At 72.7% G+C, this 115,343-nt stretch carries 88 protein-coding genes, 1 tRNA gene and 1 pseudogene (2 of these 90 only partly in view); 36 read left to right on the top strand and 54 right to left on the bottom strand.

Features of this window, described 5'->3' with window-relative positions; translation table 11 throughout:
• Positions 1-1,568: the 5' portion of an AbgT family transporter gene (locus A4A78_RS04715; protein ID WP_062947217.1), read on the bottom strand. It extends 19 nt beyond the left edge of the window; only the first 1,568 of its 1,587 coding nucleotides appear in the window; it begins with the start codon at positions 1,566-1,568; the stop codon falls past the left edge of the window.
• A gap of 140 nt (positions 1,569-1,708) precedes the next feature.
• Entirely contained in the window at positions 1,709-3,082 is a 1,374-nt protein-coding gene (locus A4A78_RS04710) for a M20 family metallopeptidase (RefSeq protein WP_062947216.1), read from the bottom strand.
• A 183-nt stretch (positions 3,083-3,265) separates the two neighbouring features.
• Here A4A78_RS04710 and A4A78_RS04705 point away from each other — a divergent pair, with 183 nt between their 5' ends.
• From A4A78_RS04705 to A4A78_RS17435, 4 genes are all read left to right on the top strand, one after another.
• Complete coding sequence (locus tag A4A78_RS04705; protein ID WP_062947215.1) at positions 3,266-4,108, top strand: PTS sugar transporter subunit IIA; 843 nt, start codon at positions 3,266-3,268, stop codon at positions 4,106-4,108.
• A gap of 63 nt (positions 4,109-4,171) precedes the next feature.
• Positions 4,172-5,764 carry a PTS ascorbate transporter subunit IIC gene (locus A4A78_RS04700; RefSeq protein WP_062947214.1) on the top strand — a complete coding sequence of 531 codons (1,593 nt, stop codon included), beginning with the start codon at positions 4,172-4,174 and terminating at the stop codon, positions 5,762-5,764.
• A gap of 341 nt (positions 5,765-6,105) precedes the next feature.
• Positions 6,106-7,758 carry a sodium-dependent transporter gene (locus tag A4A78_RS04695; RefSeq protein WP_062947213.1) on the top strand — a complete coding sequence of 551 codons (1,653 nt, stop codon included), beginning with the start codon at positions 6,106-6,108 and terminating at the stop codon, positions 7,756-7,758.
• 159 nt (positions 7,759-7,917) lie between these two features.
• Positions 7,918-8,031: a methionine/alanine import family NSS transporter small subunit gene (locus A4A78_RS17435; protein ID WP_082835184.1), complete on the top strand. Its 114-nt coding sequence runs from the start codon at positions 7,918-7,920 to the stop codon at positions 8,029-8,031.
• A 179-nt stretch (positions 8,032-8,210) separates the two neighbouring features.
• Here the strand turns inward: A4A78_RS17435 and A4A78_RS04690 are convergent, their stop codons facing one another.
• From A4A78_RS04690 to A4A78_RS04675, 4 genes and pseudogenes are all read right to left on the bottom strand, one after another.
• The gene (locus A4A78_RS04690) at positions 8,211-9,035 is read right to left on the bottom strand and encodes an energy-coupling factor transporter transmembrane protein EcfT (RefSeq protein ID WP_062947212.1); all 825 of its coding nucleotides are present in this window, start codon (positions 9,033-9,035) and stop codon (positions 8,211-8,213) included.
• Positions 9,035-10,896, bottom strand: a pseudogene (locus A4A78_RS04685) (ABC transporter ATP-binding protein). Before A4A78_RS04685 ends, A4A78_RS04690 begins: the two are co-directional and overlap by 1 nt.
• Before the next feature lie 28 nt (positions 10,897-10,924).
• Positions 10,925-11,782, bottom strand: a complete 858-nt coding sequence (locus A4A78_RS04680) for a cell division protein FtsQ (protein ID WP_231880837.1) — start codon at positions 11,780-11,782, stop codon at positions 10,925-10,927.
• Between the two features lie 209 nt (positions 11,783-11,991).
• Positions 11,992-13,803, bottom strand: a complete 1,812-nt coding sequence (locus A4A78_RS04675) for an HAD-IA family hydrolase (RefSeq protein ID WP_062947210.1) — start codon at positions 13,801-13,803, stop codon at positions 11,992-11,994.
• 177 nt (positions 13,804-13,980) lie between these two features.
• Between A4A78_RS04675 and A4A78_RS04670 the strand changes: the two genes are divergently transcribed.
• The 4 genes from A4A78_RS04670 to A4A78_RS18075 all read left to right on the top strand — a co-directional run bounded on the left by A4A78_RS04670 (position 13,981) and on the right by A4A78_RS18075 (position 18,356).
• Positions 13,981-14,982, top strand: coding sequence for a LacI family DNA-binding transcriptional regulator (locus A4A78_RS04670; protein ID WP_082835183.1), 1,002 nt, complete (start codon positions 13,981-13,983; stop codon positions 14,980-14,982).
• A 239-nt stretch (positions 14,983-15,221) separates the two neighbouring features.
• Positions 15,222-15,306, top strand: a tRNA-Ser gene (locus A4A78_RS04665).
• Between the two features lie 203 nt (positions 15,307-15,509).
• On the top strand, positions 15,510-16,736 hold the full coding sequence (locus A4A78_RS04660; RefSeq protein ID WP_231880836.1) for a hypothetical protein: 1,227 nt from the start codon (positions 15,510-15,512) through the stop codon (positions 16,734-16,736).
• Between the two features lie 75 nt (positions 16,737-16,811).
• Complete coding sequence (locus tag A4A78_RS18075) at positions 16,812-18,356, top strand: hypothetical protein (protein WP_231880835.1); 1,545 nt, start codon at positions 16,812-16,814, stop codon at positions 18,354-18,356.
• A gap of 124 nt (positions 18,357-18,480) precedes the next feature.
• On the opposite strand, the gene A4A78_RS04650 is transcribed toward A4A78_RS18075, so the two are convergent.
• Complete coding sequence (locus tag A4A78_RS04650) at positions 18,481-19,545, bottom strand: Rv2578c family radical SAM protein (RefSeq protein ID WP_062947208.1); 1,065 nt, start codon at positions 19,543-19,545, stop codon at positions 18,481-18,483.
• A 54-nt stretch (positions 19,546-19,599) separates the two neighbouring features.
• Positions 19,600-21,639 (bottom strand): alpha/beta fold hydrolase, encoded by a 2,040-nt coding sequence (locus A4A78_RS04645; protein ID WP_062947207.1) that lies wholly within the window; start codon positions 21,637-21,639, stop codon positions 19,600-19,602.
• A gap of 391 nt (positions 21,640-22,030) precedes the next feature.
• Between A4A78_RS04645 and A4A78_RS04640 the strand changes: the two genes are divergently transcribed.
• From A4A78_RS04640 to A4A78_RS04615, 6 genes are all read left to right on the top strand, one after another.
• Positions 22,031-23,188: an LLM class flavin-dependent oxidoreductase gene (locus tag A4A78_RS04640; RefSeq protein WP_062947206.1), complete on the top strand. Its 1,158-nt coding sequence runs from the start codon at positions 22,031-22,033 to the stop codon at positions 23,186-23,188.
• Positions 23,189-23,239: 51 nt separating this feature from the next.
• Positions 23,240-23,974: a CE1759 family FMN reductase gene (locus A4A78_RS04635; protein WP_062947205.1), complete on the top strand. Its 735-nt coding sequence runs from the start codon at positions 23,240-23,242 to the stop codon at positions 23,972-23,974.
• A gap of 186 nt (positions 23,975-24,160) precedes the next feature.
• Positions 24,161-24,610, top strand: a complete 450-nt coding sequence (locus tag A4A78_RS04630) for a YciI family protein (RefSeq protein ID WP_062947204.1) — start codon at positions 24,161-24,163, stop codon at positions 24,608-24,610.
• A gap of 153 nt (positions 24,611-24,763) precedes the next feature.
• A complete protein-coding gene (locus tag A4A78_RS04625; RefSeq protein ID WP_062947203.1) occupies positions 24,764-25,546 on the top strand; it encodes a sugar phosphate isomerase/epimerase in 783 nt (260 codons plus the stop codon).
• Positions 25,543-26,535, top strand: coding sequence for a hydroxyacid dehydrogenase (locus A4A78_RS04620; protein ID WP_062947202.1), 993 nt, complete (start codon positions 25,543-25,545; stop codon positions 26,533-26,535). Before A4A78_RS04625 ends, A4A78_RS04620 begins: the two co-directional genes overlap by 4 nt.
• Positions 26,536-26,758: 223 nt before the next feature.
• On the top strand, positions 26,759-27,871 hold the full coding sequence (locus A4A78_RS04615; protein WP_062947201.1) for a LacI family DNA-binding transcriptional regulator: 1,113 nt from the start codon (positions 26,759-26,761) through the stop codon (positions 27,869-27,871).
• Between the two features lie 70 nt (positions 27,872-27,941).
• On the opposite strand, the gene A4A78_RS04610 is transcribed toward A4A78_RS04615, so the two are convergent.
• From A4A78_RS04610 to A4A78_RS04595, 4 genes are all read right to left on the bottom strand, one after another.
• Positions 27,942-29,177 carry a multidrug effflux MFS transporter gene (locus A4A78_RS04610; protein WP_062947200.1) on the bottom strand — a complete coding sequence of 412 codons (1,236 nt, stop codon included), beginning with the start codon at positions 29,175-29,177 and terminating at the stop codon, positions 27,942-27,944.
• 121 nt (positions 29,178-29,298) lie between these two features.
• On the bottom strand, positions 29,299-30,180 hold the full coding sequence (locus tag A4A78_RS04605; protein WP_062947199.1) for a sugar phosphate isomerase/epimerase: 882 nt from the start codon (positions 30,178-30,180) through the stop codon (positions 29,299-29,301).
• Positions 30,177-31,517 (bottom strand): DUF993 family protein, encoded by a 1,341-nt coding sequence (locus tag A4A78_RS04600; RefSeq protein WP_231880834.1) that lies wholly within the window; start codon positions 31,515-31,517, stop codon positions 30,177-30,179. Before A4A78_RS04600 ends, A4A78_RS04605 begins: the two co-directional genes overlap by 4 nt.
• Before the next feature lie 5 nt (positions 31,518-31,522).
• A complete protein-coding gene (locus A4A78_RS04595; protein WP_062947198.1) occupies positions 31,523-32,695 on the bottom strand; it encodes a Gfo/Idh/MocA family protein in 1,173 nt (390 codons plus the stop codon).
• 290 nt (positions 32,696-32,985) lie between these two features.
• Here A4A78_RS04595 and A4A78_RS04590 point away from each other — a divergent pair, with 290 nt between their 5' ends.
• A complete protein-coding gene (locus A4A78_RS04590) occupies positions 32,986-34,485 on the top strand; it encodes a hypothetical protein (RefSeq protein ID WP_062947197.1) in 1,500 nt (499 codons plus the stop codon).
• A 27-nt stretch (positions 34,486-34,512) separates the two neighbouring features.
• Here the strand turns inward: A4A78_RS04590 and A4A78_RS04585 are convergent, their stop codons facing one another.
• The 8 genes from A4A78_RS04585 to A4A78_RS04550 all read right to left on the bottom strand — a co-directional run bounded on the left by A4A78_RS04585 (position 34,513) and on the right by A4A78_RS04550 (position 43,811).
• Positions 34,513-35,370: a sugar phosphate isomerase/epimerase gene (locus A4A78_RS04585; protein ID WP_062947196.1), complete on the bottom strand. Its 858-nt coding sequence runs from the start codon at positions 35,368-35,370 to the stop codon at positions 34,513-34,515.
• 167 nt (positions 35,371-35,537) lie between these two features.
• On the bottom strand, positions 35,538-36,092 hold the full coding sequence (locus A4A78_RS04580) for a hypothetical protein (protein WP_062947195.1): 555 nt from the start codon (positions 36,090-36,092) through the stop codon (positions 35,538-35,540).
• 425 nt (positions 36,093-36,517) lie between these two features.
• Complete coding sequence (locus A4A78_RS04575) at positions 36,518-38,206, bottom strand: ribonuclease J (RefSeq protein WP_156488552.1); 1,689 nt, start codon at positions 38,204-38,206, stop codon at positions 36,518-36,520.
• Positions 38,207-38,424: 218 nt separating this feature from the next.
• Positions 38,425-38,955, bottom strand: a complete 531-nt coding sequence (locus A4A78_RS04570; protein WP_062947194.1) for an SRPBCC family protein — start codon at positions 38,953-38,955, stop codon at positions 38,425-38,427.
• The gene (locus A4A78_RS04565; RefSeq protein ID WP_062947193.1) at positions 38,952-39,326 is read right to left on the bottom strand and encodes a helix-turn-helix transcriptional regulator; all 375 of its coding nucleotides are present in this window, start codon (positions 39,324-39,326) and stop codon (positions 38,952-38,954) included. Before A4A78_RS04565 ends, A4A78_RS04570 begins: the two co-directional genes overlap by 4 nt.
• Positions 39,327-39,421: 95 nt before the next feature.
• Positions 39,422-40,441 carry a dienelactone hydrolase family protein gene (locus A4A78_RS04560; RefSeq protein WP_231880833.1) on the bottom strand — a complete coding sequence of 340 codons (1,020 nt, stop codon included), beginning with the start codon at positions 40,439-40,441 and terminating at the stop codon, positions 39,422-39,424.
• Complete coding sequence (locus A4A78_RS04555) at positions 40,428-42,050, bottom strand: alpha-N-arabinofuranosidase (RefSeq protein WP_082835182.1); 1,623 nt, start codon at positions 42,048-42,050, stop codon at positions 40,428-40,430. Before A4A78_RS04555 ends, A4A78_RS04560 begins: the two co-directional genes overlap by 14 nt.
• 243 nt (positions 42,051-42,293) lie before the next feature.
• Positions 42,294-43,811, bottom strand: a complete 1,518-nt coding sequence (locus A4A78_RS04550) for an alpha-N-arabinofuranosidase (RefSeq protein WP_062947191.1) — start codon at positions 43,809-43,811, stop codon at positions 42,294-42,296.
• Positions 43,812-44,234: 423 nt separating this feature from the next.
• Here A4A78_RS04550 and A4A78_RS04545 point away from each other — a divergent pair, with 423 nt between their 5' ends.
• The 3 genes from A4A78_RS04545 (at position 44,235) to A4A78_RS04535 (ending at position 46,743) form a co-directional block, all read left to right on the top strand.
• Complete coding sequence (locus tag A4A78_RS04545; protein WP_062947190.1) at positions 44,235-45,317, top strand: LacI family DNA-binding transcriptional regulator; 1,083 nt, start codon at positions 44,235-44,237, stop codon at positions 45,315-45,317.
• Positions 45,314-46,117, top strand: a complete 804-nt coding sequence (locus tag A4A78_RS04540) for a thymidylate synthase (RefSeq protein ID WP_062947189.1) — start codon at positions 45,314-45,316, stop codon at positions 46,115-46,117. The genes A4A78_RS04545 and A4A78_RS04540 overlap by 4 nt, the downstream gene beginning before the upstream one ends.
• 131 nt (positions 46,118-46,248) lie before the next feature.
• Positions 46,249-46,743 (top strand): dihydrofolate reductase, encoded by a 495-nt coding sequence (locus A4A78_RS04535; protein WP_062948046.1) that lies wholly within the window; start codon positions 46,249-46,251, stop codon positions 46,741-46,743.
• Between the two features lie 75 nt (positions 46,744-46,818).
• Here the strand turns inward: A4A78_RS04535 and A4A78_RS04530 are convergent, their stop codons facing one another.
• The 7 genes from A4A78_RS04530 to chvE form a co-directional block, all read right to left on the bottom strand.
• Positions 46,819-48,102, bottom strand: a complete 1,284-nt coding sequence (locus A4A78_RS04530) for a hypothetical protein (RefSeq protein WP_062947188.1) — start codon at positions 48,100-48,102, stop codon at positions 46,819-46,821.
• A gap of 121 nt (positions 48,103-48,223) precedes the next feature.
• Entirely contained in the window at positions 48,224-49,147 is a 924-nt protein-coding gene (locus A4A78_RS04525; RefSeq protein ID WP_082835180.1) for a carbohydrate ABC transporter permease, read from the bottom strand.
• Between the two features lie 82 nt (positions 49,148-49,229).
• Positions 49,230-50,195, bottom strand: a complete 966-nt coding sequence (locus A4A78_RS04520) for a carbohydrate ABC transporter permease (protein ID WP_062947187.1) — start codon at positions 50,193-50,195, stop codon at positions 49,230-49,232.
• A 118-nt stretch (positions 50,196-50,313) separates the two neighbouring features.
• Positions 50,314-51,660: an extracellular solute-binding protein gene (locus tag A4A78_RS04515; RefSeq protein WP_062947186.1), complete on the bottom strand. Its 1,347-nt coding sequence runs from the start codon at positions 51,658-51,660 to the stop codon at positions 50,314-50,316.
• A 345-nt stretch (positions 51,661-52,005) separates the two neighbouring features.
• Entirely contained in the window at positions 52,006-53,187 is a 1,182-nt protein-coding gene (gene mmsB, locus A4A78_RS04510) for a multiple monosaccharide ABC transporter permease (protein ID WP_062947185.1), read from the bottom strand.
• Positions 53,188-53,196: 9 nt separating this feature from the next.
• On the bottom strand, positions 53,197-54,741 hold the full coding sequence (mmsA, locus tag A4A78_RS04505) for a multiple monosaccharide ABC transporter ATP-binding protein (RefSeq protein ID WP_062947184.1): 1,545 nt from the start codon (positions 54,739-54,741) through the stop codon (positions 53,197-53,199).
• Positions 54,742-54,878: 137 nt separating this feature from the next.
• Entirely contained in the window at positions 54,879-56,030 is a 1,152-nt protein-coding gene (gene chvE / locus A4A78_RS04500) for a multiple monosaccharide ABC transporter substrate-binding protein (RefSeq protein ID WP_062947183.1), read from the bottom strand.
• A gap of 385 nt (positions 56,031-56,415) precedes the next feature.
• On the opposite strand from chvE, the gene A4A78_RS04495 reads away from it, so the two are divergent.
• The 6 genes from A4A78_RS04495 to A4A78_RS04470 all read left to right on the top strand — a co-directional run bounded on the left by A4A78_RS04495 (position 56,416) and on the right by A4A78_RS04470 (position 64,526).
• The gene (locus A4A78_RS04495; protein WP_062947182.1) at positions 56,416-57,438 is read left to right on the top strand and encodes a LacI family DNA-binding transcriptional regulator; all 1,023 of its coding nucleotides are present in this window, start codon (positions 56,416-56,418) and stop codon (positions 57,436-57,438) included.
• Between the two features lie 72 nt (positions 57,439-57,510).
• Complete coding sequence (locus A4A78_RS04490; RefSeq protein WP_062948042.1) at positions 57,511-59,163, top strand: xylulokinase; 1,653 nt, start codon at positions 57,511-57,513, stop codon at positions 59,161-59,163.
• An 88-nt stretch (positions 59,164-59,251) separates the two neighbouring features.
• Positions 59,252-59,971: an L-ribulose-5-phosphate 4-epimerase gene (locus A4A78_RS04485; protein WP_062947181.1), complete on the top strand. Its 720-nt coding sequence runs from the start codon at positions 59,252-59,254 to the stop codon at positions 59,969-59,971.
• A gap of 92 nt (positions 59,972-60,063) precedes the next feature.
• Positions 60,064-61,572, top strand: a complete 1,509-nt coding sequence (gene araA / locus A4A78_RS04480; protein WP_062947180.1) for an L-arabinose isomerase — start codon at positions 60,064-60,066, stop codon at positions 61,570-61,572.
• Between the two features lie 245 nt (positions 61,573-61,817).
• Positions 61,818-63,122: a D-arabinono-1,4-lactone oxidase gene (locus A4A78_RS04475; RefSeq protein ID WP_231880832.1), complete on the top strand. Its 1,305-nt coding sequence runs from the start codon at positions 61,818-61,820 to the stop codon at positions 63,120-63,122.
• 60 nt (positions 63,123-63,182) lie between these two features.
• A complete protein-coding gene (locus tag A4A78_RS04470) occupies positions 63,183-64,526 on the top strand; it encodes an alpha-galactosidase (RefSeq protein ID WP_062947178.1) in 1,344 nt (447 codons plus the stop codon).
• A 34-nt stretch (positions 64,527-64,560) separates the two neighbouring features.
• On the opposite strand, the gene A4A78_RS04465 is transcribed toward A4A78_RS04470, so the two are convergent.
• Positions 64,561-66,882, bottom strand: coding sequence for a glycoside hydrolase (locus tag A4A78_RS04465; RefSeq protein WP_062947177.1), 2,322 nt, complete (start codon positions 66,880-66,882; stop codon positions 64,561-64,563).
• Positions 66,883-67,124: 242 nt separating this feature from the next.
• Between A4A78_RS04465 and A4A78_RS04460 the strand changes: the two genes are divergently transcribed.
• The gene (locus tag A4A78_RS04460; protein ID WP_062947176.1) at positions 67,125-69,089 is read left to right on the top strand and encodes a glycoside hydrolase family 43 protein; all 1,965 of its coding nucleotides are present in this window, start codon (positions 67,125-67,127) and stop codon (positions 69,087-69,089) included.
• 133 nt (positions 69,090-69,222) lie between these two features.
• On the opposite strand, the gene A4A78_RS04455 is transcribed toward A4A78_RS04460, so the two are convergent.
• Genes A4A78_RS04455 through A4A78_RS04435 form a run of 5 tightly spaced genes read right to left on the bottom strand, consistent with a single transcriptional unit; the run spans position 69,223 to position 76,437 of the window.
• Entirely contained in the window at positions 69,223-70,506 is a 1,284-nt protein-coding gene (locus A4A78_RS04455; RefSeq protein ID WP_062947175.1) for an ROK family transcriptional regulator, read from the bottom strand.
• A gap of 60 nt (positions 70,507-70,566) precedes the next feature.
• Entirely contained in the window at positions 70,567-73,179 is a 2,613-nt protein-coding gene (locus A4A78_RS04450; RefSeq protein ID WP_062947174.1) for a beta-galactosidase, read from the bottom strand.
• Positions 73,179-74,090: a carbohydrate ABC transporter permease gene (locus tag A4A78_RS04445; protein ID WP_082835245.1), complete on the bottom strand. Its 912-nt coding sequence runs from the start codon at positions 74,088-74,090 to the stop codon at positions 73,179-73,181. Before A4A78_RS04445 ends, A4A78_RS04450 begins: the two co-directional genes overlap by 1 nt.
• A gap of 5 nt (positions 74,091-74,095) precedes the next feature.
• Complete coding sequence (locus tag A4A78_RS04440) at positions 74,096-75,064, bottom strand: carbohydrate ABC transporter permease (protein WP_082835178.1); 969 nt, start codon at positions 75,062-75,064, stop codon at positions 74,096-74,098.
• A 5-nt stretch (positions 75,065-75,069) separates the two neighbouring features.
• Positions 75,070-76,437, bottom strand: coding sequence for a sugar ABC transporter substrate-binding protein (locus tag A4A78_RS04435; protein WP_156488551.1), 1,368 nt, complete (start codon positions 76,435-76,437; stop codon positions 75,070-75,072).
• Between the two features lie 239 nt (positions 76,438-76,676).
• Here A4A78_RS04435 and A4A78_RS04430 point away from each other — a divergent pair, with 239 nt between their 5' ends.
• Positions 76,677-77,987, top strand: coding sequence for an ABC transporter substrate-binding protein (locus A4A78_RS04430; RefSeq protein WP_231880831.1), 1,311 nt, complete (start codon positions 76,677-76,679; stop codon positions 77,985-77,987).
• Between the two features lie 156 nt (positions 77,988-78,143).
• Here A4A78_RS04430 and A4A78_RS04425 read toward each other — a convergent pair whose 3' ends face one another.
• The 4 genes from A4A78_RS04425 to A4A78_RS04410 all read right to left on the bottom strand — a co-directional run bounded on the left by A4A78_RS04425 (position 78,144) and on the right by A4A78_RS04410 (position 81,875).
• A complete protein-coding gene (locus tag A4A78_RS04425) occupies positions 78,144-78,998 on the bottom strand; it encodes a DUF1206 domain-containing protein (protein WP_062947172.1) in 855 nt (284 codons plus the stop codon).
• A gap of 85 nt (positions 78,999-79,083) precedes the next feature.
• Positions 79,084-80,124: an alpha/beta hydrolase fold domain-containing protein gene (locus tag A4A78_RS04420; RefSeq protein ID WP_062947171.1), complete on the bottom strand. Its 1,041-nt coding sequence runs from the start codon at positions 80,122-80,124 to the stop codon at positions 79,084-79,086.
• Complete coding sequence (locus tag A4A78_RS04415; RefSeq protein ID WP_062947170.1) at positions 80,121-81,494, bottom strand: BNR-4 repeat-containing protein; 1,374 nt, start codon at positions 81,492-81,494, stop codon at positions 80,121-80,123. The genes A4A78_RS04420 and A4A78_RS04415 overlap by 4 nt, the downstream gene beginning before the upstream one ends.
• A gap of 21 nt (positions 81,495-81,515) precedes the next feature.
• On the bottom strand, positions 81,516-81,875 hold the full coding sequence (locus tag A4A78_RS04410; protein ID WP_062947169.1) for an L-rhamnose mutarotase: 360 nt from the start codon (positions 81,873-81,875) through the stop codon (positions 81,516-81,518).
• Positions 81,876-82,073: 198 nt separating this feature from the next.
• On the opposite strand from A4A78_RS04410, the gene rhaI reads away from it, so the two are divergent.
• The 3 genes from rhaI to A4A78_RS04395 are packed head-to-tail and all read left to right on the top strand — an operon-like array spanning position 82,074 to position 86,920.
• The gene (gene rhaI, locus A4A78_RS04405; RefSeq protein ID WP_062947168.1) at positions 82,074-83,252 is read left to right on the top strand and encodes an L-rhamnose isomerase; all 1,179 of its coding nucleotides are present in this window, start codon (positions 82,074-82,076) and stop codon (positions 83,250-83,252) included.
• Positions 83,253-85,295, top strand: coding sequence for a bifunctional rhamnulose-1-phosphate aldolase/short-chain dehydrogenase (locus tag A4A78_RS04400; RefSeq protein ID WP_062947167.1), 2,043 nt, complete (start codon positions 83,253-83,255; stop codon positions 85,293-85,295).
• Between the two features lie 29 nt (positions 85,296-85,324).
• The gene (locus A4A78_RS04395) at positions 85,325-86,920 is read left to right on the top strand and encodes a rhamnulokinase family protein (RefSeq protein WP_082835177.1); all 1,596 of its coding nucleotides are present in this window, start codon (positions 85,325-85,327) and stop codon (positions 86,918-86,920) included.
• 72 nt (positions 86,921-86,992) lie between these two features.
• Here the strand turns inward: A4A78_RS04395 and A4A78_RS04390 are convergent, their stop codons facing one another.
• The 8 genes from A4A78_RS04390 to A4A78_RS04355 all read right to left on the bottom strand — a co-directional run bounded on the left by A4A78_RS04390 (position 86,993) and on the right by A4A78_RS04355 (position 97,038).
• Positions 86,993-88,003, bottom strand: a complete 1,011-nt coding sequence (locus A4A78_RS04390; RefSeq protein WP_062947166.1) for a LacI family DNA-binding transcriptional regulator — start codon at positions 88,001-88,003, stop codon at positions 86,993-86,995.
• Positions 88,004-88,122: 119 nt separating this feature from the next.
• The gene (locus A4A78_RS04385) at positions 88,123-89,139 is read right to left on the bottom strand and encodes a LacI family DNA-binding transcriptional regulator (RefSeq protein ID WP_062947165.1); all 1,017 of its coding nucleotides are present in this window, start codon (positions 89,137-89,139) and stop codon (positions 88,123-88,125) included.
• 190 nt (positions 89,140-89,329) lie between these two features.
• A complete protein-coding gene (locus A4A78_RS04380; protein ID WP_062947164.1) occupies positions 89,330-90,817 on the bottom strand; it encodes a tagaturonate epimerase family protein in 1,488 nt (495 codons plus the stop codon).
• Positions 90,814-92,322 carry a Gfo/Idh/MocA family protein gene (locus A4A78_RS04375; protein ID WP_062947163.1) on the bottom strand — a complete coding sequence of 503 codons (1,509 nt, stop codon included), beginning with the start codon at positions 92,320-92,322 and terminating at the stop codon, positions 90,814-90,816. Before A4A78_RS04375 ends, A4A78_RS04380 begins: the two co-directional genes overlap by 4 nt.
• The gene (locus A4A78_RS04370) at positions 92,319-93,674 is read right to left on the bottom strand and encodes a Gfo/Idh/MocA family protein (protein ID WP_062947162.1); all 1,356 of its coding nucleotides are present in this window, start codon (positions 93,672-93,674) and stop codon (positions 92,319-92,321) included. The genes A4A78_RS04375 and A4A78_RS04370 overlap by 4 nt, the downstream gene beginning before the upstream one ends.
• Before the next feature lie 98 nt (positions 93,675-93,772).
• Complete coding sequence (locus A4A78_RS04365) at positions 93,773-94,705, bottom strand: carbohydrate ABC transporter permease (RefSeq protein ID WP_062947161.1); 933 nt, start codon at positions 94,703-94,705, stop codon at positions 93,773-93,775.
• Positions 94,698-95,636, bottom strand: coding sequence for a carbohydrate ABC transporter permease (locus A4A78_RS04360; RefSeq protein ID WP_062947160.1), 939 nt, complete (start codon positions 95,634-95,636; stop codon positions 94,698-94,700). Before A4A78_RS04360 ends, A4A78_RS04365 begins: the two co-directional genes overlap by 8 nt.
• A gap of 91 nt (positions 95,637-95,727) precedes the next feature.
• A complete protein-coding gene (locus A4A78_RS04355) occupies positions 95,728-97,038 on the bottom strand; it encodes an ABC transporter substrate-binding protein (RefSeq protein WP_062947159.1) in 1,311 nt (436 codons plus the stop codon).
• Between the two features lie 415 nt (positions 97,039-97,453).
• On the opposite strand from A4A78_RS04355, the gene A4A78_RS04350 reads away from it, so the two are divergent.
• Positions 97,454-98,137, top strand: a complete 684-nt coding sequence (locus tag A4A78_RS04350; protein ID WP_062947158.1) for a DedA family protein — start codon at positions 97,454-97,456, stop codon at positions 98,135-98,137.
• Positions 98,134-99,198, top strand: a complete 1,065-nt coding sequence (locus A4A78_RS04345) for an NAD-dependent protein deacetylase (protein WP_062947157.1) — start codon at positions 98,134-98,136, stop codon at positions 99,196-99,198. The genes A4A78_RS04350 and A4A78_RS04345 overlap by 4 nt, the downstream gene beginning before the upstream one ends.
• 76 nt (positions 99,199-99,274) lie before the next feature.
• On the opposite strand, the gene A4A78_RS04340 is transcribed toward A4A78_RS04345, so the two are convergent.
• The 9 genes from A4A78_RS04340 to A4A78_RS04300 form a co-directional block, all read right to left on the bottom strand.
• On the bottom strand, positions 99,275-99,928 hold the full coding sequence (locus tag A4A78_RS04340; protein ID WP_255360956.1) for a DNA-3-methyladenine glycosylase I: 654 nt from the start codon (positions 99,926-99,928) through the stop codon (positions 99,275-99,277).
• Complete coding sequence (locus A4A78_RS04335) at positions 99,925-100,554, bottom strand: methylated-DNA--[protein]-cysteine S-methyltransferase (RefSeq protein ID WP_062947156.1); 630 nt, start codon at positions 100,552-100,554, stop codon at positions 99,925-99,927. The genes A4A78_RS04340 and A4A78_RS04335 overlap by 4 nt, the downstream gene beginning before the upstream one ends.
• A complete protein-coding gene (locus A4A78_RS04330) occupies positions 100,551-101,045 on the bottom strand; it encodes an RNA polymerase sigma factor (protein WP_062948032.1) in 495 nt (164 codons plus the stop codon). The genes A4A78_RS04335 and A4A78_RS04330 overlap by 4 nt, the downstream gene beginning before the upstream one ends.
• A 178-nt stretch (positions 101,046-101,223) precedes the next feature.
• Complete coding sequence (locus A4A78_RS04325) at positions 101,224-102,258, bottom strand: hypothetical protein (protein ID WP_062947155.1); 1,035 nt, start codon at positions 102,256-102,258, stop codon at positions 101,224-101,226.
• A gap of 129 nt (positions 102,259-102,387) precedes the next feature.
• The gene (locus A4A78_RS04320; protein ID WP_197466626.1) at positions 102,388-103,695 is read right to left on the bottom strand and encodes an acyl-CoA dehydrogenase family protein; all 1,308 of its coding nucleotides are present in this window, start codon (positions 103,693-103,695) and stop codon (positions 102,388-102,390) included.
• Positions 103,692-105,593, bottom strand: coding sequence for an ABC transporter ATP-binding protein (locus A4A78_RS04315; RefSeq protein ID WP_062947154.1), 1,902 nt, complete (start codon positions 105,591-105,593; stop codon positions 103,692-103,694). The genes A4A78_RS04320 and A4A78_RS04315 overlap by 4 nt, the downstream gene beginning before the upstream one ends.
• Positions 105,590-106,477 (bottom strand): ABC transporter permease, encoded by an 888-nt coding sequence (locus A4A78_RS04310; protein ID WP_062947153.1) that lies wholly within the window; start codon positions 106,475-106,477, stop codon positions 105,590-105,592. The genes A4A78_RS04315 and A4A78_RS04310 overlap by 4 nt, the downstream gene beginning before the upstream one ends.
• Positions 106,474-107,556, bottom strand: a complete 1,083-nt coding sequence (locus tag A4A78_RS04305) for an ABC transporter permease (RefSeq protein WP_156488550.1) — start codon at positions 107,554-107,556, stop codon at positions 106,474-106,476. The genes A4A78_RS04310 and A4A78_RS04305 overlap by 4 nt, the downstream gene beginning before the upstream one ends.
• The gene (locus tag A4A78_RS04300) at positions 107,553-109,214 is read right to left on the bottom strand and encodes an ABC transporter substrate-binding protein (protein ID WP_231880830.1); all 1,662 of its coding nucleotides are present in this window, start codon (positions 109,212-109,214) and stop codon (positions 107,553-107,555) included. The genes A4A78_RS04305 and A4A78_RS04300 overlap by 4 nt, the downstream gene beginning before the upstream one ends.
• 292 nt (positions 109,215-109,506) lie before the next feature.
• On the opposite strand from A4A78_RS04300, the gene A4A78_RS04295 reads away from it, so the two are divergent.
• The 5 genes from A4A78_RS04295 to A4A78_RS04275 form a co-directional block, all read left to right on the top strand.
• Complete coding sequence (locus A4A78_RS04295) at positions 109,507-110,865, top strand: NtaA/DmoA family FMN-dependent monooxygenase (RefSeq protein ID WP_062947151.1); 1,359 nt, start codon at positions 109,507-109,509, stop codon at positions 110,863-110,865.
• A 147-nt stretch (positions 110,866-111,012) separates the two neighbouring features.
• Entirely contained in the window at positions 111,013-111,777 is a 765-nt protein-coding gene (locus tag A4A78_RS04290; protein WP_062947150.1) for a LamB/YcsF family protein, read from the top strand.
• On the top strand, positions 111,774-113,741 hold the full coding sequence (locus A4A78_RS04285; protein WP_231880829.1) for an urea amidolyase family protein: 1,968 nt from the start codon (positions 111,774-111,776) through the stop codon (positions 113,739-113,741). The genes A4A78_RS04290 and A4A78_RS04285 overlap by 4 nt, the downstream gene beginning before the upstream one ends.
• 13 nt (positions 113,742-113,754) lie before the next feature.
• Positions 113,755-114,246, top strand: coding sequence for an NUDIX hydrolase (locus tag A4A78_RS04280; RefSeq protein WP_062948022.1), 492 nt, complete (start codon positions 113,755-113,757; stop codon positions 114,244-114,246).
• A gap of 305 nt (positions 114,247-114,551) precedes the next feature.
• Positions 114,552-115,343, top strand: partial view of an MFS transporter gene (locus tag A4A78_RS04275; RefSeq protein ID WP_062947148.1) — the 5' portion only. 651 nt of this gene lie beyond the right edge of the window; only the first 792 of its 1,443 coding nucleotides appear in the window; it begins with the start codon at positions 114,552-114,554; its stop codon lies beyond the right edge, outside the window.

The following is a 115,343-nucleotide window of genomic DNA, read 5'->3' as shown; positions in this document are numbered from 1 at the left end:
TTGCCCGGGCCGAGCGGCAGGTCCGCGAAGAAGAAGACCGCGAGGATCACGGTCCACACCAACCAGAACGGGACCACGAAGGGCAGCATCCGCGCCATGAGCGAGCCGAGGCCCGCGCCGGGCTCGTACTTCCGCAGCATGCCCAGCAGCACGATCATGTACGGGTTCATCGGCGTGATGACCTGGGTGGCGGAGTCGCCCACGCGGAACGCGGCCTGGGTGAAGGCGGGCTCGTAGCCGATCAGCGCGAACATCGGCACGAACACCGCGGCCATGATCGCCCACATGCCGGAGCCGGAGATGATGAACAGGTTCAGGCAGCTGGCCAGCAGGATGAAGCCGAGCACCGCCGGGAAGCCGGTCAGGCCGATGCCCTCGAGGGCGGCGGCGCCCGTCACGGCGATCCAGGTGCCGATCCCGGACCAGTTGAACAGGGCGATGAAGTTGCCCAGGATGAAGGCGAGCACCACGAAGGGCAGCATCTCCTTGAGCGACTCGGTCATCATCGCCACCGCGTCCTTGGTGCTGCGCAGGGTGCCGACCACGATGCCGTAGGTCAGGCCCAGCACGATGAAGTAGGCGACGACCAGGAACACGATGGAGTCCAGCAGCGGCGACTCGGGCAGGAAGCCGCCGTCCTCGTTCCGCCACGGCGAGGCGGGCACCAGCGTCGCCGCCAGCACGATCGCGGTGAGCACCACGGCGGCGATCACGGCGGCGATCAGGCCCTTGTTCTCCGTCGGGCTCAGCTCGGCGCGCATCTGCTCGGCGCTCTCGCCGCTGGTGGCGACCTCGCCCTCCTCGGTGATCTCGTCGCGGCCGATGCCCTGGCGGTTCAGCCGCGGCTCCAGGATCCGGTCGATGATGAAGCCGGCGACGAAGCCGAGCACCAGCGACGAGGCGATGTTGAAGAACCAGTTCGAGACCGGGTTCACGGAGGTGAACTCGAAGTCCGGTAGCGCGTCCATCACGGAGGTGGTGATCCCCGCGAACAGCGCGTCCAGCGAGGTGGGGAAGATGTTGGTGGAGTAGCCGGCGCCGGCGGCGGCGAAGCCGCCCAGCAGGCCTGCGACGGGGTGTCGCCCGGCGGCCTTGAACACGAGCGCGGCCAGCGGCGGGACCACCACGAAGGCCGAGTCGGCCATGATCGAGGAGACCACGCCCACGAAGCCCACCACGTAGGGGAGCATCCACGACGGCGAGGAGCCGAACAGCTTGCGGATCGCGGCGGCGAGCAGCCCGGAGTGCTGGGAGATGCCGATCGCGAGCAGGATCGGCAGCACCGTCACCAGCGGCGGGAAGCCGATGTAGTTCTCGCCGATGGTGGTGGTCAGCCAGGTCAGGCCCTCACCGGTGAACAGGCCCTTGATCACCGTGGCCTCGTCCGAGCCGGGCACCGTCACCTCCACGTCCGCCCAGGCCATGGCCGTGGAGACCACGCCGGTGACGGCGAACAGGATGAGGAACAGCATGAAGGGCTCGGGCAGCTTGTTGCCCGCCCTCTCGACGCCGTTGAGGATCTTGTCGGTCAGGCCGGTCTTCGCCGGGGGCGCGGGGGTGGCGCTCATGGGGACTCCCAGGTGGTGCGGTTCGAGGTCGGGGCCGGAGGAGGGGGCGCCCGACGGGACGGTCCGGGACGGGGACGGAGGTCGGGCGGCGCCGACGGCCGACTCGTCCATCGGCCGCCGACGGCGGGCGGGGAACGGTGTCAGTCGAAGAAGGAGGGCACGTCGATCGCGCCCCCGGCCTGCGCGAACTCCTCGGCGACCGCGGCGGCGAGCGCCGGGTCGTGGAGGACGTCGAGCAGGGTCGCGGCGAGGCCGTGGGCCCCGTCGGTCGCTGCCGCGCGGGCGGCGGCCGAGGTGGACTCGGCCGCGAACTCGCGGGTGTGCAGGGCGACGTCGGCCGGGGCGATGCGGATCAGCGGATGCATGCCGGGCAGGCGGTAGCTGACGTTGCCGAAGTCGGTGGAGGCGGCGAGCGTCGTGGAGACCACGCCCAGCGGCAGCGGGTCGCGGCCGCGGCGGCGCTGCGCCTCGACCCAGCGGCCGGTCAGCGCGTCGTTGGTGCGCACCGGCAGGGAGGGCGGGTGGCGGTCCCAGGAGACGGTCACGCCGACGCCGGCCATCAGAGCCGCACCGTGGGCGACGTCCTCGACCCGGCGCGAGAGGTCCTTGAGGGTCTCGGGGCGCTGGGAGCGGACGTACAGGTCGAGCTTCGCGTGGTCGGGGACGACGCTGGCCCGCTCGCCGCCCTCCCGGATCACGGCGTGGATGCGGTCGCTGGGCGGGGTCTGCTGGCGCATCAGGCCGATGCCCTGGTACATCAGGCTCGCCGCGTCCAGGGCGTTGCGGCCCATGAACGGCTGCGCGGAGGCGTGGGCGGTGTGGCCGTGGAATTCGACGGTGAGGGTGCGCCGGCCCAGCCACACCTGGTCGGCCAGGTCGTAGCCCGGGTAGCCGTGCGCCATGACCGCGGCGTCGAGCCCGTCGAAGGCGCCCTGGCGGGCCATGTACTCCTTGCCGGTGTGGCCCTCCTCGGCGGGCGTGCCGAGGTAGACGACGGTGCCGGGCACGGCCGAGGGGTCCTTCTTCGCGAGCTCCGCGAGCCCCAGGAAGGCGCCCAGACCCATCACGGCGATGACGTTGTGGCCGCAGCCGTGGCCGATGCCGGGCAGGGCGTCGTACTCGGAGAGCACCGCGACGGTCGGCGCGTCGGCCGCTCCGGCGCCCTCGCCGCGGATCTCCGCGCGGATCGCGGTGTCCAGGCCGTGTACTCCGAGCTGCGCCTCGATGCCGTGGCCCTCGAGGATCTTCACGATCGCGGCGGCGGAGCGGTGCTCCTCGAAGGCGACCTCGGGATGCTCGGCGAGGTCGATCATCAGGTCGACGAGCTCGGGGCCGGCCTTGTCGACCTCCTCCTCGAGCCGGGAGCGCAGCGCCTCCGGGGCGCCGATGTGGTCGGAGCCGGGGTGGCGCTGCGTGCGCAGAGCCGCCTCCCTCTCCTCGTCGAGCTGGTGCATGTAGGCGGTGGACGGCTCGGTCGAGGTGGAGCCGAGCCGCACGGGGGACGGTTCAGACATGGGCCCGAGCGTAACGGTCGGAGCGCGTCTCCTCGTGCGCGCCTGCCGCCGGTTGCGGGGTCGTGACATGCAGGGCGGGTGGGCCTCGTCGCACCGGTACAGGCGCGCTCCCCCATCGCCGACGGCTCAGGCGTAGCGTTTCGATCCCGCCCCGCGCCGCCCTCGTGAGAAGAGGCCCTTGACATGTCACAGCTCAGCGAACTGCTCTCCCCGTCCACGATCCTCCTGGACGCCGATGCCGCCGACTGGCGCGAGGCGATACACCGCTCCGGCGAGCTGCTGGTCTCCACCGGCGCCACCGACCCCGCCTACACAGAGGCGATGATCCGCACCGTCGAGGAGCACGGCCCCTACATCGTCATCGCCCCGGGATTCGCGCTCGCCCATTCCCGGCCCGACGAGTCGGTGCATCGCACGGGGATGTCGTTCGTGCGCCTGGCGGAGCCGATCGCCTTCGGCAACGCGGCCAACGACCCCGTCACGCTGGTCATGGCGCTGGCTGCGGCGGACAGCTCCGCGCACCGCGAGGCGCTCGCGGCCCTCGCCGGGGTGCTCGCCGACCCGGCCCGCCGTTCCCTGCTCGACGCGGCGCGGACGCGAGAGGACGTGCTCGCAGCTCTCGGGGCCGACGGCACTGGTCCGGGCGAGAGGTCGGCAGAGGACTCGCGGTCCGGCGCCGAGGCCGGGACCGACACCGGCTCCGGCACGGGCGCCATGGTCGATGCCGACGCCGTACCCTCGAAGAAGCTCCTGCTCACGGTGTGCGGGAACGGGCTGGGCACCAGCCTGTTCCTGAAGAACACGGCCGAGCAGGTCCTGGAGCGCTGGGGCTGGTCCTCGCATCTGGACGTGCAGGCCACCGACACGATCTCTGCGAAGGGCCGCGCCAAGGACTCCGACGCGATCCTCACCTCCGGTGCGATCGCGGACACCCTCGGCGAGGTCGGCGTGCGCGTCGAGGTGATCGAGAACTTCACCTCGCAGGCGGAGATCGACGCGGCCCTGCGCCGCATCTACGCCGTCTGACGCGTCCTCCCCTTCCGACCTGTCGGCCGCCCCTCCCCCGTCCCCACTCCCCGGAGAAGAACCATGAACGTGCTCGTCACGGTCGCCGAGTTCCTCGTCAACGAGGTGCTCTCCGTCCCCGCCTATCTCATCGGCATCATCACCGCGATCGGCCTGATCGCGCTGCGCAAGTCCGTCGGCCAGGTCGCGGGCGGCGCCCTGAAGGCCGTGCTCGGCTTCCTGCTCATCGGCGCGGGCGCCACGCTCGTCACCGCCTCCCTCACCCCGCTGGGTGTGATGATCCAGGGCGCGCTCGGTGCCCAGGGCGTGGTCCCCACCAACGAGGCGATCGCGGGCATCGCGCAGGAGGAGTTCGGCGCCCAGGTCGCCTGGCTGATGATCCTCGGCTTCGTGGTCGCGATCCTGCTCGCCCGCTTCACGCCGCTGCGCTACGTCTTCCTCACCGGCCACCATCTGCTGTTCATGGCCACCCTGATCACGATCGTGATGGCCTCGGCCGGGATGCCGACCGTGGTCGTGGTGGTGCTCGGCGCGGTGCTGCTGGGCATCCTCATGGTGGCCCTGCCCGCTCTCGCCCAGCCCTGGACCCGGCGGATCACCGGGGACGACTCGATCGCGATCGGTCACTTCGGCACCGCCGGGTACATCGCCGCGGGCACCGTCGGCCGACTCGTCGACCCCAAGGGGCGCAGCCGCTCCACCGAGGACCTCAAGGTCCCCGAGTCGCTCCGCTTCCTGCGCGACTCCATGGTCGCCACCGCTCTGTCGATGGTGCTGATGTATCTCGTGGTCGCGATCGCGTTCCTGGCGCGCTCCGGGCAGGAGACCGCCTTCGGCGCCTTCGAGGGCGGGGCCACCGGGGTGGGCAACTACCTCATGCAGTCGGTGACCCAGGGGCTGCAGTTCGGCATCGCGGTGGCCGTGATCCTGTTCGGCGTGCGCACGATCCTCGGCGAGCTCGTCCCCGCCTTCCAGGGCATCGCCGCGAGGGTCGTGCCCGGTGCGATCCCGGCCCTGGACGCCCCGATCGTGTTCCCCTACGCGCAGAACGCGGTGCTCATCGGGTTCCTCTCCAGCTTCGCGGGCGGTCTCGTGGGCCTGCTGGTGCTCGGCGTGTGGCTCGGGCCGGTGCTCGGGCTCGCGCTGATCCTGCCGGGCCTGGTGCCGCACTTCTTCACCGGTGGCGCCGCGGGCGTGTACGGCAACGCCACCGGCGGCCGACGCGGCGCGGTCGCGGGCGGATTCGTCAACGGCCTGCTGGTCACCTTCCTGCCGGCGCTGCTGCTGAAGGTGCTGGGCACCTTCGGCTCCGCGAACACCACCTTCGGCGACACCGACTTCGGCTGGTTCGGCATCCTCATCGGCTATTCGGCGCGCACCGGGGTGCTGCCCGGGATCGTGCTGCTGGTCGTCGTCGGCGCCCTGATCCTCGGCGGCGCGATCCTGATGCAGCGCCGCGTGGTCGACGGCGGCTGGGACCCCTCGCCCGCCCGCGTCCCCGTCGGCGCCGCTGCGGGGACGGGAGCGGACGGCCGTGCCGACGATTCGCCGGGCGCCGCGGCCGACGGCCGCACCGCCGCCCGCTCGGGGACGAGCCACCCCCGGGTCGCCCCGCCCGTCGGCGCGCCGACGCCCCCGCCGCCGCCCGCCGACTGACCCGGAGCAGGCCCGGTCCCTCGGCGTCGCGACGCCCCGTCGCACCCCGGGCCGGGCCGGGCCGGTGCGGTACCGCGCCCGATTCGTCGCACGGGGCACGACCCGGCGGTCGACTCCGCTCCGCGCGCGTCCATCCCTCTGGACGGTACGATCCCCCCACGGTGCCCCGCGGCGATCCCGCACCGCGCCGTGCGTCGGACCGCCCATCCCTGCGGTCCAGGGCCGTCTCCCGCGGCCGTCGCGCCGTCGACCCCTCAGGCGGCGCATCTTCCCCGGGTCGCCGACGTCGTCGACCTCTCTCCCCCGCGCCATGACCGGCGCAGCTCACCCGGAGGCTCATCGTGAGTGCACCAACCCCGTCCGCCGGCGCCGCCCCCCAGAGCGCCGATCGCGGTGCGTTCCGCGGCCGCACCGCCTTCATCTTCGCGGCCATCGGCTCCGCCGTCGGCCTCGGCAACATCTGGCGCTTCCCCGCGGTCGCCTACGAGAACGGCGGCGGCGCGTTCATCCTGCCGTATCTCGTCGCGCTGCTGACCGCGGGCATCCCGCTGCTCTTCCTCGACTACGCGATCGGGCACCGCTGGCGCGGCTCCGCCCCCGCCGCCTGGCGCCGCTTCCGCCGCTGGACCGAGTTCATCGGCTGGTGGCAGGTGCTGATCGCCCTGATCATCGCCCTGTACTACGCGCTGATCCTGGCGTGGGCGACGAACTACACCATCTTCTCCCTCGACCAGCGCTGGGACTCCCACCCCGAGGGGGCGGCGGGCTTCTTCGGCGAGTACACCCAGGCTCTCGGCGGCGCCGACGCGACCATCTCCTTCGACTACGTCCCCGCGGTGCTGATCTCCATGCTGGTGGTGTGGATCGCGGTGATCGTCGTGATGGCGCTCGGCGTGCAGAAGGGCATCTCCGCCAGCGCGGTCGTGTTCATCCCGCTGCTGGTGGTCATGTTCATCATCCTGGTGGTGCGCTCGCTGTTCCTGCCCGGCGCGATCGACGGACTGGATGCCTTCTTCCGCCCGAACTGGGCCGCGCTCACCGATCCGGGCGTGTGGATCGCCGCCTACGGGCAGATCTTCTTCTCGCTCTCGGTGGCGTTCGGCATCATGCTCACCTACTCCTCCTACCTGAAGAAGAAGACCGACCTCACCGGCTCCGGCCTGGTGGTCGGATTCGCGAACTCGAGCTTCGAGATCCTCTGCGGCATCGGCGTGTTCTCGGCGCTGGGCTTCATGGCGCAGGCCCAGGGCGTCGCGGTCGACGAGGTGGTCGTCGCCGGTGTGGGCCTGGCCTTCATCGCCTTCCCGACGATCATCTCCGAGGCCCCGGCCGGCGCGCTGATCGGCGTGCTGTTCTTCGGCTCGCTGGTGCTGGCCGGCTTCACCTCGCTGATCTCGATCGTGGAGGTCGTGATCGCCGCGGTCCAGGACAAGTTCGGCCTCGCCCGCGTCTCCTCGACCCTGCTGGTGTGCGTGCCGATCGCGATCGTCTCCACGGTCCTGTTCTCCACGACGATGGGCCTGCCGCTGCTGGACGTGATGGACAAGTGGGCCAACGAGTACGGCATCGTCGCGGCGGCGCTGGTCTCCTCGCTGGTCGTCGCCTTCGTGGTGCGCGGCATGCCGACCCTCCGCGACCACCTGAACTTCCGCGGCACCTTCCACATCGGCCGCTGGTGGTACGCGTGCGTGGCGATCATCGCCCCGCTCGTGCTCGGCATCTCGCTGATCATCAGCACCGTCAGCCTGCTCACGGCCGACGGCACCTACGAGGGCTATCCGGGCTGGTTCGTGCTGACGTTCGGCTGGCTGATGGCGATCGGCCTGGTCGTCGTCGCGGTGATCCTCTCGCTGATCCCGTGGCCGGCCGGCTCCAACCTGTACAAGGACGACTCCGACGGCGACCCGATCGCCCCCGAGGTCGTCTCCGGCAAGGGCCTGGTCACCACCTCCGAGGCGACCACGCCGCACGAGCTGCGCTCCGCCGGCTTCTGAGGTGCGAGGTGCCGGGCGGAGATCCGCCCGGCACCTCGTCCCCGACGAGCTGCACTCGGCGCCTCCCCGCACCACCGCTAGCCCCGTCCTCCGCCGGCACCGCACCGGCCCGCTCGACTCACCGCCGGTCCCGCACCGGCCCGTTCCCCAGGAGGGATCATGTCCGTCCCCGCCATCATCATGATGATCGTCGCGATCGTCACCGTCTGGGGCGGCCTCGTCGCCGCCGTCGTCAACCTCCGCCGCCACCCCGACGCGGGCGAGGAGGACTGACCCCGGCCGCAGGCCTCAGGTCGGCCCGCTCTGCAGACGCATCCCGTCGGCCGAACCTGTCGACTCATGGCGCAGGGGCGACCACTATGCCTATATAGGCGTACTGGTCGCCCCTGCGCCATCTCCTGACCATCCCGGCTCCACGAGGGTGCCCGGGCCGCAGCCGACGGCCCGGCCCCTCACCCGAGCCAGGGGATCCGCGCGCCGAGCGGGAAGGCGGCGACGACGAGCACCGCGGTCGCGAGCAGCACGGCGAGGTCCAGCGCCGAGACGCGCAGGTAGGCCAGGCGCAGCGAACGTCCGGCGGGATTCGAGGCACCGTAGGTGAAGCCGCGCGTCTCGAGCGCCTCGACCGTCGTACGCACGTTCTTGGCGGTGTTGAGCATGATCGGGTAGAACGCGGTGACGGCGAGGACGCACCACTGCCGCACCACCCGCCAGCCCAGCAGGCCCGGTCTCTCCACCGGCGCGTGCCGCAGGCGCTGCCCCTCGAAGACGGTCACGTACTCGTCCACCAGGATCGGCAGCATCCGGTAGCCGTAGCTGACGCCGAAGGCGAGCAGCTCGGGGGCGCGGAACCACAGCAGCGCGTCGGAGAGCTTCTCCGGGTCCAGGGACACGAACGCCGCCATCGACGCCATGGAGACGGCGCCGAGCTTGAGGTTCAGCTCGGCGAGGGCGACGAGCGTGTCGAGATTCCCGCCGAACAGGAACGAGGCGACGAACAGGCCGATCACGTTGCCGAGCAGGCCGATGAGGAACAGCCCCAGCACCAGCGGCCCCACCCGGGCGAGGGCCACGGAGACGACCCCGAGCGCGAACAGCACCAGCAGGACGCCGGTGTCATGGGTGAACCAGGGTGCGAGCGCCATCATCAGGTACCAGGCCAGGACGATCCGGGGATCCATCCTCGAGAACAGCCCGCCACGGGTCGAGTACGCGGTGCGCAGCAGCTCGAGCCGGATCCAGTCGACGCTGAGCACGTCGTGCGTCCTGCGCGTCATCAGCGCACCTCCTTCGGCAGCCACTCCCGCAGCTCGGCCGCGGTCAGCGGCAGCGGGTCCAGTCCCAGCTCGAGCGCGATGCGGGCGGCCTGCGGCGGGACGAGCCGGGTGCGGGCGGTGAGCTCGGGGGGGAGAAGAGCTCGCGCGGGGTGACGTCGGCGAGCACGGCGCCCTGGTCGAGCACCAGCACTCGGCTCGCCCAGGTGGCGACGAGCTCCATGTCGTGGGTGGCGACGACGGCGCAGCGCACGGTCTCGGCGAGCGCGGCCAGCATCGCGGTGACGTCGTCGCGGGAGCGGATGTCCAGGCTCGAGGTCGGCTCGTCCAGGAGCAGCAGCGAGGGCCGCATGGCCAGGCCGATGCCGAGCGTCGCGCGGCGCTGCTGGCCGCCGGAGAGGGAGCGTCCGTCACGGTCCGCGAGGGCGGAGAGCCCCACCTCCTCGATGATCCTCTCCACGATCGCCTCGGCGTCGGGCACCTTCCGGCCGCGGGGGAACAGGGCGATGTCCTCACGCACGGTGTCCTTGAGGAACATCTGCTGCGGGTGCTGGTACAGGTAGGAGACGTGGTCGGCCATCTTCGCGGCGGAACGGGTGCGGGTGTCGATCCCGTCGACCGTGACCGTACCGGCGCGGGGCACGATCAGCCCGGTCAGCAGCTTCATCAGCGTGGTCTTGCCGGCGCCGTTGGTGCCGACCAGGGCGATGCGCTCCCCTGCGCGCAGGTCCAGGTCGAGGTCGTCGAGGACGGTGGAGAGCCCGCCTGCGACGGAGCGGTAGCCGTGGCGGACCCCGCGCAGCGTCGCGACGATCTCGGCGGGCTCGTCGGCTGCGTCCGCCCGGGGCTCGACGGCGGCCGACGGGCCGGCGCTGTCGGGATCGGAGCACCCAGGAGCGGCGCCGCCAGGGGCGTCGGCCCCCGTCGGCCGCTCCTCCCCCAACGGCCGCCCTCCCGTCGGCCGCTCCTCCGTCGGCCGCTCCCGCACGACGGGCCGCAGGGCCGCGGCGGCGGAGGGGACGTCGAGGGCGACCGGACGCGCACCGGCCGCGGCCGAGAGCGCGACCGCGTCCGGGGCGGGGACACCGTGGGCGGCGAGATCCTGGTGGCGGTCCATCGCCTCCCGCACAGGCAGGTGCCAGACGGGCGCGCCGTCGGCCATGAGCACCACGGAGCGGGCGAACTCCGCGATGAACTCGGCGTGGTGCTCGATGGTGATCACGGTGATGCCGTCGCGCTCGTTGAGCTCGCGCAGGCGCAGGTAGATCTCCCGCGCGCGGGCCGGATCGAGCTCGGCGACCGGCTCGTCGACCACGATCACCTCGGGGCGCAGGGCGAGCACCGCGGCGAGGGCCACGAGATGGGACTGGCCGCCGGAGAGCTGCCAGACGAACTGGTCGCGCAGGTGGGCGATGTCCAGGTGCTCGAGGGCCTCGTCGGTGCGCTCACGGTGGTCGGCGTGACCGAAGTTCAGGGGTCCGAAGGCGACCTCGTCGCGGACCGTCGGCCGCACCAGCTGGTTCTGGAAGTCCTGGTAGACGTAGCCGACGCGGCTGGAGAGCTCCGCGACGGACGAGTCCCAGGTGTCGACCCCGTCCACATGCACGGACCCGGCGAAGTCGCCGCTCCAGTAGTGCGGGACGAGGCCGTTGAAGGTCTTGCACAGGGTGGTCTTGGCGGAGCCGTTGCCCCCGACCACCGCCACGAAGTCGCCCCGCTCGATGGTGAGGTCGACGTTGCGCAGGGTGTCTCGGCCGGTGCCCGGGTAGCGGAAGGACAGGTCCTTCACGCGGATCACGGGGTTCGCTCGCCTGTCGCCGGCGGGTGCCGGGGCGGGAGCGGTGGTCGGGGGAACGGTCTGCATCAGGGTCTCCGGGGTCGGGGGTCGTCGCTCAGGCGCGGTCGGCGGTCTCGCGCGAGGCCTGCGCCCGGCGGAAGAGCAGGATCGCGATCACCAGGACCACCGCGATCGCGAGCACGGAGACGAGGAGGAACCAGTCGCCGAACCGGTCGATGAAGTCGGGCTCGAAGGCGCCGGCGGAGATGTCGAAGGCCTCGAGGAAGGCGAAGCCGAAGCTCGCCACGCCGAGCAGCACCGCGAAGCCGACGAAGGTGCCGGAGAGGCGGGCCTGGCCGGGGATCGGCTCGCCGGGGTCCCGGGGGCGCATGCCCATCAGCGGCTCGATCTTCCCGTGCAGGGCCGGGATCAGCCACATCGCGGGGATCGCGCCGAGCAGGATCCCGGACATCAGCACGTCGACGCCGAGGCCGAGCAGCTCCAGCGCCAGCATCGACTCGGGCAGGCCCTCGACGAACTCCGCGTCCTCCACGCCGATCCAGACCTTGGAGAGGTCCACGATCGCGGAGAGGATCTTGTCCACGAGCACCAGCACGATCGCACCGAGAGCGATCTGCCCCCTGGAGCGCGGGTTGCGGATCAGGGAGCCGGCGAGGAACACGGCGAGGAACATCTGCAGGAAGCCCTCGACCTCGGCGAGGCCGGAGAAGTCACCCATCAGCAGGTCGGTGAACACGATCTCGCCGAGCGGTGCTCCGAGCGCGGCCCAGAACGGGGAGAACAGCGCCGCGATCGTCAGCGGCACGAACACCATGTAGGACACGGAGATGTCGACGGGGCCGATGGAGGGGTCCGGGATGATCTCCAGGATGATGTTCGACAGGCCGAACAGCGACATCGACAGCACGAAGATCATCAGCTTCTGCGAGGTGGACAGCTGGACGCTGCGCACCCCGTCGATGGTGCCGAGGACGAGCGCCGCGGCGCTCGTCCTCGGCAGGACGGGGAGGGTTCTGGGTGGTCACGGGAGGCTCCTTCGAGAGGTTCTGGACGTGCGGGGCGGTGAGGGCCGGCGGACGGGGCGGACTGCGGCCCAAGGAGCGGGTCGCAGGGACGGTCAGCGAGGGGACGGGGGGCGACGGCGCCGCGGGGGCGCCGGGATCAGGGGGCGGCGCGGTGCGCGCCCGCCGCGGCGGACGGCCGCGCGGTCTCGCGCAGGCGCTCGACGAGCAGGTCGATGAGCGCGTCCGGGGAGTCGAGGACGTGGTCGGCGAAGCCGCCCGCGAGCGCCTTCGCGAGCTCCTCGTCGGAGTCCTTGCCGCCGCGCAGCAGGCAGACGGTGCCGATGCCGGCGTCCTTCCCGCCGCGGCCGTCGTTGACGGACTTGTCGCCGACGTAGAGCACGTCGGCGGGGTCGGAGCCGAGACCGGCGAGCGCGGCCTCGAAGATCTCGCGGCCGGGCTTGCGCACCCCGATCTCGTCGGAGTACGCGGAGGGGCCGAGGTCGGCGAGCACGCCGTAGCGTGCGAGGATCTCCCGCACTCCGCGGCCGGAGATCGTGTTGGAGACGATGCCGACGACGATCCCCTGCTCGCGGCACCAGCGGATCAGCTCGAGCGCCCCGGGTCGCGGCGCGGGCACGGACTTCGCCCGGTGCAGGGCGAGGGAGAGCTGCGCGCCGTCCAGGCGCAGCGCGGCGCGCAGCGGCTCTGGCAGTCCCTCACCCACGAGGTCGCCCCACAGCACGGCCGGATCGATCTCGTCGTGGCGGTGGGCGGGGTCGGCGGAGGTGTCGCGGGCGCGTTTGCGGGCACGGTGCCGCTCCCACCCCTCGGCGACGGCCCGGGCGGCGGTCTCGAGGTCGATCGGGTGGCCGATGCGCTTGGAGAGGGCGACGATCAGCGTGCCGACCTCCTCGTCCCGCGCGGGGTTCGGGGTGGACAGCGTGATCACGCCGCCGTGGTCCAGGAGCACGGCGGGTCGGCCGCGGCGCGAGGGGGCGGGTGCGGCACCGGCCGCGGCGGCCGACGACGGCGCTGCGGCCGACGGGCCGCCGGCGGGCGGCTCCGTGCCCGGCGCGGTCGCCGTCGTCGGCCCGCCGGCCGCGCCGCGCTCGGACGCTGCATGCTCGGCCACCGCGCTGTCGAGCGCGGCGCGCAGCGGGGCGATCAGCCCCTCCGGGGTCTCGAGCACGAGGTCGGGGGCCTCGGCGATGCGGAACGGCGGGGTGTCGGTGCGTCGGTCGCGGGTGATCACCACGGCGCCGACCCCGGCGCGGCGCCCGGCGACCACGTCCCGGTCGAGGGTGTCGCCGACGTACCAGGCCTGCGGCGGGGCGACGCCGAGCCCTTCCGCGGCCAGGCGGATCATGCCCGGGTGGGGCTTGCGGATCCCGACCTCGTCGGAGTACACCTGCACGCCGAAGAAGCGGTCCAGCCCCAGGTCGGCGAGGATCGCGCGGTGCGCCCGGCCGGAGTGGGCGTTGGAGACGATCCCGAGCGGGAGGCGGCGCGTGGCGCATTCGGCGAGCAGCTCGTCGATGCCCGGGCGCTGGTGGTGCTCGGAGACCAGGGTCGCCATCGTCGCGAGCAGCTCGCCGGCGTCGAGGGCGAGGGTGCGTCGCACCGGGTCCGGGAGGTCGGCGAGGAGGAAGTCGCCGACGATCTCGGCCGGTGCCAGTTCGCGCGGGGCGAGGCGGCGGGAGGCGGCGTTCTTCCACATCGACAGGGCTGTGCGGCCCGCGCGTAGCGACTCCGCGACCGACCTCTCGTCGAGACGGGCGCCGAGCGTCGCGGCCCGGGCGACGACGTCCTCGGCGAGCTCCTGCGCCCAGGTCACGCGAGGGACGGTCGTGACGACCACGCCGCCGAAGTCCAGGAGCAGCGCCGCGGGGGCGGGCAGCGCCGGGACCCCGTCGCCGATGGGGAGCAGGGCGGACGAGGCGGGATCGAGGGTGCGGGGCGCAGTGGTCACGGAGGTCCTTCGACGGGGAGGAGCGGGGCGGCGCAGGGCCGATGACCTCGACGCTAGGCGGCATCGGGGCGCACGCCGTGAACGGAGGGTGAACCCGTCGGCACGTCTTCGGGTCCGGGACTGAAAACCTTCAGACCCGCCGGTCAGCACCGCACTCGGCACTGCTAGACCGGTGTCGTGACCACTTCCGGGAAGCGCCCGAGCCTGGCCGACGTGGCGCGTGCGGCCGGGGTCTCCTCCGCCGCCGCGTCGATGGCGCTGAACGACCGCCCCGGCATCGCGCCGACGACCCGCCGGCGCGTGCGGGAGGCCGCGCGAGGTCTCGGCTACGGACGACGGAGGCGGGCGACGACGCTGTTCGGGGTGCTCCCCACGGACCTCGGGAACCCGTACCACACCGACGTCATCGCCGGGATCGAGGAGAGCGCCGAGATGCTCGGGGCGGGGGTCGTGATCGCCCACGGGAGGCGGGACACCGCGCACATGGAGCGGCAGCTGCAGCGCCTGCTGGACCTCGAGGTGGACGGGATCATCGCGGTGACCACGTGGCTGCCGCCGGAGGCGCTCGAGCAGGCGGCGCGCTGGGTGCCGGTGGTGGTGATCGGGCGGATGCAGGACCCGGTGCCGGGCACGGATGCGGTGGTCACCGACGACACCGCCGGGGCCGCGCTCGCGGTGCGGCATCTCGTCGCGGCCGGGCATCGTCGCCTCGCGCACGTGACCCTCTCCTCCCGGCCCGGACCCGCCGCGCGGCGCACCGGGTTCCTCGCCGAGACGGCGCGGCTCGGGCTCGCCGACGCGGTCGCTGCGATCGGCCCGGACTCGGCCGACGACGGCATCGACCTGCTGCTGCGCGAGCTGCGGCGCGGCGCCGAGGAGGCCCCGACGGCGGTGTTCTCCGCGAACGACATCGCCGCGGTGCGGGTGCTGCACCGCGCCGCCGATCTCGGGGTGGCGGTGCCGGAGCGGCTGAGCGTGGTGGGCTACGACTCCTCCGCCGTCGCGCTCACCGTCAGGCCGCACCTGACCAGCGTGAACCAGCCCCGGCAGGAGATGGGGCGGATCGCGGCGCGGATGCTGCAGGAGCGGCGCGAGGGCCGGCGCACGGACTCCCGCAGCGTCGCCGAGCCCGTGCTGCGCCTCCGGGACTCCACCGGCCCGGCACCTGCCCCGCGATGAGCGTCGATCTCGGGCGCATGGGGTGCCGCTACGCCTATATAGACGTAGCGGCACCCCATGCGCCAGCACCTGACCATCGCTGTGCGATCGCAGGCCGGGCGGAGAGGCGAGAGCGACGACGGGCGCCGCCTCGATGCGGCCGCGACGGCCGCGAGGACGGGCCGAGTGTGACGTGCGCCCGCTCGGTTCGCGCAGGCCTGCGCTGTCGGGTACTCTGATCATCGCTCTTCACGAGCACTGGAGGATTCGCCTAGCGGCCTATGGCGCACGCCTGGAACGCGTGTTGGGTTAACGCCCTCGGGGGTTCAAATCCCCCATCCTCCGCCGAATGGAAGACCCCTGACCAGCGAGTTCACTCGCCGGGCAGGGGTCTTTCCACATGTCCGGCCGCTGCGTTCGCGCAGCCGGGGCGTCGAACGAGCCGCCCCCTCCCCGCCGATGGAACACTCGTCCCCGGGCGAGATGCCCGGATATCCTGCACACCAGCAGTGCGGTGGCAGTGCGGTGGCGGAGACGAGGGGAACCAGATGTCGAACGCAGGATGGGGCGGCCCGGGGGACGGGGCCGGCCCGCAGGGACAGGGCCAGGGCGGGCCATGGCAGGGCGGACCGCAGGGTGGTCCGGGCCAGGGCGGATCGCAGGGCGGCGCACCCCAGGGCCCGTGGCAGTCGCCGCAGTGGCAGCAGCCTCCGTCGCAGCCGCCGCAGGGCCCCGGCCACGGGCAGGCCCCCGGTGTGCAGCCTCCCGCACCGCAGCGGAAGCGGCCGTGGGCGCTGCTCGCCGTCGCGGCGAGCTGCATCCTCGCGATGATCCTGGTGGTCGGCGGGGGGATCACCTTCCTCGCGCTGAACCGCGGGGGCCCGGAGCCCGTCGCCGGCGACCCCACGACGACGTCGGAGTCGATCGAGCCCAGCGACTCCGAGGCCACCTCCACCGAGGAGGAGACGCCGACGACCGAGCCGTCGGACTACTCGGAGTTCCATGTGCTGGGTCTCGGGGAGTTCCCCGAGGCCACGCCCGAGGAGCTCCTGGGCGTCATGCAGGACAACCCCCTCACCGAGGGCGGCCTACCGGACGTGGGCAGCTGCGACCTGCCCGCCACCCCGACCGCCCCCTCCCAGGAGCAGCTCCAGGCCGTGCTCGACGCGGCCTCGGGATGCCTGAACCAGGTGTGGTCGGTCGCGAGCTCCGACCGTGGGCTGCCCTGGACCGCGCCCGACGTGGTCGTCTACACCTGGCCGGACGTCCCCTCGTCCTCCAGCTGCGAGGCGGACACCTTCGCCGAGGACTTCCCGCGGATGTGCAACCTCGACTCCACGATCTACTGGCCGCTCGGCTACGGCACCGGGACGGACTTCGAGGACGAGGCGCACGTCCCCGGCGCCTACCTGTGGGACCTCGCCTACATGTACTCCAACGCCGCCAGCTGGAACAGCACGCTGGTGTTCTACCAGGGCGAGCTGCGCAACCAGTACGAGGACACCGATCCGGAGGCGTTCGACGACGCCTGGCGCCGCAACTCGCTGCAGTGGATCTGCTGGGCATCGACCGCGTCGATGCAGGTCCCCAGCGCCGCGCAGCCCAGCCAGGAGCTGCGGGACGCGCTGGGCTCGCCCGACGCCTGGGAGGCCGGGGAGCCGCCGAACGACATCACGCCGGAGAACCGGGCACGCTGGATCTCGGCGGGCTTCGACTCGGGCGGCGACCTCGCGAAGTGCAACACCTGGACGGCGGAGACCGAGACGGTCTCCTGACCGGACGGCTCGGCCACGGCGCCGGGCCTCCGGCGGAGGAGACGCCGGACGCCGGGACCTGAGGGAAGGAGGACGATGAGCGATCAGCGCGGCGAGTCCGGGAACGGCTCCCCGACGGATCCCGACCTCGAGGACACCGTCCGACGCACGTCCTCGGAATGGGCCCCGGCCGACGACCGCCCCGGCGGCGCCGAGGGGGCCGGGCCGGACGGCTCCGGCGAGGACCTGCCCGAGGACGACACCATGCTGCGCGAGGCACCACCCCGGGAGGCCGACGGGGAGGCGCTGGTCCACGAAACCCCTCTCTCGGACGCCGACGCCGACACCGTGGTGCGCCGCCCCGGCGGCGGGCTGTTCGACCCCTCCCCCGGCGGCAGGCCCTTCCTGCCCGACACCGGTCCGATCCAGCGCTTCGACCAGCGACCCCGCTTCGAGTACCCCGCCGCGTCGACCGCCTCGGGACGGCGGTCCCCGACCTCGTCGGCGCCGCAGTCCCCGGCTCCGCCGGCGGAGCCGCCCTCGGCATCTCTCGGCGGGACGCCGTCGGCCTCCCCGGCCCGCTCGACCGGACCGTGGCCCGTCTCGCCGTCGCAGGGAGCGCAGCCGGCCGACGGGAGTCCGTCGGCCTCCTCCCCCGCACCGCCCGGCGCCCCGCCCGGGATCGACGCGACCGGTCCTCGCCGGCGCGGACTGCTGGTGCCGGCGATCGCCTTCGGCTGCGCGCTGCTCCTGCTGCTGGGCGTGGGCGGCGGCCTGACCGCGGTGTGGCTCGGCAATCGCGACGCGGAGCCGACCCCCGCCGCGGAGCCCTCGAGCAGCTCCGCCCAGTCCGAGCCCGGCGTCTGGCAGCCGCTCGAGGAGGGGCAGGAGCCCACCGGCACCGCCGACGACCTCGAGCAGGTCCTCGCCGAGAACCCGCTGCAGGAGGCGACGCTGCAGGCCCCCGACGGCTGCGAGCTGCCGCCGACCGACGGCGGCGCACTCGCACCGGAGGAGCTGACCGGCTATCTCGAGGCCGGGGCCGGCTGCCTCGAGTCGAGCTGGGGCGAGGCGCTCGGCGCGGTCGGCGTCGACTTCACCGGCCCCGTGGTCGTCGTCTACACCGTCGACGCGCTGCCCGAGGACTCGGCCTGCGATCCTGTGCGCTTCTCCGAGGCGACGCCCGTGGTGTGCCAGGCCGACAACACCCTGTACTGGCCCGCGGCCTGGGACCCCGGCTTCTCGAACACCGATGCGGAGGAGGTGCCGCAGCTGTACATGTGGCACCTCTCCTACTCCTACGCGCTGTTCGCGATGAGCGCCGTCTCGCTGGACGACTACTTCGGGACGCTGCTGATCTCCCTGGCCGAGGAGCCGGAGCGCGCCGAGGAGTCGCAGCGCCGCTACGCCCTGCAGGTCTCGTGCGTCGCCTCCGCGGCCGTCTATCGGATGCCGGAGGGCATCCGTCCCGCGGGCAGGGTCGAGGGCTTCGTGACCTCGGTCGACGCGCAGGCCGCGCCCGCGACCGCCGGGGAGCCGAGCGCCGAGGCCCGTGCGGTGTGGGTGTGGCAGGGGAAGGACAGCGAGGGCGTGCTGCGCAGCTGCGACACCTGGTCCGCCGCGCCCGACGCCGTCGCCTGAGCCGGCCGGTCGACGCGCCGCCGACGCGGCGCGGGATCCGTGGCCGTGCGCAGGACGGGCCAGGCCTCCGGGGCCGAGCGCGGACGGGGCGGACTGCCGGGGCGCGCCGGGACGGGCGCCTCCGTCAGAACAGGGACGGCTGCGGCATCGGATCGAGGGCGGGCGGCGGCGAGGAGGGCCGGCGTGCGGATCCACGGGCGAGGCGTCGCTGCTCCGGCTGGTCCTCGTCCTCCCGGGCGTCCAGGCCGTGGCGCCGCAGCAGGGGCCGCAGGCGCCGGGCGAGCTGGGCGCGGTAGCTCGCCGGGGCGTAGGAGGAGCTTCCGTAGAAGCGTCGGTACCCGGTCGCCAGGTGCGGGTGCTCGCGCTGGATCCACTCGAGGAACCATTCCTTCGCCCCGGGCCGCAGGTGCAGCGCCCCGAACACGACGCGGGAGGCGCCAGCCTCGGCGATCCGGGCGAGGGCGTCGTCGAGCTGCGCGTCCGAGTCGGTCAGCCAGGGCATGATCGGCATCAGGAAGACGGTGACGGCGAAGCCGGCGTCAGCCGCGGCGCGCACGGTCGCGAGCCGGGCCGCGGTAGTAGGGGTGCCGGGCTCGACGGCCTTCTGGAGCGCGTCGTCGAACACCGCGATCGACATCGAGAGGTCCACGGGGACGCGACGGGCGGCCTGCTCGAGCTGCGGCAGGTCACGCCGCAGCAGGGTGCCCTTGGTGAGGATCGACAGCGGCGTGCCGGACTCGGCGAGCGCGTCGATGATCCCGGGCATGAGCCGGTAGCGGCCCTCGGCCCGCTGGTACGGGTCGGTGTTGGTGCCGAGCGCGACGAGGTCCCTTCGCCAGGAGCGGCGGGCGAGCTCGGCCCGCAGCACCTCGGCGACGTTGACCTTCACGATCACCTGCTGGTCGAAGTCGGCGCCCGCATCGAGGTCGAGATAGCGGTGGGTGCTGCGGGCGAAGCAGTACACGCAGGCGTGGGAGCAGCCGCGATACGGGTTCACCGTCCACTCGAAGGGCATCGAGCTGGCGGCGGGCACGCGGTTCAGCGCCGACTTCGCGGTGACCTCGTGGAAGGTGACCCCCTGGAACTCGGGCGTGGTCACGCTGCGCACCAGGCCCGACAGGCCCAGCAGCGCGGGCGCGCCCGCCTGCCGCTCCGACCCCGGGCCGATCTCCTGTCCGCTCCAACGCATGACCGATAGTCGAACATGCGTTCGAAGCGGCGTCAAGCGTGGAGGGCCGCCCGCTCAACCGAGGGTCGCGGGCCGCTCCCACTCCGTCCCGCGCACGTGCTCGTCGAGGAAGCCGAGGAAGGTCTCGTACCAGACCTGCGCGTTGCCGCGGCCCTGGATCCAGTGGCCCTCGTCGGGGAAGTACAGGTAGCGGTGGCGGCTGCGGCCCTGCGCGTCGCGCGGGGTGGCCGAGTACTCGTGGAGGTCGTACCAGAGGGCGTGGCCCTGCGCGATCGGGACGCGGTAGTCCTTGTCGCCGTGGATGACGAGCATCGGCGCCACGATCTCGCCCACGAAGTCGCGGGGGTTGTAGCGCGCGTTCTGGGCGAGCATCGGGCGGTGCCAGGCGGCGTTGTCGGTGGTGCGGCCCATGGACTCGGTGTCCCACAGCGAGGCGTGGGTGACGATGCAGCGGAACCGGTCCCCGGTGTGCCCGGCGACCCAGTTGGCCATGTACCCGCCGTAGGAACCGCCGGCGAAGGCGGTCCGGGCCTCGTCGATGTCCTCGCGCGCGATCGCCTGGTCGGTCAGCGCCATGATGTCGGTGAACGGGGCGCCGCCGAGCTCGTGCTGGCCGCGGTCGATCATGGACTGGCCGTAGCCGGTGGAGATCGCGGGGTCCGGCAGCAGCACCGCGTAGCCGGCGTCGGCGAAGGGGCCGGGGTTCCAGCGGTAGGTCCAGGCGTTCCAGGAGCCCCAGGGACCGCCGTGGGCGAACACGACCAGCGGGTGCGGCCCCTTGCCGGCGGGCAGGCGCAGCCAGGCCCGCAGCTCCGTGCCGTCCTCCGCGGCGGCGGTGACCTCGGTGAGCGTGCCCGGCTGGGCGAGCGCGTCGGCCGGGTTCGGCAGCTCCTCGACGGCGCCGCTGCCGCGGTCGATCCGCACCGGGTGCGGGGCGACGGCGATCCCGGAGGCGGAGGCGATGATCTCGCCGCCGGCGATGGAGAGGTCGGAGAAGGCGAGGTCCTGGCCGGGGCCGCCGGCGAGGCGGTGCGGCGCGGCGTCGGTGACGTCGCCGATCCAGACGGCACCGCGGCCGGTGTCGTCGGAGGCGGCGACCAGGGTGTTCTCGTCCAGCCAGACGGGGTCGACCCAGTGGTCGAGCTCCGGCCAGACGGGGGCGGATTCTCCGGTGGCGAGGTCGAGCAGCTCGACCCCCGCGTGGAGCGAGGCGGTCTGCGTCCAGTGGCGGTGGCGGCCGATGAGGACCCGGTCGCCGGAGGGGCTGAACTCGGCGGGGCCGTACTCGACCTCGTTCGTCCCCTCGCGCAGCAGGCGCGGCGGCTGGGCGCCGACGAGGTCGAGGAGGTAGAGGTCGGTGACGGCGAGGCGGTCACCGCGGGAGTCGGCCATGGCGACGAGGGCCTGCTCGCCGCTGCGGTCAGCGGTCCAACCCTCGAGGCGTCCGGGCGGCATGGTGACGTGGCGGAAGTGGAGGACCTGGGTGGGGGCGTCCTCGTCCGCGTCGGCCCCGTCGGCCGAGGGCGCGGCGGTGCGCTCGGCGGCGGCGAGGTCCTCGGGCAGGGCGGCGATGGCGAGGACCGGGCGCGTGGGGCCGAGGTCGTGATCCCAGTACCGGGTCGGGAAGCCTGCATGGAAGGCGGCGCTGACCTTGGCCTTCTTCCGCGTCGCTGTGAGCTCGGCGTGCTCGGCCTCGTCGGCCGCCTGGGAGTGGACCTCGAGCTCGGTGACCAGGTGGCGTCCGGCGACGACGAGGCCGCCGAATCCGCCGGGACGGTTCGCGAGCTCGCGCGCCTCGCCCCGGGCGGGCAGGGCCCACAGCTGGGCGTCCTCGGATTCCTCTCCGTCCTCGCCCACGCGCTTGGCGGTGAAGTAGGTGGTGCCGTCCTCGGCGAGCGCCACGGCGCCGACGGAGGCGCTGCCGCGGGTGAGCGGGAGCAGGCGGTCCCCGTCGATCTCGACGAGGGAGCCGCGGTAGGAGGTGCCCTTCTGATCGAGGCCGGACACCTTCGCCACGATCCTCCCTCCCTCGGTGGTCTCGAGGGCGGCCAGTCGGGTCGCGTCCAGCAGGGTCTCGATGCTCGTGGAGGTCATGGCTCGCCATCCTCGCACCTGCCCGTCGGCCGACGGGCGCGAATGCGCAGATCGCGGGCGCGCTCACTCCCGATCCTCGCAGCCACGCACCGACGCGCCCACGCACTCGCCGAGACGTAGGTTTCCGCCCCTATGACGCTCCATACGGACGGAAATCTACGTCTCGACCGCGGGCGAGAGCTCGACGTCGTTCGGGACGGAGCGGACTCGGGGTCGGCACAGAAGAGGGCTCGGCTCAGCGGCGGTGCGGCCGGCGAGGGCGACCGGGGTCACGTCGGGGTTGCCACCCTCTCCGAGATAGTTTAAAGTTGCAGCATCTTTTCGGAGGGTCCGAAACGGGACCCCGCCGCCGCCCTCCCGGACGCCCGCGACGCACCTCAAGGAGCACACCTTGCAGTTCGGAATCTTCACCATCGCCGACATCACCCCCGATCCCATGACCGGGAAGGTGCCCACCGAGAACGAGCGCCTGAAGAACATGATCGAGATGGGCAGGCTCGCCGAGCAGGTGGGCCTGGACGTCTTCGCGATCGGCGAGCACCACAACCCACCCTTCGTCACCTCCTCCCCCACCACCACGCTCGCCTATCTCGGCGCGCAGACCGAGAGGATCATCCTCTCCACCGCGACCACGCTGATCACCACCAACGACCCGGTGAAGATCGCCGAGGACTACGCGATGCTGCAGCACCTCACCGGCGGCCGCGTGGACCTCGTGATGGGCCGCGGCAACACCGGCCCCGTCTACCCCTGGTTCGGGCAGGACATCCGCAAGGGCATCGAGATCGCGATCGAGAACTACGACCTGCTGCGCCGGCTGTGGACCGAGGACGTCGTGAACTGGGAGGGCCAGTTCCGCACCCCGCTGCAGCAGTTCACCTCCACCCCGCGCCCGCTGGACGGCGTGGCGCCCTTCGTGTGGCACGGCTCGATCCGCTCTCCGCAGATCGCCGAGCAGGCCGCGTACTACGGCGACGGCTTCCTGCACAACAACATCTTCTGGCCCATGAGCCACACCAAGCAGATGGTGCAGCTGTACCGCGAGCGCTACGAGCACTACGGCCACGGCAAGGCGCACCAGGCCTATGTGGGTCTCGGCGGCCAGGCGTTCATGCGCAAGAACTCCCAGGACGCGTGGAACGAGTTCCGCCCCTACTTCGACAACGCCCCCGTCTACGGCGGCGGCCCCTCGATGGAGGACTTCACCGCGCAGACCCCGCTGACCGTCGGCTCCCCCGAGCAGGTCGTCGAGCGCTACCTGACCATGGCCGACCACGTCGGCGACTACCAGCGCCAGATGTTCCTGATGGACCACGCGGGCCTGCCGCAGAAGACGGTCCTGGAGCAGATCGAGCTGCTGGGCACCGAGGTCATCCCGGTGCTGCGCCGCGAGCTCGAGGCCCGCAAGCCCGCCGACGTCCCCGAGGCGCCCACCCACGCCGCCCGGGTCGCCGCCGCCGAGGCCGAGCGAGGCGCCTTCGACGACAGCTACAAGTTCGAGACCGGCGACAACTGGACCGGCCTGCGCGCCGAGGACGCCCGCCGCTGACCGGGCCGGCCGCCCCCGACACGTCCCGCCTCGACCCGAGAGGATCCCCTCATGACCGGCACGATCCGCCTGCTCGCCCTGTCCGCAGGACTCTCCACCCCGAGCTCCACGCGCATGCTCGCCGACCAGCTGACCCGTGAGGCCTCGGCCGCGCTCGGGGCCGACGGCACCGCGGTCGAGGTGACCACCATCGAGCTGCGCGAGTACGCGCACGACCTCACCGATGCGCTGCTGACCCGCTTCCCGAGCGAGCGCCTCTCGATGGTGATCGAGCAGGTGCGCGCGGCGGACGCCGTCATCGCGGTCACCCCGATCTTCAACGCGGGACCGGCCGGGCTGTTCAAGACGTTCTTCGACGCGCTGGACGTCGAGCTGTGGAAGGCGAAGCCGGTGCTGGTCGGCGCGACCGCCGGCACCGCCCGCCACTCCCTCGCGATCGACTACGCGATCCGCCCGATGTTCGGCTACCTGAAGGCGGATCTCGTGCCGACCTCCGTGTTCGCGGCCTCGGCGGACTTCGGCGCGGACACCGAGGGGCAGGCCGACGAGCGGCCGCTCGCGGCGCGCGTGCGTCGCGCGGCCGGTGAGCTCGCGACGATGCTTCGGGCTCGTCGGGGGACGGCGCTCCCGGCCGACGGCGCCGCGGCCGAGACTTCTGCGGCCGACGGCTCCGCCGAGACGCTGGCCGTCGAGGACGCATCGGCCGACGCCGCCCCCGCGCGGCCCGCCCTGGACCCCGAGTTCGCCGACTTCGTGCCGATGGGCGATCTGCTGCCCCGCCGCTGATCCGGCACGTCACCTCGAACGGCCCGGGACCGTCACGGCCCCGGGCCGGTCTGCGTCTCCCTGGCGGTGAGGCGGCGGGCTTCGGCTGACCTGATCCGCCCGTTCGCCGCGTGCCCAGATCGAGGCGGCCGTACGCTGAGCGCAGACGGCCCGCGGATCGCCGCGAACCCCACGGCAGGAGCCCCGATGAAATACATGCTGATCATGCGCGCGACCGATGCCGCCCTCGCTGCGAGCGCCGAGGTCGACTTCGAGGAGGTCGTCAACCAGATGGGTGCCTACAACGAGGCGATGCACGACGCGGGAGTGCTCGCCGGCGGCGAGGGGCTCACCGATGCGGGCGCGGAGGAGAACTTCGTGCTCGACTTCTCCTCCACCCCGCCCACCCTCTCCGAGGAGCCCTACGGGCCGACGGAGTCGCTGTTCAACGGCTTCTGGATCCTGAACGTGCCCTCCCGCGAGGAGGCGCGGCAGTGGGCGGAGCGCTGCCCGCTGGGCCCCGGCATGAAGCTCGAGGTGCGACGGATCCACGGCGACGAGGAGATCGCGGAGCTCGTCTCGGAGGACAACGAGTACATCGCCAAGGAGAAGGTCTGGCGGCAGGAGGAGGCCGAGCGGGCGCAGCGCGAGGGCTGATCCGGGCGGCCGGCCCCTCGGTTCCGACCCGTCGGGCGCCTGCCTTCCGACCGCGTCGGACCGGACCCCACGGGTGACCCGTCGGGCACTTCGCGGACCTGCGATAGCCTGGACGCAACCGCTTTCCCGCCTTGTCGAGATCGGAGAGTCGTCATGATCCGCCCGGGCCTGTGCTCCGTCACCTTCCGCTCCCTGCCGGTCGAGGAGGTGGTGCGCCACGCCGCCTCCGCCGGGCTCGAGGGCATCGAGTGGGCCGGGGACGCGCACGTCCCGCCGGGCGACCTCGACGCGGCCACCCACGCCCGCACCGTCACCGAGGAGGCGGGCCTCGCGGTCACCTCCTACGGCTCCTATCTCACCTTCGTCGGCTCCGACGAGGAGGTGCACGCCGCGGGCGGGGCGGTGATCGCCGCGGCCCGCGCGCTCGGCGCCCCGCGGATCCGGGTGTGGGCGACCCGCACCGGCTCGGCGGAGACGTCCGCCGAGGACCGCGCCGTCACCGTCGGCCGGATCCGGGAGTTCGCCGACCGCGTCGCCGCGCACGGGCTGGAGCTCGGGCTCGAGTTCCACGGCGGCACCCTCACCGACGAGATCGGCTCGACCCTGCGCCTGCTGGACGAGGTGGGACGGACGAACGTGCTCACCTACTGGCAGCCGCATCAGGACATGCCCGTCGAACCGGCGCTGGACACGCTGCGCCAGGCGCTGCCCCGCACCTCCACGATCCACGTCTTCTCCTGGTGGCCGGGCCACGAGCGCCTGCCGCTCGCCGAGCGCTCGGACCTGTGGGAGCCGGCCTTCGCGATCCTCGCCGCGAACGGCGCGGACCGCGATGCGCTGCTGGAGTTCGTGCCGGGCGACGCCCCCGCGCTGCTGCCCCGCGAGGCGGACACCCTGCGCACCCTGATCACCGCCGGCGAGGAGCTCGCCCGATGAGGACGCTGCTCGCGATGCCCGAGGGCCTGCAGGACAGGATGTTCTCCCCCGCCCAGCGGGAGCGTCTCGCGGAGATCACCGGCACCGACGTCTCCCGCACCGTCCCGGACCTCTCCGCCGCGCCGGACGAGGAGCTCGCCGAGGTGGAGGTGCTGGTCACCGGCTGGGACTCCCCCGCCGTCGACGCCGCGGCGCTCGCGCGGATGCCGCGCCTGCGCGCGATCGTGCACACCGCCGGCACCGTCCGCTTCGTCGTCACCGACGCCGTGTGGGACAGAGGCGACATCGTGGTGACCTCCGCGACCGAGGCGAACGCCGTCCCGGTCGCCGAGTACGCGCTCGCGCAGATCCTGCTCGCCGGGAAGCGGACCCTCGCCCAGCAGGCACGCTACCGGCGCGAGCGCACCGTCGGCCTGGCCACGGCCGCCGATCCCGGGATCGGGAACCACGGCGGGGTCGTCGGCCTGATCGGCGCCTCCCGGATCGGGACGCTGGTGGCCGAGCACCTGCGCCGTTTCGACCTCGAGGTGCTGGTCACCGACCCGTTCGTCGGCGCCGAGCAGATCGCGGAGCTCGGCGCGAGGAAGGTCGAGCCGGAGGAGCTCTACGCCCGCAGCGACGTGGTGAGCCTGCACGCCCCGGACGTGCCCTCGACAACGGGCATGGTCACCCGCGAGCTGCTCGGCCTGATGCGCGACGGCACCACCTTCCTCAACACCGCCCGTCCCGCGCTCGTGGACATCGACGCGCTGCGGGACGAGGTGCTCTCGGGCCGGCTCAGCGCGATCCTCGACGTGCACGACGATCTCGCCGACGACGACCCGCTGTGGGAGGCGGAGCTCGCGCAGCTGACCCCGCACCTCGCCGGCTCCCAGGGCAACGAGCTGCACCGCATGGGCGAGGCCGCGCTCGAGGAGCTGCGACGGCTCGCCGCCGGGGAGCCGCCGCGCTATCCCGTGGACGGGAGCCGCCGGGACTCCACGGCCTGACCCGTATCCCGACCGGGATCACGCTCCCCGACCTGCCGTGCCGGCCTCGCGGCCGTGATCGCCTCGTTATGCTGGCCCTCCCGGGACAGCGTTTCCCACCCCACTCGTCGACCCACCCCGGCAGCCCTGCCGGACCCTCCCGTCGGACCCGTCGGACTGCTCCGGTGCGCATCGCCCAAACGATCGCCGACGGGAGGACCGCCTCACCACGAAGGAGCCCCCGATGCCCGCCGTGCGCCTCAGCGACGTCGCCCAGGATGCGGGCGTCTCGCTCGCCACCGCCTCCCGCGTCCTCAACGGCTCGGCCCGCGTGCCCGGCAAGGAGGTCGCCGAACGGGTGCGCGCCTCCGCGGACCGGCTCGGCTACGTCCCCAACGCCCAGGCCCAGGCCCTGGCCCGCTCCCGCTCGGGGCTGATCGGACTGGTCGTGCACGACCTCGCCGATCCGTATTTCGCGACCATCGCGGGCGAGATCCAGCAGCAGCTGTTCGCCTCGCAGTCCCAGGTGCTGCTCACGCAGACCGATCGCCGGATCGACACCGAGGTGCGGGCGCTGCGCTCCCTGATCGCCCAGCAGGTGGACGCGCTCGTGCTGGTGGGCACGCACCGCTACGGCACCGAGGACGACACCGCGATCAGCACGCTGCTGCACGGCTTCGAGCGCAACGGCGGAAAGGTCGTGGGGCTGGGTCAGTCCCTGGGCGTGGGCCGCACGATCATCTCCGACGACGCCGCGGACTCCCACGAGCTCGCCACCGCCCTGGTCGTCGAGGGGCATCGCCGCTTCGCCGTGGTCGAGGGCATCGCCGGGATCCCGTCGGCCGGCTCCCGCACCAGCGGCTTCATCGCCGCGCTGACGGAGGCGGGGATCGAGCCCGAGCTGAGCATCGCCGCGGACCTCACCCGCGAGGGCGGGCTCGAGCTCGCCGCCCGCATCCAGGAGCATCTCGAGGGAGCCGGCGGCTCCGACCAGGGCCCGCTGTGCCTGTTCGCCCCGGCCGACGTGATGGCCCTTGGCGCGCTCGGCGAGCTGCGCCGTCGCGGCCTGGACGTGCCCGGCCAGGTCGCGGTCGCCGGCTTCGGCGGGGTGACCGCCGCGGCGGACGCGAACCCCTCGCTGACCACGATCGCGCTGCCGCTGTCGGAGATGGCGGCGCAGGCGGCGGCGTGGGTGCTCGAGGGCGTCGCCCCCGCGCACCGGTCGGCGGACGAGGCGGAGGCCGCGAGCGGCACGGGCGAGGAGCCGTCGGCCGGCGGCGCGGCCGACGCAGCGCGCGAGGTGCGGGTGCGCGGGGACGTGGCGCTGCGCGAATCGACGGGGATCGCACCGCGCTGACCGGGCGCGATCCGCCCGTCCCCGCGCCCGACGCGGGCGGCGAGTCGGCCGATGGGGAATGCCGCCGGGATCAGCCCACCGCGGCGGGCACCTCCGCCGCGGGGACCCGGCGACGCAGCGTCAGCAGGGCACCGGCCGCGGCGAGCACTGCGGCGCCGGTGGTGATCACGCCCAGCGGCAGGATGCTCTGCGAGCCGGCGATCCCGACGAAGGGAGCGGCAAGACCCCCGAAGCCGTAGCGGGCGGTGCCGAGGATCGAGCCTGCGGTGCCGGCCATCTGCGGGTACTCGGACAGCGCGAGCGTGGTGCCCGCAGGGGACGAGAACTGCGCCCCCGAGGCGAGCAGGAAGAGCGAGGCGATCACGACCGCGAGAGGCATCGGCACGAGACCTGCCAGCAGCAGACCCAGGCACCCGCTGCCGGTCTGCGCGATCCCGAGGAACAGCGCGCCGTGGACGTTCCACCGCTCGGCGGTGCGGCCGCCCAGCCAGCCGAAGAACACTCCTCCGGCGGAGTTCAGGGCGAATGCGGCCGCGTACCACTGCGGGGACAGGCCGTAGATCTCCTGGAGCACGAAGGTGGACCCGGCGAGATACGAGAAGATCGCCGCGAAGACGAAGCCCTGCGTGAGCACGGCGCCGACGAACACCCGGTCCGCGACGAGGATCCGCAGCGCGGAGCCGGTGCGACGCAGCCCGCCCGCGGTGCGCCGCTCGGGCGGGAGCGTCTCGGTGAACAGCGTCGCCGACATCAGCAGCAGGACGAGGCCGACGAGGGCGAGGAACCCGAACAGGCCGCGCCAGTCCATGAACGTGTTCAGCAGCCCGCCGATCATCGGGCCGACGATCGCGGCGGTGGGACCGGCGACCGCGAGGCGGCCGTAGAAGCGGATCAGCTCGCGGCCGTCGAAGATGTCGCGCCCTGCGGCCTGGGCGATGACGATGCCGACGCCGCCGGCGAGGCCCTGCACGAAACGGGCTGCGACCAGCACCTCGATGCTGGGGCTCAGCGCGCACAGGGTCGAGGTGAGCACATAGGCGGCCACCCCGATCAGCAGGATGCGGCGTCGTCCATGCTGGTCGGAGACGGGGCCCGCGAGCAGCTGCCCCGCGGCGAGTCCCAGCAGGCAGGCGGTCACGGTGAGCTGGGCGATCGAGGTGGTGGCCTCGAGCTCCCGGGTCAGCGCGGGCAGCGCCGGGAGGTAGAGGTCCATCGAGATGGGCCCGAAGACCGTCAGCAGCAGCAGGATCCAGGGCAGGGCCCGGGAGACGGCCGGCGCGGACGGGGCGGGACGGGTGGTGGTCACGGCAGGCGGGGACCTTCCTCGCGCAGGGGGTGGGGACGGCTCGAGTCCACCACCCCCTCCCGGCGCGAGCCAGGCCCTGGCAGGGCACCCCGGCGGCGACAGGGGCCCGCAGCCCGGTGCCTCACGCGTAGGGCAGCACGAGCTCCTCGTACCGCTCGGCGATGATCCGCGCCGACTCCTCGGCGGGGGTCGCCCAGACGTCCTCGTTGAAGATCTCCACCTCGATGTCGCCGGTAAAGCCGGCCGCGGCGATCATGCGGGTGATCGCGGGGAAGTCGATGAAGCCGTCGCCCATGTAGCCGCGGGAGTGCAGCGGCTCGGCGGCGAGCGGCAGGTTCCAGTCGCACACCTGGTAGGCGAGCAGGCGGTCCGAGGCCGCGGCGCGCTGGATGGCGCGCTCGAGGGACGGGTCCCACCACACGTGGTAGGTGTCCACGACGACGCCGACGTCGGAGCTGCCGGAGGCCTCGGCGATGTCGAGGGCCTGATCGATGGTGGAGAGCACGGCCCGGTCGGCGGCGAACATCGGGTGCATCGGCTCGAGGGAGAGGCTCACGCCCCGCTCCTCGGCGTAGGGGGCGAGCTCCGTGATCGCCTCGGCGACCCGGGCACGGGCGCCGACGATGTCCTTGTCGGCGCGGTCCACACCGCCGACGACCATGACGAGCGTGGGGGCGCCCAGCATCGCGGTCTCGTCGATCGCCCGACGGTTGTCGTCGAGCGCCGCGGCACGGTCCGCCTCGGCGGAGGCGGTGAGGAACCCGCCGCGGCACAGGGAGCTGACGCGCAGCCCGGCATCGTCCACGCGGCGGCGCAGCGCGTCCAGGCCCACCTCCTCGACGTCCTGGCGCCACAGGCCCACCGCGCCGATGCCGCGCGAGACGGTCGCCTCGAGGAATTCCTGCACCGGCGTGGTGCGGAAGGTCCAGCGGTTCAGGGACAGGCGCGGCACCGTGGTGGCCTCGCTGGTCACGCTCGTCGGGGTGCTGGTCTGTGTGGTCATGCGAGGGCTCCTGTCCGGACGGCCTGGGTGTCGCGGGCGAAAGCGCCGCCCGCTGCGGGAGCCCGGCCGCCGGCCGAAGCGTCGGCCTCGATGTCGTAGCCGGCCAGTCGCAGCATCCCGTGCCAGCGCTCGGCGGCCAGCGCCGGGTCCTCGAGGTTGCCGGTGGTGGCGGCGAGCTCGATGGTGCGCGAGAGGTGCGGGAGGCTGCGGGCGGAGTGCATGCCGCCCACCATGGTGAACGCCTGCTGGTGGCCGTTCAGCCAGGCCAGGAACGCGACCCCGGTCTTGTAGTGGTAGGTCGGGGCGGAGAAGACGTGCCGCCCCAGCTGCTCGGCGGCATCCAGGATGCGCCCCGCCTCGTCCACGTCCCCGCGGTCCAGCGCCTGCACGGCGGCGGAGGCGGCGGGAGCGGTCGCGGCGAAGGCCCCGAGCAGCGCGTCGGAGTACTCCCCGCGCACCTGCTGCCCGTCGGTCGCGGAGGTGGTGGTGCCGTCGCCGACGATGAGGTGGGAGAAGTGGAAGTCGTCGCCGGTCAGCATGCGCACGCCCTCGGGGAGGCGCTCGCGCACGGCGATCTCGGCGGCGTCGTCCAGCAGGCTCATCTTCACGCCGCGGATCCTCGTGGGGTCCGCCTCGATGATGCGCAGGAGGGTGTCCGCCCCGACGGCGGGGTCGTCGCTGCCGAAGTATCCGCCCAGCTGCGGGTCGAAGACGGTGCCGAGCCAGTGCAGGACCACCGGAGCGGTCGCCTCGGCGAGGACGCGGCGGTAGACCTCCTCGTAGTCCGCGGCGGAGCACGCGGTGCGGGCGAGGTGGCGGGAGGCCATGAGCACGGCCCCCGCGCCGGCGTGCTCGGTGGCGCGGAGCTGTTCGACGTAGGCCTCGACGATCTCGTCGAGGCTCAGGTCCCGCTCCTCGCGCTGGTCGGTGTTCACCCCGGCGACGACGAGGTCGCTCACCCTGGCGCCGGCGGGGAAGACCGCGGCGATCTCGGGGTCCTCGAGCGCGGCGCGGGCGGCGTCGGAGGTGCGGGTGATGAGCTCGCGGGTGGCGGCGGGGTCCAGGCCCATGCCGCGCTGGGCGGTGTCCATCGCGTCGGCCACGCCGAGCCCGCGCGACCACATGGTGCGGCGGAAGGCGAGAGTCGCATCCCAGTCGATCTGGGCAGGGGCGCCGGGAGTGTTGTCGCCGTGGACCAGCGGGACCACGTGCACCGCCGCGTACACCACGCGGGAGCGCAGCGGCGCGGTGGGGCGGGCGAAGGCGGGGGCCTCGGCGAGCGGGATGCGGCGCAGGGCGCCGTCCTCGCCGAGGAGGGTCAGCTGCAGCTCGCCCATGGCTCTCACACCTCCGTCAGCGGGTCGAGGGTGATGCGGCGGCCCTCGGCGGAGCTGGCGAGGCCCGCCTCGGCCAGCCGCACGCCGCGCGCGCCGGAGAGGAAGTCGTATGGATATTCGGAACCTTCGGCAGCGCTCACCACGTGGCGCAGGAAGTCCTCCCACTGCACCTTGAAGCCGTTGTCGAAGCCGTCGGGCCCGGCGTTGTCCGGCACCTCGATCCAGTCGTCGTAGTAGTTGTGGGGATCCTTGACGTCGGGGTTCCACACGGGCTTCGGGGTCGCCTCGCGTGGCTGGATGTGCGCGCCGTGGAGGCCCACGACGGCGGAGCCCTTGGTGCCGTCGACCTGGAACTCGACCAGCTCGTCGCGGTGGACGCGCACGTCCCAGCTGGAGTTCATCTGCACGACGGTGCCGCCCTCGAGGCGGAAGACGCCGTAGGCGGCGTCGTCGGCGGTGGCGGTGTACTCCCGGCCCTTCTCGTCCCAGCGCGTCCCGATGTGGGTGGCGGTCTGGGCGTAGACGTCCTCGATGCGGCCGAAGAGCTCCTCGATGACGTAGTTCCAGTGCGGGAACATGTCCGCGACGATGCCGCCGCCGTCCTCGGAGCGGTAGTTCCAGGAGGGGCGCTGGGCGGTCTGCCAGTCGCCCTCGTAGACCCAGTAGCCGAACTCGCCGCGCACGGAGAGGATCTCGCCGAAGAATCCGGAGTCGATCAGGCGGCGCAGCTTGAGCAGGCCGGGGAGGTAGAGCTTGTCGTGGACGACGCCGTTGACGACGCCCGCCTCCTTCGCCAGGCGGGCGAGCTCGAGCGCGTCCTCGAAGGACTCGGCGGTGGGCTTCTCGGTGTAGATCGCCTTGCCGGCGGAGATCGCCTTCTTGAGGTTCGCGACCCGCAGGTTCGTCACCAGCGCGTCGAAGTAGACCTCGTAGTCCGGGTTCGCGAGCGCTTCGTCGACGTCGGTGGTCCAGTTCTTCAGGCCGTGGCGCTCGGCGATCGTGCGCAGCTTCTCCTCGTTGCGGCCGACGAGCAGCAGGTCCGGCATGAGCCGGTCGCCGTCTGCGAGCTCGACACCGCCCTGGTCGCGGATCGCGAGGAGGGAGCGGACCAGGTGCTGGCGGTAGCCCATGCGCCCGCTCGCGCCGTTGACGATGATGCCGATCCTGCGTTCTGCCATGTGGCTGCTCTCCTTCAAGGTCGTCGGGCCGCACTCGCTGCCCCCGGCGACGGTAACCGCTTTCCGTTCTGATTGATTAGACCATGAAGCCGCTCGACCAGGCAAGCGCATCCCGACCGCATCGGGCTCGCGCCGAGAGACTGCGGTCAGCCGGAGAGAACGGACACGGCGACCCCATGGCGTTCGCCCCCGCTCGGCTCTGACAGCATGGGCGCCAGGCGACCGCACCAGCCCCGGCCCGGGCCGGCCCGACCGCCGACGCCCGCCCCATCACAGAGGAGCTCACCGCCGTGACAGCACGAGACCGACGACCGGCGATCCTCAGCCGACGCAGCTTCGCGGGCGCGACGGTGCTCGCGCTCGCGGGCGGCCTCGCGGCCTGCACCGGCGGTGACCTCTCCGTCGAGCGCACCGAGTCCCCCGAGACCACGGTGCTGCCGGGCGACGATCTCGCCGCAGCGTCCGCCGCGCTGAGCGCGGCGCTGTTCACCTCCTCGGACGTCGCCGTCCTCGCCGACGAGGCCTCAATCGAGGCGCTGCTGCCGACGCTCGAGAGCTTCCCCGCCCCACTCCTGGCGGGCGTCGACCAGACGGTCGCCGATGAGATCGAGCGGCTCGGCGCCGGCACCCTCGTCGTCCCCGCGGACATGGATCCCGGCGATCTCGGGGACGGTCGGGAGGTCGTCGAGCTCGACCTCTCCGCCGAGAACCCCGACCTCCCGAAGGTCTCCGCCGGGGAGGCGAAGACCGCTGTGACGCTGCTGGTCGACCCCGAGGCGGCTTCGCCCGCGCAGGCGCTCGCGAGCGCCGTGGTCACGGCCGCGGGCGGCACCGTCGTCGAGACGCCCGGCGGAGACGTCGGCCGCAGCAGCGAGAGCGTCGCCTCGGCAAAGGAGGCGGCCGGAGAGGACGCCTCGGCGGGCGTGCTCGCGCTCGGCGACTCCTTCGGGGACGCCTCGGCGCTGGTGGAGGCGATGGGACGGGCCGCGACGACGACCGAGCTGCCCGGCGGCGGGATCACCGCCTTCCCCGGCCGGCGCATGATCGCGGCCTACGGCTCCCCCGCCGTGCCCTCGCTCGGGATCCTCGGCGAGCAGGACCTCGAGCAGACCCTCGAACGGGTCAAGGAGATGGTCGCCGAGTACGACGGGCTCGCCGAGGAGCCGATCGTCCCCGCCCTCGAGATCATCACGACCATCGCCTCCTCCGAGCCGGGCGGCGACGGCGACTTCTCCTCCGAGATCGGCGCCGAGGGCCTGCGCGAGTGGATCGACGCGGCCGGCGAGGCCGGGGTGTACGTGGTGCTCGACCTGCAGCCGGGCACCACCGACTTCCTCACCCAGGCGAAGCTCTACGAGGAGCTGCTGACCGCCCCGCACGTCGGTCTGGCGCTGGATGCCGAGTGGCGGCTGGAGCCGGGGCAGAAGCATCTCGAGCAGATCGGCTCGGTCACCGCGGCGGAGATCAACGAGGTCTCCACCTGGCTCGCGGATCTCACGGCGGAGCACGGCCTGCCGCAGAAGGTGCTGATCCTGCACCAGTTCAACCTCTCGATGATCTCCGACCGTCAGGACGTGGACACCTCCCGCCCCGAGCTCGCGATCACCCTGCACGCCGACGGGCACGGCACCCCCGAGGACAAGCTCGCCACCTGGAACGCGCTCCAGCAGAACCTGCCGGGCGGGATCTTCATGGCGTGGAAGAACTTCCACGACGAGGACACCCCGATGTTCACCCCGGAGGAGACCTTCGCCCTGGAGCCGCGCCCCTGGTTCGTCTCGTACCAGTAGCCGCTGCGCCGGCCAGGCCTGGGCGGGTCAGGCGCCGGTGATCGCCCGGTCCAGGCGGGTGGAGATGTCGGCGAGGACCTCGTCGACGGGCTGCTCGGCGAGGCTCTTCATGAACGGCTCGACTTTCACGGGGCCGGCGAACCCGGACGCGCGGATCGCTCCCATGAACCCGTCGAGGTCGATGACGCCCGTGTCGTAGGGCAGGCGTCGGTCGAGGTCCATCTGCTCGTCGCGCGCCCGGTCCGGGCGGGCGTCGTTGATGTCGACGGAGACGATGTCGGAGGCGGCGAGGCCCGTGAGGTCCTCGGGGGTCTCCCCGGCGGTAAACCAGTGGTAGCTGTCGAGGATCAGGCCGATGTTGCTCGCGTCGGTCTCGGCGATGAGGGCGCGGGCGTCGGTGATGTCGTGGACGAAGGGGTGGCGCTCGGTGGACCAGAAGGTCTTCGGCCCGATGTACTCCAGCCCGAGCCGCAGCCCGTGGTCGGCGAGGATCTCGGAGACCAGGGAGAGCCGTCCGGCGTGCAGGCGCCAGTTGGCGGCATGGTCGAGGGTCTGGTGCATGGGGCGGATCCAGGTGCCGACGGCGGTGACCCCGGCGGCGGTGAGCAGCTCGAGGGCGTCGGGCAGGGAGCCGAGGGCGGTGCGGAACTCCTCGGCCGGGGAGTCCAGCGCGATCGGGAGGCCGGCCATCCCCCACTGCAGTCCCTTCGCCCGCAGGGCGTCACCGTGGGCGGAGACGGCCTCGAGGCCGCCGTCGGCCAGGAGGGAGCGGAAGTGCTCGGGGTCGGGGTCCACTCCCCCGAAGCCGTGCGTGACGGCGAGGTCGATGGCGGCGGTGTGGTCCAGGGGGAGCCCCAGCGCTCCGGGCGACAGGCAGGAGAACATTCTCGAAGCCTAGGAGAGGAACGGCGTGGGGCGGTGATCTGGGCCACTTCGTCCACGGGATGGGACGGCGGGGTGCCGCGGTGCGTTCAGGCACCGCCGCTCGGTCGGACGCCGCGGTGCGCTCAGCACTCAGGCACCGCCTCGCGGTCAGATGACGCGGGGACCCCTCACGCGTCGGGGGCCCGCAGGGCGAGGACGGCGTCGGCCGGCCACACGTACTCGTCGTCGCAGCGAAAGCCCCGCAGCCAGGTGACGCCGTCGACGACACGCAGATAGAAGCCCTTGGGGTAGTCGTGGTCAGCGCGGAGAGGTACGGAGTGGACGTGCACGGCGCCGGTCGGCGCCCTCCCGGCGGAGAGGATCGAGTCCGGGGCCTGCCCCTGGTCCGTGATGGCGAGGCGGAGGTAAGGGCCGGTGTCCGGCGGCAGCGGGACGAGACCCTGCGCCCGTGCCGCAGCGGTGATCTGCGGGAGGGTGCCGCCTGAGGCGAGGCCGAGCTGGTGGAGGCTGCGCTGCACGACCTCGAGCGTCTCCGGTGCGCGGGTGTCGAAGCACGGGTCCTCGAGCAGGGTGCGGGCGCTGTCGTTCAGCTGGATGCCGAGCTTCGCGAGCCGGGTGTGCAGCTCCTCCCTGCTCGCCCCGCCGACCCGCAGCTGCAGCGGGGCGCGCCGGCCCGCAGGGCTCGGCTCGTCGCCGGCGCCGGGTCCGCCGACGGCCGTCATCGCCCCACCTTCAGAGCCGTGTTCGTCGCTGTCATCACCCGTCCCTCCGCGCGTGCCCCGCCCCGTCGGCCGGCACCGCCGTAGACTCGCACACGACGAGGCTCGGTGGGCGCAAGCTGTTCAGCGGCGGGTCCAGGGCGGCGGGCAAGTACGGGCACGTGAAGCGGGTTCACTCAACCCGCCGTAACTCAACCTGTCGCGTTGAGGTGGCCGACGCACGGCTCGCGCGCGCATCACCGGGGTGCTCGGCAACGATCGCGTGGCCCTCGAGGGGCTCCTCCATGTCGATCGAGTCGCCACGTTCACCCGCAGCAACATCTGAGAGATCTGGATCGGCTGAGCCGACGCCCCCTCCCGCACCGCTGTGACGCGGGCCGGAGGGGCCGTCGTGCGGGGCCGACGACGGACGTCGGCCGCGCCGGGACTCAGGAGTCGATGACCACGGCCATCACCGCGGGCTCGCGGCGGTAGGTGCGGCGCAGGTGATTGCTGACCGTGTCGACCACGATCTGCTCGATCTCGGCGATGTCGTCGATCTTGTCGGTCTTCGACTGCGCGAGCGCCTTCTCGACCTGGGCGGAGGCACCCTCGAAGGTCTTCTTGTCGTGCACGAACCCCTTGGTGAGGAACTCGACCGGCTCGACCGGCTTGTGGGTCTTGGGGTCGATCAGCGCGACGACCGTGACCACGCCGCCGCCGGAGAGCATGCGGCGCTCGGCGAGAGTGTCCTCGGTGGCGGTGCCGATGGTCTGGCCGTCCACGTAGACGAGGCCCGCGTCGACCTTGCCGGCGACCTTGATCTTGCCGTCGACGAGGTCCACGACCACGCCGTCGAAGCCGACGACCACGCGGTCCTCGGGCACGCCGGTCTTCCGGGCGAGGTCGGCATTGGCGTGCAGGTGCTTGGACTCGCCGTGCACCGGCAGCACGTTCTTCGGCCCCACGATGTTGTAGCAGTACACGAGCTCGCCGGCGCTCGCATGGCCGGAGACGTGCACCTTCGCGTTGCCCTTGTGGACGATGTTCGCGCCGAGGTCGATGAGCTTGTTGATGATCCCGTAGATCGCGTTCTCGTTGCCGGGGATCAGCGAGGAAGCCATCAGCACGGTGTCGCCCTCGCCCACCTGGATCTGGTGGTCGCCGTTGGCCATGCGCGCCAGCGCCGCCATCGGCTCGCCCTGGGAGCCGGTGCAGATCAGGGTGATCTTGTGGTCGGGCATCGACTGGATCTTGCGGAAGTCGACGACCAGGCCGCGCGGGATGGAGAGGTAGCCGAGCTCGCGCGCGATCTTCATGTTGCGCACCATCGAGCGGCCCACGAAGGCGACCTTGCGGCCGTTGGCGTGGGCGGCGTCGAGCACCTGCTGGATGCGGTGGACGTGGCTGGCGAAGCTCGAGACGATCACGCGGCGCGGCGAGGTCGCGAAGACCTGGTCGATCGCGGGGGTGAGGTCCCGCTCGCTCATGGTGAAGCCGGGGACCTCGGCGTTGGTCGAGTCGGTGAGGAACACGTCCACGCCCTCCTCGCCGAGGCGCGCGAAGGCGCGCAGGTCGGTGATGCGGCCGTCGAGCGGGAACTGGTCCATCTTGAAGTCGCCGGTGTGCAGCACGGAGCCGGCGGAGGTGCGGATGAACACCGCGAGGGAGTCCGGAATGGAGTGGTTCACCGCGACGAACTCGAGGTCGAAGGGCCCGGCCTTCTGACGGTCCCCGGCCTTGACCTGCATGGTCTTCGGGGTGATGCGATGCTCCTTGAGCTTCGCGGTGATGAAGGCGAGGGTGAGCTCCGAGCCGTACAGCGGGATGTCGGCCCGCTCCTTGAGGAGGTACGGGACGCCGCCGATGTGGTCCTCATGGCCGTGGGTGAGCACGATGCCGACGATGTCGTCGAGGCGGTCGCGGATCGAGGTGAAGTCCGGCAGGATCACGTCGATGCCGGGCTGGTGGTCCTCCGGGAAGAGCACGCCGATGTCCACGATGAGCAGCTTGCCGTGGTGCTCGAACACGGTCATGTTGCGGCCGACCTCGCCGAGGCCGCCGAGCGGGGTGATGCGCAGGCCGTTCTTGGCCAGGCGAGGAGGAGCGGACAGCTTGTTGCGGGCAGCTACCTGCATAAGGGGATTCACAATCGTCGAAGGGACAGGGACTGAGGTCTCGGGTGCCGCGCGCGTCCCCTCGTCGGGGTGCGGCGTCCAGCACACCGTTCACGGTACGGCAGAAGGGGATATTTTCCCCACCCCTGCGTAGGAACCCGCGATCTTGTCACTTTGACAGCGCAGTACTTCGGGCGCGGCCGACGGGCCTGATGCCCGTCGGCCGCGCCTGCGCCGCCTCAAGAGGCCGCGACCTCGACCTCCCCGCCCTCGAGCAGGGCGTCAAGCTTCTCGTAGCCCTCGTTCACGCCGACCTCCATGCCGCTCTCCAGCATCCCGGCGCGGCCCTCGAAGGAGTCCAGCAGGGACTGGCTGTGCATGCGGGTCCAGCCGTCGCCGAGGTCCTCGAAGGTCATCGTGTCCAGGGAGACGCCGTCCGGCCAGCCGTCGAAGGTGAAGGTCTGCACGAGACGGTCCTCGCGCACCTCGTGGAAGCTGCCGTGGAAGGAGTACTCCTCCTTCGACTCGCGGTCGATGTTGGTGAAGGCCCAGGAGCCTCCGGTGCGGGCGTCCCAGTGGTCGATCCGGGTGTCGAGGCTCTTCGGACCGCACCAGCGGGCGTAGATCTCTGGGTCGGTGTGGGCGCGGACGAGCTGGGCGGCGCTCGCCCGGAAGTCCCGGGTGATGCGGATCAGCGGGACATCGGGATCCGCCTCGATGGCGGCGATGGTCAGACGGTCCGTGGTGGCGGGGCGGTCGGCGGCGGTCATGGCGTTCCCTCCGGGAAGTAGGTGCTGCGCGGGGCGCGGCTCGGGGCGGGGTCCTCGAGCTGCTGGAGCACGTCGTCGAGACGGGAGCAGCGGGCCTCGGCGGCGGTGCGGTGGCGGTCGATCCAGTCGGTCAGCTCCCCCAGCACCTCGGCTTTGAGGTGGACGGGGCGCCGCTGTGCGTCGCGCCGGCGGGTGACCAGGCCGGCGGACTCGAGGACCGTGAGGTGCTTGCTCACGGCCTGCAGGGACATGTCGTACGGGGCGGCGAGCTCGCCGACGGTGGCGTCACCGAGGGTCAGGCGTGAGACGAGGTCCCGTCGCGTGGGATCGGCGAGGGCGGCGAAGGCCCTCGAGAGGTCATCGGCGTCCATCACCCTCCTTCTCAACCGTTTGGTTGATGACGGTGCCGCTACGCCTCTCCGAGGCTTTCGTCAACCCTCCGGTTGATAAAGGATGTCGCGCCCGGTCAGGCGGCGGCGAGGCGCTCGAGGAGCGCCTCGAGGGAGCGCTCGGCGCGGAACGCGTGACCTCCCGGGGTGACCACGAGCTCGGGCGGGACGGCACCGTGCGCCTCCCACACCGGGCGCAGCTGCGCGAAGGCCTCGAGGGTCGCGGCGATGGGGAAGATGTGGTCGCGCTCCCCCGCCTCGATCACCAGCGGGCGCGGGGCGATCAGCGCGGCGATGTCCGCCATCTCGAGCTCGGGCAGCAGACCGGGGACGATGTTGCAGGGGCAGTGCCGGATGGAGGCGATGCTCGCGTCGAAGGTGCAGAAGTAGGTCGCGACGAGCGCCGCGGAGATCGTCTCGTCGGCCGCGGCCAGCATCAGCGCCACCGCTCCTCCGCCGGAGCCGCCGGCGACGGCGACCCGCTCTGGGTCCACGCCCGGCAGGGCGCGCAGCGCCTGGACGGCGGCGCGGGCGTCGGCGACGCGGCGGCCCATGACCGGCTGGCCACGCAGCAGATGACGGGCGGCGTCTATCTCGCAGGTCTTCTCCTCGGGCGCCCAGGGGGCGCCGCCCGGCGGGGGCGGGACGCGGCGTCGGCCGAAGCTGATCATCTCCGGGCACAGCACCGTCAGCCCGGCGCGGGCGAGCTTGTGGGCGAGGGCGTCGTGGTACTCGTCGGCCGGGTCGGTGATGACGAGGTCGTCGATGCCGCGGCCGTGCCCGGCGATCAGGACGACGCCGGCGCGGGTGTCGACGGCCGGGTCGGGGCGCAGCAGGAACGCCGGGATCACGTCGGGGTCGGCATCCGGCGCGGCTCCTGGCTCCCCGCACGGGGCGAGCAGCTGCACCTCGACCGGGCCACCGTCCGACGGGGCCGGCGGCACGGCGGCGAGGCGTCCCTCCGTCGTGGTGGGGTCGAGGCCCAGCAGGGTGCGGAGGTGCTCGCGGCGCTCCTCCGCACCACCGGCCGACGCACCGGGCCTCTCCACTCTCGCGCCCTGCCGGGGCTGGTCGGCGCCGCGGTCAGGCGAGGTCAAGCCGCACCGTTGCGAAGGAGTGCGGCGGCAGGGTCACCTCGAGGCCCCGTTCGTGCTCGCGCACGTCGGTCAGCGGCGCCGGGGCGACGGCGTCGGGCTGCTCGGGGGTGTTGTGGGCGGCGGTCGTGGCGCCGGTCAGCACGGTCGCCTCGTGGCCGGTCACCGAGCGGCCGCGCAGGTCGAGGACCAGGGTGCGGGGCTCGTCGGCCGAGAGGTTCGACAGGGACACCAGCGCCGTGCCCTCATCGGCCCGCAGCGAGGCGGAGGCGGAGAGTAGCGGCAGCGGGCGGCCGTCGACCTCGGCGACCTCCTCGGGCAGCAGCAGGTGGGCGTCGAGCGCGGCGGCGTCCTGGTGCCCAGCGCTCATGGCGAAGACGTGGTAGGTCGGGGTGAGCACGAGCGCGCCGGAGTCCGGGTCGGTGAGGATCATCGCCTGCAGCACGTTCACGGTCTGGGCGATGTTGGCCATGAGCAGCCGGTCCGCGTGGCGGTGGAAGCCGTCGAAGTGGAGGCTCGCCACGAGCGCGTCGCGCACGGTGTTCTGCTGGTACAGGAAGCCGGGGTTCGTGCCGGGCTCGACGTTCCACCAGGTGCCCCACTCGTCGAACACCAACCCGACCTTCTTGTGCGGGTCGTGGCGGTCCATGACGGTGGCGTGGCGGGCCACGAGCTCCTCGGCGCGGACGGCGCGGGAGAGGGTGCGGTACCACTCCTCCTCGCCGAACTCGGTGGCGCTGCCCTTGTCCTCCCAGGGCCCGGACATCGTGTAGTAGTGCAGGGAGATCGCCTGGAAGGGACCGGGCCGGCCGTCACGGCCCTCGAGGCCGTCGATCGCGCGCATCAGCGCCTCGGTCCAGGCGTAGTCGTCCACGTTGGCGCCGGCGGCGATGCGGGTGACCTGGTTGTCGCCGTGGTCGCGCACATAGGTGGCGTACTGGCGAGCCAGCGCGGCGTAGTCCTCGGCGCGCATGTGCCCGCCGCAGCCCCAGGCCTCGTTGCCGATGCCGAGGAACGGCACGTTCCACGGCTCGTCGCGGCCGTTCTCGCGCCGCAGCGCCGCCATCGGGGAGTCGTCGGCGCGGGTGAGGTACTCGATCCAGTCGCTCATCTCCCGCACGGTCCCGGAGCCGACGTTGCCGTTGACGTACGCCTCGGTGCCGAGCAGCTCGACGAGGTCCATGAACTCGTGGGTGCCGAAGGAGTTGTCCTCGACGATGTCGCCCCAGTGGGAGTTGACCATGCGGGGACGGTCCTCGCGCGGGCCGATGCCGTCGCGCCAGTGGTAGTCGTCGGCGAAGCAGCCGCCGGGCCAGCGCAGGTTCGGGATCCGCAGGGCGCGCAGCGCCTCGACCACGTCGGTGCGGATCCCGCGGACGTTCGGGATCTCGGAGTCCTCGCCCACGAAGAAGCCGCCGTAGATGCAGCGCCCCAGGTGCTCGGCGAAGTGGCCGTAGAGGTGGCGGGAGATCGTGGCACCGGGCAGGTCCAGGTCGATCACGACGCGGGCGGGCCCGTCGGTCGCTCCGGTCCGCGGGGCGAGCGGGCGGGTGCCGGTCGAGGTCGGGGCGAGGGCGCCGACGAGTCCGGTGGTCAGGGTGCGGGCGGTCATCGAGGGCTCCTCGGGGAGGTAGGGCGGGGGCGACGGCGCGGAACGTCTGCAGAAAGGGGACTCCAGCGGCACGCCGCGGAGCTCAGCGGCTCAGCGTGCCGCTGGAAGCCCACATCTGCAGACGCGGGGCGCGGACGGCGGGCTGTGGCTTACGGGAGAACGGCGGCAGACGGGTAGGTGGCGGCGGACGGGTGGGTGGGGGCCCGGCCGGGGTCGCTCCACCCGGCCGGACCGTGTCAGGGGTCAGGCCCGGCGGGCCAGACGGATCATCGACCAGGAGATCGCGGGCAGCGCGCCGACGAGTCGGCCTCCGTCGAGGGCGACCGAGTCGTTCGGTGCGGGCACGACGGTCTCGGGCGCGTCCTGGGTGTTCGCGGCGTAGGGGTCCTCGTGGTGGAGGGTGACGGCCTCGACCAGCTCGAGATCGCCGAAGCCGGCGAGGTTCGCGTCCAGAGCCTGCTCGCCCTCGGGTCCGCGGTTCACGACGAACAGGGTCAGCGCCCCGGACTCCTCGTCCCAGGTCGCGACCGCGTCGGCCGCGGAGCTCTCGCCGAAGCGGGTGTTGGCGAAGCTCGGGGCGGTCACGCGCACGTCGAGCACCTGCCCGGCGGCGTGGCGGGAGGTGAGGGCGAAGGGGTGGAAGGTGGTCTGCTTCCAGGCCTCCCCGCCGGGTGCGGTCATGATCGGGGCGATGACGTTGACGAGCTGGGCGAGGGAGGCGGAGGCGACGCGGTCGCTGTGGCGCAGCAGGGAGATCAGCAGGTTCCCGAAGACGACGGCGTCCATCGCGCTGTAAGTGTCCTCGAGCAGCACCGGTGCGACCGGCCAGTCATCGCCGCTGGGCGGACGGGACTCGGCGCGGTGCTGGTACCAGATGTTCCACTCGTCGAAGCTGATCATGATGCGCTTGTCGCGCTTGAGCTTGGCGCGCACATGGTCGGCGGTCGCGACGACGGAGTCGATGAAGTGGTCCATGTCGTCGGCCGAGGCGAGGAAGGAGGCCTGGTCGCCGTCCTTCTCCGAGTAGTAGGCGTGGGCGGAGATCATGTCGACCAGGTCGTAGGACTCGGTGAGGACGGTGTTCTCCCAGGCCGCGAAGGTCTCCATCTGCGAGCTGGAGGAGCCGCAGGCGATCAGCTCGAGCTCAGGGTCCTCCTGGCGCATGAGGCGGGCGGCCTCGGTCGCGATCCGCGCGTACTCCTCGGCGGTCTTGTGCCCGGCCTGCCAGGGGCCGTCCATCTCGTTGCCGAGGCACCACATGCGGATGCCGTAGGGCTCGGCGTGGCCGTTCTCGGCGCGCTGGTCCGAGTATGCGATGCCGCGGGGGGCGTTCGCGTACTGGAGCACGTCGAGCGCCTCCTCGATCCCGCGGGTGCCGAGGTTCACCGCGTACATCGGCTCGACCTCGGCCTTGCTCGCCCAGGTCATGAACTCGTCGAGCCCGACGGTGTTGGGCTCGGTGGAGTGCCAGGCGAGGTCGTGGCGGGCGGGGCGCTCCTCGACGGGGCCCACGCCGTCCTCCCAGCGGTAGCCGGAGACGAAGTTGCCGCCCGGATAGCGCACGGAGCTCACGCCGAGCTCGCGGGTCAGGGCGAGCACGTCGGTGCGGAAGCCGTCCTCGTCGGCCGACGGATGATCCGGCTCGAAGATGCCGGTGTAGACGCAGCGGCCGAGGTGCTCGACGAAGGCGCCGAAGGTGCGGCGGCGCACGGGCGCGACCTGGAAGGACGGGTGCAGGGTGAGGGTGACGGGCGAAGACATCGGTGTCGGCATCCTTGGAGTGGGCGGGCCGGCGATGCGGCGCCGGAGCGGCGATCGACGGCGGAGCGAGGGAGCGGCGAGGTCGTGCCACCGGGCAGCTGCGCCCGGCGCGACGACCGTTTCTACAACGTTGCAAACATGCTTCCACAGGCGCGACTCCCCGTCAACGGCATCCCGCCGACACACCCCGCGGCCTCGACCCGCCGGCACACCGCGCCGCCCACCCCCCACTCCGCCGTCGCCCCCTTCCGCCATCCCACCCCCACCGCGGCCGTCGGCCCGGTGCGTTCACTGGCGGAATACCGGGACCCTCGCGTTATACGGCCGAGGCTCCGCGTAAACCGCCAGTGAACTCAGAGCCTCCACAGTGACGTCCGCACCAACCGCACACCGCCCGCGCAGGACGGTGCGAGAATCGACCTCATGCCCTCGAGCCCCGCGACCCGCCGCCGACGTCCGCCGTCGCTGCGCGACGTCGCCGAGCTCGCCGGCGTCTCGATCAAGACCGTCTCCAACGTGGTCAACGACTACCCCCACGTGAAGGACTCCACCCGCGAGAAGGTGCGCGAGGCGATCCTGCAGGTGGGCTACCGTCCACAGGTCGCGGCGCAGCAGCTGCGCACCGGGGCGAGCGGCATGATCACCCTCGCCGTCCCCTCGCTGGACTTCTCCTACTTCTCGAACCTCGCCCAGCAGTTCATCGAGGTGGCGCAGGAGCGCGGGCAGACGATCCTGCTGCACTCGACCTCCGGCGGGCGCGAGGCGGAGCGGACCGTGCTCGAGGGGTTCAAGCGCGTGCTCGGCGACGGGGTCATCTTCAACCCGCTGATGCTCGAGGAGGAGCTGTTCGCGCGGATGGAGCGCACCAGCCAGCCCACCGTGTTCATCGGCGAGCACCTGCCCGAGACGCTCCCGCAGGGCAGCGACTACGTGCGCATCGACAACGTCGGCGCCGCGTACGAGGCGACCTCGCACCTGATCGCGCAGGGCCGTCGGCGCCTGGCGTTCATCGGCGCGATCGACACCGCCCAGGGCAAGCAGCCCCATTCCTCCGGGACGATGCGGCGCGACGGCTTCCTCGCGGCGCTGGACGCGCACGGCCTCGGCGGCGAGCCCGCCCGGATCCAGGTCGTGGACGACTGGCGGCGCGAGGACGGCTTCGGCGGGGCGCGCGAGCTGCTCGCTCGCCATCCGGAGGTCGACGGGATCGTGTGCGGCAACGACGACCTCGCGACCGGCGCGCTCGCCATGCTGCGCCGCCTGGGCCGGCGCGTGCCCGAGGACGTCGCCGTGATCGGCTACGACGACACCCCCGACAGCCCCTTCACCATCCCGTCGCTGTCCACCATCGCGCCCGACAAGCACACGCTCGCCGCGACCGCGCTGGATCTGCTCGCCGAGCGGATCCAGGGCTACGACGGCCCGCCCCGCACGATCGACACGCCGTACTCGCTGGTCGTGCGCGAGTCCACTGCCCGCCCCGAGAACGAGGAGCTCCCCCGGTGACGATCCCGACCCCCTACGAGGACCTGCTGCGCGAGGTCCTGGAGACCGGCCACGCCAAGGGCGACCGCACCGGCACCGGCACCCGCAGCCTCTTCGGCAAGCAGATCCGCTACGACCTCTCCGAGGGGTTCCCGCTGCTCACGACCAAGCGCGTGCACACCCGCTCGATCATCGTGGAGCTGCTGTGGTTCCTGCGCGGGGACACGAACATCGGCTACCTCCACGAGCACGACGTGACGATCTGGGACGAGTGGGCCGACGAGAACGGCGACCTCGGCCCGGTCTACGGGGCGCAGTGGCGCTCCTGGCCCACCCCCGACGGCGGCGTGATCGATCAGATCACCGACGTGGTCGAGCAGATCCGCACGAACCCCGACTCGCGGCGCCTGATCGTCTCGGCCTGGAACCCGGCGGACATCCCGCAGATGGCGCTCGCGCCGTGCCACGCCCTGTTCCAGTTCGAGGTGCACGACGGGAAGCTCTCCTGCCAGCTGTACCAGCGCAGCGCAGACCTGTTCCTCGGCGTGCCCTTCAACATCGCCAGCTACGCGCTGCTCACGCACATGGTCGCCCAGCAGACCGGTCTCGAGGTGGGCGACTTCGTGTGGACCGGCGGGGACTGCCACATCTACGACAACCACGTCGAGCAGGTGGAGCGGCAGCTCTCCCGCGACCCGTACCCCTACCCCGAGCTGCGCCTGAACCGCCGGCCCGACTCGATCCTCGAGTACGAGCCCGAGGACATCGAGATCGTCGGCTATCAGCACCACCCGGGCATCAAGGCACCGGTGGCGGTATGAGTGCGGCCGACGGGACGAGCAGCACGGGCGCGGATCCCGGCGCCGGGCCGGCCGAGGCGCGCGCGTCGAGCGCGGCCGACGGCGTGCGCGGAACGGGCGCGGCCGACGATGCGGCCGCGCCACGGATCGGCATGATCTGGGCACAGGCGCGCGGCGGAGCGATCGGCGCGGGCGGCACCATGCCCTGGCACCTGCCCGAGGACCTGAAGCACTTCAAGCGCACCACCTCCGGCTCCCCGGTCGTGATGGGCCGGCGCACCTGGGAATCCTTCCCGCCGCGCTTCCGCCCCCTGCCGGGGCGGACGAACATCGTCATCACCCGCGACGACACCCTCGAGCTGCCCGGCGCGGTGCGCGCCCGCTCGCTGCCGGAGGCACTCGAGCTCGCCGCGACCGAGTCGGGCGAGGACGGCACCACCTGGGTGATCGGAGGTGGTTCGATCTACGCCGACGCGATCGAGGTCGCCGAACGGCTGGTCGTCACCGAGATCGACCTCGAGGTCGACGGGGACACCCTCGCCCCCGAGATCCCCGCGGACTTCACGGTCACCGCTGCCGATCCTGCCGAGGGCTGGCACGAGGCCGCGAACGGGCTGCGCTACCGGATCCTCACCTACTCGCGCTGAGCCGCGCCTGGTCGGTGAGGGACACGATCGCGGCGCGTCACGGCGCAGCGCCGGGACCGTCTCCTCGGCCGCCGACTACTCGCCCAAGGCGGCGCCGATGAGCGATCCCGGCGCCGGCAACGCCTCGACCACCGCGCCGTCGACCAGCATCTCGGCGCCGGGGATCTGCGCATCGCGCGAGGTGGTGATCTCCCAGGCGCGGTCCAGCAGCGCGCCGAGCGCGCGGGGGAAACGGGCGGCGAGACCGTCGGCCCCGTCGCCTGCGAGCGTGTCCCGCAGCGCGACCGCGCCGACCGCGGCCATGGTCATCCCCTGGCCGTACAGCGGGGTGAACATCGCGGCGGAGTCGCCGACGTGGATCAGCCCCTCGGGCCCGTCGGTCGTCTCCTCCCAGAGCTGGCGATGGGCGCCCGCGGCCTTGGCCACGGACGGCTCCCCCACCGGCTCCGCGCCCTCGAGGGCGCTGTCCAGGGCGTCGGCCGTGTCCCGCTCGGGCAGCAGCGCGACCATGTCCAGCAGGCCCTCGAGGTCGGCGGGCGGCTGGTGGCGGGCAGTGCCGGCGACGGAGAGGACGTGCTCCCCGCCCCCGCACGGCTCGAGATCGACCGTGAAGGGGTTGCGCCCGCTCGCCGGCAGCCCGAGCGACTCGGTGCCCTCAGGCAGGGCGCCCTCGCGCAGTCGCAGGCGCTGCGAAGTGTAGGCGACGTGGACGCGGGTGCCGAGGGTGCGCGGGCGCTCGAACCCGAGGCCCTCGACCCAGGTGGCGGCGCGGCTGCTGCGCCCGGTCGCATCGACGACGAGGTCGCCGTGCAGCTCGCCGGCGTCCCCGCCGCGGAGCTGCACGCCGGTCACAGTGCGCTTGTCGTCGCGGGTCAGGAGTCCGCCGACGGCGCCCTGGACCGCCTCGACGCCGGGCAGGGAGAGCACACGGCGGCGCACCACGCCCTCGAGGACGGGGCGGGTGAGCCACAGGGTGCCGGGCTCGTCGATGCCCGGGGCGTCATGCCCGTCGGCCCCGAGCGGGCCGTCGGCCGCGGCGGGGGCGCCCTCGCTCGGGGTCGTCTCGTCGAGCACGGGGTCCGCCTCGGGAGCGGCGCGCGGGACGGAGCCGGCGACGAGGAGCTCCTCGCGCAGGCCCGGCAGGAGCTCCTCCATCCGCGCCTCGCCGAGGGCGAGCAGGCGATGGACGGTCCCGCCCTGGGGCACGCCGCGGCGCGGGGCGAGGGCGTCGGGCCCGTCGACCGGCAGCGGATCGCGGTCGACGATCGTGACGCGGGCGCTGTGCGGGGCGAGGGCCGCGGCGGCGAGCAGGCCGGCCATGCTCCCGCCCATCACGATCGAGTGCTCGAGAGTCGTCATGGGCTGCCTCCTGCGGGACGGGGCCGCCGCGTGCCGGCGACCGTCCCTCCATCCCAGGCCAGGTGAGCGCGGGGAGGCAAACCCATGTGACCTAAGCGGCCTCCCCGCTGGACACCGCCGCTCAGGTGCCGGCGATGCCGGTGGTGGCGATGCCCTTGATGATCTGGCGCTGGAAGAACATGAACACCACGATCAGCGGCAGCGCGGCGAGCATCGCCTGGGCCATGTTCTGCGCGTACTGGATGCCGTAGGCGCTGATCACGGTCTGCAGGCCCGTCGGCAGCGTCATCAGGTTCGAGTCGTTGACGACGATGAAGGGCCACAGGAAGTTGTTCCACGCGCCGATGAACACGAAGATCGCGACCGCGCCGAGGATCGGGCGGGACAGCGGCAGCACGATCGACCAGAAGATCCGCAGCCGGCTCGCGCCGTCCATCAGCGCGGCCTCCTCCAGCTCGAAGGGGATCTGGTCGAAGAACTTCTTCAGGATGAAGACCATCGGGGCTGCGACCACCTGCGGCAGGATGATCCCCCAGTAGGTGTCCACCAGGTTCAGCGAGAGCATCAGCTGGAACAGCGGCACGATGAGGATCTGGCCGGGGATCATGATCGAGGCGACGATCAGCATCACCACCATCTGCCGCCCCGCGAAGCGCAGGCGGGAGAGGGCGTAGCCGGCCAGGGCCGAGATCGCGACGGTGATCAGGGTGACCGCCGCCGAGGTGATCAGGCTGTTCCACGCCCAGCGGGGCACGAGCCCCTCGCGCAGCACGTTCAGATAGGCCTCGAGGGTGAAGCCGTTCTCCGGCACGATCGTCACCGGCATCGCCGCGGCCTCCGCCTCCGTCTTGAAGGAGGTCAGCGCCGCCCACAGCACGGGGGTGAGCCAGGCGAGGGCGAACACGGCGAGGATCACGAAGGCGAGGATCCGGGCGGGAGCGGGGCCGCGTCGACGTCGGCGGGCGACGGTCACGGGCTGGGCCTTCGCGGCGGCCCGGGCGCGCACGGGCACGGCGGGGGCGGCGACGGGGTTCGCGGCGCTCATGAGCGGGACTCCTTCGACGTGGAGGGGACCGGGGCGGGGGCCGGGAGCGCGGCCTGTGCCGGGCGGGCGGTCGGGGTCGGGGTCATGCCTTCACGCTCCGTCGGGAGGAGATCACCATGTAGGCGATCGAGACGATGATGATCAGGAAGAAGAAGATGTACGAGATCGCCGAGGCGTAGCCCAGGCGGTACCCGGTGAAGCCGACCTCGTAGATGTACAGCAGCACCGGGCGGGTGGAGCCCCCGGGGCCGCCGCCGGTCATCTGGTAGATCTGGTCGAAGACCTTCAGCGAGGCGAGCATCTGCAGCACGAGCACCAGCACCGTCGTCGGCGCGAGCTGCGGCAGGGTGATCGAGCGGAATTTCTGCCAGGCGCCGGCGCCGTCGAGGGAGGCGGCCTCGTAGAGCTGGTCGGGGATGTTCTGCAGCGCTGCGAGGTAGAGCAGGAAGTTGAAGCCGACGGTCCACCACACGGTGGTGATGACCACGGAGATCATCGCGGTGTTCGGGTCCTGCAGCCAGGCAGGCCCCGCGATCCCGAACCATCCCAGGACCGTGTTCACGAGCCCCAGCTGCGGGTTGTACATCCAGTTCCAGAACTGGGAGACGACGGTGGAGGCGAGCAGGAAGGGCATGAAGAAGCTCAGCCGCCAGAACCACTGCCCCGGCAGGCCGATGTTCACCAGCACCGCCAGCAGCATCGCCACCAGCACCAGCGGGATCGTGGAGAGCACGGTGAACCACACCGTGTTGCCCAGCGACGTCCACACCTGCGGGTCGCCGAGCGCCTCCTTCCAGTTCGCGAGCCCCACGAACTGGGTGTTCGTGCCGGCCAGCGAGGTGCCGGTGAAGCTCATCCACAGCCCGTAGACCGTCGGCCAGATGAGGAACAGGCCGAAGGCGAGCAGGAACGGGGCGAGGTAGAGCCAGCCGCGGAGGTTGTCGCTGCGGCGTCGGCGCCGACGGGCGGGGCTCAGCGCCGGGGTGAGCGCGGGAGAGGGGGCGGCGGTCTTCCCCGGCGGGGCGACGAGGCCGTCTGCGGTGGTCATCGAACGTCTCCTTCGACGGGCGGACGGGGCAGGGACGGGCGGGGCCGACGGATCGGGGCGCGGAGCGCGCGGACGACGGCGGGGGCGGCGGGCGTGTCGGGCATGAGGGGCTCCGCGCTCACATCGGGCTGGGCTTCTGCAGCAGCGCGTCGATCCGGGCGACGAAGGCGTTCCACCCGTCGAGCGGGTCGGTGCGCCGGGCCCAGACGTTCTGCATGTCGTTGCCGAAGTAGGTGTGGAAGTCGCTGCCGGAGCCGGTGAACCAGGCCGGCGGGTCGTAGACCAGGTGGTCCACGGCGTCGGCGTAGTGCGACTGCGGGACCAGCTCGCCGTAGGCCGGGTCCTCGACCACCGGGGAGTAGGCGGGGATGTGGCCGGCCGCCGCCCAGTCGATCGAGTTCTTCAGCAGGTGCGCGACCACGGCGTGGACGGTGCGTCGGCGCTCCTCGTCGGGGCTCATCTGGTGAGGCAGGACGAAGGAGTGGGAGTCGGCGTAGGCGACCGGCTCGCCGAAGACGCCGGGGATCATCGTCATGTCGAAGGGCAGGCCCTCGTTCTTGTAGCTGCCGGTCTCCCACACACCGCCGTAGAAGGCTCCGGAGCCGCCGGTGGCGAACTCGGAGATGGCGGTGCCGCCGTCGTGGCCGCCGTTGCCGACCTCCCCGTCGATGAGCGAGAGGATCCACTCGATCGCCTGGACGACGAGCTCCTCCTGGTACTGCATCGTCCCGCCCTCGGGCAGCTCGATCGTGCCGCCGAGCTGGGAGTAGTAGGTGGAGAACATGCGCCACTGGTTCGAGCCGTCGCCGAGATAGCCCCAGCTGAGGCCGAAGCCGCTGGGCGCCTTACCGCCGAGCTCCAGGGCGAGGGCACGGAAGTCCTCCGGGGTATCCGTGGGCAGCAGCAGTCCGTCGCTGCCGAGCACGCCGGCGGCCTCGGCGATCTCGGTGTTGTAGTAGAGGACGAAGGGGTGGGAGTCCAGCGCGATCGCGGTGAGCTTGTCGTCGACGACCATCTTGTCCCAGATCAGCTCCGGGAAGTCCTCCTGCCGGATCCCGAACTCGCCCAGCAGGTCGAGGTCCCATTCGTCCAGCAGTCCGCCGGGGGCGTAGCCGGGAACGCGGGCGGCGTGCATGACCGCGAGGTCCGGGGCGCGGCCGCCGGCCGAGGCCATGGCGAGCTTCGTGTAGTACGGCGCGCCCCAGGCCAGGACGGTCTGAGTGACCTTCGCGGCGCCGTCGGTGGCCATGTAGCCGTCGAGCAGCTCGCCCATCGTCACCCCGTCGGGGCCGGAGAGCAGGTGCCAGAAGGCGATGTCGTCGCTGGGTCGGGCCGACGCGCCGGCGCAGCCGGCGAGAGCGCCGAGTGCGGCGAGCGCCCCGGCGCCCTGCATCAGGGAGCGCCTGCCCAGCACGGGGCCCGTCCGGGCACCGGCGCGGGGAGCGCGGGAAGAACCATGCATCATGCGGGCCACCTCTTCGTGGTGGGCGGGGCGGGCGGCTCTGCCGCGGGCTCCCGGCCCGGGTCTTCGTGTGCTGTTCCAGAATTTACATCGTTGTAACGTGAGCGTCAACACTCCGTCCGACCGAGTCCGCTGCGCCGCTGGTCGCCCCGACCTCCCCGTGGCGGCCGGTGGGCGGCAGGGTCGAAGATGGTGCAGTTCTGAGCCACGTCCGGGCCGGATCCGGCTCGGAATCACGCATTCCTCGGCTCGGGCCGCGACCGCGGTCGCGCGCGAGCGAGAGCCGCCGCGCACTCCCTCCGATGAGGGCATGCGCGGCGGCTCGGGTGCGCTCTCGCCGGCTGCGGCTCAGGCGCCGGCCTGCGAGCGCTTCTTGTTCCAGACGTCGAAGGCCACCGCGATCAGCAGCACCACGCCGCGCACCACGGACTGGGTGGACTGGTCGATGCCCATGATCTGCATGCCGTTGGACATCACCGCCATGATCAGGCCGCCGATGATCGCACCGTGCACCTTGCCGATGCCGCCGGTCACGGCCGCGCCGCCGATGAAGGCCGCGGCGATCGCGTCGAGCTCGAACATGTTGCCCGCGCCGGGCTGGGCCGAGTTCGAGCGGGCCGAGTAGACGATGCCGGCGACCGCGGAGAGCAGGCCCATGTTGATGAACAGCCACATGTTCACGCGCTTGGTCTTCACGCCGGAGAGCTTCGCGGCCTGGAGGTTGCCGCCCATGGCGTAGATGTGTCGGCCGACGATCGTGCGCTGGCTGATGAAGCCGTAGACCAGCACCAGCGCGGCCAGCAGGATCAGCACCACCGGCAGGCCGCGCGAGTGCGCGAGCTGCCAGGCGAAGGCCATGACCACGATCGCGACCGCGGCGATCTTCACCCAGAACAGCGGGAACGCCTCGACCTGCTGCTTGTACCTCAGCTTCGCGAGCCGGCCGCGGTACTCCTGGATCGCGAAGACGACCACCAGCGCCGCGGCGAGGAACAGGGTGAAGGCGTCGAAGCCGTTGCCGCCCAGCAGCCCGTTGAGGAAGCCGCCGGAGATGAACTGGTACTCCCGCGGGAACGGCGAGAGGGACACGTTGCCGAGCACCTGCATGGTCAGGCCGCGGAAGATGAGCATGCCGGCCAGGGTCACGATGAACGCGGGGATCCCCACGTACGCGACCCAGAAGCCCTGCCAGATGCCCACCAGCACGCCGGTGCCGAGCGCGGCGAGCACGCCCAGCCACCAGGGCAGCCCGTTGCCGATCACCACCACGGCCGCGACCGCGCCCGTCAGCGCGACCACCGAGCCGACGGAGAGGTCGATGTGCCCGCCCACGATGATCAGCACCATGCCGATGGCGAGGATCAGGATGTAGGAGTACTGCAGGACGAGGTTCGTGAGGTTGCCGGGGCTGAGCAGCTGGCCGCCGGTGAGGATCGTGAACAGCAGGATGATGAACACGAACGCGATGTAGATGCCGCTGGTGCGCAGGTTGCGCGTGAGCAGCTCCTTGATGTCAGAAGTCCCGGCCATGAGCCGCGCTCACTCCCTCTCCATGGTCATGAGCTCCATGAGGCGCTCCTGGGTGGCGTCCTGGGCGGCGACCTCGCCGGTGACCCGGCCCGCGGACAGCGTGTAGATGCGATCGGCCAACCCCATCACCTCGGGAAGCTCCGAGGAGATGACGATGATGGCCTTGCCCGCCTCGGCGAGCTCGTTGATGATCGTGTAGATCTCGAACTTGGCGCCGACGTCGACGCCGCGGGTGGGCTCGTCGAGGATCAGCAGGTCCGGCTCGGTGTACAGCCACTTGCTGAGCACGACCTTCTGCTGGTTGCCGCCCGAGAGCTTGCCGACGGTCGCCATGACCGTCGGCGTCTTGATGTTCAGCGAGGAGCGGTAGCGCTCGGCGACCGCGATCTCCTCGTTGCCGTTCAGCCAGCCGCCCGTGCGGATCTTCGTCAGCGCCGCGGCGGTGATGTTGGTGCGGATGTCCTGGATCAGGTTCAGCCCGTACCGCTTGCGGTCCTCGGAGACGTAGGCGATGCCGGCGTCGATCGCGTCGGCGACCGAGCGCAGCTGCACCTCCTTGCCGTGGATCAGGGCGCGGCCGGAGATGTCGCGGCCGTAGGACCGGCCGAACACGCTCATGGCGAGCTCGGTGCGGCCGGCGCCCATCAGCCCCGCGATGCCGACGACCTCGCCGGCGCGGACGGTCAGCGACGCCCCGTCGACGACGTCGCGGCCGGGCTGGGTGGGGTGGCCGACGTGCCAGTCCTCGATCCGCAGGATCTCCTCGCCGATCTCGGCCGTCCGCTCGGGGTAGAGGCTGTCGATGTCGCGCCCGACCATGCCGCGGATGATCCGCGGGACGAGCGTGCCCCGCTCCTGCTCGGGCACGCGCATGTCGATCGTCTCGATCGTGGAGCCGTCGCGGATGACGGTGGTGGCGTCGGCGATCGCGGCGATCTCCCCGAGCTTGTGGGAGATGATGATGCTGGTGACACCGCTCGTCTCGCGCAGGTCGCGGATGAGCCCGAGCAGGTGCTCGGAGTCGTCGTCGTTCAGGGCGGCGGTCGGCTCGTCGAGGATCAGCAGGCTCACGTCCTTCGAGAGCGCCTTCGCGATCTCGACCAGTTGCTGCTTGCCCACGCCCAGCTGGCCGACGGGGGTGACGGGCTTCTCCTTCAGCCCCACGCGCTCGAGCAGCTCGGCGGCGCGGGCGTTCGTCTCGTGCCAGCTGATGACCCGTCCGCGGGTCTGCTCGTTGCCGAGGAAGATGTTCTCCGCGATGGAGAGGTGGGGGATGAGCGCGAGCTCCTGATGGATGATCACGATCCCCTCGGCCTCGGAGTCGTTGATGCTCGCGAAGCTGACGGGGCGGCCGCGGTAGTGGATCTCGCCCTCGTAGGTGCCGGCGGGCTCGACGCCCGAGAGGACCTTCATGAGCGTGGACTTGCCGGCGCCGTTCTCGCCGCAGATCGCGTGGATCTCCCCCTCGCCGACGGTCAGGGACACGTCCTTCAGGGCGACGACGCCGGGGAAGCGTTTGGTGATGGACCGCATCTCGAGGATGTTCTCGGCCACGGGGACCTCCTTCGGGCAGGGGGTCCCGACGGCACGTCGGCGCGCCGGGACCCCACCGGTGGTTCGGTGCTGAGCTGCTGCTCCGGATCCACCTCCTGCCGCCTCGTTCCTCGGCAGCAGGTCGGCGGACCGATCGCTCAGAGCTGGCCGGACTCCACCTGCTCCGCGGTGTAGTAGCCGGAGTCGACCATGATCTCCTCGTAGTTGCTCTGCAGCACCATCTGCACCTCGAGCAGGTAGGAGGGGACGACGACCACGCCGTTGTCGTAGGTCTCGGTGTCGTTCGCCTCGGGCTCCTCGCCGTTCAGGATCGACTCCGCCGCGACGATCGCCTGCTCGGCGAGGTTGCGGGTGTCCTTGAAGATCGTGGAGGACTGGACCCCGTCGGCGATCAGCTTGATCGAGGCGATCTCGGCGTCCTGGCCGGTGACGATCGGCAGACCCTCCTCGATGGTGGGGCCGAGGCCCGCGTTCTGCAGGGCGTTGATGATGCCGCGCGAGAGCGGATCGGCCGGGGCGAGCACGCCGGCGAGCTCCTCGCCGCCGTTGTAGTGGGTGGTCAGGAGGTTCTCCATGCGCTTCTGCGCGGTCTCCTGCTCCCAGCGCTGGGTGGCGGCCTGCTCGATGTCCAGCTGGCCCGAGAGGACCTTCAGGGTGCCCTCGTCGAAGTAGGGCTGCAGGGTGTCGATCGCGCCCTTCCAGAACAGGTGGGCGTTGTTGTCGTCCAGCGAGCCGGCGAACAGCTCGACGTTCAGCGGGCCCTCGGGAGCATCGGCCGCGGGCTCGAAGGACTCGTCGAGCATTCCCAGGCCGAACAGGAGCGCGTTGGCCTGGTTCACGCCGACCTTGTAGTTGTCGAAGGTGACGTAGAAGTCGACGTTCTCGTTGTCGGTGAGCAGGCGGTCGTAGGCGATCACGGGGATCCCGGCGGCCTCGGCGGCGTCGAGCTGAGAGGAGAGGGAGGCGCCGTCGATCGAGGCGATCAGCAGCACGGAGACGCCGGAGTTGATCATCTGGTCGATCTGCTGCTGCTGGGTGGGGATGTCGTCGTCGGCGTACTGCATGTCGACGGTGAAGCCCTTGTCCTCCAGGCCCTTCTTGATGTTGTTCCCGTCGGCGACCCAGCGCTCGTAGGTCTGGGTCGGCATGGCGACGCCGACGGTCTGGTCCTCGGGGGCGGCGTCGGGGTCGGGGCCGCCGGAGCCGGCGCCGGTCCCGCCGCAGGCCGCGAGGCCGAGCGCTGCCGCGGCGGCGGTGCCGCCCAGGATGAAGCTTCTGCGGTTGTGCATGGATCTCTCCTCGTCGAAGTCTCCGCCCGCTCCCCTCATCGGGAGCGGGACACCGCGTGCGGCACATCGGCTCCCTCGGGCACCTTCGCCGTGGGGACCGGCCGTTCGTCGGCGTGGACGTCGGGCCGACAGCGGCCCCGCGTCCGTTTCGTCCGATGCCGTCCATGGCATCGGTCGCCAGGATGATAACGTTCACATCGAGTCGTGTGTCAACCGACACCGGCCGCGCCGCGGGTCACGATGTCGCAACGCCGCCGATCGCGCCCCGCGCCGCACCCTGCCGGGAGCAACCGCCGCCACTGCCCGCCGACCCCGGACCGGGCGATCCATGCAGGTCATCGCCCTGTAGAGTGCCGCTCCACCGACCGTTCGCGAGGAGGACGCCATGAGTCCAGCGACGCGCCGCCCGTCGATGGCCGACGTCGCAGGACGCGCCGGGGTCTCGTATCAGACGGTCTCCCGCGTGCTCAACCAGCCCGGCATCGTCCGCCCCGAGACCCGGGAGCGGGTGCTCGCGGCGATCGCCGAGACCGGCTACACCCCGAACCGCGCCGCCCGCGCCCTGAAGACCACGCGCTCCTCGCAGATCGGCCTGCTCACCGACGGCTCCTCGCTGTTCGGCCCCTCCGAGACGGTCACCGCGATCGAGACCGCGGCCCGCGAGGCGGGCTACTCGGTGCTGCTGACGACGGTCCGCCCCGGGGACCCTGCGGGGGCGACGCCGGGCGCCGAGCTGATCGGCTCGGGCGTCGACGGGATCCTCGTGGTCGCGGCGCACGAGGGTATGCAGCCGGTGGTCGCGGCGGCGGCCTCCACGATCCCCGTCCTCGCCGTCTCCGCGCAGCCCCCTGCGACCGCGTCCACCCAGGTCGTGGGCGTGGACCAGCGCCTCGGCTCGCATGCGGTGGTCGAGCACCTCGCACGCACGGGCGTGCGCTCGGTCGCCCACCTGGCCGGCCCGACGGACTGGTACGACGCCCGCGCCCGCCTCGACGGCTTCCGCGAGGCGACCGCGGAGCTGGGCCTGGAGGGGACGACGACCGCGCCCGGCGACTGGACGCCGAGGTCCGGGTACGAGCTGACGCGCGCCCTGCTCGCGGGCGGCGTCCCGGAGGCGATCTTCGCGGCGAACGACATGATGGCGATCGGGGCGCTGCACGCGCTGCACGAGCACGGCGCGCGCGTGCCGGTGGACGTCGCGGTGGCGGGCTTCGACGACACCGTCGGCGCGGAGTACCTGCTCCCCTCGCTGACCACGGTCTCCCAGCCCTTCGCGGAGCTGGGCCGGCTCGCGCTGCACCGGCTGCTGGAGCTGCTGGAGGATCCGGAGGATCCCGGCCCTCCCCCGCCGCCGCTCTCGCCGCGCCTGGTGGTGCGCCGCTCGACCCGTCCCGAACGGACCCACTGAGCGCCGCGCGCGGAGGCGGACACCCCGATGTGAACGTTGACAGAGCGGGTGGGCACCTGGTTCAGTGACCTCATGACGCACGCCGACGTGTCCCCTGCACAACCCCCCTCCCCCGCGCCCGGAGGGGACGACGCTGCGGCCCTGATCGCCGCCGGCGGCGCCCACCTCGGGATCGAGCTGGGCTCCACCCGCATCAAGGCCGCCCTGGTCGACGGCACCGGCGCGGTGCTCGCCGCCGGCTCCCACGCCTGGGAGAACGAGCTGGTGGGCGAGATCTGGACCTACTCGCTGGACGCGGTGTGGGCAGGGATCCGCGACTGCTACGCCGACCTCGCCCGCGAGGTGCGCGCGCAGCACGGCACGGAGCTCACGACCCTCGGCGGCCTCGGCATCTCCGCGATGATGCACGGCTATCTCGCCTTCGACGCGGACGGCGAGCAGCTCGCCGAGTTCCGCACCTGGCGCAACACCTTCACCACCGAGGCCGCGGCGCTGCTCAGCGAGACGCTCGCGCAGAACATCCCGCTGCGCTGGAGCATCTCCCACCTCCTGCACGCCGTACAGCAGGGCGAGGAGCACGTGGAGCGTCTCCAGTTCCTCACCACCCTCGCCGGCTACGTGCACTGGAAGCTCACCGGGAAGAAGCTGCTCGGCGTCGGCGACGCGAGCGGCATGTTCCCGATCGGCGCCTCCGGCGATGCCTTCGACGCCGAGCTGCTCGAGCGCACCTCCGCGCTCGACCCGATCGCGGCGATGCCCTGGTCGCTGCCGGACCTGCTGCCCGAGGTGCTCGTCGCCGGGCAGGACGCCGGGCGCCTCACCGAGGAGGGCGCGGCCCTCCTGGACCCGACGGGGACGCTGCAGCCCGGGGCCATCACCGCCCCGCCCGAGGGCGACGCCGGCACCGGCATGGTCGCCACCCAGGCCGTCGAGCCCCGCACCGGCAACGTCTCGGCCGGCACCAGCGCCTTCGCGATGGTGGTCCTCGAGGGCCCGCTGTCCGGGCCGCGCGAGGAGATCGACCTGGTCACCACGCCGTCGGGCCACCCGGTCGCCATGATCCACACCAACAACTGCACCACCGACCTCGACGCCTGGCTGGGCCTGTTCTCCCAGTTCGCGGAGCTCATCGGCGCGCCGCAGTCCGCCGAGGACCTCTACGGGACACTGTTCTCCGCGGGGGCGGACGGGGACGCCGACGCCGGCGGGGTGCTGACCTACAACTACGTCTCCGGCGAGCACCAGACCGGCGTCGCCTCGGGCCGTCCGCTGCTGGTGCGCGCGCAGTCCGCCCGCTTCACGCTCGAGAACTTCATGCGCGCCCAGCTCTACGGCGCCTTCGGGGCGCTCGCCGTGGGGATGGACGCGCTGCTGAAGGACGAGGGCGTGCGACTGCACGTGATGTACGCCCACGGCGGCATCTTCCGCACCCGGGGCGTCGCCCAGCAGGTGCTCGCCGACGCGCTCGGCGTGCCGGTCGCGCTCGGCGAGTCGGCCGGCGAGGGCGGCGCCTGGGGCATGGCGCTGCTCGCCGCGCACACCGCCCGCACCGCCGCGGCCGACGCGCAGTCCCTCAGCGCCTATCTCGACGAGGTCGTCTTCGCCGGGCAGGACATCACCACCCGCTCCCCCGACGCCGCCGGCCGCGAGGGCCATACGACCTGGCTGGACGCCTACCGCGGCGGGCTGCCGCTCGCCCGCCAGGCCGGGGACCTGCTCGGCTGATCCCAGGCCGACGAGGCGACCGGGAGTCCGTCGGCCGCCCGCTTGTGAACGTTGACATCTCGTGAGCCCCGCACCGGAAGGAAGTCCCATGACCCTGGTCCTGACCGACCTGCCCGACGCCGCCCAGCGCGCCGTCGCCGCGACGCGCGAGCGCGTCGCCGCCCTGCACGCCGAGCTGCCCCGCAACCAGCTCGTGGTGTGGACCGCCGGGAACGTCTCCGAGCGCGTCCCGGACCTGCCGGAGGGAGTCCCCGGCCTGTTCGTCATCAAGCCCTCCGGCGTCTCCTACGACGACCTGACCCCCGAGACGATGGTGGTGTGCACCCTCGACGGCGCGAAGATCGTCGACGGCACCCCCGACGCGCTCTCCCCCTCCTCGGACACCGCCGCGCACGCCTACGTCTACGAGCACATGGACCACGTCGGCGGGGTGGTGCACACCCACTCCACCTACGCGACCGCATGGGCGGCGCGCGGGGAGGAGATCCCCTGCGTGCTGACGATGATGGCCGACGAGTTCGGCGGCCCCATCCCCGTGGGTCCCTTCGCCGTGATCGGCGACGACTCCATCGGCCGCGGCATCGTCGAGACGCTGCGCGGCTCCCGCTCCCCCGCCGTGCTCATGCAGAACCACGGCCCCTTCACCATCGGCAAGGACGCCCGCGCCGCGGTGAAGGCCGCCGTGATGTGCGAGGAGGTCGCACGCACCGTGCACGTCTCCCGCCAGCTCGGCGAGCCGCTGCCCATCGATCAGTCGCTCGTCGACTCCCTCTTCGACCGCTACCAGAACGTCTACGGCCAGCGCTGACGCCTCCCGTCGGCCGCTCCGCCCGCCGCCTGCAGCACCCGCCCCACCGGCCCGTCGGCCGCACCGATCCCACTCAGAGACGAGGACCCACCATGCACAACCCCTTCGAGACCCGCGAGATCTGGTTCCTCACCGGCAGCCAGGGGCTGTACGGGCCCGAGACCCTCGACCAGGTCGCCGCCCAGTCCCGCACCATCGCCGAGACCCTCGACGCCGCCTCCGACATCCCGGTGCGGATCGTGTGGAAGCCCGTGCTCACCGACCGCGACGCGATCCGCGAGGTCGCGCTGGCCGCGAACGCGGACCCGGCCTGCGTCGGCGTCATCACCTGGATGCACACCTTCTCCCCCGCGAAGATGTGGATCCAGGGCCTGGACGCCCTGGCCACGCCGCTGCTGCACCTGCACACGCAGGCGAACGTGGAGCTGCCCTGGTCCACGATCGACATGGACTTCATGAACCTCAACCAGGCCGCGCACGGCGACCGCGAGTTCGGGTACATCGCCACGCGGCTCGGCGTGGACCGCAAGACCGTCGTCGGCCATGCCTCGGACGAGGTGGTGCAGGGCAAGATCGGCCGCTGGGCCCGCGCCGCGACCGGCTGGGCCGAGATGCACTCCCTGAAGCTCGCCCGCTTCGGCGACAACATGCGCGGCGTCGCCGTCACCGAGGGCGACAAGACCGAGGCCGAGCTGCGACTCGGCGTCTCCGTGAACACCTGGGGCGTCGACGACCTCGTCGAGGTCGTCGACGGGATCGAGGAGAACGCGGTCGACGAGCTCGTCGCCGAGTACGAGGAGCTCTACGACGTGGTGCCCGAGCTGCGCCGCGGCGGCGAGCGCCACGAGTCGCTGCGCTACGGCGCCCGGCAGGAGCTGGGCCTGCGCCGCTTCCTCGAGGACGGCGGCTTCGGCGCGTTCACCACGAACTTCGAGGACCTCGGCGGGCTGCGTCAGCTGCCGGGCCTGGCCGTCCAGCGCCTGATGGCCGACGGCTACGGCTTCGGCGCCGAGGGCGACTGGAAGACCGCGATCCTGGTGCGGGTGGCCGCGGTGATGGGCTACGGCCTGCCCGGCGGCGCCTCCCTGATGGAGGACTACACCTACGACATGACGCCGGGCAGCGAGAAGATCCTCGGCGCGCACATGCTCGAGGTCTCCCCCACCCTCACCACCGGCAAGCCCTCCCTGGAGATCCACCCGCTGGGGATCGGGGACCGCGAGGACCCGGTGCGCCTGAAGTTCATGGCCGACGCGGGCCCCGCGGTGGTCGTGGCGCTGTCCGACATGCGCGAGCGGTTCCGCCTGGTCGCGAACGTCGTCGAGGTGGTCGAGCCCGACGAGGAGCTGCCGAAGCTGCCGGTCGCCTTCGCCGTGTGGGAGCCGGCCCCGGACTTCGCCACCTCCGCCGAGTGCTGGCTGACCGCCGGCGCCGCCCACCACACCGTGATGACCACGGCGGTGGGCCTGGAGGTGTGGGAGGACCTCGCCACGATCGCGGACATCGAGCTCGCGATCATCGACGAGTCCACGACCGTGCGCTCCTTCGCCCAGGAGCTGCGCACCAACCAGGTCTTCCACCGCCTCGCCCAGGGGTTCTGAGCGGGCGCGGCCGACGGGCCCCATCGACCGGTGGTCGACAGCTTTTGCTGCCGCCAGGACCCAAGCGGGGTCCCACATGGGTCCTGGCGGTACATTTCCTGCCATGCCGGCCCGAGGCGCGCTCCGGCCGCGCCGCGCACGGCCTGGCCCGCGCCCCGTCCGGCACCCCGTGACCACGTCCCCCGGCCCCGACCCTCGACCCTCGACCCTCGACCCTCGACCCTCGACCCTCGACCCTCGGAGCGATGATGCCCACCTCGAGCACTCCCGACCCCGCCCTCCACTCCCCCGGGCTCAGCTGGTCGGGCACCGTGGACTACGGACCGGGGCCGCTGCACGCCCCGACCTCGGTGGCCGCGCTGCAGGCGCTCGTCGCCGGCAGCACGAGGCTGCGGGCGCTCGGCACCCGGCACTCCTTCTCCGAGGTCGCCGCGTCGGACGGTCCGCTGGTGACGCTCACGGCGATGCCGCCGGAGATCGAGATCGACACCGAGGCGAGCACGGTCCGCGTCGGCGCCGGGGTGCGCTACGGCGAGCTCGCCGTCGCCGCCCATGCGGCCGGGCTGGCACTGCCGAACATGGGCTCGCTGCCGCACATCTCGGTGGGCGGCGCGAGCGCGACCGGCACCCACGGCTCCGGGGACCGCTCGCGCTCCCTGGCCTCCTCGGTGCGGGAGATCGATCTGGTCACGGCCGGTGGGGCCCTGCTGACGCTCTCACGCCAGGCCGATGCGGACGTGTTCGACGGGGCGGTCCTCTCCCTCGGCACGCTCGGGGTCGTCACGCACCTGACCCTCGATCTGGTGCCGGCCGCGCCGATGCGGCAGACGGTCCACCTCGACTTCCCCGCCGAGCGGATGGATGAGGGCAGCCTCGCGGAGATGCTCGGGGCTGGGGCGAGCGTGAGTCTGTTCCACCACTGGGACGGGCACATCGCGCAGGCCTGGGTGAAGCAGCGCCTGAGTGAGGACACTGACGAGGACACCGCGCTTCCCGAGCACTGGCTCGGCGGCCGACGGGCGGGCGGGCCCGTGCACCCGCTGCCGGGGATGCCCGCCGACTTCTGCACCGACCAGACCGGGGAGCCGGGTCCGGCGCACGAGCGCCTGCCCCACTTCCGGCTCGAGTTCACCCCGTCCAGCGGCGAGGAGATCCAGTCGGAGTACTTCGTGCCGCGCGAGCGGATCGGGGAGGCGCTCGCGGCGGTGATGCCGCTCGGGGAGCGGATCCGTCCGCTGCTGCACGCCTCCGAGGTGCGGACCGTCGCCGCGGACGAGCACTGGCTCTCCCCCGCCCAGCACCGGGAGAGCGCCTGCGTGCACTTCACCTGGAAGCAGCGGCCCGCCGAGGTCGCGGCGCTGCTGCCCGAGATCGAGGAGCGCCTCGCCCCGTTCGCCCCGCGGCCGCACTGGGGGAAGGTGTTCGCCCTCGATCCTCAGGTGGTGCAGGCGCAGTACCCGGACCTGGAGCGCTTCCGGGCGCTGCGGGACCGGCTGGACCCGGGCCGCGTGTTCCGCAACGAGTACGTGGACCGGCTGCTGGGGGCGTGAGCGGCCCCGCGGCCTGCCCTGTTGCCCGACTCTCCCCCGATGATCCGAGGAACCCTCGCCATGCCTTCCGAGCACACCGCCCTCCCCCGCCCCGAGGACACGCGCCCGCCGATGGGCTGGAACTCCTGGGACAGCTTCGGCACCACCGTCACCGAGCAGGAGGTGCTGGCCAACGCGCAGTTCCTCGCCGAGCACCTGCTGCCCCTCGGCTGGGACACGGTGGTGATCGACATCGACTGGTCCGACCCCTCGGCCCGCGCCCACGGCTACAACGACGCCGCACCTCTGGTGATGGACGAGCACGGACGGCTGCTGCCCGATCCCGGCCGGTTCCCGAGCGCCGCCGACGGGGCAGGATTCGCGCCTCTCGCGGAGAAGATCCATGCTCTGGGCCTGCGCCTGGGCATCCATGTGATGCGGGGGATCCCCCGCAGGGCCCTCGCGGCGAACACCCCAGTGCTGGGCACGGATCTGCGCGCCGCCGACATCGCCGATCCCGCGAACAGCTGCGAGTGGAACCCGCACATGGTGGGCATCGACCACTCGGTGCCGGGGGCCGGCGCCTACTACGACTCGGTGCTCGCGCTGTACGCCTCCTGGGGCGTGGACTTCCTCAAGGTCGACGACATGCTCTGGCCGTACCAGGCCGCGGAGATCGAGGCGTTCTCCGGGTCGATCGCCCGCTGCGGTCGGCCGATGCTGCTGAGCCTCTCCCCCGGCCGGGACCTGTCCCTGACCCGTCTCCCTCACCTGCGCGAGCACGCCACGATGTGGCGGATCAGCGACGACCTGTGGGATCGGTGGGAGGACGTCGAGGCGAACTTCGCGCGCTTCGCCCGCTGGGCCCCGCACGCAGGCCCCGCGGGATGGCCCGACGGCGACATGCTCCCGCTGGGCCGGATCGGGGTCCGCGCCGAACGTGGCGAGCCCCGCGACTCGCTGCTCACGACCGACGAGCAGATCACACTCTTGACGCTGTGGGGGATCGCCAGGTCACCGCTCATGGTGGGCGGTGACCTGCCCACATCCGATCCGACGACCATCGCGCTGCTGAGCAATGTCGATGTGCTCGCCGTGCACGCCGACTCGAACGGGAACCGGGAGGTGTTCCGCGAGGACCCGCTCGTGCTGTGGACGGCCGATGGGCCAGACGGCGACCAGTACGTCGCGGCGTTCAACCTGGGCGAGGAGGAGTTGGCCGTCGCCCTGGACAGTCAGGACGTCGGCCTGCCTGCCGCGCTCGACGGCGAGCTCGTCGAGCTGTGGAGTGGGGAGAGCGTGGGCACCCGGTCCGTCTCCGCACAGTCCGATGCCGCCCGCGGCGTCGCCCCTGGCTCGACCGCGATCGACCTGCGCATCCCCCGGCACGGCGCGGTGCTGCTGCGGTACCGCCCCGCCCGCTGAGCTCTCGGTCGCCGCATCCTGTCGTGTTCACGGCTCAGCCCCTGGGCGCGGTGAAGGTCGTGACCGAGCGCGGCGCGAGAGCGACCTCCCCGCGGGCCGGCCCGTCGGCCCCGCGGACGAGCGGCACCCTCCGCCCCTGGGCGAGGCGTGCTCCCTCGGCGGTGACGTGCGGCGTGAGCAGCAGGCTGCTCGAGGAATGCGCCACCGCGAGCTCGACGACCTGCTCCTGGTCGGACTCGTTGATCGCCACGACCACCAGGCTGTCCGTCTCCTCGTCGAGGAAGGCGGAGGCATGGACCTCGACCCGGGTCGCCGGGGTCCAGGCGAGGGCCTCTGCCTGGCTCATCCCCGCGGGGACCAGGAGGTCGAGGATGTTCGGGTCCTCGACGCCGTCGGACCCGCCGCCGAAGTTCCACTCGGACGTCTCGGCGCGCACTTCCCGCACACGCAGGGAGTCAGTCTCCATCGACCCTTCGGAGCCGGTGACGACCACCTGGATCGCCCATCCGGGCCGCATCTCCCCGAGGAAGGCCTTCGGCACTCGCAGGGTGAGCACGTCGCCGTCGATGCTCTGGCGGTCCTCGAGGGGCACGAACAGCGCCTCGCGCATCGCGGCGGGGACCTTCTCGGCGACGTCCCGCTCGGCGACGTCGGTCCGCCCGGTCGCGAAGACCGCCCGATCCCAGGCGAAGCCGTCGGCGACCAGGGCCCGGCGGCCGGGGAGCAGCTCGGTGAACCCGCCCTCGCCACCGGTGTCGAGGTAGAGGTCGATGTTCTGGAGGTCGTAGCCGACGGGCGGGCCGCCCCAGGGGTCCTCGAGGTCCGCTCCGAGGCGGATCGCGAACAGGACGTCGTCGCCGCCGTCGGTCGCCTCGACGGAGAGGAGGTCGAAGCAGCCCGGGGTGAAGACCGCGCTGCCGGGGTAGGTGTAGGTCCCGGGCCCAAAGTCGTCACCGGCGGGGTCCTCGATCAGGAACAGCCGATCGCCCGGGGAGGTGCCGGTCGCGATCTCCGGCTCGATGAAGGGGATCCGGGCCATGACGCCCTCGGTCTGCTCGCTCGCCTCGACCTCGAGACCGATCCGGCGGGCACCTGGGCGCAGGAAGCGGCTGTAGTTGCCGAGCGCCCACAGGCGCTGCGTCTGCTGGACCGTCTCCTCGTCGCCGGGGGCGACGTAGTCGGTGTAGAGCAGGCCGTCGTGGTAGTCGTAGCGGCTCACCGCGATCCAGTACTGCCAGGCCGAGACGTTCGCGATCGTCAGGTCGGAGTGCACGGTGCGGGCGAGCACGAGGGCGGAGTCCATCCCGGAGTCGCGACCGCCGACCATCTCGCACCACTCGGTCATGGTGAAGGGGACCTCGGGATGCTCGGCCATGCGGGCGGCGGCCTGCTCGCGCTGGGCATCGGTGGACCAGTAGGAGTGGGTCGCGAACTCGCCGAGCCCCTCGCGGGGGCCCTCGTCCTCGAGCAGCCAGGCGGCGTAGTCCTGCTCGGAGTAGAGGGAGCGGTACTCGCCGGCCTCGGGGGCGGAGACCCGGGTCCCGAGGTCGCTGCCCTCGAACGCCTCGATCGTGAGGGCGGTGAGGTCGCGGACCTGCTCGGGCTCGTAATGGCAGCCCTCCTGGCGCGGCCCGTCCCACGTCCACTGCGGCTCGTTGATCGGACTGATGAAGCGGAAGTCGATCCCCTCGTGGTCCCGGAAGCGACGGACCACGTCGAGCAGGTACCGCACGAACTCCTCATGGTTCTCGGGAGGGAGGTTGGAGGTGCCGGGGTCGCCGTAAGTGCGGCCGTTGGCGGTCAGCCGGCGGGGCGGGGAGTTGACGAAGGCGACGAAGTCCTCGACCCCGTGCTCCTGTGCTGCGCGGAGGAACCAGCGGGCCGCGGCGTCGCGGTCCCAGTCGTAGCTGCCTGGCCCGATCTCGAAGGTCTCGGCGGTGCGCCACGGGTCGGTGATCGTCTCGTCGATGCCGCCGCCGATGTTGTAGCGGTACTGGGACAGACCGATGCCGCGCGTCGGGGAGAACAGCAGACGGGCGACCTCCTGCCGCCGCTCCTCCTGCCAGGTGCCGAGGTTCTGCGCCCACCACGCGCCGGAGGCCCCGAAGCCGTCGATCCGCTGGTGGACCGTGCCGGGGTCGATCTCGATCCGGTAGGCGGCGGCCGCGTCGGTCCCGCCGCCGGGGACGGCACGGGCGGAGCCGGTCGGGAGGGCGGCCCCGGAGACCGGGGCGCCGGCTCCCGCCGCGAGGCCGACGGCGAGGCCGGTGCCGAGCAGAGCCCGGCGGCGGGGTCGGACGGCGGGGTGCTGCGGGGGCGCGTCGGCGATGTCGGACGGTCGGGGCGATGGGATCATCGGGGGCTCGTCTCCTCGTGCGGATCGTCGTCGACCCGCTTTTGTTGACCCTTAGCGTAAGTGGCGACAATCGGAGCGTCCAGGGCTCCGGGAAAGTCCTCCGACCCCCTTCCGCTTCCCGTGGCGCTCCGCTACGGTCACGGCACCGCACTTTTTTCGAAGGGTGCGATAAGGGTGGAGACAACCACCTCCGGCCCCGCCGTGCGGGGAGCCGGCCCCGCTCGACTCGACGAGGAGTCCCCGTGACCGCCACACCCCCGCCCCACCCCCGACGTCGCAGCGTGCTCAGCGCCGCCCTCGCGGCCCCGCCCCTGGCCCTGCTCGCCGTCGGCGCCTCCCCCGCCCTCGCCGACGGCGACGACAGCGGCAGCACCGAGGAGGCGCTGTCCGCCTTCACCCCCGGCGAGCCCTGGCTCGACACCGAGGGCAAGGTCATCCAGGCCCACGGCGGGCAGGTCGTCCTCGCACCCGACGACCAGGGGCCGCTCTACTACTGGTACGGCGAGGACCGCAGCAACGGCTACGGCTCCTCCCCCGGCGTGCACGTCTACTCCTCCCGCGACCTCTACTCCTGGACGGACGAGGGCCTCGCCCTGCGCGCGCTCACCACCGCGGAGGAGATCGACACCGACCCCTACTTCCTCGCCCTCTACGGCGGGTACTCCGAGGAGCAGAAGGCCGCGGTCGTCCGTGATCTGCAGACCACCGCCACCCCCGGGACCACCGCTCCCGCCGCGATCCTCGAGCGCCCCAAGGTCCTCCGCAACGCCGCCAAGGGCACCTGGGTGATGTGGGTGCATGCCGACGGCCCCTCGGCGACCTCGGACGCCCAGTACGCGAAGGCCAACGCCGGGGTGGCCGTCTCGGACTCCCCCACCGGGCCCTTCCGCTGGATCGACAGCTACCGCCTGCACCACGCCCCCGAAGGCGAGCCGAACTGGCAGCCGGACAACCCCGGCATGGCCCGCGACATGACGGTCTTCCTCGACGACGACGGGACGGCCTACATCATCTACTCGAGCGAGGAGAACTACTCCCTGTTCATCTCGCGACTCGACGAGGACTTCACCCAGCTCGCCACCCCGCCGGAGCGCGCGGTCAAGGGCGTGGACTTCATCCGCCCCTACATCGGGGCGCACCGTGAGGCGCCGGCGCTCTTCAAGCGCGAGGGGACGTATTACCTGATCACCTCGGGCGCGACCGGCTGGGACCCGAACCCCGCCCAGTACGCCACGGCCACGGAGATCCTCGGCGAGTGGACCGACCACGGCAACCCCGTCAGCGGCGAGGGCGCGTCGGACACCCACCGTTCGCAGTCCACCAACGTGATCCCGGTCGATCCCGAGCGCGGCACCTTCGTCTACATGGGCGACCGCTGGACCCCCTCGGACCTCGCGAACGCACCCTACGTGTGGCTGCCGCTGCGGTTCGGCGAGGGGACGACCATGGCGCTCGAGTGGGAGGACTCCTGGCGCTGGGAGGACCAGCCGCCGCAGCCCGTCTACACGGTCGAGGTCGCGCTGCCGGAGGCGGTGGGGCTCAAGGAGACGGCCGCCCTGCCTCGCACGGCGACCCTCCACCTCGCCGACGGCACCTCCTCGACCCGCGAGGTCACCTGGGAGGCGCGACTGGACCGGCCGGGACTGGTGCCGATCCTCGGCACCCTGGCCGGCGGCGAGGGCCTGACCGTGCGCCGCCAGGTGCTCGTGGTCCCTCGGCACATGGTCCAGCTCGTCAGCGCGGGCGGCGCCGAGACCGACGACTATCTCGCGATGCGGGAGCACGCACGGGGCCTGCGGCTGCAGGGGTCCGTGGCGGACCAGCCCTACGGCCCGGATCCCACGACCGGCGTGCGCTGGGGCTACGAGGGGAGGTCGAAGCCTGCCGGGAGCGAGACCGGGTCGATGGACCGCTCGCTGCGCTACGCGACCGACCACGACGACCTCACCTACCGCTTCTCCGACCTGCTGGCCGGCACGTACACCGTGCACGTCGGCTACTACGACCCATGGCCGTGGGCGAATCGTGCCGCGCAGGTCAGTGTGAACGGGAGCGTTGTCGAGCAGCAGCGACTGTTCACCGGGGAGATCGAGGCGGCCGCCTATGGAGGCATCCGCGTCGGCCGGGAGGGGGAGATCGCGCTGACCCTGCACCCGACCCGCTCGCCGGACATCCAGGTCAGCTGGGTCGCGCTCGTGCGGGAGTGAGCGCAGCGCGACAGCGGCGCTCGCCGTCCTCGCGGCCGACGGGCGGCTCGTCCCGGACCGGTGCCCCGGCCCCGGCCCACGATCCGGGGCCGGGGCAGGGGCAGTTGTCGTCGTCGGTGCCGGGTCGAGCGCGTCAGCGCGCCTTGTGCGGGACCGCCCAGCCGGTCCGGGGCCGGTCGCGTCCGGTGCTCGGCGCCGGGACGGCGGGGCTCGAGGGGCTCGGCAGCCCTACGCGCTCGAGGAACGCCTCGAGCGCGAGGACGGCCATCCCGAGGCTCACTCCCTCGCCGTCGGCCTCGGTGAACTCGATGCCGACGGTCCCGGACGGGCCGGGCAGGCTCTCCTGCGCGATGCGGTCGCGCACGCGCTGCTGGAGCTCCGAGCCCGCATAGCGGGTGATCCAGCCCAGCACCGAGACGTGCTCGGGGTTGAGCAGGTTGACGAGGTTGCCGATCCCGGCGGCGAGATAATCGCCGGTGCGCATCAGAGCCTCTCGCGCGGCGTCGTCCCCCGCTGCCTCCGCCCGCATCAGCCGCTCGATGAAGTCGCGGTGGTGGGGCACGGCGAGGAGGTCGTGGTCGGGGGCGATCTCCGCGAGGGTCGCGCGGATTCCCTCGACCCCCACATACGCCTCGATGCATCCCGTACGCCCGCAGCGGCACTCCCGACCGTCCCAGATCAGGGTGGTGTGACCCCACTCCCCGGCCGAGTTCCCGCGACCGCGCAGCAGCTGCCCGTCGACGATGATGCCGGCGCCGACGCCGGTGCCGAGGTTCACCGCGACGAACTGGCGGAAGCGACGCCCGGCACCGAACCACAGCTCCCCCGTGGCGAGCGCCATCAGAGGGTTGTCGATCCTGACGGGCACGGGAACCACCGCCTCGAGCGCCTCCATGAGCGGCACCTCGTGCCAGCCCCAGTTCGGGGCGAAGACGTCCACGCCGCGCACCGGATCGACCTGGCCCGGCAGCGAGATGCCGGCGCCGAGCAGCGAGTCCTCGAGCTCGGTATGCCTGCCGCGCAGGCGCTCGAGACAGTCTCCGATGTGCGCCGCGACGGACTCGATGGAGTGTGCGACCTGCGGGATCTCGACCCGCTCCTGGTCCAGACGGTCCAAGGAAGTGTCGAAAAGGTCGACCCTGACGTAGGTCTCGGCGACGTCGACGGCCAGCAGGGTGCCCCGACGCGGGTTCGCCTGGAAGGTCGCCGTGGGGCGTCCGCCCTGCGAGGAGATCTGTCCTGCCTCACGCAGCACGCCCTCGTCGACGAGCTCACCGACGAGAGTGGTGACGGTGGCGGGGCTGAGCCCGGTCTCGGCGCTGATCTGTGCACGGGTCACCGTGCCGTGCACGTAGACGCTCCGCAGCACCATGAAGCGGCTCTCGCTGCGGATGTCCTTCGACGACTTCGCGGCCACCTGACCTCCCGTCCCGAGGACGTCCCACCTCCTCGGCGGGACGCCCTCGTCAGCTCGTGCTCAGCGGTCGGTCCGGGCCCGCTTCGCGCCCCTGAACATACCGCCTCCGGGAGCGATCGCCTCGACGAGCAGCAGGAGGGTCGACGCCGCCTCCGTCGGCCACGATGCCGGCACCCAGGAACGACGGGCGTCACCGCCTGCGACCGAGGGCTGTCCGAGGACATGGCGGGAGATCCGACGATCCCCGCTGAGCACCGTGACCTCGACGTCCTCGCCGGCGATCTCGAGCAGCTCACCGCCGCCATCACCCTCGAGCGAGTCCAGCTGGATCAGCACCGGCGCTCCGGCGCCGATCCGAAGCGGTCCGGCAGGCAGCGGGGACAGGTCTTCCCCGGCTCCGTCGGCGAGCTCGGCGGCCCGCACGGCGAGCTGCGCCTCGGTGGTGGTGCGCAGGCTGCGCAGGGCGGGCGCCTCAGTGATGAGCAGCTCTGCACGTGCGACCAGGCCGCCCGGGACGTGCGGGGCGCGGACCCGCATCTCGAGCGGCCCCTCCCCTTCGGGCAGGAGCAGCACAGGCGCATCGGGGACGACCAGCTGCTCGGGACCGTCCTGCACACGGACGTGCACCGGCACGGCCAGGCCCGGCAGGCGGAGCACGGCACGCAGCCCGCGGCCGGGCAGGGTCAGCGTGCGGGCGTAGACGGTCCAGGAGCCGGGGTTCGCGCTCGACCATCCCCCCAGGCCCCGCAGGGGCGGGCAGGCGAGGACCCCGTCGGCGCGCCGGTCGGGCAGCTCGCGCACCTCCCACAGGTCGGTGACGTCGGAGACGTCGCGCACCTCGAGCACGGTCCCCGGCCCCCGGCCCGCGCCGAGGCGGAGCGCGGGCCTGCGGGCGTCGTCGAAGTTGGCGCGGCCCCAGATCTCGGCGTCGACGCGCAGGAGGTGGGGCGCGCCGGAGGCGAGCGGCAGGCCGATGGGCGCGCCGTGGGCGACGTGCACGCCGTGGTCGACGCCGTCGAGCGTGAGACGCACGAGGTCCGCCGCGCCCAGCAGCAGCACCTCCTGCGCCTGGGCGGAGAGCTCCAGCTCGGCGCGGACCCGCCCGTCGGCGAGGCCGAGCGCCTCGGCGCCTCGGAGGCCCGGGGTCGGGTCGTGATCGGTGCCGGCCTCGTCGAGCGCCCCCTGGAGCGGGCGCATCAGGCCCGCGGCAGCGCGAGAAGCGGGGGCCGGGTCGGCGAGACTCCCGGCGCGTTCGCGCAGGGTGACGCGCACGGGATCGAGCGCATGCTGCGAGGCGCTCTCGCCCGGTGCTGCGAGGCGGACGACCTCGGATCCCCCGTCGGCCGCGGGCAGGACGAGCTCGATCAGCGCACCGGGGCCGCCCTCGAACGCGAGGTGGAGGACGCCGTCGGCGCTCTCGACGCCGACGAGCTCCGCGGTCGCGAGCTCCAGCATGCCCTGCGCGCCCCAAGGTGCCAGCGGTACTTCGAGCGCCCAGAAGGGGCAGGTCCCGGCCGGGACGACCGCGTCCACTCCCGCGCGGGCGAGACGGACCGGCGAATCGAGACCGGTGAGCTCCGCCGGGCCGAGCAGTGTCCCTCCCCCGTCCAGGGCCAGCGCCCCTCCGGTGCGGATGCCGTCGATCCGGTCCGTCGGCAGCGGCTGCGGAGTCGCCGTCGCGAGCCGCTCTCCCCAGGAGGCGAGGGTCGCGCCGAGAGCGATCGCCTCGTCGTACTCCGGCGTGCGGCGCCCGTCCGGGCTGATGTATCCGCCGAAGTCGTAGTCATGGGTCATGAGGTTCCCGGGGTCGCCCCAGTTCCCGGCCGAGGGCAGGACGAGATGGTCGAAGCCCGAGGTCTGCAGGTACGGGGCGACCAGGCGCGCTCCGGCGAGGATCTCTCGGCGCAGGGTGCGGTGCAGACGGTTGGTCTCGGTGACCATGAGCGGCAGGTCGCGATCAGCGAGCACGCCCGCGTAGCGGCGCGTCTCCTCGTCGAAGGAGCCGGAGGCGTCGTCGGGGTAGAGGTTCACCGTGGGCACCACGCCCTCGGCGTCGCCGGAAGCGCCGGAGAGATCGCCCTGTCCGGCGCAGGCGATGATCGGCACCTCGATGCCGTGTGCGCGGGTCCGCCCCGCGAGATGCGACATGTACTCCTCGGGATCGGGGCAGTCGAAGAAGTCCAGCTCGTTCTCGATCTGCACGAGGGCGACCGGCCCGCCGCGGGTCACCTGCGCCTCGGCGAGGACCGGCATGACTGCACCGAACCAGCGGTCCACGGCGGCGAGATAATCCGGATCCGAGGTGCGCAGCGCGGCAGGGGCGCCGGGGGCGTCGCCGTGCAGCCACCACGGCAGGCCGCCGCCGTCGGTCTCCGAGCAGATGTAGGGCCCCGGTCGGGCCATGACCAGCAGGTCCCGCTCCGCGGCGAGGTCGAGAAACCGGCGCAGGTCCCGCTCCGGGGAGGTCAGGTCGACCCGCCCCGGGGTCGGCTCGTGGAAGCCCCAGTGGACGTAGACGTCGATCATCCGGTAGCCGGAGTCCCGCACCAGGTCGAGGCGGTGCGCCCACTGTGTCGACGGGATGCGGAAGGGGAACACCGAGGAGCACAGCAGCACGGACGGGACCCCGTCCAGCAGCAGCCTGCCATCGGCGAGCTCGATCGAGGAGGTCATCACTTCACCCCCGCGCTGCCGGCCGACAGGTTCATCTCGTACATGTACTTCTGGCCGAAGTAATAGATGATGATCATCGGCAGGGACAGGAAGATCGAGCCGACCATGATGAGGTTCCACGGGGGTGTCTGCAGCTCCTGGCTGGTGGAGGTCAGGTACTGCACGCCGAGCGCGAGCGGCATCTTGTCCTCGGAATTGATGTAGATGAGCGGGCCCATGAAGTCGCCCCACATCGCGGTGAGCGTGAAGATCGCGATGGCGATGAGGATCGGGGTCATCATCGGCAGGATCAGCCGCGCGTAGATCCCGAAGAATCCCAGCCCGTCGATCGAGGCGGCCTCATCCATCTCGTAGGGGATGCGGGTGACGAACTGCCGCACCAGGAAGATGTTGAAGGCGTTGGAGAAGAACTGCGGCACGATCAGCGGCAGGAAGCTGTCGATCCAGCCCAGCTGCGAGAAGATCCAGAACTGCGGGATCATCGTGATCTGGGCCGGGATCATCATCGTCGCGATGACGACGAAGAACAGCGGCCGCTTGCCGGGGGCGCGCAGGCGGGCGAAGGCGTAGCCGACCAGGGAGCTCGAGAGCACCTGGCCGATCGCCGAGGTGACCGCGATGATCACCGAGTTCATGAGGAACGATCCGACCGGCAGGCTGGTCTGGAAGATCTTCACGAAGTTCGAGAACTCGAAATCCCGTGGGAGGATCGACAGCTGCCCGGTGGAGACGGTGGTGTCCGAGGACAGCGCGATGGAGACCACGAACACCAGCGGGACCGTGAAGATCGCCGAGAGGATCACGAGCAGGCCGTAGGTGAGCGGTCCGCTGCGGAAGGCGCTGAGGACACGAGGCCGGGACGGCCTCGCACGGTCGGCCGACTGCGCCGGCGAGGCCTGGACGGGAGTCATCGTGCTCACTGGCGCACCTCCGATTCGTAGAACACCCAGCGCCCGGAGGTCGCGAAGGCAAGGGCGGTGAACGCCATGATCACCACGAAGAGGATCCACGCGATCGCTGACCCATACCCCATGTGGTAGAAGCGGAATGCCTCGTCGAACAGCATCGGCACGGCCATCTGGCTCGCGTTGTCCGGCCCGCCGCCGGTGAGGATGAAGACCTGCGCGAACACCTGGAACGAGCCGATGATGCCCATGATCAGGTTGAAGAAGATGACCGGGGTGAGCTGCGGGAAGGTCACCGACCAGAACTGTCGGAAACCGGAGGCGCCGTCGATCTCCGCGGCCTCGTACAGCTCCTTGGGGATGCCGTTCATCCCGGCCAGCAGCAGGATCGTGCCGCCGCCCGCCTGCCACAGGGACATGAGGATCAGTGCGGGCTTGACCCAGTCCGCGTCTCTCAGCCAGTTGGGGCCGTCGATGCCGATCAGCGCGAGGGCCTGGTTCAGCGGTCCTGCCTCCGGGGCGAAGACCATCTGGAAGATGAGCGCGACGGCCACGATCGGGATCAGGTGAGGGAGGTAGACGAGGGTGCGGAACAGCTTGCGGAACCGCACCTTCTTGTTCAGCAGGTTCGCGATGAACAGCGAGACCACCATGCCCAGCGGCACCGAGATCAGCGAGTAGTAGGCCGTGTTGCCCATGACCCGCAGGAAGATCGGGTCGTCGGTGAGCAGCGTGATGTAGTTGTCCAGCCCCACCCAGACCGGGGCCGTGAACGAGTCCCACTCGGTGAACGAGAGGTAGATCGAGAACAGCATCGGCCCGAGCAGGAAGACGACGAACCCGATCACCCAGGGGGAGATGAACAGGTAGAAGGTCAGCGCCTCCTTGCGGCGGTGCGGGGTCAGCTTCTGCCGTGGCGGCGCGGCCCGGCGGGGTGCCGCCCGGCCGACGGCGGACGCCCTGAGCGCGGTGGAGGTCATCGGGCTCACTCCGAGGGCTTGATGACGCGCTCGAGGCGCCCCTGGAGGTCGTCGGCGGTGGCCTGTGCATCGGACTCGCCGAGCCAGAACGAGGCCATCGCGTCGTCGATCGCCTTCTGCATCTCGTTCCACTCGGGGATGAACTTCGGGGTGAAGATCATCTCCGCGGAATCTGGGAAGGCCTGCAGGTTCACGTCGGCCTCGAGCCAGTCGGGGGCGAGGAAGGCGTCACTCTCCTGCAGCTCGAGGTTCGCCGGGACGTCCTGTCCGGCGTCCGCGATGGGGGTCTGCCCCTCGAGCGAGGTGAGGAACTGGATGATCTCGAACGAGCCCTTGGGGTTCTTCGCCGCCGTGGGGATCACGAGCGCGGAGCCGAAGGCGCTCACGGCGCTCTCGGCGCCGTGGAAGAAGGGGGCGATGTCCCAGTTCAGGCCTTCGATCCCCGCGTTGCCGCCGACGGCCCAGAAGCCTGTGGAGTTCATCGCGACGAGCCCCTGCTGGAAGGCGCCGTCGGCCCCCATCTCAGGCCCCATGTTGGAGTAGTCCACCTCGGTGGGGGCGACCTTGTGGGTGAAGTAGAGGTCGTGGGCGAACTGGAGCGCCTCGACGGCCTCCGGGGAGTTGACCCCGGGCGCCCCGGTCTCGGGGTCCAGCACGTTGCCGCCGTTCTGCGCGACCAGGGAGAACCACTGCGGCCACCAGCCGACACCGCCGTAGCCGAACTGGCCCTTGGACGGGTCGGTGAGCGCCTTCGCTGCCTCGAGGAAGGCGTCCCAGTCCCACTCCGCGGTGGGGTACTCGACGCCCGCCTCGTCGAAGAGGTCCTTGTTGTAGTAGAGGACCATCGCGCCGGAGCGGTCCGGGACGCCGTAGGTGGCCCCGTCCCAGGTGTAGTTCGCGCCGACGGGACCGAAGGTCGCCTCGAGGTCGAGTCCGCTCTCGGAGAGCAGGTCGTCGATCGGGACGAGCTGCTTCTTCGAGGCGTAGACGTTGACGTTCTCGGCGACCTGCATGATGTCGGGCCCGGTCTTCGACGAGATCATCGTCTGGACCTTCTGCTCGTAATTCTCCGAGGGGATGAGCTGCAGGGTGATGTCGTAGTCGGGGAACTTCTCCTTGGCCAGGTCGATACGGGCCTGGTAGGCGTTCTTGTCCTCCTCCCCGCCCCAGACCGTCATGACGAAGGAGGTGTGGCTCTCGTCGGACTCGGGGACGCCCCCGCCCCCGGCGGAGCCGCCTCCGCAGGCGGCGAGTCCCGCGGCGGCACCGGCGGCTCCCATACCGGCGAGGACGGTGCGCCGGCTGAGGGCGTGTCGGCGGGGGGACGGGACTGCGGGGGTGCGGCTCATCGTCGTGCCTTTCGTGGAGGTCACGCGCGGCGGCTCCTCGGCGCCTCACGGCGCCGCCGAGCCGGTGCGCTCCGGTGCGCAACGGTCGTGACGATCCTTACATTAACCCTTGCAATAAGACCTGTCGAGAGTCTCCGGCCTCGAAATCGTCGCGCAGCGGCCACACCCCTGGCCTCGCCCACTCCTATGGGTTAGCGTTTTCCCACCCGGTTGGCACGCTTCACCCTCACGACCCTGCAATGACGCTCATCCTCGGAGGCTCCATGTTCACCCGACGCCAGACCCTCGCTCTCCTCGCCGCCGCCGGCGCGATCCCCGCCCTCGCCTCCTGCGGCCCGAACGCCACCTCCGGCGGAGGCGGCGGGGGCGAGGACTCCGGCACGGTGCGCATCTACTGGTGGGGCGGCGACCTGCGCCAGACCATGACCGAGGAGGCGCTGGAGCTGTTCGGCGCGCAGAACGCGGAGATCACGGTCGAGCCCGAGTACAGCGAGTGGACCGGCTACTGGGACAAGCTCGCCACCCAGACCGCAGGCGGCGACATGCCGGACCTGCTGCAGATGGACGAGGCGTACATAGACTCGTACGGGACCCGGGGGTCCCTGCTGGACCTCGAGAGCCTCGGCGAGGCGCTGGACCTCTCGGCCATGGACGCGAAGGTGCTGGACACCGGCCGTCTCGCCGACGGCACCCTGGTCGGCGCGCCGCTCGGCATCGGGATCTTCTCGGTCGGTGTGAACCTCGACCTGCTCGAGGCCTCCGGCCAGGAGCTGCCCGACGACACCACCTGGACCTGGGACAAGCTGCGCGAGACCGCCGCGGCGATCAGCGAGTGGGGCGCCGACCAGGGCGTGACCGGACTGGACTTCTTCGGCCAGGGCGCGGCCGAGCTCGGCGCCTGGGCCCGCCAGTCCGGGCAGCAGCTCTTCCCCCGCGAGGACGAGACCGCGGTGGACGCGGAGACCATCACCTCCTTCCTCGAGTACGCGAAGTCGCTGATCGACGAGGGCGCCACGCCCGGTGTCGACGCGCAGATCGAGGACGTGGGCGCCGGGGTCGAGCAGGGCCGCTTCGGCACCGGGAAGTCCGTCTTCCACCTCCAGTTCCACACCCAGGTGCAGACCTTCGCGAGCGCCTCCGGGGCGGCGATGACGCTGCTGCGGCTGCCGGCCCGGACCAGCGGCGACCACCAGATGGTGAACAAGGCCTCGATGTACTGGTCGATCGCGGCGACCTCCGCCGCCCCCGAGAGCGCCGGGATCCTGATGGACTTCCTGCTCACCGATCCGGAGGCGGCGAAGGCGCTGCGGCTCGAGCGGGGCGTGACGGCCTTCCCCGAGGTGCAGAGCGCGATCGAGGACGAGCTCGACGAGATCGAGCGGATCTGCCTGGACTTCGCCCGCGACCTGCAGGCGGAGGTCTCCCCCGCGCCGCGGGTCACCCCTGCGGACGCCGTCGGCTTCGGCGAGGAGTTCACCCGGATCAGCCAGGAGTTCTACTTCGGGTCGAAGGACGCGCAGGCGACGGCGCAGGAGCTCCTCACGGTGCTGGAAGGGATGCAGCCGGCGGAGTGAGCATCGGCCGACGGGCGGGTCGACGGGCGAGCGCTCCCCGGGGCCGCCCGTCGGCCGCGCCGCCCCGTCGGTCGGCCCGCGCGCAACCCCCGAGAGCCGGCCCTCCCTCCGGGCCTGAGGCCCTCGGGGCTCGCCCCTGCGGAGAGCCGCCCTGGCTCAGAGCGGCGCGTAGCGCGAGCGCAGCACCGCGTAGACGCCGTAGAGCATCACCCCGATGCCGACGACGACCAGCAGCACCGCCCCCGCGGGCAGGCTCGCCATGGTCTGGAACGCGCCGTCCAGGCCGGTCGCCTTCTCGGGGTCCGAGCCGATCGCGGCCCAGCCGAACAGGATGCCGACGACGATCAGCGCGACGCCCTTGGCGATGTAGCCGATCACGCCGGTGACGATCACGACCATGCTGATCCGCTGGTCGCCGGGCGGGCGGAGATCGTCCTCGAAGCCCCGGCCCGCTCCCTTGACCACGTGGTATCCGCCGATCGCGAGGACGACGAGACCGATCAGGATCACCGCCCCGCGACCTGCCGCGCTGCCGAGCAGTCCCGCGGTGAGCTCGGAGGTCTGCTGGCCGGAGTCGCTGCCGCCGCCGGCGGCGAAGCGCAGCGCGGTCACCCCGAGCGCGCCGTACACCCCGGCCTTGCCGAGCGTCTTCACGACATGGGTGAGGCGCCGGCGATCGTCGTCGGCCCATCTCGCGCCGAAGTACGCCTCGGCGAGATGCCAGACGGTCAGGGCGAGCATCGCCAGGCCACCGATCCACAGCAGCGCGTTCCCGCCGGGAGCGGCGGCGACGGTGTTCAGCGCGCCGGACTGGTCGGCGTCCTGCCCTGAGCCGCCGAGGGCGACGCGCAGCGCGAACCAGCCGATGAGCACGTGCACCAGGCCGCTCATCACGAAGCCGCCGCGGGCGATGCCCTCGAAGACGGGATGCTCGGTCACGGTCTCGGCGGTGCGCTCGGCCGCCTCAGCGCCGTCGCGGGCGGCGCGCCCGGCGTCCTCCAGGGGGTTCATGGCGAAACTGTACGTCCGCTCGGCCCGGTCCGCTCGCCGTCCGCCCGGGTGGTCAGCCCGCGCCTCGACAGGGCAGACCGTGCTCTCAGAGCTCCCGCAGGATCTGCGCCATGGCCTCGCAGGACTCGGCCGCCTGCGGCAGGCCGAGCTTGTTGAGGTGACCGTGGGTGACGCCGCGGCGCACCACGTGCTCGACCTCGACGCCGGCCTCGGTCAGCTGCTCGGCATAGCGGCGGGCCCCGCAGCGCAGGTCGTCGTGCTCGTCGACCTCGAGATAGGTGCGGGGCAGCACGGCGATCTGGGCGGGGGTGCCGAGGCCGGGGAACTCGTGGGCTGTGGCCTCCTCGAGGGGTCGGCCGAGGTACGTCTCGGCCATCAGCCGCATCGACTCCGGCGGGAAGCGGAACATGCCCGGGACGTCGGCGAGCGCCGCGGCCTCCTCGGCGGTGGGCTCGGGGTTCAGCGGATGCGTGACCGCGTACATCAGCAGGCTCGCGGCGGGCGACTCGCCCTCCTCGGCCAAACGCAGGGAGACGGCGGCGGCGAGGTTGCCGCCGGCGCTCGCCCCGCCGAGCGCGACGCGGCCGGGGTCGATCCCGAGCAGGCGCGCCATCGAGCGGGTCCAGCGCACCGCGGCGATCACGTCGTCCCCGGGGATCGGGGCGTGGACGGGGAAGGTCTCGCCGGGCAGTCGCCTCGCAGGGGCGCCGCCGGTCTCGGCGGGCTCGTCGCACAGCCGGTAGTCGACGGAGACGACCACGGCGTCCGCCCGGGCGGCGATGCGGCGGGCGGTCTCGTGCGCCTCGGGCATGTCGAGGTCGCCGTGCTGGAAGGAGCCGCCGTGGCACCACACGAGCGCAGCCCTGGGCCGACGGCTGCGCGCGGCGGGGCTGTAGACGCGCAGGGGGACGATGCCGTGGGGGCCGCGCGCCTCACGGTTCTCGATGCGCAGGTCGAGGCGCTCTGCCGGACCGTAGGGCGCCTCCCAGGCCTCGCGCGCCGCGGCGGGGACCTCGTCCCAGCTGCTCGCGCCGCGCAGCGCCTCCAGGCGGCGCAGCATCTCGCCGCGCGGGTCGGTCGGCGCGAACGGCTCCGCGGCGGGCGCGGTCGGCGGGGGCGTGGTCATCGGGTCTCTCCTGCGTCGGGCGTGGTGGTGTCGGCGGGACGCGGCGCGGAGCGCAGCACGACCTCGCAGTCGAAGCGCTGCGAGGAGGCCATCTCGCCGCGGAACCACAACAGGTGCTCGGTCGCGGGGTCGCCGGGGGCGAGGATCGGTCGGAGGTTGTCGACCTCGGAGTCCTCGGTGATCGCCGTCCATGCCCAGCTCGCACCGCCGTCCTCGGTGCGGCCGCGGAACAGCTCGCGGTGCGGCAGTGCGCGGCAGTCGCGCGGGTCGACGGGGGTGGAGAGCACGAGGTGGTCGGGGTCGTAGGGGTCCAGGGCGGCGAGGCCCGTGTAGTCCTGCTCGTGGGGCAGCAGGCCGGGGCCTGCCGCGGCGAGGGGGTGGACGTCCCAGGTGCCGTCCTTGCCGAGGCGGGCGTAGACCAGGCGCAGGTCGGGGACGGGGACGTCGTTGCCGTCGGCGTCCCGCACCGCGTCCGCGCCGTCGATCGAGGCGCTCTCGGGCCAGCCGGGATGGTCCGCGCGGGCCGTCATCACGGCGGAGACCACCCCGTCCACGACCCGGAGGTCGGTGGTCCAGGCGTGGCTCAGGCGCGCCCCGCCCACCTCGCTGCCGACGGGCAGGATCGTGGTGAGCCGGTCCTGGTTCGGGGCGGGCTCGGTGAAGAGCTCGCCGCCCACCACGGCGCCGGTCGAGTCGTGGCGCCGGCCGCCGGAGAGCACGCCGTGGTGGATCGCGTTGTCGTAGTCGCGGGGGTGATGGTCGGTGGCGATGACGTGCAGTCCGTCGGGGCCCTCGGCGTAGCGGGCGTAGGCGTTGACGTAGCCGACCTTCTCGCGCTCGAAGAGCTTGCCGGCGAAGGTCCAGGTGTCACCGTGGTCGTCGGAGACCAGCGCGCAGGGGTCGTCGTTGATCGCGCGGACGAAGCAGTGGAGCCGTCCGTCGAGCTCGTGGAGGTTGGAGTAGGTGACGTGGCGGCCCTCGGTGAGCGAGGACCAGTCGAAGATCCTCTCCTCGCCCCAGCGGGTCGGGTCGTGCGGCTCGCTGATCCGCCAATAGGTGTTGTCGTCGGTCTTGTGGCGGGCGTAGACGGCGAGCCAGCGCCCGTCGGGGCGCAGCCAGAGGGCCGGCACGTCGTGGTCGTCGGATTCGAAGCCCTCGTGCAGGGTCACGACCTGCACGTCCCCGGTCTCGAGGTCGACGACGGAGAGGTCGAGGTCGCCGCCGCGGCGGTCCCCGTCCTTCCCGGCGATCGAGGCGATGGAGCCGACGACGAGCTGCCTGCGCTCGGGGTCGACGAGCGCGCGCTCGTCCTGGAACCAGCACCAGGCCCCGTTGTCGTTGAGGACCTGCGGGGCGGGTTCGGGGGTCATCGGTGACTCCTTCGGGGAGCGTCAGGCGAGGTGGAAGTACTGCGGCAGGACCTGCTTGTCGCCGCCGCCGGGGGCGAAGTACTCGCTCATCGCCGCCTCCCAGCGGGGGCTGACGGCGGCGCGCGCGATCGCGTCCTGCGCGGCGTCGACGTCATCGGACTCGAAGTACCCGACGACCATTCCGTCCTCGGGCCTCAGGAACAGAGAGTAGTTGCGCCATCCCGCCTCGGAAAGGGCTTCCCGCATCTCGGTCCAGACGCTCTGGTGGGCGGCGACGTAGTCGGCGAGCTTCTCGGGGCGCACGTGGAGCAGGAAGCAGCAGCGGTGCGGACTGCGGGCCGGGGTGGTGGCCAGCAGGCAGGTGAGATCGGGCGGGGTCATCACGGCTCCTCGTCGAGCGGAGCTCCCGCGGCGCATCGGCGCGGAAGCGGCGGGCCCTCTGTTGTCGAACCGCCGCCCGCAATGCTAGGTTTCATCTTGAGTCGTTTCAACCCTTGTTGTCGGGCCGGATCACGATCCGCCTCTCACCACCGACCTCCCGTCGCCGACGACGGAGCGGTCCGTCCCGAAGGAGCCACCATGACCACCCCCGCCACACTTCCCCCCGAGGTCGCCCGTGACCTCGAGGAGTTCTCCATCGAGGTCCCGAGCTGGGCCTACGGCAACTCCGGCACCCGCTTCAAGGTCTTCGGCACCCCGGGCACCCCGCGCGACCCGTTCGAGAAGATCGCCGACGCCGCGCAGACCCACGCCTTCACCGGCCTCGCCCCGCGCGTGTCCCTGCACCACCCCTGGGACCGGGTCGAGGACGTCGCCGCGCTGCGCGCCCACGCCGCTGACCTCGGCGTCAGCCTCGGCATGATCAACTCCAACACCTTCCAGGACGACGAGTACAAGTTCGGCTCGCTCACCCACTCGGACGCGTCCGTGCGCCGTCGCGCGATCGACCACCACCTCGAGTGCCTGGACGTGATGCGGGAGGCCGGCTCGCACGAGCTGAAGATCTGGCTCGCCGACGGCACGAACTACGCCGGTCAGGACTCGATCCGTCGGCGGCAGGACCATCTGGCGGAGTCGCTGCAGGAGATCTACGCGGGCCTGCGCGAGGGCGAGCGCCTGGTGCTGGAGTACAAGTTCTTCGAGCCGGCGTTCTACCACACCGACGTCCCGGACTGGGGCACGAGCCTGATGCACTGCCTCGCCCTCGGCGAGCAGGCACAGGTGGTGCTGGACACCGGCCACCACGCCCCCGGCACGAACATCGAGTTCATCGTCGCCCAGCTGCTGCGGCAGGACCGGCTCGGCGCCTTCGACTTCAACTCCCGCAACTACGCCGACGACGACCTGATCGTCGGCGCCGCGGACCCGTTCCAGCTGTTCCGGATCCTGTTCGAGATCGTGCAGCAGGACGCGCACCGCCCCGCCTCCGGCGTGAACTTCATGCTCGACGAGTGCCACAACCTCGAGTCGAAGATCCAGGGCCAGATCCGCTCGGTGCTGAACGTGCAGGAGACCCTCGCCAAGGCGCTGCTGGTGGACCGCGAGGCCCTGGCCGATGCGCAGGAGCGCCACGACGTGCTCGAGGCGCACGGGATCCTCATGGACGCCTTCTGGACGGACGTGCGCCCGGCGCTGGCGGCCTTCCGCGAAGAGCGCGGCCTGCCGGCGGATCCGTTCGCGGCGTTCCGCGCGAGCGGCTACGAGGAGAAGGTCGCCGGCGAGCGCGTCGGCGGGAACCAGATGGGATGGGGAGCCTGAATGAGCACCGCACGCGAGACGATCGACGCCCTCCTCGCCCGCTCGAACGAGCTGGGCGCCGACCCGACGACCACCAACTTTGCCGGCGGCAACACCTCCGCCAAGGGCTCTGACACGGACCCCGTCACCGGGCAGGAAGTCGAGCTGCTGTGGGTGAAGGGCTCCGGCGGCGACCTCGGCACCCTGGAGGAGAAGGGCCTGGCGGTGCTGCGCCTGGACCGGGTCCGCGCCCTGCAGGACGTGTACCCGGGCGTGGAGCGGGAGGACGAGATGGTCGCGGCCTTCGACCACTGCCTGTTCGGCAAGGGCGGGGCCGCCCCCTCGATCGACACCGCCATGCACGCGCTGGTCGACGCCCCGCACGTGGACCACCTCCACCCCGATGCCGGGATCGCGCTCGCGACCGCGGCCGACGGGGAGCGCCTGACCCGGGAGATCTTCGGGGACGCCGTGGTGTGGGTGCCGTGGCGGCGACCCGGCTTCCAGCTGGGGCTGGACATCGCCCAGATCAAGGCGCGCAGCCCCGAGGCGATCGGCTGCATCCTCGGCGGGCACGGCATCACCGCCTGGGGCGCGACCTCGGCGGAGGCGAAGGAGAACTCGCTGCGGATCATCCGCGAGGCGCAGGCGCACCTGGAAGCGCACGGCGCCGCCGAGCCCTTCGGCCCGGCCGACCCCGCCCGCGCCGCACTGCCGGAGGCGGAGCGGCGCGGGAAGGCGTCGGCCCTGTTCCCCGTGATCCGCGGCCTCGCCTCGACCGACGCGCCGATGATCGGGCACTGGACCGACAGCGAGGACGTGCACGAGTTCCTGGCCGGTGAGAAGCTCGCTGCGCTCGCCGAGCTCGGCACCTCCTGCCCCGACCACTTCCTGCGCACCAAGGTGAAGCCCCTGGTCCTGGACCTGCCCGCGAGCGCCCCGGTGGAGGAGCAGATCGCGCGCCTGCGCGAGCTGCACGAGTCCTATCGCGAGGACTACGCCGCCTACTACGAGCGGCACGCGAGCGAGGGCTCCCCCGCCATGCGCGGCGCCGATCCGGCGATCGTGCTGGTCCCGGGGGTCGGCATGTTCTCCTTCGGCGCCGACGCGCAGACCGCACGGGTCGCCGGCGAGTTCTACGTCAACGCGATCCACGTGATGCGCGGCGCGGAGGCGGTCTCGACCTACTCCCCCATCGACGAGTCGGAGAAGTTCCGCATCGAGTACTGGGAGCTCGAGGAGGCGAAGCTGCGCCGTCGACCGACGCCCAAGCCGCTCGCCACCCGCGTCGCGCTCGTGACCGGCGGCGGCTCCGGGATCGGCAAGGCGACCGCGACGCGGCTCGTCGCCGAGGGCGCATGCGTCGTCATCGCGGACCTGAACCTGGAGAACGCCCAGGCCACCGCCGAGGAGCTCGGCGGCCCGGACCGCGCGGTCGCCCTGCGCGCCGACGTCTCCGACGAGCAGGCGGTGATCGACATGGTCGCCGAGGCCGTGCTCGCCTTCGGCGGGCTCGACCTCATCGTCAACAACGCCGGGCTCTCGCTGTCCAAGCCGCTGCTGGAGACGACCGCGAAGGACTGGGACCTGCAGCACGACGTCATGGCGCGTGGCAGCTTCCTCGTCTCCCGCGAGACGGCGCGGGTGATGATCGCGCAGGCCATGGGCGGGGACATCCTCTACATCTCCTCGAAGAACTCCGTCTTCGCCGGGCCCAACAACATCGCCTACTCGGCGACGAAGGCGGATCAGGCCCATCAGGTGCGGCTGCTCGCCGCGGAGCTCGGCGAGCACCAGATCCGCGTCAACGGCATCAACCCTGACGGGGTGGTGCGCGGCTCCGGCATCTTCGCCGGCGGCTGGGGCGCGAGCCGGGCGAAGGTCTACGGGGTCGAGGAGGAGAAGCTCGGCGAGTTCTACGCCCAGCGCACCCTGCTGAAGCGCGAGGTGCTGCCGGAGAACGTCGCCAGCGCCGTGTTCGCGCTGACCGCCGGGGACCTCTCACACACCACCGGTCTCCACATCCCCGTCGACGCGGGCGTCGCCGCGGCGTTCCTGCGATGAGCGCCGGGGCCGACCGGCCGAGCTCGCACATGCGCGCCGTATCCGTTGCGGCCGGGCCGTCGGTCGACGGGTCGGGCGCGGCAGGCGGATCGGGGGAGGCAGGCGGATCGGGCGCGGCCGGCGAGCCGTTCGCCGTCGCCGCGATCGACCTCGGCGCGACCTCGGGCCGAGTGATGCTCGGGATCGTCACCGAGGGGCGGATCGAGCTGGTGCCGACCCATCGCTTCGAGAACCGCCTGGTGGAGCACGAGGGCCACCTGAGCTGGGATCTCGATGCGCTGTGGGCGGAGATCCGGCAGGGCCTGGCCGACGCCCACGACCTCGCCGTGGTGCGCGGCCTGACGGGGCTCGCCTCGATCGGCGTGGACTCCTGGGCCGTGGACTACGGCTTCGTCGGCCCCGAGGGGGCGGACGGCGGCGAGCGGATCGGCGAGGTGATCGCCTATCGCGACTCCCGCACCGACGGGGTCGCGGACCGGGTCGCCGAGCGCGTCTCCCGGGAGCGGCAGTTCGCGCTGACGGGCATCGCGCAGCAGCCCTTCAACACGCTGTACCAGCTCGCCGCCGACGACCGCGCGGCGGATCTGCCGCCCGGCAGCACCCTGCTGATGGTCCCCGATCTGATCGGGCACCTGCTCACCGGGGTGCGGCGCAGCGAGAGCACCAATGCGTCGAGCACCGGGATGCTGGGCCTGGACGGGGGCTGGAACTCCGAGCTGCTCGACGCCGCGCAGATCGACCGGGAGCTGCTCGCACCGCTGATCTCCCCCGGCGAGCGCCTGGGCACGGTGCGTCCCGAGCTGGGCCGCGAGCTCGGGACCGGGGAGGTGCCGGTGGTCGCGATCGGCTCCCATGACACGGCCTCCGCGGTGCTGGCCGTCCCAGCGGCGCCGGGGACGAGCCCGGTCGCCTTCATCTCCTCGGGCACCTGGTCGCTGATCGGCCTGGAGCTGCCCGCGGCGGTCGCGACCGAGGAGGCGCGCCGAGCGGGCTTCACCAACGAGGCCGGCGTGGACGGCACAGTGCGATTCCTCAAGAACGTCTCGGGGATGTGGCTGGTCAGCGAGTCCATCCGGCAGTGGGAGGAGGACGGGGCGCAGGTGGACCTCGAGGACCTGCTGGCCGCCGCCGCGCAGTCTCCGGCGGACCGCTTCCGCATCGACCCCACCGACGAGCAGTTCCTCGCCCCGGGGCGGATGGCGGACCGCGTGAGCACCGCCGCCCGACGGATCGACGGGGACGACCCGTTCCCCCGCACCCAGGCCGCGGTGGTCCGCTGCATCCTCGAATCCCTCGCGGAGACCTACCGCGAGGAGCTGCACGCCGCCTGTCGCCTTGCGCAGGTCCCCCTGCCCGAGCGGCTGCACGTGGTGGGCGGAGGGTCCCGCAACGCCCTGCTCAACCAGCTCACGGCCGATGCGCTCGGGGTCGAGGTGGTGGCCGGCCCCATGGAGGCCACGGCGCTGGGGAACGTCGCCCTGCAGTCGCGGACGCTCGGCGCCCTCTCGCAGGAGCCGGACGCGATCCGCCAGCTGGTGCGGGCGAGCATCGAGCTCGAGCGGTTCCGGCCCTCCGTCCCGTCCCCGGCCCCCGATCCCGTCACGGGAGGTCACCACACCTTCTGACCCCAGAGCGCCCCGGCGCCCGAACCCGCGGCCGTCGACGCGGCCTGGCCCGTCCCCGTCAGCCGGAGCCGCTCAGCCCAGCGTCGACTCCCGCTCGACGAGGCTCGGGCGGAAGGCGACGTGCCGGCGGGGCGCGTCGGGGTCGAGGATCTCCTCCTCCAGGAGGGCCAGCGCAGTGCGGCCCATGAGCTCGGCGGGCTGGGAGACCGAGGTCAGCGGCACCACGGTCGAGCGGGCGAAGGCGATGTCGTCGTAGCCCACCAGCGCGATCTCCTCGGGCACGGCGACCTGGTGGCGGAAGGCGAAGGCCTGCAGCGCCCCGACCGCGAGCAGGTCGTTCACGCAGAACAGCGCATCGGGCCGCTCGGCGCGGGGTCGGGCGACGACGCTCTCCCCCGCGGCGCGGCCGGCGAGCACGGTGAGACCCTCGGCCTCGATCACCTCGAGGGAGGCGCCGGCGGCCTCGGCGGCGGCGCGGGCCCCGTCCAGACGGGCCCTGACCTGGCGCAGGTCCTGCCGGGCCGCGACCACGCCGATCCGTCGGCGGCCGAGCCCGGTGAGGTGGCGCACCGCGATCTCCCCGCCGGCGAAGTCGTCGACGCTCACGGAGGAGCCGCCGGTCGAGGCGCGCTCGCGCTCCACCAGGACCACGGGCGTGCCGCGCTCGCGGATCTGCTCGATCAGCTCCTCGCTCGCCCCGGTCGAGGCGAGCAGGATCCCCCGCACCCGCTGCTCCTCGAAGAGGGAGAGGTAGAGCTGCTCGCGCTGCTCGCGGTTGCCGGAGCTGCCGGAGATCACGGCGAGGGAGGACGCCTCCGCCGCGGCTTCGATCCCGCCGACGAGCTGGGCGTAGAAGGGGTTGCCCATGTCCAGCACGATCGCGCCGACGGTCGAGGAGCGGCCAAGTTTGAGCTGCCTCGCGGCGTCGTTGCGGACGTAGCCGAGGGCGCGGATCGCCGCGAGCACCCGGTCCCGCCGCTCCGGGGAGACGATGTCGGGGCGGTTCAGCACGTTCGAGACGGTGCCGATCGACACCCCGGCCTCCCGGGCCACGTCCTTGATGCTGGCCGCCGTCCGCGCCATGACCTGTTCCCTCCTGGAGCACTCCTGCTGCCGGTCCGACGGTCCGTGCAGGTCACCCCACTGTAATCTGCGCCGCTCCGCGTCCCTGCGGCGGCGCCCGTCCTGCATCCCCGCGGGGCTCAGGCTCCCGGCACCTCGACGACCTGCTCCGGTCGCTCCTGCACGGCCCCGCCGCGGCGCGCGGTCGAGTCCCTCGGCACGAAGCGGGTCTCGAGCCGCTGCTCGGTGACGGACCCGTCGGGGGCGACGAGCGCGTCGATCCCGAGCGCGCCGATGCGATGGCGCGGCACCCGCACGGTGCTCAGCGCCGGGCTGGAGACGGCCGCGTACTCGATGTCGTCCCAGCCCACCACCGAGACGTCGCCCGGGACGGTGAAGCCGAGGGTGCGCAGCCCGGAGATCAGCCCGAGGGCGAGCACGTCGTTGTAGGCGAGCGCCGCGCTCAGCTCGCGCAGCAGCAGCGGCTCGGCGGCGGAGACCCCGCCCTGGATACCGGGCGGGAAGTGGCCGACGTCCACGATCTCGACCGCCAGCTCGGCCCCGACCTGCTCGAGGGCGGTGCGGCGCTCGGCCTCGGAGCGACTCGCGCGGGGGCCGCCGACGTAGCCGATCCGGCGGTGGCCGAGCGCGGCCAGGTGCCGCACCGCGGCCCGCACCCCGCTCAGCGCATCGAAGGAGACGGCCGACAGGTCCCGGTGGCGACGGTTGACCAGGCACAGCCGGGTCAGGCCCGAGGCCGCCTCGAGGTCGCTCTCGCTCATCCGGCTGGAGCACAGCAGGATCCCGTCGACCTGCGGGGCGAGGGTCTGCACGAGCGGCAGCTCGCCGTCGGGTGCCTCCTCCGCGTCGGCCAGCAGCAGGTGCAGTCCGTGCTCGCGGGCCCGGGCCTGGGCGCCCTTGAGCAGCGCCGGGTAGAAGGGGTTCAGCAGGTCGGGGACGATCACGCCGAGGGTCCCGGCGCTGCCGGGCGCGATCTCGCGCGCCTCGCGGGAGGGCCGGTAGCCGAGTTGGAGGGAGATCTCCTGGATCCGGTCGCGGGCCTCGTCGCTGACCATCTCGGGACGGCTCAGGGCGCGGGAGACCGTCGCGACCGACACCCCGGCCTGCTCCGCGACGTCGCGCAGCGTCACCCGCATCTCTCCACCTCCTGCCGCTGTGGTCCGGGCGCGCGCCCGGATCCGTCCATGATCTTCTCCGAGCGGCCCCGGCGGGGCCGCTCTCCGTCGGTTGCCCCGCGCGACCGAGCGGTCGGGGCGTCCGCCGGCCGGTCAGCCCGGCCCACACCAGCCGATGGGCACCGCCGCCGGGCGGCGGGTCGGCCCGTGCTCAGCCCACGCCGACGGCGTCGGCCCGCTCGTCCTCCGCCTGCGGCTGCCCGGCGCGCTCCCCCGCCGCGGCGGCGAAGGGGGCGAGGTGGCGGCCGATGTGCGCGGCGAGCACCTCGGAGTACTCGGTGTGATGCGCCTCGAGGACGCGGCGCAGGCGCTCGCCGAGCACGACGCCCTGCGGGTCGGTCGCGACCAGGGAGTCGCCGTAGCCGACGTGGAGGATCTGCCGCGAGTCGGAGGCGGCGATCAGTGCGGCGGTGTCGACCCCGTCGAGGCTTTCGGGGGTGCGGTCCTCGTGGGCGGAGACCTGGTAGGAGGCGCGGGAGCGGGCGTAGGCGGCGCGGGAGATGTCCCAGATCTGCGCCAGCAGCTCGGGGTCGTGGCGGGCGATGACCTCGAGGGCGCAGAGGTAGCTGGTGCCGGAGGTCTTCAGGTGCACGTGCCCGTCCGTCGCGGCGACGGCGAGGGGGTAGATCGAGAACTTGTCCGAGCCGGAGTGCAGGGAGATCTTGTACCCGCCGTGGAGGCGTGAGATCGCGTGGTGGGCGGTGAGGTTCTCGCGCAGCTCGTCCTCGTCACCGAGGAACTCCACGCCCTTCTCGAAGCCGTCGACGTAGCGGGGCGCGAAGCTGAACCACTCCACGCCGAGGCGTGCGAGCTCGCCGGCCATGTAGTGGTGTTCCACGAAGGTGGTCAGCCAGGCCGTCTCGTCCACCGCGATCTCGGCTTCCACCTCGTGGCGGGCGCTGCCCTGCAGGTGGCGGAAGAGCCGTGCGGCCTCGGCGACGGCCGCGCCGTACTTCACGGCCGCGGTGTCGATCGCCTCGCGGGTGATCTCGATCCGGCTCCCACCCAGGTCGAGGACGGTGCCGACATAGCGGGCGCGCAGCGACTCGAGGTCGTCGCCGAGCGTCTCCCAGGGCACCTGCTCGAGCTGCTGCTCGGTGATACCGCCGGTGACGTCGACGACGTGGTCGCCGGGGTCGAGGGTGAAGGTCACGAATCCGGCCTCGAGGCCGCGGTCGATGCCCTCGGTGGTCTTGATGTGGTCGCAGTCCGCGCCGTAGCCGCCGTCCCAGCCCTCCTCGAGGCAGCCGAAGGTCGCCTCGTCGATCACGGAGAGGGCGTCGCGGCCCAGCCGGTCCATCTCGCGGATCGACTGCTGGGCGAGCACGGGGGCGAGGCCCGCGCCCTGGTCGCGGAAGGCGCGGGCCTGACCGGCGGTCGCCAGGCCCAGACGGTCCCCGGTGCCGACGGAGGTGCGGGTGTCACCGATCGGCCGAGGGCGCAGCACCTCGAACGCCTCGCGCAGCGCAGCGGCGTTGGCGGGCGAGAGCGGACCGCTGAGAAGGTGACCGTCGCCGTCGGGGCGGGTCTCCCCCTCGAAGGGGGCGAGACGGGCGGCGTCGGCGGCGCGGACCTGCAGGGTGCTGCCGTCGGCGGTGCGGAGCACGTCCGCCTCGAGGTGGTCGGTGCGCAGGGTCATGAGCGGGTCTCCTCGTCGAGAGCGTCCCGGCCGTCGGCGCGGGAGCCGGTGGTGGTCGTGGTGTCTGCGGCCGCCTGAGGGGCCGGAGCGGTGGCCGACGGGGATGCCGGGGCGGCCGCCGTCGGGGAGGCGTCGGCCGGCAGGGGCGCAACGGTCTCGGGGCGCCAGGTCGCGATGGCGTCCTCGCAGGCCCAGGTCGCGCCGCTGCGGCTGAAGGGCGCGCCGGTCTCGAGCGCGGCGGTCAGCGCCTCCTCGATCCCGTCGACGACGGGCCGGGCGGCCTCTCCCTCGCCGAGCCAGGTCACGTGCTCGGGCGCGATGGGGGCAGGATCGGGCGCGGACTGGATCGCCTCGAGCACGGCGCTGAAGGGCGCGGTCGCGGCCAGCGGGCACAGCAAGGCGACCTGCGGGTCCCGCACGTGGGCGAGCAGGTTCTCGACCAGGTCGGTGCGCTCGTGACGGGTCTCGGTGACGGTCCCGTCGGGGTCGGTGCGGCGCAGGACGTCCTCGGTGTAGGAGAGCCGGGCGGTGCCCCGGGGGCCGACGATCTCGATCCACGGCGCGGCCTGGACGGGGGCGGTGGTGGTCAGGGCGCAGACGACGGCCGGCCGCGAGCGGGCTCCCACCACGTCCTCCCGGGACGGGGCGGCGTGCGACGGGGCGTCCTCGCCGAGGTCGGCGTCCGCCGCGCCGCGGACCGGGTCGATCCGCACGAAGGCGGTGTCGTCGGCCTCGATGTCGTGGGCGCGGCGCAGCTCGGTGGTGACGGCGGCGATGTCCTCGAGCCGGTCGATGCCGGCGACGACGAGGCCCGCGTGCACGGCGTGGGCGAGCGGGTTGGTGGCGACCCCGTCGGCGACGCGGCGCCCGCCCAGGCGGCGCCGGCCCGCCCAAGGCGAGCGGCGGTAGTAGGCGCGGTCGCGGGACCAGGCGCCGTGGACGCGCACGGTGTCGATCTCGCCGAGCTCGCCGGTCGCAACGAGATCCCGCAGCGCATCCACCCCGGCGCCGCCGCGGGCCTGGAAGCCGATCTGCACGACGCGGCCCGCGGCCTCCGCGGCCCGTTCGAGCACCGCGTGGTCGGCGAGCGCGGGCACGGGCGGTTTCTCGAGGTACACGTGCGCGCCCGCCTCGAGGGCCTGCAGCGCGAGCGGGAGGTGGGTGTCGATCGGGGTGGCGATCACGACCACCTCCGGCGGGGCGTCGGCGTGCGCGGCGAGCAGGGAGGCGAGGTCGCGATGCCAGATCCCCTGCACGGCCGCGGGCGGCTCGTGCAGGTCGACGACGCCGATCAGCTCGGCCCGACCCACCTCGCGCAGCCGCTCGAGGTTCTCCAGGTGCACCCGGCCGAAGCCGCGGGTGCCGATCAGCGCGATGCGCACCGGCGCGGCGGCCGCCGTGGCGGAGGCGGACCCCGCAGCGGGGACGGGCCAGGTCGCCCGGTCGGCCCCGGTCGCACGGTCGGTCCCGGCGGCGGGGCGGGTCCCGGTCGCGGGGCCGCTCATCGCAGGGCCGCCTCGGGCTGCGGATCGCGCGCCGCGAGCGGCACCCCCATGGTCGCGGCCACGTCGACAGGGGCTCCGCTCGCGAGCGAGGCGTTGCCGCTGATCCCGACGGCGATCGCGCGCATCCCGTCGAGATGGTCGGAGGCACGGCCCAGCGGGTCCTCGTCGGGGCCGACGAACACGTCGCGCAGCAGCAGCGCGTCGCCGCCGCCGTGCCCGCCCTCGCCGGTGACGATCTCGACCTCGCGGGCCGGGCCGAAGTGGGTCTGGACCACGAGGCGCTCGCCGCGCTCGCGCACCCCGGCGTCCTCGCCGGTGACCGCGACCGCGCTCGGATCGAGGTGGGTGCGGCCGTCCTCGCCCCGTGCCACCACCTCGGCCCGCTCGACCACCTCGAGCTCGGCACGGCCGGCGGTGCCGTTCAGCGCCACCCGGTAGCCCTCCCAGGGGCTGTGGGCGTTCAGCGCATAGGTGAGCACGGCCCCGCGGGCGTAGTCGACGATCGCGGTGAGGTTGTCCTCGATGGAGATCCCCGCGTCGAAGACGGAGCGGTCGCGCAGGTAGCCGTCGTGCTGCTCGGCGCGGAGGTACAGCGCCTCCAGGCGCTCATCGGAGCGCAGGTCCAGCTCGAAGGGATCGTGCGAACCGTCGTGCGTGCCGCGCGCGGGCAGCTCCTCGCGGCCGCGCTCCCGGGCGGCGTCTGCCCCGTAGAAGCGCAGCCCGCCGCGGGCGTACACGCGGGTGGGCACGTCGTCCAGCCACCAGTTCACGAGATCGAAGTGGTGGGCGGCCTTGTGCACGAACAGGCCGCCGGAGCTGGTCTTGTCGCGGTGCCAGCGGCGGAAGTAGTCGGCGCCGTGCTGGGTGTCCAGCACCCATTCGAAGGTCGCCGAGACGACCTCGCCGATCTCCCCCGAGGCGACGACCTGCTTCAGCGCGGTGTTGCGGGGGCTGTAGCGGTAGTTGAAGGTCACCACCACGGAGCGCCCGGTGCGGTCGATCGCCGCCTGGATCGACTGCGCGCTCGCGGCGTCGATGGTCAGCGGCTTCTCGACGACCACGTCGGCGCCCACGTCCAGGGAGCGGACGACGTGCTCGGCGTGCAGGCGGTCCACGCTCGTGACGATCACCCGGTCCACCCGCTCCTGCTCGATGATCGCCTCGAGCTCCTCGGGCCCGCCGAGGCGCACCCCGGCGAAGGCCGGGACGCGGTCGCGGTGGAACTCGCGGCGGGCGGGGTTCACGTCGATCAGCGCGACCAGCTCGGCGACGTCGGCATGGGGGCCGGCGATCGCGTCGAGGTACATCTGGGCGCGGTGGCCCGAGCCGATCAGGGCGTAGCGGGTGGTCATGTCTCTCCAGGGTCGTGGGATGAGGGGACGACGGGTCGGGGCGGCGGGACGCGGTGGCGGGACAGGCGGCGCCGACGGGGTCGTCGGCGCCGCCGCCCTCACTTGATGCCGGTGGTGGCGAAGCCCTTGACCAGGAACCTCTGGCCGAACAGGAACACCAGGAACAGCGGGATCAGGGACACGATCGACATCGCGAACATGGCGCCCCAGTCGCTCGTGCCCTGTCCGTCCAGGAAGGACTTCAGCGCCAGCGGGACGGTGAAGTTGTCGGGCGTGGTGAGGTAGATCAGCGAGCCGAAGAAGTCGTTCCACGTCCACATGAAGGTGAAGATCGTGGTGGTCGCGAGCGCCGGGGTCATCAGCGGCAGGATGATCCGGAAGAAGATCCGGAAGTGACCGCAGCCGTCGATGCGAGCGGCCTCGTCCAGCTCCCGCGGGATGCCGCGGATGAACTGCACCATCAGGAACACGAAGAACGCGTCGGTGGCCAGGAACTTCGGCAGGATCAGCGGCAGCATCGTGTTCACCCAGCCGGTCTGGGAGAACATGATGTACTGCGGCACGATCACCACGTGGATCGGCAGCATCAGGGTCATGAGCATCATCGCGAAGGCGATGTTGCGGCCCCAGAACCGCAGCCGTGCGAAGGCGTAGGCGGTGAGCGTGCAGGCGAACAGGTTGCCGATCACGCAGCCCACCACGAGCAGGGTCGAGTTCATCAGGTAGTGCGAGAACTCGAACGACTGCGCGCTCCAGCCCCGCACGTAGTTGTCGATGTCGAAGGACAGCGGGAACAGGGACGGGTTGCGGAAGATCTCGTCGTTGGGGCGCAGGGACGAGACCACCATCCACAGCAGCGGGTAGATCATCGCCAGGCTCGCGGCGATCATCACCGCGTGCTTGAGGACCGTGCTGACGGTGCGGGCGCCGTGGGAGCGCGGGGTCACCGGTGTGCGGGGCGCGGAGTCTCCGGCGGCGGTGCCGGCCGGGGTCTCGTCGACGGGGGCTGCGGGGCGTGCGAGGTCAGTCATCGTAATGCACCCAGAACTTGGAGACGAAGAAGTTGATCGCGGTGAAGATCGCGACGATGACCAGCAGCAGCCAGGCCATCGCGGAGGCGTACCCCATGTCGAACTGGCCGAAGCCCTTGAGGTAGAGGTAGAGCGTGTAGAACATCGTCGAGTCCGACGGTCCGCCGGTCCCGCCCGAGACCACGAAGGCCTGGGTGAAGGTCTGGAACGCGTTGATCACCTGCAGGACCAGGTTGAAGAAGATGATCGGGGTGAGCAGCGGGATCGTGATCCGGAAGAACTGCGCGACCTTCGAGGCGCCGTCGACGGACGCGGCCTCGTAGTACATCTGCGGGATCTGCCGCAGTCCCGCAAGGAAGATGATCATCGGGGAGCCGAAGGTCCACACGTGCAGCAGGATGATGGTCCACAGCGCCGTGTCCGGGGTGGAGACCCAGCCGGGGAGGTTCTCGAAGCCGAGGGCGCCCAGCAGCTGGTTGACCAGGCCGGAGGCGCCGAACATCTGCCGCCACAGGATCGAGATCGCGACCGAGCCGCCCAGCAGGGAGGGCAGGTAGAACACCGAGCGGTAGAACGCCAGCCCGCGCATGCCCTGATTCAGCACCACGGCCAGCAGCAGCGCGGCGGCGAGCTGCAGCGGCACGCCCACGAACACATAGACGAAGGTGACCATCAGCGAGTTGTGCAGGCGGGTGTCGCCGAGCATCCGCTGGAAGTTCTCCAGCCCCACCCACTCGGGGGCGGCGAGCATGGAGTAGTCGGTGAAGGACAGCACCAGGCTGGCGATCATCGGCAGGATCGTGATGCCCAGCAGGCCGAGCAGCCAGGGCGTCATGAAGGCGAGTCCGACCTTGTTGTCGGGATGCTTCTCGCGGGGGCCGCGCTTGTCACGGCGGGAGACGATCTGGGCGAGCTCTCCGACGGCGCTCATGCGGGTCCTCCCTTCGGGGATCTGTGGGGCGCGCCGGGGCCGGGCGGAGCGATGCTCGCCCGGCCCCGGACGGGCCGGTGGTCGGTGGGGGTCAGGACAGGGCCGCGGACAGCTCGTCGAGGAGCCGCTGGGCGGCCTCCTCGGCGGTGATGGTGCCGAAGAGCATGTCGTCGGAGGCGCGGGTGAGGATGGCCTCGAACTCGCCGCCGCCCTGCGGGGTGATCTCCGGCGGGGCGCCGAGCTCGGACTCGATCGCGTCGAGGAAGTCCACGGCCTTCTTGCTGGACTCGTCGAGGTCGCCGGTGATCGCCTCGCGCACGGCGAGGTTGCCGGGCACGCCCCGCTCCACGGAGAGGACCTTGCCTGCCTCGGGCGAGTTCACGAGGAAGTCGACGAAGGCGACAGCGGCCTCGGGGTTCGCGCTCTTGGCGGAGACGGCCCAGTACATCGAGGCCTTGTACCAGAGCTGCGCCTCGGCGGCGGAGCCCGCGACCGACGGCGGCCGCAGCACGAGGATCCCCTTCTCGGCCAGCGCGTCGTGGGCGACGACCTGGTTGGACCACAGCACGGTCATTCCGATCTTGCCGGTGTTGAACAGCGACTGGTCCATGGAGGCGGCGGCGTCCTCGACGGAGGTGGAGGCGTCGGGCCCGGCGCCGCTGTCCTGGATGCGCTTGGCCCACTCGAACCAGGCGGTGGCGGTGGGGGCGTCGAAGCCCGCCGCGCCGTCCTTGTACTGGTCCTGGCCGGCCTGGCGCACCCACACCTGGAACAGGCCCTGGACGGAGCCCATCTGGGTCATGCCCCAGGTGCCGTCGGGGGTCGCCTCGGAGATCGCGACCGCGGTGTCGATCACGTCGTCCCAGGTCCAGGTGGTGTCGTCGGGGATCTCGACGCCGGCCTGCTCGAACACGACGGGGTTGATCGCGAAGGCGAAGGCGTTCAGGCCCGCGTTGATCGCGGCGAGGCCCACGTCCGCCAGCTCGCCCACCTCGACGGAGCCCTCGACGAACTCGGAGGTGTCCAGGCCGGCACCGGCCAGGTCGAGCAGCGCTCCGCGCTCGCCGTACTCGGCGAGGTACTTCTCGTCCATCTGGACCACGTCGGGGAAGTCGCCGCCGGCGGTCTGGGTGGCGAGCTTGTCCCAGTAGCCGCTCCACTCCCCCGGCTCGAGGGAGATGGTGACGTCGGGGGCGGACTCCTTGTAGGCGGCCACCGCGTTCTCGGTGTTCTCGTTGCGGGTGGGGTTGCCCCACCAGGCCAGGCGCAGGGAGCCGGAGTCGGCGCTGCCGCCGCCTCCTCCGCCCCCGGTCCCTCCGGAGGCGTTGGGCCCGCAGGCCGCGAGGCCGGCGAGTCCGGGGACGGCGAGGCCGAGGGCAAGGGCTGAGCGTCGGTCGATCATGAGATCTCCTTTGATCTTCGTGCGGTCGTCGAGGACGGCGGTCGTGCGGTGACCGCCGTGGTCATCGCGCACAGGAGGGGGCGAGGGGCCGGGAACCGTGCGGGGTCCGAGGCCCGGTCGGGGCGCGGCGACGATCCGTCGCGACGCCCCATCCGCCATGAAAGGTTTCATAGCCTTCATGGGCGGCCACTCGGCGTGCTCAGGGGTGGTCGATCACGCTGGAGTGGGGTGGATCACCACTAGGAAAGCGCTTCATCCCGTCGTTGTCAACAGGTCGATGCAAAGTTGCAGCACGCATCTGCAAGGGGGGCTGGTGGGGGTGCGCCCCGTCTGTCGCCACGTGCCGTTCATCTGCCCTCCACCGTCCCCCGCTACGGTGCACGCGCCAGCCGATGCGCCAGGACGGGAGGCCCCTGTGGACGTCACGGCATGGGCGATCGCCCTGATGGAGTTCCTGGGCGGTCCCGGCACCGCGCTCGTGATCGCCGCTGAGGCGCTGTTCCCGCCGATCCCCGGCGAGGTGCTGCTCCCCTTCGCCGGCGTCACCGCCGCGGCGAACGGCCAGCACGTGCTGGTGCCGATCTTCTGGACGACGCTCGGCTCCGTGCTCGGCGGGCTCGGCGTGTACGCGGTGGGGCGCGCGCTCGGGCTGCGGCGCACGACGGCGCTCGTGCGGCGCCTCCCGCTGCTCGAGGAGAAGGACGTGACCATGGCGATGCGGTTCTTCGAGCGCAGGGGCTTCCCCGCCGTGGCGCTCGCGCGCTTCGTGCCGATTGTGCGCACCTTCATCTCGATCCCGGCGGGGATCGAGAGGATGCCCGTGTGGCTGTTCGCCCTGGCCACGGGGCTCGGCTCCGCGATCTGGAACGCGGTGTTCGTGGTCGCGGGCTATGCCTTCGGGCAGGCCGGCGGCGAGGCGCTCGAGGGCTTCGTGCGGATCTACTCCTCGATCGTGGCAGTGATCGGGATCCTCGCCCTGGTGGGCCTGGCGACCCAGCGGATCCGCTCCCGGCGCGACCGGGTCGACGAGGACGATGTGGTGACCTCGGGCGCCGACGGCTCCACGGCGACCGACACGCCCTCTACGCTCGAGGAATGAGCAGCGCCGAGGACCCCTCGCCCCGCTCCGGCCTCGCCGGTCCTGCGGCGGACGTCGGCCGCTGGTTCGCGACCGCGACCTCCCGCCCGCTGGACGGCCCGGGCCCGACCCGCGGCGGGCCGCGCCTGCCCGCCTGGGGGCCGATGGAGGGGGCGCGCTACGGCCTGCGCAGCCACGACCACGAGATCGACGAGGCGCTCGCGCTGCTGCGGGACCGGCCGGTCGCGGTGCTGACCGGGGCGGGGATGTCCACGGGCTCGGGCCTGCCGGACTACCGGGGCCGCGATGCGGTACCCCGCTCCCCCATGACCTACCAGGAGTTCATGGGGCACGACCTCGCCCGGCGCCGGTACTGGGCCCGCTCCACCGTCGGCTGGGAGCAGTTCCGCAGCGCCCGGCCCGGCCGCTCCCACCGGCTGCTCGCGGCCCTGGACCCCGCCGCCTTCCCCGTCACCGCCGTGATCACCCAGAACGTGGACGGCCTGCATGCCGCCGCCGGCTCCGATCCCGTGATCGACCTGCACGGACGCCTGGACCGGGTGCGCTGCCAGCAGTGCGACGCCCTCTCCTCGCGCGCCGCCCTGCACGCCCGGGTGCTCGCGATGAACCCCGAGCTCGCAGCCCGCCTTCCCGAGCTCGCGGCCGATGCCGCCCAGGCGCCCGACGGGGACGCCGAGGTCGACCGCACCAGATCCTTCCGCTACCCGCCGTGCCCGCTGTGCGGCGGGATCCTCAAGCCCGACGTGGTCTTCTTCGGCGAGTCCGCCCGGCGCGAGGTGGTCGCCTCCGCCTTCGCCGCGCTCGAGGAGGCGCGCGGCCTGCTGGTGCTGGGCTCCTCGCTGACGGTGCAGTCGGGGCTGCGCTTCGTGCGCGCCGCCCGGAAGCAGGGCAAGCCGGTGGTGATCCTCAACGACGGTCCGACCCGCGCCGATCCCGACGCGTCCCTGCGCGTCCACGGCCGCCTCGAAGACGTGCTCGCGCAGTGGGCCGGCGCCGTCGGCGGGGAGCTCGGCACGGCGGGCGACGCCCCGGGCGGCGTCGAGCACGGCGCGGCGGGCTGATCCGCGCGCAGGTCAGCCCTGTCGGCGCTCCCTCGTCCGCTCCGCGGCGGCCGTCCCGTCGGCCGCGCCCGGGCCCTCAGGACTTCCAGACGCCGGAGACGCCGCGGCGGTGCGAGCCCAGCAGGTGGGTGTCGAGGATGCCGACGGCCTCCATCAGCGCGAACATCGTCGTCGGCCCGACGAAGGTGAAGCCCTCCTTGCGCAGGGCCTTCGACAGCGCCGTCGACTCCGGCGAGCGGGTCGGCACCTCGGCGGCGGTCCTCGGCGCGGGCGTCGTCGCCGGCTGGAAGGACCACACGAGGTCGACGAGCCCGCCCTTCTCCCGCAGCGCCAGGGTCGCCTTCGCGTTGGTGATGGTCGCGAGGATCTTCGCGCGGTTGCGCACGATGCCGGCGTCGGCCATGAGCCGCTCGACCTCCGCCTCGCCGTAGCGGGCGACGACCTCGGGGTCGAAGCCGTCGAAGGCGGTGCGGAAGGCGGGCCGCTTGCGCAGGATCGTCGCCCAGGACAGCCCGGACTGGAAGGCCTCGAGGCTGATCCGCTCGAACATGCCCTGCTCGTCGCGGACGGGCATGCCCCATTCGGTGTCGTAGTACTCGCGCATCATCAGGTCGCTCGCCGCCCAGGCGGGGCGGGCCAGGCCGTCCTCGCCGATCACGACACCGGGGTCGGCGTCGGTGTCGGTGTCGCGGTCGGTGTCGGGGCCGGTGCGGGGGTCGGGGGTGGTCATGCGGTCCTCTCCAAGGTCAGCAGGGCGGTCTTCACGTCGAGGCCGCCGATGTAGCCGCCGAGCGCGCCGTCGGTGCGCAGCACGCGATGGCAGGGCACGACGATCGGCAGCGGGTTGGTGGCGCAGGCGGTGCCGACGGCGCGGACCGCCCGCGGGCTGCCCACGAGCTCGGCGATCTCCTTGTAGGAGCGGGTGGAGCCGTAGTCGATCCGGGGCAGGACGCGCTGGACCTTCTCGCGGAAGCCGGTGGACAGGGCGCGGTCCAGCGGCAGGTCGAAGCGGCGGCGGGCGCCGGTGAAGTACTCCTCCAGCTCGGCGGCCGCCTCGTCGAGCCGGCCCGGCGCCTCCAGCACGCGGGGACTCACCGTCGTCGCGAGCGCGGCGAGCACGGCGTCGAAGCCCTCGCGCTCGAAGGCGACGCGGACCAGGCCCTGCGCGGTCGCGGCGAGCAGGAGGGGGCCGACGGGGGTGTCGAGCGTGCGATAGGCGACCTCGACGAGTCCGGCGTCGTCGGCCTGCTGCGCGAGGCGGGCGCGGAGTCCTGCCAGGGTCGGGTCGGGGAGCGGGAAGAGCGCCTCCCGCTCGCTCGTGGTGAGGTGCTCGGGGAGGCTCGGGGTGTCGGTCATCGCGCGGCTCCTTCCGTGTCGTCGCCTGCGGTGAAGGTGCGTCGCAGGGCTCGGATGCCGTCGGCCGAGGCGCGGCGGACGGCCTCGGGGCTCCCGCCGATCAGGGCGGCGGTCTCGGCGTGCGGGAGGCCGCCGAGGTAGTGATAGGCGACGGCGAGCCGCTGCCTCTCGGGCAGGGCCGCGACGGCGGTCCAGACCCCGTCGTCCCGGCCGGGGTTCCCGCGGCGGGAGGTCTGCTCGGGCAGGTCGTCCATGGGCACGGCGTGCCGGGCGCGACGGCGGGTGATGTCGATGGCCTTGCGGTGGGCGACGCGCACCAGCCAGGCCTCGATGTTGGTGTCCTCCGCGAGATCGGGCCAGGACGTCAGCGCCGCCAGGAACGTCTCCGCCCAGGCGTCCTCGGCGTCGGGTCCCGGGCCGAGGACGGCGCAGCACACCCGCAGCACGGTGGGGCCGTGCCGCTGGACCGCGGTCTCGTAGGGGATCTTCATGGTCATCACCCGGCAGACGCGCGGGCGGCCGGGGATGTGAGGTCCGGCCCCGGAAGCAGCGCAGGGGGCGGCCCTGCGGTCGGTGTCGCCTCCCGCGTCGACGTTCGCGCGGGCTCTCGGGTCGGCGTCCGCGCGGGCCCCCGGGTCGACGTCCGCCCGGGCTCCCCTGCGGGCGAGGTCACTGCGGTGCGCCCTGGCCGCTGACCAGCACCGTCGCGAGCGCGCGCAGGGACGCGGGGCCGACGCGGCGGAACTCGAGGCGGGGGTCCTCGACACCGGGGTCGAGGGCCTCCATGGTGAGCATCCCGTCGGCGGTCGCGTAGGCGCTGAGCTGCTGGACGGTCCCGTCGGCCGTGCGCACCCGGGTCAGGACGGTCAGCGCCCGGGTCGCGGCGAGCTGCGCGGCGAGCGGGTGGGCGGGCAGCTCCGAGCCGCGCACGTGGACGCTCCCGCCGCCGGTGTCGGACGCGGCATCGGCGGCGGGATCGGCGAGGCCCGCGGGGTCGAGGAAGGCGGCCAGGCGCACGGTCGCCTCCTCGGCGCGGAGGACGGTGAAGCGGTGGAGGCCGTCGGCCGTCGTCTCCTCCTCGAGCACCCCGCCGGGGTGGCTGTAGCAGTGCAGGCGATGGACCTGCGGCCCGGCCTCGGTGCGGACGGTCCGCTCGGCGGTGGTGAACGACTCCGCGGTGCGGCGCAGCACGAGGCAGCCGGAGATCTCGGGGACAGCCCGCCAGCGCGGCCCCTCCTCGTGCCGGGCGGTGCGGGTGAGGACCTGGCCGCCGGCGATCATGCCGCGCAGCGCGACGGCCGCGGCGACGCGTCGCTGCTCGGGATGCGCGTCGAGCCAGGGCAGGGCCACGAACTGGCGGCGCTCGTACCCGTCGAGCGCGGCGATCTGCTCATCGCTCAGGGTCACCACCGGCGCGGGCTCCTGGGCGGCCGACGGGTCGGGCCGGCCGCCGTCGTCCTGTGCGGCGGGCGGGTCGGGCTGGACGGCGGCGGGCGGGCCGGACGGGCGAGGCATGCCATCCGGTCCCGTCGCCTCTCCTCTCCGCACCCGTTCGAGCAGGTCACGGGCGGCGGCGACGTCCTCGGCGGTGTACTGCAGCGGTGCGGTCGGATCGGTGCCGCCGATCCCGGCGGGGAGGTCGGGGATCCGTGTCGACGCATCGGCCGACGCGTCAGGGGCGGGGGACGCCGGGGTCGCGCTCATCCCCCGAGGCTATCGGGGGCCGCAGGTTCTGCGCCGCTGGGGACTCATCTCGTCGCCAGCACGGCTCCTCAGCGGTGCAGAACCTCGACGTCGACCCTCAGTGCAGGGACTCTGGGAGCTCCCCGCGGGTCAGGAGCTCTTCGGCTTCTCGCCCGTGGACCAGAAGTACAGCAGTCCCGTCCCGTTCAGGATCCGGTCCCCGATCGCCCGCTCCTGGTAGATGACGGGGTTGTGGGAGGAGAGGGTACGGGCGTTGCGCCAGTGGCGGTCCAGCGCCCGGGCGGTCGAGGTCGCCGAGGCCCCGCCCACCTCGAACAGCTCGGTGGTCACCGAGAGCACGTCCGGGACCGCGGTGAGCTGGGCCTGGATGGTGCGCAGCTCCGCCGCGTCGATCAGCGCCTCGCGCTCCTCCTCGGGGGCGGTGCGGGCGACCTCGAGGGCGCGTGCGGCGGCGAGCACCGCGTCCTCGGCGGCGGCGATGCGCGCCGAGATCCTGCCGATGACCTGCTGGACCAGCGGGTCCTGGGCGGCGGTCGCGCCGCTGCCCTGCGAGTAGACGCGGGTGCGGGAGCGGACGAAGCCCACCGCGTCGCGCACCGCGGCCCGCCCCACGCCCACCAGGGAGGAGAGCAGCACCAGCTGCAGGAAGGCGGTCTGGGTGGTGGGCTGCCCGTCCGCGCCCTGGGGCCGCACCCGCACCTGCTCGGCGGTGACCTGCACTCCCTCGAAGAGGGTGGAGCCGCTGCCGGTGAGGATCTGGCCGAAGCCGTCCCAGTCGTCGCGCAGCGTCACGCCGGGGGCGTCGGCGGGGACGGTGACGCGGGCGCGGGCGCCGTCGGCGGTGCGGGCCGAGACGTCGATCAGGTCGGCGAAGAGGGAACCGGTGGAGTAGTGCTTCTCGCCGTCGAGGCGGTAGCCGTCGCCGTCGGGGACCACGGTGGTGATCAGGTCGCCGACCGTCGCGGTGCTGCGCTCATGGCTCGCGTTGCCGACCACGACGCCGCCGGCGATCTCCGCGAGCCGCGCCCGCGCGTCCTCGTCCGGCTCGCCGAGCAGCAGCTCCTCGACGTGCGAGAAATGGGCGCGCAGCAGCTGGGGCAGGTTCGAGTCCGCCTCGCCGAGGTCGATGAGCAGGCGGAAGAAGGTCTCGGTCCCGACCCCGTGGCCGCCCTGCGCGACGGGGACGGTGACGGCGGTGAACCCGGCGTCGGCGAGCGCCCGCACCTCCGCATGGGGCAGGCGCCGCTCGCGGTCCCGCTCCGCGGCGCCCTCGGCGATCTCCTCGAGCACCGGGGCGAAGCGCTCGCGCAGCGCGGCGTAGTGGGCCGCCGCCGTCGGGGCCGCGGCTCGGCTCCGATGCGGGGCGGCACCGTCTGCCTGCGCGGCGGCGCCGTCGGCTGCGGCTCCCGCAGCGGTGCGGTCGGTGGCGGTGGTCATGCGATCTCCTCGAGCTCGGGGTGGGGAAGGGCGGCGATGAGCTGCCGGGTGTAGGGATGACGGGGCGCATGCAGCACCTCGTCGGCGGTGCCGGACTCGACGATGCGGCCGTGCTGCATCACCAGCACCCGGTCGCTGACGTGGTGGATCACGCCCAGGTCGTGCGAGATGAACAGATAGGCGGTGCCGAGGGCCTGCTGCAGGTCGGCGAGCAGGTCGAGCACCTGCGCCTGGACGGAGACGTCCAGGGCGGAGACCGGCTCGTCCAGCACCAGGATCTCGGGGTCGGTGGCCAGCGCCCGGGCGATCGCGGCGCGCTGCCGTTGCCCGCCGGAGAGGGTCAGGGGGTGGCGGTCGGCGACGGAGGGGTCCAGGCCGACGGCGCGCAGCAGCGCGGCGACCCGCTCGGAGCGCCCCTCGCGATCGGCGCCGCGGCGAGTCCCGCCGTCACCGCTCCCGGCGCCGGCGAGCGGCCGTCGCCCGGTGCCGGCGCGACGCTGTCGCAGCGCATCGGTCCCTCCTCGCGGCCCGTCGTCCGGGCCGTCCCGGCGGGCCGACGGGAGCGCGTCGGCGATGGTGCGACCGACGCTCCAGCGCGGGTCGAAGGAGGACAGGGGGTCCTGCTGCACCACAGCGATACGGCGCCGGCGCGCACGGCGGCGACGCTCCGGGAGGGCGGTCCAGGGCTCGCCGTCGAGGGTGACGGCGCCGGTCGTGGGCTCCGTGAGGGCGAGCGCCATCCACGCGGTGGTGGACTTCCCGGAGCCTGACTCGCCGACGATCCCGAGGGTCTCCCCCGCCCGGAGCTCGAAGGAGACGTCCTCGACCACGGCGCGGGTGCGGCCGTCGGGTCCTCGGTAGCTCTTGCCGAGCCCCTCGGCGACGAGCAGGGGGCGGGACGGGCCGGGGTGGGGCGAGGAGGCGCCGGTCGCGGCAGTGCCGTCGGCCGCGGGAGCCCCGTCGGCCGGGTGCGGCGCGCCGTCGAGGCCACCGGCGGCGCGTGTCCCGTCGGGCGCGGCAGGGGCGCGAGCGGCGAGGGCGCGCAGCGCGACCGGATCCGGCGGGAGGTCCGAGAGCCGCTTCCCGCGGGAGTCCGCGGAGGGGATCGCGGCGAGCAGCCGTCGCGTGTACGCATCCTGCGGCGCGCTCAGCACCTGCGAGGTGGGGCCCTCCTCGACGATGCGGCCGTGGCGCATGACCAGCACGTGGTCCGCGAGCCGCTCCACCACGGAGAGGTCGTGGCTGATGAGGATCAGGGCGCGGCCGGCGGCGAGGTTCTGCTCGAGCAGCTCGAGGATCTGCGCCTGCACCGTCACGTCCAGCGCGGTGGTGGGCTCGTCGGCGATGAGCACCGCCGGGTCCAGGGCGAGGGCCGCCGCGATCAGCGCCCGCTGGCGCAGGCCTCCGGAGAGCTCGCTGGGCAGCTGCCGCGCCCGCAGCTCCGGCTCGGGCACGCTCACCGAGGTGAGCAGGTCCTGCACCCGCTGCGGCCGCTCGGCGCGCGGGACGCCGTGCACCCGCAGCGGCTCGGCGATCTCGGTGCCCACCCTCCGCAGCGGGTCCAGGGACACCAGGGCGTCCTGGAGCACGTAGCCGACGCTCCTGCCGCGCAGCGCGCGCAGCTCCTCCTCGGAGGCGCTCAGCACGTCGGCGCCCACGTCGAGGGTGGCGGCGGTGACCTCGGCGCCCGGACCGTTCAGCCCCAGCAGGGCGCGCGCGGTCACGGACTTGCCCGAGCCGGACTCCCCCACGATCCCGAGGCACTCCCCCGGCCGCAGGGAGAAGGACACGTCGTGGACCACCTCGTGGCCTTCGAAGCCGACGGCGAGGTCGCGCACGGTGATCAGGGGCTGGGCCCCCGCTCGGGAGACGGGCGAGGAGAGGGTGCGTGCGGTCATCGTCGGGCCCCCGCATCGGTCGTGCGCTGCAGGTGCCGTCCGAGCACGGTGAGCGACAGGGTGAACAGGACGATCGTGATGCCGGGGAAGAAGTCCATCCACCAGGCCTGCTGGATGTAGGTGCGGCCGGCGTTCAGCATCGCGCCCCACTCCGCGGTGGGCGGCTGCACGCCCATGCCGAGGAAGCCCAGCGCCGCGGCCCACACGATCGCCTGCCCGATCCCGAGGGTGACCAGCACCGTCAGCGGGCGGAAGGCGTTGGGCAGGATGGTGCGCACCAGGATCCGCAGCGGCGGGTGGCCGAGCGCGCGGGCCGCCTCGACGTAGGCGCTGCCGCGCACCACGAGCAGCTGGCCGCGCACCATGCGGGCGTAGCCGGGCATGGTCGCGATGCCGACGGCGACCATCTGGGTGAGGGCGCTGTTGCCGTAGACGGCGATGAGGATCAGCGCCAGAAGGATCCCGGGGAAGGCGTAGAGCACCTCGATCACGCGGGTCACGGCGCCGTCGGCGATCCGTCCGCCGAGCCCGCCCAGCAGGCCCAGCACGAGCGCGCCGAGCAGCCCGATGGCGGTCGCGCCGAGGCCGATCACGAGGGACTGGCGGGCGCCGTGGATGACGCGGCTGAACACGTCGCGGCCCGACTGGTCGGTGCCGAAGAGGTGCTCGGCGCTGGGCGGGGCGAAGCTCTCCGAGAGGCTGATCTCGAGCGGGTCCTGCGGGGCCAGGAGGTCCGGGACCAGCGCGGCGAGCAGGATCACGCCCACCACGGTGCCGGCGGCCACGAGGCCGAGGCTGCCGGGGGCGGGCCGACGCCGCGCGCGGCGCGGGGCCGGGGCGACCTGCGGGTCGGCGACGGGGGCGGGAGGGGCGATGGTGGTCATGAGGCACGTCCGATCGCGTGGCGGAGACGGGGGTCGACGAGCACGGAGGCGAGGTCGGAGAGGATGTTGGCGACCACATAGACCGCGGCGACCACGAAGGTCACCCCGATCACGAGCGGGAGGTCCTGGGCGGTGACCGCGGCGACCAGCACCTGGCCGATGCCCTGGCGGGAGAAGATCACCTCGACCACGACGGCGCCGGAGATCAGGGAGCCGAGCCCCCAGCCGGACAGGGCGATCCCCGGCAGGGCCGCGTGGCGCAGCACCTGCCGCCACCGCACGTCCCCCGGGCGGGCGCCGCGGGAGAGCGCGGAGAGCACGAAGGGCTGGCGCAGCGCGACGTCGAACTCGTCGCGCGTGACCTGGGCGAGGAAGCCGCCCAGCGGGATGCCGAGGGTGAGCGCGGGCAGCACCAGCCCGGCCGGTCCGTCGTCGACCACGGGCAGCCATTGCAGCACCACCGCGAACACCACCAGCAGCACCACGCCCAGCCAGAAGTGGGGCAGGGCCGCGAACACGACCTCGAGCGCGGAGCCGATCCGGCCCAGGCGGCCGGGGCGGCCGGCGGTGGCGAGGGTGAGCGCGATCGCGATCACCCAGGCCACCAGCAGCGCCGCCGCGGTGAGCTGCAGGGTGGGAGCGATCTGCTCGGCGACGATCGAGACCACCGACTGCTTCATCGTGTAGGACTCGCCGAGGTCGAGCACCACCAGGCCCGCGAGGAAGTGCCCGTACTGGACCAGCACCGGCTGGTCGAAGCCGTACTGCTCGCGCACCGCCTGCAGGGTCTCCTCGGGAGGGTTCGCGGAGGCGCCGCCGAGGATGGTCTGGGCGGGGTCGCCGGGCACGAGGTGCTGGAGGAAGAACACGATGGTCGCCACCGCCCACAGCAGCAGCGCGGAGGAGCCGAGCGTGGTGAGGACCCGTCGGGCGAACAGCCGCCCGCGGCGGGGGCCGCGCGCGTCGGCGGCCGGCGCGCCGTCGACCGAAGGGTCGGGAGCGGCCGAGGAGCTGTCGGCCGGGGTGCCGGACGGTCGGGGACCGCCGACGGGTTCGTCGTGGCTGGTGGTCACGGTCATCGCGGGTCTCCGTCCCGGAGCAGGTGGGCGTCGTGGAGCACCGGCTCGCCCTCGCTGGGCTCGATCCAGATGTCCGCGACCAGGTCGGAGCGGATCGCGAGCCGGGTCTGGATCGGGTACAGCGGGATGTGCCAGGCCTGCTCGGTCAGCAGCTGCTGCGCCCGCGAGTACAGCTCCTGCTGCGCCTCGGGGTCGGTGGTCGCGGCGGCCTCGAGAAGGGTCTGGTCGAGCTCCTCGTCGTAGGCGTAGGACACGTTCTGGCCGTTGTCGATCTCGAAGGTCTGCTGCGAGAACTTGATGTACATGACCCCGGCGGTGGGGCTGTTCCAGTAGCCGCCGCGGATGTCGAAGGCGGTGGGGTCGCGGCGGATCGCGGTGAGGGAGGCGGCGTCGGTGGGGATCAGCTGCACGTCCACGCCGACCCTGCGCTCCATCGCCTGGAAGTTCTGCAGGATGGTGAGGTCCGCCGGGGGCGTCTCGCCGGGATCGGAGGCGTAGGGCAGGCGCAGGGTGAGCCGCTGTCCGTCGCGGGTGCGGTACCCCTCCTCGTCCCGCTCGTCCCAGCCGGCCTCGTCCAGCAGCGCGTTCGCCCGCGCCTCGTCGTAGGGGTAGGGCTGGTGATAGGCCTCGTCGTAGTACGGGGTGCCGGTGGAGATCGCGTTCCCCTCGTAGGGGAACACCCCGGCGTAGGCGCTGGTGACGATGCCGGGGGCGTCCGCGGCGTGCACCAGGGCGCGCCGCACTCTCAGGTCGGACAGCGCCGGATGGGTGGTGTTGAGGTCCAGGGCGTAGGGGACGCAGGAGTGCACGAAGTCCTGCGTCTCGATCCGGTCGTCGGCCTGCGCGGTGGGCACCGACTCGGGCGGCAGGTTGAAGATCGCATGGACCTTCCCGGAGGCCAGCGCGCCGTAGCGGGCGGTGTTGTCCTTGAGGAAGCGCCAGGTGAGGCGCTCCGCGTAGGCGGGGCCCTGGTGCTTCGCGTCCGAGGGGGCGGAGGTGTAGTCGTCGTTGCGCACCATCACCACCTCCTGGTTGCGCCGCCACTCGACGACCTTGAAGGGGCCGGTGCCCACCGGCAGCTCGCAGTTCTCGGCCAGGCCCCGCCCCATCGCCCTCGGGGACTCGATCCCGAAGAACGCCTGGGCGAGCACGGTCAGCAGCGGCGAGTAGGGGCGCTTCAACGTCACGCGCACCACCTGCTCGGAGAGCGACTCGGCGGAGACGAAGTACGGGGAGAGGTAGAGCAGGGCGGTGGAGGACTGGGTGGCGGGGTCCATGATCTGGTCGAAGTTCGCGACCACCGCGTCGGCGTCCAGCACCTCCCCGTCGTGGAAGCGCACGCCCTCCTTGAGGGTGAAGTCGTAGACCAGGCCGTCCTCGGAGATCGCCCACGACCGGGCGAGCCAGGGCACGACGCTGCCGTCGGGCCGCATCGAGACCAGGGAGTCGAGGTACTGGCGGGCGATGTAGGTCTGGGGCATGTCGCCGCTGTTGTGGGGGTCCAGGCAGGTGGGCTCGCGGTCGGTCGCGAAGACGAGCTCACCGCCCTCCCGGGTGCCGGGGGGCAGGTCCGCAGCGCGGCCGGCGCTGCCGCAGGCGGCCAGCACGGAGCCGGCTCCCACGGCGGCCAGGCCGGTCATGACGGATCGTCGGCGCACGGGTGCTCCTTCGGGACGGTGCCGTCCGCGGGGACGACGGCTGATGGCGACGTCCGCGGGGACGTCCTCGGTCGCCCGGCGGCCACCGGGCCCCAGGAACACTAGGGGGGCTCAAAAGCTGTGCCTAGGACCGTGACGGAACGAGAACGTCGATGACAGGGCGGCCGCCTCGTGGCCGCCCGACGGGCTCCCGGCGGTCACCGGGCGTCATCGGGATTCACGGGAGGTGCGCGCGCGGCACCCGGGACATGAGGGTGTCGTCACCACCGCCCCCGGACGATCGGACGCCCTGATGGCTCCCAAGCCCCTGATCCTGAACCTCTTCGAGATGAACTGCGTCGGCCACATCACCCACGGTCTGTGGCGCCTGCCGGACAACAACCGCCACCGCTACACGGACCTGGACTACTGGACCGAGCTGGCGCGGATCGCGGAGGACGGCGGTTTCACCGCGATCTTCATCGCCGACGTGGTGGGGGCCTACGACGTCTACGGCGGCTCCGCGGAGACGGCGCTGCGCGAGGGGCTGCAGATCCCGAACAACGACCCGATGCTGGTGGTCCCCGCGATGGCGGGGGTCACCGAGCGGCTCGGCTTCGGCATCACCTTCTCCACCAGCTACGAGCCGCCGTTCTCCTTCGCGCGGCGCATGTCCACCCTCGACCACCTCACCAAGGGGCGGGTGGGCTGGAACATCGTCACCTCCTATCTCCCCAACGCCGCGCGGAACTTCGGGCTGGCCGAGGAGATCGAGCACGACCACCGCTACGAGATCGCCGACGAGTACCTCGAGGTGCTGTGCAAGCTGTGGGAGGGCTCCTGGGACGAGGGGGCCGTGGTGCGGGACGTGGACGGGAACGTCTACACCGATCCCGCCAAGGTGCACCGCATCGACCACGTCGGGGAGAACTTCTCCGTGGCCGGGCCGCACCTGTCCGAGCCCTCCCCGCAGCGCACCCCGACCCTGATCCTCGCCACCGCCTCCCCGGCCGGGGCGCTGCGCGCGGGCCGACACGCGGAGATGGTGTTCACGCACGGCCCGCTGCTCGAGCGGACCGTCCCCGCGGTGCGCGCCGCCGCCGAGGAGGCCGGCCGCGACCCGGCGGACCCCAAGTTCGTGGTGCAGGCGGCGGTGATCACCGCCCCCACGCAGGAGGAGGTCGACGCCAAGCTCGCCCAGTACCTCGAGCACCGCTCCACCGAGGGGATGCTGGTGCACCAGTCCGTGCCGATCCGGGCGCTGGACCATCCCCGGGACCGCACGATCGCCGAGGCGCTCGAGATCGAGGGGCTGCCGGCCGACACCCCCGTCGGCCGCAAGGGCGCGCACGAGACCATCGGCGACCTGCTGGACGCGGTGGACGAGGCCTGGCAGGACCGGTTCTTCGTGGCGGGGACGCCCGAGGTGGTGGCCGATGCGATCGAGCACTGGCTCGACGTGGACGGCATCGACGGCATCAACCTGCGCCAGTACCACTCCTTCGACACGGTGCGGGACTTCGCGGAGCTGGTCTCCCCGATCCTGCGCGAACGGGGGCGGCTGCCCGAGCGGGGCACGACGCTGCGCTCGCAGCTGACCGGCACGGACCGGCTCCCCGAGGAGCATCCCGCTGCCGCGCACCGCGGTGCGTTCGTCGGCAACGGGGTCTGAGCGCGGGCCGACGGCGGGACGCTCTCCCACCGGCGCATCCCTCGCCGTCCCGCCTCTCGCCGTCGGCCTCTTTCCGCGCAGGATGACGTCCGCGCGGCCGGGGCCGACAATGGGGAGGATCCCGCTGTCGGACGAAGGAGCCCGCTCATGACCGCCACCGCCGTCGTCGACCTCAACGCCGACCTCGGGGAGGGCTTCGGCGACTGGTCGATGGGGGACGACGCCGCGATGCTCGAGGTCGTCACCACCGCGAACATCGCCTGCGGGGGCCACGCCGGGGACGGCTCGACGATGCGCGCCGCCTGCCGGGCCGCCGCCGCGCGTGGCGTCGCGATCACGGCGCATGTCGCCTATCCGGACCTGCAGGGCTTCGGCCGGCGCTTCCTCGACATCGCCCCGGACGACCTCACGGACCAGGTGGTCGTCCAGGTCGGGGCGCTGCAGGCGATGGCCCGCGCGGAGGGGATCAACGTGCGCGGGGTGAAGCCCCACGGCGCCCTGTACAACGCGCTCGCCCGTCACGAGGCGCAGGCCGGCGCGGTGGTGCAGGCGCTCGGCGAGCTCGACGGCCTTCCCCTGGTCGCGGCGCCCGGCGCCGTGGTCGTCCCCGCGGCGGAGGCGGCCGGGCTCGACGTGGTGCTCGAAGGCTTCGCCGACCGCGCCTATCTCCCCGACGGCGCCCTCACCCCGCGCACGCGGCCCGGCGCCGTGCTCACCGACCCCGACGCGGTCACGGCCCAGGCGCTGTCGATCGCGACCGAGGGCGGGGTGCGCGCGGCCGACGGCACCTGGGTCGATCTGCCGGTGCGGTCGCTGTGCCTGCACGGGGACACCCCCGGCGCCGTCGAGCTGGCTCGGGCGGTGCGGGTCCGGCTCGCGGAGGCGGGCGTGACCCTGCAGGCGGCGCTGTGAGGGACGGGGCGAAGGGACCGCTCCCCGGCGTCGGCCGTCTCGCGGGGCGCGGCAGCACCGCCCCCGACGGCGGCACCGGCGCGCTCGGCGACGGTCACGACGACGCGGCGCGTCCGGCCGACGCCCTCCCTCCCCCGCTGCGCGTGCACCGCGCCGGCGAGACCAGCATCCTCGCCGAGTACCCCGACACCGCCGCAGTGCTCGCCGCGGCCGCGGCCGTGCGCGCCCGCTCCCCCGCGCACCTGCTGGAGCTCGTCCCCGCCGAGCGCACCCTGTTGCTGCACGGCGCGGCGCCGCGCGACGTGCGCCTGTTCGCGGACCTGCTCTCGCGACTCCCCCGCGCCGCGCGTGAGGAGAGCGGCGGCGGCGAGACCAGCATCGGCATCGTCTACGACGGCGAAGACCTGGAGGAGGTCGCGGAGCTGCTCGGGATGAGCACGGACGCGCTGATCAGCGCGCACTCCGGAGCGACATGGACGGTCGCCTTCGGCGGCTTCGCCCCCGGCTTCCCCTATCTCGTCGCCAGCGATCCCCACGAGGCGTCCGGCCCGCCCTGGGAGGTGCCGCGTCGCGCCGAGCCCCGCACGTCGGTGCCCGCGGGCGCCGTCGGCCTCGCCTCCCGCTACTGCGGCATCTACCCGCGCCCCTCCCCCGGCGGCTGGCAGCTGATCGGCCGCAGCGACGCGCCCCTGTTCGACGTGCACCGGGAGCCGCCCGCGCTGCTCGGCCCGGGCACGCGCGTGCGCTTCACCCCGCAGCGCGCCGCCTCCCGTCCGACGGCCGCGACCGCCGCGGCGCTCGCCCGCGCCGCCCGGGAGGCCGCCGCCGTCCCCGCCCGGCTCGGGCTCCATCGCGGCGCGGATCCCGGCACGAGCTCCCGCCCCGCGCTCGAGGTCCTCTCCCCCGGTCCGCTGACCCTGATCGAGGACGCCGGCAGGCCCGGCCGGGCGGCGATCGGCGTGAGCCGCTCGGGGGCCTTCGACCGCGGCGCGCTGCAGCGGGCGAACCGTGCCGTCGGCAATCCCTCCGGCGCCGCCGTGCTCGAGATCCTGCTGGGACCGCTCGCGCTGCGCGCCGCCGCGCCGACGGTCGTCGCCGTCTCCGGCGCGCAGGCCCCGGTGCGGATCGGGCGCGGCGACGACGAGGTCGGCGACGTGGAGCTGCCGGCCGACGTCTCCCGCGAACATGCTCTCGCCCTGGACCCCGGCGACCGGATCGAGGTGGGCCCGGCCGCGGACGGGCTGCGCCTGATCCTCGCGATCCGGGGCGGGATCGCGCAGGTGAGGCGGCAGGATCCCGCCGACGACGAGCCGATCGAGGTGCTCGGCGCACGCTCCCGCGACACCCTCTCCGACCTCGGCCCGGATCCGCTGCAGGCCGGCGACCTGCTGCTCGTCGGCCCCGAGCGCGGCCTCGACGCCGTGCCGGCCGTCATCGCTCCGGCAGTGCCCGTGCCGGACGACCCCGACGGGACCGATGCTCCCGACGACGTCGCCGGTCCCGACGGCATCGACGCCACGGCGGCGGAGGAGGAGGGGCCGTCGGCCGCGGATCCCGATCCGTCGGCATCGACCGGGCGCTCCCTCCGCATCCCCGTGCTCATCGGGCCGCGCGCCGAGCTGCTCGGCGACGAGGCGGTCGAGGCGCTGCTCGGCACGGACTGGACAGTGCGACCCGACTCGGACCGGGTCGGGGTGCGGCTCGACGGGCCGGCGCTCCCGGTCCCCTCGGGCGCGGCGTCCGTGCCGAGCGAGCCGATGCTGCCCGGGGCGGTGCAGGTGCCGCCCTCGGGGCTCCCGGTCGTCTTCGGCCCCGACCACCCCACCACCGGCGGCTACCCGGTGATCGCCGTGGTCACGCGGGAAGGCCTGGACCGGCTCGCCCAGGCGGGACCGGGCACGCGCCTGCGCTTCGTCGCGACGGACGGCGGCAGGACGCGCTGGTCGTCGCCCGCCCGGCGATGACACGATGGGCGCCATGCCGCGCCTCCTCCCCGACCCCGCCTACTTCGCCTCGCTGCCCAAGGTCATCACATCGGGAGCGGTGATCCTGCGCGACGAGGACGGGCGCTTCGTCATCGAGAAGCCGAACTACCGCCCGCACTGGCTGCTGCCCGGCGGCGGGGTCGATCCCGGCGAGGACGCCCGGCAGTGCGCCCAGCGCGAGGTCATGGAGGAGCTGGGCCTGGACGTCGAGGTGGGTCGGCTGCTCGCCGTGGACTGGCTGCCGGCGAGTCCCGTGCGCAGCGCGCCGATGGGCGTGCACTTCATCTTCGACGCCGGCGTGATCCCCCGCGCGCAGCTCGAGGCGGAGATCGTGCCTCAGGCCTCGGAGCTCGACGACTGGGCGCTCATCGCGGAGGACCAGGCGGAGCTGCTCTCGACCTGGGGCGCCGCCCGCGCCCGGCGCGCTCTCGCGGTGCTGCGCGGCGAGGCCGAGGTGGACCTCGCCTCCCATCCCCGGCGCTGACCTGTCGGTCCCGTCGGGACGCCCGAGGCCGGGAGGCCGACGGGGCCCGTCGGGCGCGGCAGCTCGCCGGCGGTGATGCCCCGCGGGCGCTCGCCCGTCGGCCGCCGATCGTCCCGCGTGCCGAGACAGCGCGAGACGCCCTCGAACCGCAACCCTTCCGAGACGTCCCACTTTTTCTCACCCTGACCAGGAGTCCTGCCTCCGGCAGCGCGCCGCGATGCCCGTCGGTGTGATCCACACCGCACGACGCAGCGGCCGAGGTGGGCCATGATGTGCCCACCCCTCCCCTCGTCGTCGGAGATGACATGAGCCCCTCCCCCCTCGCCCCGGAGTCCGCGGCCCCGGTCAGCCGGCCGCTCACCCGGTCGCAGCGCCTGGACCGCCTCCCCTTCACCCGCAAGCACGGCAAGCTGCTCGGCGCCTCCGGCATCGGCTGGGCGCTCGACGCGATGGACGTCGGCCTGATCTCCTTCGTCATCGCCGCGCTCACCGTCCACTGGGACCTCGCGAAGTCCGACGGGTCCCTCATCGCCTCCGCCGGCTTCGCCGGGATGGCGATCGGCGCGAGCCTCGGCGGACTGCTGGCCGACAGGATCGGCCGACGCTCCGTCTTCGCCCTCACCCTCCTCGTCTACGGCCTGGCCACCGGCGCCTCGGCGCTGGCCCTGGGCGTCGGCGCGCTGATCGCGCTGCGCTTCGTGGTGGGCCTGGGGCTCGGTGCCGAGCTGCCCGTCGCCTCGACGCTGATGAGCGAGTTCGCGCCGGCCCGGATCCGCGGCCGGATCATCGTGTGGCTCGAGGCGTTCTGGGCCGGCGGCTGGATCCTCGCCGCCGTGATCGGCACGTTCGTGGCGACCTCGGGGCCGGCCGGATGGCGCTGGGCGCTCGCGCTCGGCATGATCCCGGCCGTCTACTCGCTGGTGATCCGGCTCGGGATGCCCGAGTCCGTGCGCTTCCTGGAGACGAAGGGTCGCCATGAGGAGGCCGAGCGGATCGTCCGCGACTTCGAGGCCTCCGCCGGGATCAGTGCCGGGACCCAGGCCGTCCCGGACTCCTCCGAGGCCCGCACCGCGCCCGACGCGCAGGGCATCGGCGTC

Origin of the sequence: Brachybacterium sp. sponge (assembly GCF_001613775.1) — a bacterium.
Classification (GTDB): Bacteria; Actinomycetota; Actinomycetes; order Actinomycetales; family Dermabacteraceae; genus Brachybacterium; species Brachybacterium conglomeratum.
This window is presented reverse-complemented; position numbering and strand designations above follow the sequence as displayed.

Bases quoted from the DNA above. Each gene is read 5' to 3' on its own strand.
- A4A78_RS04575 (WP_156488552.1), bottom strand. From the start codon at position 38,206: ATGCAGGTAGCTGCCCGCAACAAGCTGTCCGCTCCTCCTCGCCTGGCC.
- mmsB (WP_062947185.1), bottom strand. From the start codon at position 53,187: ATGGCCGGGACTTCTGACATCAAGGAGCTGCTCACGCGCAACCTGCGC.
- A4A78_RS04570 (WP_062947194.1), bottom strand. From the start codon at position 38,955: ATGACCGCCGCCGACCGCCCCGCCACCACGGACCGTCTGACCATCGCC.
- A4A78_RS04605 (WP_062947199.1), bottom strand. From the start codon at position 30,180: ATGACCACACAGACCAGCACCCCGACGAGCGTGACCAGCGAGGCCACC.
- A4A78_RS04425 (WP_062947172.1), bottom strand. From the start codon at position 78,998: ATGAACCCCCTGGAGGACGCCGGGCGCGCCGCCCGCGACGGCGCTGAG.
- A4A78_RS04585 (WP_062947196.1), bottom strand. From the start codon at position 35,370: ATGTTCTCCTGCCTGTCGCCCGGAGCGCTGGGGCTCCCCCTGGACCAC.
- A4A78_RS04475 (WP_231880832.1), top strand. From the start codon at position 61,818: ATGATGCCCACCTCGAGCACTCCCGACCCCGCCCTCCACTCCCCCGGG.
- A4A78_RS04420 (WP_062947171.1), bottom strand. From the start codon at position 80,124: ATGACCACGCCCCCGCCGACCGCGCCCGCCGCGGAGCCGTTCGCGCCG.
- A4A78_RS04375 (WP_062947163.1), bottom strand. From the start codon at position 92,322: ATGAGCGGCCCCGCGACCGGGACCCGCCCCGCCGCCGGGACCGACCGT.
- A4A78_RS04545 (WP_062947190.1), top strand. From the start codon at position 44,235: ATGCCCTCGAGCCCCGCGACCCGCCGCCGACGTCCGCCGTCGCTGCGC.
- A4A78_RS04470 (WP_062947178.1), top strand. From the start codon at position 63,183: ATGCCTTCCGAGCACACCGCCCTCCCCCGCCCCGAGGACACGCGCCCG.
- A4A78_RS04635 (WP_062947205.1), top strand. From the start codon at position 23,240: ATGACCGGCACGATCCGCCTGCTCGCCCTGTCCGCAGGACTCTCCACC.
- A4A78_RS04430 (WP_231880831.1), top strand. From the start codon at position 76,677: ATGTTCACCCGACGCCAGACCCTCGCTCTCCTCGCCGCCGCCGGCGCG.
- A4A78_RS18075 (WP_231880835.1), top strand. From the start codon at position 16,812: ATGAGCGATCAGCGCGGCGAGTCCGGGAACGGCTCCCCGACGGATCCC.
- A4A78_RS04495 (WP_062947182.1), top strand. From the start codon at position 56,416: ATGAGTCCAGCGACGCGCCGCCCGTCGATGGCCGACGTCGCAGGACGC.
- A4A78_RS04705 (WP_062947215.1), top strand. From the start codon at position 3,266: ATGTCACAGCTCAGCGAACTGCTCTCCCCGTCCACGATCCTCCTGGAC.
- A4A78_RS04360 (WP_062947160.1), bottom strand. From the start codon at position 95,636: ATGAGCGCCGTCGGAGAGCTCGCCCAGATCGTCTCCCGCCGTGACAAG.
- A4A78_RS04485 (WP_062947181.1), top strand. From the start codon at position 59,252: ATGACCCTGGTCCTGACCGACCTGCCCGACGCCGCCCAGCGCGCCGTC.
- A4A78_RS04490 (WP_062948042.1), top strand. From the start codon at position 57,511: ATGACGCACGCCGACGTGTCCCCTGCACAACCCCCCTCCCCCGCGCCC.
- A4A78_RS04565 (WP_062947193.1), bottom strand. From the start codon at position 39,326: ATGGACGCCGATGACCTCTCGAGGGCCTTCGCCGCCCTCGCCGATCCC.
- A4A78_RS04410 (WP_062947169.1), bottom strand. From the start codon at position 81,875: ATGACCCCGCCCGATCTCACCTGCCTGCTGGCCACCACCCCGGCCCGC.
- A4A78_RS04450 (WP_062947174.1), bottom strand. From the start codon at position 73,179: ATGACCTCCTCGATCGAGCTCGCCGATGGCAGGCTGCTGCTGGACGGG.
- A4A78_RS04515 (WP_062947186.1), bottom strand. From the start codon at position 51,660: ATGATGCATGGTTCTTCCCGCGCTCCCCGCGCCGGTGCCCGGACGGGC.
- A4A78_RS04295 (WP_062947151.1), top strand. From the start codon at position 109,507: ATGGCTCCCAAGCCCCTGATCCTGAACCTCTTCGAGATGAACTGCGTC.
- A4A78_RS04555 (WP_082835182.1), bottom strand. From the start codon at position 42,050: ATGACCGCCCGCACCCTGACCACCGGACTCGTCGGCGCCCTCGCCCCG.
- A4A78_RS04365 (WP_062947161.1), bottom strand. From the start codon at position 94,705: ATGACTGACCTCGCACGCCCCGCAGCCCCCGTCGACGAGACCCCGGCC.
- A4A78_RS04650 (WP_062947208.1), bottom strand. From the start codon at position 19,545: ATGCGTTGGAGCGGACAGGAGATCGGCCCGGGGTCGGAGCGGCAGGCG.
- A4A78_RS04390 (WP_062947166.1), bottom strand. From the start codon at position 88,003: ATGGCGCGGACGGCGGCCAGCATCAAGGACGTGGCCCGGGAGGCCGGG.
- A4A78_RS04415 (WP_062947170.1), bottom strand. From the start codon at position 81,494: ATGACCCCCGAACCCGCCCCGCAGGTCCTCAACGACAACGGGGCCTGG.
- A4A78_RS04385 (WP_062947165.1), bottom strand. From the start codon at position 89,139: ATGCGGGTGACGCTGCGCGACGTCGCGGAGCAGGCCGGGGTGTCGGTC.
- A4A78_RS04335 (WP_062947156.1), bottom strand. From the start codon at position 100,554: ATGACCGACACCCCGAGCCTCCCCGAGCACCTCACCACGAGCGAGCGG.
- A4A78_RS04345 (WP_062947157.1), top strand. From the start codon at position 98,134: ATGAGCAGCGCCGAGGACCCCTCGCCCCGCTCCGGCCTCGCCGGTCCT.
- A4A78_RS04700 (WP_062947214.1), top strand. From the start codon at position 4,172: ATGAACGTGCTCGTCACGGTCGCCGAGTTCCTCGTCAACGAGGTGCTC.
- A4A78_RS04710 (WP_062947216.1), bottom strand. From the start codon at position 3,082: ATGTCTGAACCGTCCCCCGTGCGGCTCGGCTCCACCTCGACCGAGCCG.
- A4A78_RS04445 (WP_082835245.1), bottom strand. From the start codon at position 74,090: ATGACTCCCGTCCAGGCCTCGCCGGCGCAGTCGGCCGACCGTGCGAGG.
- A4A78_RS04400 (WP_062947167.1), top strand. From the start codon at position 83,253: ATGAGCACCGCACGCGAGACGATCGACGCCCTCCTCGCCCGCTCGAAC.
- A4A78_RS04440 (WP_082835178.1), bottom strand. From the start codon at position 75,064: ATGACCTCCACCGCGCTCAGGGCGTCCGCCGTCGGCCGGGCGGCACCC.
- A4A78_RS04550 (WP_062947191.1), bottom strand. From the start codon at position 43,811: ATGTCTTCGCCCGTCACCCTCACCCTGCACCCGTCCTTCCAGGTCGCG.
- A4A78_RS04395 (WP_082835177.1), top strand. From the start codon at position 85,325: ATGCGCGCCGTATCCGTTGCGGCCGGGCCGTCGGTCGACGGGTCGGGC.
- A4A78_RS04330 (WP_062948032.1), bottom strand. From the start codon at position 101,045: ATGAAGATCCCCTACGAGACCGCGGTCCAGCGGCACGGCCCCACCGTG.
- A4A78_RS04595 (WP_062947198.1), bottom strand. From the start codon at position 32,695: ATGGCAGAACGCAGGATCGGCATCATCGTCAACGGCGCGAGCGGGCGC.
- A4A78_RS04530 (WP_062947188.1), bottom strand. From the start codon at position 48,102: ATGACGACTCTCGAGCACTCGATCGTGATGGGCGGGAGCATGGCCGGC.
- A4A78_RS04645 (WP_062947207.1), bottom strand. From the start codon at position 21,639: ATGACCTCCACGAGCATCGAGACCCTGCTGGACGCGACCCGACTGGCC.
- A4A78_RS04525 (WP_082835180.1), bottom strand. From the start codon at position 49,147: ATGAGCGCCGCGAACCCCGTCGCCGCCCCCGCCGTGCCCGTGCGCGCC.
- A4A78_RS04520 (WP_062947187.1), bottom strand. From the start codon at position 50,195: ATGACCACCGCAGACGGCCTCGTCGCCCCGCCGGGGAAGACCGCCGCC.
- A4A78_RS04290 (WP_062947150.1), top strand. From the start codon at position 111,013: ATGACCGCCACCGCCGTCGTCGACCTCAACGCCGACCTCGGGGAGGGC.
- A4A78_RS04280 (WP_062948022.1), top strand. From the start codon at position 113,755: ATGCCGCGCCTCCTCCCCGACCCCGCCTACTTCGCCTCGCTGCCCAAG.
- A4A78_RS04630 (WP_062947204.1), top strand. From the start codon at position 24,161: ATGAAATACATGCTGATCATGCGCGCGACCGATGCCGCCCTCGCTGCG.
- A4A78_RS04620 (WP_062947202.1), top strand. From the start codon at position 25,543: ATGAGGACGCTGCTCGCGATGCCCGAGGGCCTGCAGGACAGGATGTTC.
- A4A78_RS04615 (WP_062947201.1), top strand. From the start codon at position 26,759: ATGCCCGCCGTGCGCCTCAGCGACGTCGCCCAGGATGCGGGCGTCTCG.
- A4A78_RS04340 (WP_255360956.1), bottom strand. From the start codon at position 99,928: ATGACCACCCCCGACCCCCGCACCGGCCCCGACACCGACCGCGACACC.
- A4A78_RS04465 (WP_062947177.1), bottom strand. From the start codon at position 66,882: ATGATCCCATCGCCCCGACCGTCCGACATCGCCGACGCGCCCCCGCAG.
- A4A78_RS04320 (WP_197466626.1), bottom strand. From the start codon at position 103,695: ATGACCACCGCCACCGACCGCACCGCTGCGGGAGCCGCAGCCGACGGC.
- rhaI (WP_062947168.1), top strand. From the start codon at position 82,074: ATGACCACCCCCGCCACACTTCCCCCCGAGGTCGCCCGTGACCTCGAG.
- A4A78_RS17435 (WP_082835184.1), top strand. From the start codon at position 7,918: ATGTCCGTCCCCGCCATCATCATGATGATCGTCGCGATCGTCACCGTC.
- A4A78_RS04580 (WP_062947195.1), bottom strand. From the start codon at position 36,092: ATGACGGCCGTCGGCGGACCCGGCGCCGGCGACGAGCCGAGCCCTGCG.
- araA (WP_062947180.1), top strand. From the start codon at position 60,064: ATGCACAACCCCTTCGAGACCCGCGAGATCTGGTTCCTCACCGGCAGC.
- A4A78_RS04355 (WP_062947159.1), bottom strand. From the start codon at position 97,038: ATGATCGACCGACGCTCAGCCCTTGCCCTCGGCCTCGCCGTCCCCGGA.
- chvE (WP_062947183.1), bottom strand. From the start codon at position 56,030: ATGCACAACCGCAGAAGCTTCATCCTGGGCGGCACCGCCGCCGCGGCA.
- A4A78_RS04625 (WP_062947203.1), top strand. From the start codon at position 24,764: ATGATCCGCCCGGGCCTGTGCTCCGTCACCTTCCGCTCCCTGCCGGTC.
- A4A78_RS04690 (WP_062947212.1), bottom strand. From the start codon at position 9,035: ATGACGCGCAGGACGCACGACGTGCTCAGCGTCGACTGGATCCGGCTC.
- A4A78_RS04380 (WP_062947164.1), bottom strand. From the start codon at position 90,817: ATGACCCTGCGCACCGACCACCTCGAGGCGGACGTGCTCCGCACCGCC.
- A4A78_RS04315 (WP_062947154.1), bottom strand. From the start codon at position 105,593: ATGACCGCACGCACCCTCTCCTCGCCCGTCTCCCGAGCGGGGGCCCAG.
- A4A78_RS04660 (WP_231880836.1), top strand. From the start codon at position 15,510: ATGTCGAACGCAGGATGGGGCGGCCCGGGGGACGGGGCCGGCCCGCAG.
- A4A78_RS04370 (WP_062947162.1), bottom strand. From the start codon at position 93,674: ATGACCACCCGCTACGCCCTGATCGGCTCGGGCCACCGCGCCCAGATG.
- A4A78_RS04600 (WP_231880834.1), bottom strand. From the start codon at position 31,517: ATGGGCGAGCTGCAGCTGACCCTCCTCGGCGAGGACGGCGCCCTGCGC.
- A4A78_RS04325 (WP_062947155.1), bottom strand. From the start codon at position 102,258: ATGAGCGCGACCCCGGCGTCCCCCGCCCCTGACGCGTCGGCCGATGCG.
- A4A78_RS04305 (WP_156488550.1), bottom strand. From the start codon at position 107,556: ATGACCGTGACCACCAGCCACGACGAACCCGTCGGCGGTCCCCGACCG.
- A4A78_RS04310 (WP_062947153.1), bottom strand. From the start codon at position 106,477: ATGACCACCATCGCCCCTCCCGCCCCCGTCGCCGACCCGCAGGTCGCC.
- A4A78_RS04535 (WP_062948046.1), top strand. From the start codon at position 46,249: ATGATCTGGGCACAGGCGCGCGGCGGAGCGATCGGCGCGGGCGGCACC.